The organism is Mycolicibacterium tusciae (assembly GCF_002086795.1).
Taxonomy (GTDB): domain Bacteria; phylum Actinomycetota; class Actinomycetes; order Mycobacteriales; family Mycobacteriaceae; genus Mycobacterium; species Mycobacterium tusciae.
Map to the genome: position 1 here is coordinate 1 of NZ_MVIM01000021.1, position 99,642 is coordinate 99,642.

A 99,642-nucleotide genomic window follows, 5' to 3' on the forward strand; every position below is an offset into this window, starting at 1 on the left:
CAACCGCACCTGGCAACCTGATTCACCCCCCGTCACCACGACGACGGCTGCTTGACTTCTTCATTGAGAGTCCTTTCATCGGTCGCTCTGCCCCGGTCACCGGCCAGCCGCAGCGCGAACCTCGGCGAATGGCGGCTCACCGCAGTGTCGACATTAGGAGGTGCGTACCGATCTCGTCGTGAGATTTGAGACCCCACCGCATCGGGTCGTAGGTCACATTGCTTGCAACCGCCCGCGTGGACTTCATCAGATGGCGTGGGGGTGCCTATGGGCGTGTTCCCCCGATGGGAGATTTGGTCGGGTTGCTGGAAGCGCGAGCCAAGGCCGGCACCGGGGAGGCGATCCGCGCGCTACTCGGGTTGCATGCCCGCGCTGCCCGCATCCTGCGTGATGGTCAGGAGGATGAAATCCCGATCGATGAGGTCGTGGTCGGCGACGAGATCCTCATCCGCCCCGGCGAGAAGATCCCGGTCGACGCCGCGGTCCTGGCCGGGCAGTCCGCGGTGGACGAGTCGGTGGTCTACCGGCTCCCTGCGGGTGCGGGCGGTCAAGATCGGCGCGGACACGATGCTGGCGCAGATCATCCGCATGGTGCAGCAGGCACAGGCGTCCAAGGCTCCGATCCAGCGGCTGGCCGATGCAACGTCTGCGTACTTCGTGCCGGTCGTCATCGCGATCGCGATTGCCACCTTCGCGGTCTGGTTCGTGGCCGGCCCGGCCCCCGCATTGACGCTGGGCTGGTGTCGGCAGTGGCGGTGCTGATCATCGCCTGCCCCTGCGCGCTCGGGTCTGGCGACCCCGCCCGCGCCGCCGTGGCGATCACCCGCCAGGTCGGCGTCCCGGCTAGTGCTTGCCGAGGTACTGCCCGAGCACAAGGCCGGTGAGATCCGGCGGCTGCAGGCGGAAGGTCGGCGGGTCGGCATGGTCGGCGACGGCATCAACGACGCGCCAGCCCTGGCCGAGGCCGCCGACATCACACTCATCTCGGGCTCGTTGGCCGGCGTTGTCACCGCGATTCGGCTCTCCCGCGCCACCATGCGCAATATCCGCGAGCACCTGTTCTTCGCCTTGATCCACAACGAGGAGTGGCGAAGGTCCCTTCAACGTGGTGCTAATGACTCTGCGGTACCTGCGGTCTCAGCGACCAGACTGTACTTCGGTTATGTGGTTCAACAGCGAGTTGGAGGAGGAGCCGTGATGTTTTGGTACGGCCCTGATATGGGTTGGTGGGGTTATGCAGGAATGGGCGTGGGGATGGTGCTGTTTTGGGCCCTGCTCATTGTCGGAATCGTCGCGCTGATCCGATACGCCATCGGCGATCAGCGGAATCGTCCACCGCTTCGGCCCGATGCGCCGTCGCCAGAGCAGGCTCTGGCCGCCCGGTTCGCGCGGGGGGAGATCAGTGAATCGGAGTTCCGTGATCGACTGGCAGTCTTGCGTGATCACGCACGGCCGTAGCAATGCTCGACCGTCCGTTCCGGCCCTCTCCGACGCCGAACAGCGTTGAAAGCAGCGCAGGGGTTCGATCGGGTGGGTGGTCTCGAACGGGCCGCATGGGGGGATGGCGTGTCTGTCGTAGCGCGTCGCCCGCCTCACCAGATCTTGACGGTGTCGAAGATCGTTCAATCCCGTTGCACTTCTTGCGTTACGAGGTCTCAAACCGACTGGGAACCCGCTTTGTGGCCCATCGTCGGCGATGACCGATCAGATCAGAACACTCGTGGAACACCGCGCAGATACCTTGGGGCCGCGGCGTGCTGATGGGCACGGCAGATCGTCGAATCCACAACCACCGACCAATCCGGGGCCCGATCACCCCAGTAGCGTATCTACTATTGACATGCGTAGATGGCGTGACAGGCAAGAGCCACTCTAGCGAGATGTGAGGAGTCACCGCAGTGAGCCGCAAGGACGTTCTGGTCACCGCCGAGTGGGCCGAGCTGAACCTCGACAACCCAAACATCGTGTTCGTCGAGGTCGATGAGGACACCACGGCATACGACGGCGGTCATATCGAAGGCGCGGTCAAGCTCGACTGGAAGGCCGACCTGCAGGATCCCGTGCGCCGCGACTTCGTCAACCAGGACCAGTTCTCCGAGCTGCTGTCCGATCGCGGCATCTCCACCGACGACACCGTGATCCTCTACGGCGGCAACAACAATTGGTTCGCCGCCTACGCCTACTGGTATTTCAAGCTGTACCGCCACAACAAGGTCAAGCTGCTCGACGGCGGCCGCAAGAAGTGGGAACTCGACGGCCGCCCGCTGACCACCGAGACGGTGAACCTCCCGATCACCGAATACATGGCCAAGGAGCCCGACAACACAATCCGTGCGTTCCGCGACGAGGTCCTCGCCGCGATCGGCCACAAAAACCTCGTCGACGTCCGCTCGCCCGATGAGTACTCCGGCAAGATCCTCGCCCCCGCCCATCTGCCGCAGGAACAGGCGCAGCGCGCCGGCCACATCCCGGGCGCGATGAACGTGCCATGGAGCAGGGCCGCCAACGAGGACGGCACCTTCAAGTCCGATGACGACCTGACGGCCATCTATACCCACGTCGGGCTGGATGGATCTAAACCGACGATCGCCTACTGCCGCATCGGTGAACGGTCCTCGCATACCTGGTTCGTGTTGCGGGAGCTGCTCGGTCACTCCGACGTGAAGAACTATGACGGAAGTTGGACCGAATACGGTTCGCTCGTGGGCGTTCCGATCGAGCTGGGTGACGCGACCTGACGGGGTGCCCGCGGGGGCATGGGTCGATGACGAGCGTGGAGTTTGGATGCCCCCGTCCCGTGTCGACAGCGAGGTGTCTACTCGCATCAAACTCGCCGCCCCACATGCTGTATCGGCCACTCTGGGTAGTTCAGCTGACGGGCGTGCTCGGAGCACCGGGCGTCGCCGCGGCCGTCGCGTTGGGCGCGCGCAAGTTTCGCCTCGCCACGGGCCTGATGCTGCTGGTTCCGACGAAACTGATCGTCGAGCGGGACATCCTGAAAGCTCTCGTGAAGCGTGAGCGGCCCGGGGCAGGCATACCTGGGGCGGTCCTGCGTGACATGCACGCCGCGGGGTCGTCGTTCCCGTCGGGCCACGCCGTCATCCGCTTAGGCATGGCGGCGTTACTAGTCCATATCTGAGCCGTCGTTGGCGGGCCGTCATCCTCGTCATCGCGGTGGTGGCGGCCGCGGCGCGCATCTACCTCGGGGCGCATTCGCCGCTCGATGTGATCGGCGGGGCCGCGGCCGGCCTGGCCATAGGCGCCCTGCTGAATCTCCTTGTCGGAGTTCGGGGTCGCGCGGATGGCGTGGGCCGGGCTTCGGAGTGAGGATCCAAGCGGGGTACATCGTCCTTATGGCCGGAGCCGAAATCCCCTAGTCCGGGGTCGATGCCCCTGGGACCGTTCAGGCGATGGCGTCCGAGGCAACACAAAACTTGGCGTCGCCCGCAATGATCGCGGGCGGCGAGTCGTCGTATGCCATCGTCATCCAGCGCCATGTGGGTGATGTCGTCCGGGTTGCACTCGGCGTTGTGGCACTAGTGATTTCGGCGTTGGCGGCGCGTTACACCAACGTGCACGTGCCTCGCCTTGAGGTGGACCTGTTCCGGGTGATCAATGACCTGCCGTCGTGGGTGTCGCCCGTTCTATTGGCGGTTATGCAGTTGGGCTCGATCGGCGCGGTCGGCGTCGCGGCCGGGGCGGCGCTGCTCGCGCGGCGGATCGGTCTTGCTCGGGACCTGGCCGCCGCGGGCGTGCTGGCCTATCTCCTCGCGCGTGTGGTGAAGACGTTGGTCGGGCGGGCACGGCCCGACGTCCTGCTCGATGAGCTGACGCTGCGTACTCTTCAGGGCGGATTGGGGTTCGTCTCGGGGCACGCGGCGGTTGCGGCCGCGTTGGCGGCTGCCGCGGGACCGTGGTTGCCGCGTCCGTGGCGCCGGGTCGCGTGGGTGGCTGCGGCCGTGGTGGCTGTGGCGCGGGTTTTCGTCGGGGCCCATTTCGTTCTCGACGTGTTCGGTGGCGCTGCGCTCGGCTGGACGGTCGCCGCCGGCCTGCACCTGCTGTGGGGAGCCCCGGTGCACCGTGCTGAGGCGCCTGCGATCAAGCGGGCCCTGGCCGCCGCCGGGTTGTGCCCGATCTGGGTCACTCCTCTGTCCCTGGATGCGCGAGGCTCGCGACCGTTTCTCGTCGCCACCGAGAATTGCGGAGAATGTACCGACTTGTTCGTGAAAGTCATCGGGTACCACGAACGCAACGCAGACTTGTTATTCAAACTGTTCCGCCACACCGTCTTCCGAAACGTCGAGGACGAATCCCCTTTCGCCACACCCAAACAGGAGGCCGAGCACGAATCCCTCATCGCGTTGCTAGCACAGCAGGCAGGTGTGCGGACCCCCGCCATCGTCTCGGTCGGAGTCGCCGAGAACGGCGACGCATGGCTGGCCGAGGCGCGGATTCCAGGACGTAACCTCGCTCGCTCGATGTCCGAGCCGGTGTCCGATGAGGTGCTGTGCGAGGTGTGGTGCCAGGTCCCGCTGTTGCGGGCCGCGCGGATCGCGCACCGCGACCTTCGCCTTGCCAACGTGCTGATCGATGAGCACGGAAAGCCCTGGATCGTCGACTTCGGGTTTGGCGAGTCCGGCGCCTCCGAGCACCGGCTCGACGCCGATGTGGCCGAGCTGCTCGTCTCGATGAGCCTGAACGTCGGTGTGAAACGCGCTGTGGCAACCGCACTTCAGATCGTCGGTCCCGATCCGTTGCGCGGCGCGGCGCCGCTGCTGCAGCCGCTGGCACTTGCTTCGGCGACGCGCAAGGCAGTGCGGCATCATCCGGGCCTGCTCGACGAGCTGCGCTCCGCCGTCGCCGATTCCACCGGCGCGGAACTGGCGCAGCGGGAGGTTCTGTTGCGGTTCCGCTGGCGCACGCTCGGCTGGATCGCGGCGACGATATTCGCGACGTATGTGCTGCTGCCCCAGGTCGGTCATCTAGGCCATACGATCGCTGCCCTCGACGAGGCGCAATGGCAATGGCTCGTAGGCACATTCGCGATGTCGGCTGCGACGTATGTGGCGGCGGCCCTTGTCCTGATGGGGGCCAGTCCGCGTCCGCTCGCGTTTGGCCGCACGGTGAATGTGCAGCTGGCGACCTCGTTCGCGAACCGGTTGATGCCCTACGGGCTGGGCGGGGCGGCCGTCAACGAGCGGTATCTGGAGCGATCGGGGCTGTCGCGCGCCACCGCCGTTGCCGCCGTCGCTGTGACGGTGACCGTGGGCGCGGTCCTGCACATCCTCGAACTGCTCGGCGTCGGATTGTGGCTCGGCCAGTCGCGCGTGGTGCTCGCCTCGGCACTGCCGAGCGGCTGGGGCCTGCTGATCGGATTCGTCGCTGTCATGACGGTGCTCGGCGTGGCGATCGCGGTGTTGGTCCGGCGCCGGGACTGGCTGGCGGACGTGCGCAAAGCCGCCGGCTCGATGGCCGACATCGCCCGCCAGCCGCGACGGGCAGTTCTGGTATTCAGTGGGCAACTGGGCACCAACCTGGCCTATATCGCGGCGCTGGGCTTCGCGGTGCACGCATTCGGCGGTCACGCGCCGGCCGCCTTGGTCGCCGCAGTCTTCCTCGGCGCTTCGGCACTCGGGGCGGCCAGCCCGACGCCTTCGGGCCTCGGCGTGGTCGAGGCCGCCCTTGTCGCCGGCCTTATGGCGGGCGGTGTCGCCAGCGCACCGGCCGTCGCGGGCGTCCTGGCCTACCGGCTGGCAACCTTCTGGCTCCCGGCGGCCGTCGGCTTCTTTTCCATGAAATCACTACAACGCCACCAACTTCTATGAGCGGCCACGTTTGCGTCGGCTCGCCTTAGGCACCGACTCTGCGGCGGCGCCCGCGCCCGGAGGCAACACGTTCGGGTAGCGTGCGATCGCATTGCGTGTTCGCGGCTCTTGTTCGCGCAGCCGGTGACGCGGGTCCCGAATCCGCGATTCCGTATTCCTCAACGCGGATGGTGACACTACTAATCCAATTCCGACAGCGTTCTTCTTGCTACGTACATAGGCCGTGTCTGTTCAAGGGAGAACGCGGGGATCACGTCCGAGATCGGGACTAATGCAGTTCACCGCGACCTCGAGTCATCGCGTGGCATGGCGGGTGACTCCCTCGTGACTGTACTCATTAGGGCCGCCGCTCGACGGCTTTGTCGGTGTCGGTGAGCCGGACGGTGCGGAGTCCACGGCGGCCCGCCGCACCCGCCGGCCCAAGACCTCGGTCTGACCCGCGGACTGTTCCGCGGTGTCGACCGCTATGAGCTTGTATCGACGTGGCATCACGCCTCCCTTCGGTGCTCTTCAGTGTGGCGCCGGAGCCGCCATGGACATCTCTACTAGGTCCCTTAGTATTAGGCCGAAAAGTCCCTCGGGCAGTCCAGGATCGACTGGCTGTGTTGCTGCTTACGGCAGACCGGTCTGTCAGGCGTCGAGAAGGGGACCAAAGAGCGTGGCGACCCACGACCGACGTCGTAATCGAAGCCGCTGATGTGGTCGCGATGCATTTGGACAGCTCGATGTATCCGCGTGGTGTTAGCCGCCCTCCACGCCCACCGGCGTGGAATTGGCAACGGACGAGGTGCAGGTTGGGCGTCGCTTGTGGCCCACTACTAGGTTGCACAGGACTTTGGGCACCGACCCGAAGTGACCTGATGCCCTACCGGGGAACGGCCGGCCCGAGGACAGTTGGTGGAAGTTTCAGGGAGGGGGAAACGTTATGCACCGCAAGAACTTAGCGCTCTACGCGGGCTCTGGCCAACCTGATGCAATGGTCGGCTTGGTAGCCCTACCTCGCCAAGAAAGTTCGTGATGCCATGAAGCTGTGTGGGGAACCGCCCAACGGCTTGTCGCCGCACCGGAACACCCACGATTTCGCGATGTGGGACGCCGCCTACGTGCTAGGTGCTCTGTCCTGTGCCGAGCGGCGAGAGTTCGAAGCGCACTTGGCCATATGCGCTTCGTGCCGGGCGGCTGTTGCGGAGCTCAGCGACTTGCCTCCGCTACTGAGGATCCTCGATGTTGACGAAGCCCGCGCGATCGGCGAAGGCGGCCCGCCTGCCTGCGGTGCGCCTTCATCGGCTGAATAGCGGGCCTCGTTCGCCTAGGCTCGGTGCGAGCGCCTCTGGCGCACCTCTCAAACGTGCGCTGATCACGCGCCGACGCCCGCGCCGCCTAGGGAAACACGACGGACCCGCCCGCTCGCGGCCCGAATTCTGTCGGCCGTCGCCAGCCACCCGCAGATCGTCCAGCCGGACAGGCGAGGACCGGCAACCGTTACCCACGCTGCGAAGCCAGCCAAAATCGAAGCTACACACGCTATTTCGTGCAAGCGACACCGGCCACGGGAGGACTCTGCACCGCGGGTGTCAGGCGATCCTCGGAGCTGGGCTGGCCGCGGCGGCCACTTGGTTGTATTGAGGTTTTCCTCATCGTCTCCCTTCGGCGCTCCCCATCTTGGCGCCGGGACGGTGCCGCCTCCCGACATCTCTACTAAGTTATCTAGTAATTAGGTCTAAAGTCCCTTGGGTACCCGATGATCCGCTGGCAGTCTTGCCGGGGACCACACGCCGGCCGGCGAGGCGATAGACGGGGATCGGATGAACGTAACGACCAAGGGGATGATGAACGTAACGACCAAGGGGATAGGGTCCACCGCGGTTGAGAGTCGGCAGTGGTGGGTGCTCGCAACGGTGGCGGTCGCATCGTTTCTGGTTCTGCTCGACGACACCGCCGTGGCGATCGCACTGCCGTCGATAGGCCGTCAGCTCGGTCTGGGCCTGTCGGGGCTGGAGTGGGTGATCAACATCTACACGGTGCCCTTTGCCGTGCTCACTCTTGCCGGTGGCCTGCTGACCGACCGGTTCGGTGCACGGCCGGTATTCCTGGGCGGCGTGGCAGCCTTCACCGTCGTTTCGGTACTGGCCGGCTTCGCCTCGACGGGCGCGATGCTGCTCGGGATGCGCGCCGCCCAGGGCGGTGCGGCGGCGCTGATCGCACCGTCCGCGTTGACTTTGCTCATCACGTCGTTCTCCGGGGCGCGGCGCGGCTTCGCTTTGGGCGTGTGGTCCGGCGTCGGTGCTGCAGCACTGGCGGTCGGCCCGCTGTTGGGGGCGCTGCTGACCGACGCGTTTGGCTGGCAGTCGATCTTCTTTCTCAATCTCCCGACCGGGCTGGCGATGTTGATTCTGGCCCGCGCCGCGCTGCCCAGGCCGCGGCCGGCTCGGCGGCCGCTGCGTGCGCCGGTGGATGTGGTGGGGCTCATCGCGTCCGCGATCGCCCTGTTCGCGCTGGTGCTCGCGCTGACGCAAATTAACAGCCTTGGGTGGACCTCGATCCGGCTGTGGGCGATGCTGGCGATCGCCGCGGCTAGCGCTGCGATCTTCGTGGTGGCGGAGCGGCGGTCGGCGGCGCCGTTGGTGGATCTGTCGCTGTTTCGCATTCCGAACGTCGCGGCGGCCAATGTGCTGGCGTTGCTGAACCTCGCCGTCATGTGCAGCGTGTTCTTCTTTCTTTCGCTGTACCTGCAACTAGTCACCGGGTTCTCCCCGACGCGTGCCGGCCTCGTCTTGTTGCCCATGACGGTGTTGATCGCCGTCCTCGCGCCGCTGGCCGGCTGGCTGGTGTCGCACGTCGGCGCGCGCGTCCTGATCGGTGCGGGCATGGTGCTGGCGGCGACGGGGTTGGTGCTGCTGGCCGGCGTCGATCCCGGGTGGGGAATGTGGCAGCTGCTGCCCGGGCTGCTCATCGAAGGTCTGGGTCTCGGGCTTGCCACGACCCCGATCACCACCGCCGCGATGCAGCAGGTGCCCGACGAGCGCTCCGGCATCGCCAGCGCGACGCTGAACGTCTCCCGGATGGTGGGGCTCTCGTTGGGCGTCGCGGTGATGGGGGCCGTGGTGGCCGCCCACTGGCCCGGAGACCTCGCGCGATCGGCCGTCGACGCCACCGCCTTCACGACCGGCATCACCATGGGTTTCTGGGTCAACGCCGTCCTGGCGGTCGCCGCCGCCGGACTCGCCATCGTCGCGATCCGCGCGCCGAGCCGAGCCACCTCCACCCAGCTGCCGTCCCCAATGACATGAAGGACTTTGCGATGACCGAACAGCCGAAAGACCGCAGCACCGCCGTGCTCGACGTGCGGGGAATGTTGTGGGCGTCGCAACAAAACCGGATCACCGCCGTGCTGGGCCGCCGCCCCGGCGTCCTGCAAGTGGACGCCAACCCGGTGGCGCAGACCGCGACGGTCGTGTTCGACCCGCAGGTGACGTCGCTGGCGCAGCTGCGCGATTGGGTGCGCGACTGCGGCTTCCACTGCGCCGGGCAGTCGGTGCCCCAGCATGTGTGCGACCCGATGGACGAGCCGGATCCACCCCCCACCGCACACGCCCACCCCGCCGAGCAGGCCCACGACCAAGCGCTGGCGGTCGCCGACGGTCACGCCGGACACGAAGCCCAGGCCGGAGCGGCGGCCGTGCGAACCCCGCAGGAGGCGATGGGGCACGGCGGACATGCCGGGGCATCGATGCAGGACATGGTGCGCGACATGCGCAACCGTTTCCTGGTGGCCGCGGTGTTGTCGATCCCGATCCTGTTGTGGTCCCCGATCGGACGCGACGTCCTCGGATTCACAGTGCCAGCACCGTTCGGGCTGCGCGACGACGTGTTCACGCTGCTGCTGAGCTTGCCGGTGATCTTCTACTCTGCCTGGATCTTCTTCGACGGCGCCTACCGGGCACTGCGGGCGCGGACCCTGGACATGATGGTGCTGGTCGCAGTGGCCGTCGGCACCGGCTGGCTCTACAGCCTCGCCATCACCGTCACCGGCGGCGGCGAGGTGTTCTACGAGGCCGCCACCGTGCTGACCGCGTTTGTGCTGCTCGGGCACTGGTTCGAGATGCGCGCCCGCGGCGGCGCCAACGACGCCATCCGCACCCTGCTGGAGCTGGCGCCGCCAATGGCGGTGGTGTTGCGCGACGGCGAACCGATCGAGATCCCCACCGCCGAGGTCGTGGTCGGAGACCTGCTGCTCATCCGGCCGGGCGGAAAGATCCCGGTCGACGGCACCGTCGAGGACGGCAACTCCGAAATCGATGAGTCCATGGTCACCGGGGAAAGCCTGCCCGTAACCAAAGCGCCCGGCTCGGCCGTGATCGGCGCCTCGATCAACACCACCGGCACCCTGCGGGTGCGTGCCACCAAGGTCGGCTCCGACACCGTGCTCGCCCAGATCGTGGCCATGGTGCAGGAGGCCCAGAATTCGAAGGCCCCCGGCCAGCGGCTGGCCGACCGGGCCGCGTTCTGGCTGGTATTTGTCGCGCTGATCGGCGGCACCGGCACCTTCCTGGTGTGGCTACTGGCGGGTGACAGCGTGCAGATGGCACTCCTGTTCGCGATCACCGTGGTCGTCATCACCTGCCCCGATGCGCTCGGTTTGGCCACTCCCACCGCGATCATGGTCGGCACCGGACTGGGCGCCAAACGCGGGGTGCTTTTCAAGAACGCCACCGCGCTGGAAACCTCGGCGCGCATCGACACCGTGGTGATGGACAAGACCGGCACCCTGACCAAGGGCGAACCCGAAGTCACCGACGTGGTCACCGACGGCATCGGCGAGGACGAGCTGCTCGCCCTCGTCGCCGCCGTCGAACGCGAATCCGAACATCCGCTGGCCGGCGCGATCGTGCGCTACGCCGCCGACCGTGGGGTGCCGCGACTGTCGCTGGACGGGTTCCGCAACGTGCCCGGGCACGGCGCCACCGCCGACGTGGCAGGCCGCCGCGTTGCGGTCGGCAACCGCAAACTCATGGCCGCCGACAACGTCGACCTCGGTTCGGTGATCGATCGGCGCGACGAGCTCGCCTCGACCGGCCGCACCGCGGTGCTGGTGGCCGTCGACGGGCGCGGGATCGGGGTGATCGCCCTGGCCGACGCCGCCCGAGAAACCTCCGCAGACGCCGTCTCCGCGCTGCATGAATTGGGCGTCGAGGTGGTCATGCTCAGCGGTGACAACGAGGCCACCGCCCAGCGCATCGCCGGGCAGCTGGGCATCGACACCGTCATCGCCGAAGTGCTGCCCGGCGACAAGGCCACCAAAATCGCCGAACTGCAGCGTTCAGGGAAGAAGGTCGCGATGGTCGGTGATGGCGTCAACGACGCCCCCGCGCTGGCGCAGGCGGATCTGGGCATCGCGATCGGTGCCGGCACCGACGTGGCAATCGAAACCGCCGACCTGGTTCTGATGCGCTCGGACCCGCTCGACGTGCCCATCGCGCTGCGGATCGGGCGGGGCACGCTGCGCAAGATGCGGCAAAACCTGGGATGGGCGGTCGGCTACAACGTCATCGCCCTGCCCATCGGCGCCGGCGTCTTCGAACCCTCACTGGGCCTGGTGCTTCGCCCAGAGATCGCCGCCCTGTCGATGTCGGGGTCCAGCCTGATCGTCGCGGTCAACGCCCTGATGCTCAAACGGCTGCGACTACCGCAACCACCACAACCCGATGCCGCCGCGGTGAAGCCATCCGGAGAGCCATCACCGGTCGGCGTTCAGTAGCCCCGCCGGCGCGGCTGGACGCGCGCCGAGCCTGACCCGTTGCCGACACCGCGGATGCGTCACACCCGTCTCGTGTCTACCGCCAATACAGAGGAGCAACCCATGAGCGTCACCACCCCGACTTCCGACCTCAGCACCGCCCGGCCAGGCGCGTCCGGCCCGCTGTCACCCGACGATCTGCGTCTGTTGGATGCGTACTGGCGGGCGGCCAATTTCTTGTCGGTCGGGCAGATCTATCTGCTGGATAATCCGCTGCTGCGCGAACCTCTGCAGCTCGATCATGTCAAGCCGCGGCTGCTCGGGCATTGGGGGACCACGCCCGGACTCAACCTGATCTACGCCCACCTCAACCGGGTCATCCGCGGGCGCGGGCTGAACGCGATGTATGTGATCGGCCCGGGCCACGGTGGCCCGGGACTCGTAGCCAACGCCTACCTGGAGGGCACCTACAGCGAGGTCTACCCCGGCATCAGCCGCGATGCCGACGGCCTGCGCCGACTGTTCCGGCAGTTCTCCTTCCCCGGCGGCATCCCCAGCCACGTCGCCCCGGAAACCCCGGGCTCCATCCATGAGGGCGGCGAGCTGGGCTATGCGTTGGCGCACGCCTACGGTGCCGCGTTCGACAACCCCGACCTGCTGGTGGCCTGCGTCGTCGGGGACGGCGAGGCTGAGACCGGGCCGCTGGCGGCGAGTTGGCAGTCCAACAAGTTCCTCGACCCGGTCCACGATGGCGCCGTCCTGCCGATCCTGCACCTCAACGGCTACAAGATCGCCAACCCGACGGTCCTGGCACGCATCCCCGACGACGAGCTGATCGACCTGCTGCAGGGCTACGGACACCGGCCGTATGTGGTGTCAGGCCACGACCCGGCACAGGTTCACCAGGACCTCGCCGCAGCGATGGACGACGCGGTCACCGAGATCGCCAGGATTCAGCGGGCCGCTCGAGAAGATGGCGACGCGCAGCGGCCGCGCTGGCCGCTGATCGTCTTAGCGACGCCCAAGGGATGGACCGGTCCGAAGGAGGTCGACGGCCTCCCCACGGAGGGGACCTGGCGCTCGCATCAGGTGCCGCTGGCCAATCTGGCCGACAATCCCGAGCATCTGCGCCAGCTCGAGGAGTGGCTGCGCAGCTACCGGCCCGAGGAATTGTTCGACGAGGCCGGCGCGCTGATCGCGGAGCTGGCGGCGCTGCCGCCGACCGGGTGTGCGCGGATGAGCGCCAGTCCGCACGCCAACGGCGGGCAGCTGCTAAAGCCGCTGCGGCTGCCCGACTTCGGCGACTACGCCGTCGCGGTCCCCGCGCCGGCCACGGCGCTGCACGAGGCGACGCGGGTGCTCGGGGCGTTCCTGCGTGACGTCATCCGGGACAACCCCCACAATTTCCGGCTGATGGGCCCCGACGAGACCGCCAGCAACCGGCTCGGCGCGGTGTTTGAGCAAACCGACCGGGTGTGGCAAGGCGAATCGCTGCCCACCGATGAGCACCTCGCGCGGGCGGGACGTGTCATGGAGGTGCTCTCCGAGCACCTGTGCCAGGGCTGGCTGGAGGGCTATCTACTCACCGGCCGGCACGGCCTGTTCTCCTGCTACGAGGCGTTCATCCACATCGTGGATTCGATGGTCAACCAGCACGCGAAATGGCTCAAAGTCACCAACGACATACCGTGGCGGGCGCCGATCGCGTCGCTGAACTACCTGCTGACCTCGCACGTGTGGCGCCAGGACCACAACGGGTTCTCCCACCAGGACCCCGGGTTCATCGACCATGTGGTGAACAAGAAGGCGGCGATCGTGCGGGTGTATCTGCCGCCGGACGCCAACACGTTGCTGTCGGTGGCCGATCACTGTCTGCGCAGCCGCCAGTACATCAACTTGATTGTGGCCGGCAAGCAGCCGGCGCTGTCCTATCTGGACATCGAGGAGGCGGTCGCGCACTGCACCCGCGGGCTGGGAATCTGGGAATGGGCCGGCAACGACGGCGGCGACGGCGCCGACGGGCTGCCGGACGTGGTGCTGGCCTGCGCGGGCGACGTCCCGACCCTGGAAACGCTCGCGGCCGCGGCGCTGCTGCGACAACACCTGCCCGCCCTGCGGGTGCGGGTCGTCAACGTGGTCGATCTGATGCGGCTGCAGCCCGATACCGAACACCCGCACGGGCTGCCCGACGCCCAGTTCGATGCACTGTTCACCCCGGACCGGCCGGTCATCTTCGCCTACCACGGCTACCCGTGGCTGATCCACCGGCTCACTTACCGGCGGGCCAACCACGTCAACATCCACGTCCGCGGCTATAAGGAGGAAGGAACCACGACCACTCCGTTCGACCTCGTCATGCTCAACGACCTGGACCGCTTCCACCTGGTCATCGACGTCATCGACCGGGTACCGGGCCTGGGCGCCGCCGCGGCGGCGCTGCGCCAGCGGATGGTTGACGCGCGGCTGCGCGCCCGCGCCTACACCCGAGCCCACGGCGAGGACGACCCCGCCATCAGCGGCTGGACCTGGCCCTCTTAGACCAGATCCCGACTGTCGCCGCCGGGTCGAGCCGCCTGGAACGTCGGCATCCGAACCCGAACCCAACCACCAAGGAGGAGAAACCATGGACAGCCATCGCGATCAATCTTTCGACGACCCGGCCAGCCAAGCCGCTGCCACCGCCGAGTATCGGGTAATAGCCAGCTACCGCGACTACACCCAGGCGCAGGGCACCGTCGACTATCTCTCCGATGCGGATTTCCCCGTGGAGAATCTACGCATCGTGGGCCACGGCGTGAGCACCGTGGAGGCCATCACCGGCCGCATGACCCCTGCACGCGCCGCCCTCACCGGTGCGGCCGGCGGCGCATGGTGGGGCTTGTTCATCGGCCTGCTGTTGGGAATGTTCGCCGCCGGCGCCGCATGGTTAGGCGTCATGCTCGCCGGCCTGCTCATCGGCGCCGTGTGGGGGGCGATCTTCGGATTCGTCGAACATTGGGCCACCCACGGCCGCCGGGACTTCACGTCCGTCTCCACCCTGGCCGCCGAGCGTTACGACATCGCGTGTACACCGGCCCTGGCCGCCAAGGCCGCCGATCTGCTCACCACCAGGCGCTAACCGACGATCAGGGGAGTTGCGTCATCACGGCCGGTGAGGCCAGCACCTCGCCCGGTATACCGCCGCTACGTCGTAGGGCCCCTCACCGCGGCGCCCCTTGACCAACCTATACCCCATGGGGGTATAATCTCCGATAGGGGTACTCCCCATGGGTATCTGTAGGAAAGGGGCGACGATGGACACCACCGCACCGGGTTATGTGGACTCCAAGAATGCCTACGTCCTGCGGCTGCGCCGAATCGAGGGTCAGGTGCGTGGGCTGGCTCGGATGATCGAGGAAGACACCTACTGCATCGATGTGCTCACCCAGGTCTCGGCCACCACCAAAGCGCTGGGATCGATGGCGTTGATACTGCTCGACGAACATCTGACGCACTGCGTCAGCGACGCCGTCCAGGCGGGCGGGAACGTGGCGGAGGAAAAGATCAACGAAGCTTCGGCGGCCATCGCGCGTCTCGTGCGCTCCTGAACAACCCATTTCCTGACCGACCCGTACCGCGGAAGGACTCAACACCATGGACCTGAAGCTCACCCGCTCGCTGCCGCCGGCTGCGCCCGCAACCGCCCGATGCAGTTGCTGCTCCACGCAACCGCAGACCGCATCCATTCCGATCACTCCGTCGAAGGACAACGCCATGAGCACCACCACCACCGCCAGCTACCCCGTCACCGGAATGACTTGCGCTCACTGCGTCGGCGCGGTCACCAAGGAACTCACCGCGCTGCCCGGCGTCACCTCGGTGAACATAGAGCTGGTCTCCGGAGGCGCCTCAACCGTCACCGTCACCAGCGACACCCCGATCGGCAACGACGAGGTCGCCGCCGCTCTCGACGAGGCCGGCGACTACCGCCTGGCCACCGACTGACAAACCCCGGCACCGCTTCGCTAATGCGTGAACGTGAAGGAGAGGACAGCACATGAGCACCACCGATCACGCCGCCGAACTTGACAACCCGCGCAGCGTCGAGCTGTCGATCGGCGGGATGACCTGCGCCTCGTGCGCCGTGCGTATCGAGAAGAAACTCAACAAACTCGACGGGGTCAGCGCCACCGTCAACTTTGCCACCGAAAAAGCGAAGGTCACCTTCGCCGACGAGGTGGCCCCCGAGGATCTGGTCGCGACAGTGGAGGCGACCGGCTACACCGCCACCTTTCCCCGGCTGCCCGACGCGGCCCGCGAGGAGACGGCCGGCCCGCCAGAACCCGACGAGGCCGCGGGCTGGCGGCAGCGGCTGATCGTGTCGACGGTGCTGACCGTGCCGGCCGTGCTGCTGTCGATGGTCCCGGCGCTGCAGTTCGACAACTGGCAGTGGCTGACGCTGACACTGGCCTCGCCGGTGGTGGTGTGGGGTGCACTGCCCTTCCACCGCGCCGCGTGGACCAACCTTAAGCACGGCGCCGCCACCATGGACACCCTGATCTCGGTCGGAGTTACGGCCGCATACCTATGGTCATTGTGGGCGCTTTTCTTCACCCACGCCGGCATGACCGGCATGACAATGACCTTCGACCTGCTGACCACCGGCAGCGCCGAACCGCACATCTACCTCGAGGTCGCCTCCGCCGTCACGGTGTTCATCCTGGCCGGGCGTTACTTCGAAGCCCGTGCCAAGCGGCAATCCGGCGCGGCGCTGCGCGCACTCCTAGACCTGGGCGCCAAAGACGTCGCCGTGCTGCGCGATGGATCGACCGAGACCCGAATCCCGATCGGCCAACTCGCCGTCGGCGACCAGTTCGTCATCCGCCCCGGCGAGAAGATCGCCACCGACGGAGTCATCACCTCGGGCACCACCGCGGTCGACGCGTCGATGCTCACCGGCGAACCGGTACCCGTCGAGGTCGGACCGGGCGACAGCGTCGTCGGCGCCACGGTTAACGCCGGCGGCCGGATCCTCGTGCGCGCCACCCGCGTCGGAGCCGACACCCAACTCGCGCAGATGGCGCGCCTGGTCACCGAGGCGCAGAACGGCAAGGCGCCGGTGCAACGCCTCGCCGACCGGGTCTCGGCGGTATTCGTCCCCATCGTCATCGGGCTCGCGCTGCTCACCCTCGCCGCCTGGCTGTTAACCGGAAACTCGGTGACCGCCGCATTCACCGCCGCGGTCGCGGTGCTGATCATCGCCTGCCCGTGCGCCCTGGGTCTGGCGACCCCGACCGCGCTGCTCGTGGGCACCGGTCGCGGCGCTCAACTGGGAATCCTGATCAAGGGCCCGCAGATCCTCGAATCGACCCGCCGCATCGACACGATCGTGCTGGACAAGACCGGCACCGTCACCACCGGGCGGATGGCCGTCGCCTCGGTGCACGCCGCCGGCGGCGAATCCGAGGCCGAGGCCCTGCGCCTGGCGGGCGCGCTCGAACACGCCTCCGAACACCCGATCGCCCGAGCCATCGCCGCCCACGCCGCCGCGCTGGGCCCGCCGCCGGAAGTCGAAAACTTCGAAAACCATGGCGGCCAAGGCGTTTCCGGTGTCGTCGAGGGCCACGCCATAGTCGCCGGCCGGTACAGCTGGCTGCGCGAGCAGTGGGCGCTGACCGCCCCCGAATCGCTGCAACTGGTCGTCGACGAAGCCGAAACGGCGGGCCGCACCCCCGTGTGGATCGCTTGGGACGGCGCGATCCGCGCGGTGATCGTGGTCTCCGACACCGTCAAGGCCACCTCGGCCGCGGCGGTCGGCGAGCTGCGCGCGCTCGGTCTGCGCCCGGTGCTGCTCACCGGGGACAACCACCGCGCCGCCCAGGCCGTCGCCCACCAGGTCGGCATCGACGAAGTCGTGGCCGAGGTGCTGCCCGCCGACAAGGTCGACGTCATTAAGAAGCTGCAGGGCGAGGGGCGAGTCGTGGCGATGGTCGGCGACGGCGTCAACGACGCGGCCGCACTCGCCCAGGCCGACCTCGGCCTGGCGATGGGCACCGGCACCGACGTCGCGATCGAAGCCAGCGACCTGACCCTGGTGCGCGGCGACCTGCGCGCCGCACCTGATGCGATCCGTCTGGCCCGCGCCACCCTGCGCACGATCAAAGGCAACCTGTTCTGGGCGTTCGCCTACAACGTCGCAGCACTCCCGTTGGCCGCCGTCGGGCTGCTCAACCCGCTGATCGCCGGCGCCGCGATGGCCTTCAGTTCGGTGTTCGTGGTGACCAACAGCTTGCGACTGCGGCGATTCACGCCTACTCGGTAGTGAAATGAGTTGGGCAGCAGTGTCTTTGGCGATACATGGGGCCTGCGGCCGTTCATCATCGGGAAGCGGAAGAGGTGGGATATGAAGCTCAATAAGATCGAGCGGGCCGCAATGAACAATCCGGTGCGGGCCGCGCACCAGCACCACCGGGAGGCGGCGTGGTTCCGGCGGCTCGCCGGCGGCGCATTGGCGGGCCAGCATGTACTCGAGGTCGGCTGCGGTCGCGGGGTGGGTGCGGAGGTGATCCTGGACCGGCTGGGTGCCGCCAACGTCACCGCGTTCGACCTCGACGAATCGATGGTGGAGCTGGCGCGCAAACGACTGCACGGACGTCCGGTGTCGCTATCGGTGGGCGATGTCTGCGACATCGGGGAGCCGACCGGCGGCGTCGACACGGTCGTGGATTTCGGCATCATCCATCACGTGCCGGACTGGCAGCAGGCCGTCACCGAGATCGCTCGGGTGCTTCGGCCCGGCGGCCTGCTCTTGTTCGAGGAGGTTCCGCGCCACGTGCTCGACAGCTGGGCGCTCCGCACGTTCACGGTGCATCCACCCGACAATCGTTTCGAGGCCGACGAATTCGCCGCCGAATTGGCCCGCCATGGGCTGCACGGCACCGGGCGGATCGAAGACCACCTCGCCGGGATGATGTTCGTCGGGGTGGCACGGAAGGCCTGAACCGGCGTGTTGAACCGGGCGTGTTCTTCGGCACCGCGCTCACCAGGCGATTCCGACCAATCCGGGCCCCGCCCTTGGCAGGACTGACCTGGCTGGCTGCAGACCGGTTCCTGCGACGTGAGGGCGACCGACCTCATGACGTGCGATTCGGCGAGCCAATCGATGGCGGCCTGAAAGTTTCGTGGTGACTTCGTCGGCCACCGGTGCCAGACCCGGTTCCCCGGTCACCGGCAGCCACGAGCGCCCCAGCACGTCTGCAACCAGCCATTGTAAGCACGGGCCTGCGCCGCAGGGAGGTCCTCCATCATCGTGGGCGACCGCGGTGATCGGCACGGCTCGCCGCGGTCGACTTTCGCGAAGTATGGACCAACTGCGTAGATCCCAGATAGGTTACGAAAGCGGCATCACGATCGTGCATGGTGGACGTGAGTCCAGATGTTCCCTGACATACGGCTGCAGGGAGTGTTGGGGTTTGGCGCCGACATAGAGGGGCCCGATGGGAGATATTCCTGAGCGTCGATCAAATAAGCCTCCGAACACCCGTGGCGCTGCTGCAGTGGACGGTTTGCGTGGGCGGCGGCACTATCGCAAGACTGCGCGCCGGGCATCTTCCCGGAGCGAAGCCGTGTCGGCTGGGCCCCGGCTTAGACCTCAGGGGAAGCGCCTACGTGGGCAACCGACACCACGAGGGTGTCGGCGCCCGACGCCGGGTCAACGCGGACTTCAGGCGATGCGTTCAGCGGTAATCATGGGCGGTCATCAGAAGCAGCCGTTCGGAAGGAGTGATGACAGTGAATAAGCACATGCATGGCGGGCGGGTTCCACGGCGTGTGGTTCGCGCGGCAGCAGCTGGCGTGGCGGCGGGAATCGTGGCATTCGCAGCAGCGGGCGCGGCGGCGGCGCAGCCACCGCCGGATCCGTGTTCTCCGGCAGCGGTGATGCGGGCACACGCCGCCGCGATGACCCAGATGGCCGACTATCTGGACTCCCGTCCAGACGTCCAGCAGGTGTTCATTGATGCCAGGAGCCAGGGCACACCCGAGGAGCGGCGGGCCGCGATCAAGGCCTACACCGACACCCACCCAGACGTGGCGGCCACGTTCCAGAACATCCACCAACCGGTCAGGGATCTGAGCGCCAGGTGCGGCCTGCCCATGCACCAAGGCATGATGCCCGGGGGTATGGCGCCCGGGGGCATGGCGCCTGGAGCTATGTCGCCTGGAGCTATGGCGCCCGGGGAAATGGCGCCTGGCGGTATGTCGCCCGGGCAGTAAGCGCTGCGCGATAGTGGTCTGAGCAGCGAGGCACCCCAGAAGAGCATCGCGGGCGACGCAGATTCTGTTTGTGCTCGACAGTCAGGACCTCGAGAGGGAGCACACGGTGTTCATAGACATGCGCGCCGGGCCGGCCCGCTCGAGGTGGCCGAACCGGATCCTCGAGGTCACTGTGGAGGCGGCCAGGCCGGCGGGTCTGCTGGGCCGCAAGCGGGTGCTGGACTCCACTCCGCTCGATGACGCATTGGATCGGTGGACACCGTCACATTGATCCCCGAAAGTCGCGGATTGGACCTGGCCCGGGTGAGCACACGCATGCGGCACACGCGATCCAGCGATCAATCCCGTCAAGATCGTTGGTGACGACATGCCCACCGGATTTGATCCGAACGTGGGGCCGTGCTCGCCGTGCGTGGCTCGGCTACAGTCGCCTGCCGAACGGCTGGAAACTCTGCGGGAAAGGGTCCTCGAACAGACAGACCCCTTGGTCACACTGACGCACCTGCTGCATCTGTGCCGTGACGAACACCAGGTGTTATGGGCGCAAGCCACCGATCCGCGGATGCGGGCGATGCTCGCCACAATTCTTCGTCCGATTGAGGCGATCGCCGTGTCCCACCCAGCCGAGTCAACCCTCGACACGCCCACGCGTAGTGCGCTGGCGCAGGCCCTGATTCCTGTCGACAGCGTCGCGCCGGTGATGATCGCCCACGCTCTGGCGCGTTTCGTGGACGAACACTACGGCGAGTTTCTTGCCGACTCGTTCCGACGGCGCAGTCCGTATCAGCCGGCAGTTGGTGACCCGATCCCCTTGGGAGTGCCCGACATTCGCGCCGTGATGGACATGCGGCCCACCGCGCCGCCGTGGCTGTTGGCCAACCGCCTCGACGAAACCCGCCGAGTTCGGCTGGCCGGCGGGTGGGCCACCCAATTTCGAATCGTGTTCGACTACAGCCTGTTTGACGCATTGGCGGATCTGGTCACCATCGATACCATCATCGCCACGTGCCACCCGAACACGGCCTTAACGGAGTTCACGCTGCCCGCGGATCCCGCGCAGCCCGCATTCCCCATCCGGCCAACTAATGTCCGTCAACAACACCGCATCCTCGATGAGCTCATCGGTGCCGCCGCCGACGCCGGCGCCTCGATAGTGGTCCTACCAGAGTTGTGTGTCACCGAGTCGCTGTCGCGACGACTGCAGGCGTGGGTGCGCCGTCCGGACGGACCCCGCCTACTGGTCGCCGGCAGCTACCATCACAGCGATGGTTCACCGCGCAGGCGGCGCAACACCGCGATCGCCTGGGTGCGTGGGCATCCAGACCCGCTGATCCACGAAAAACACTCTCCCGCACAGCATCCGATCGTCGAAGACATCCAACCGCAGGGTTGGCCGGAGTTACGGGTGTACGTCACCGCCGCGGGCTGGCATATTGTGATGGCCATCTGCCGCGACCTTCTCAACCCGCAGGCAGTGCACGCCTTAACGGAGGCCGGTGCCAACCTCGTGCTGGTTCCCGCGATGAGCGAACGCCTGACCCCATTCACCGGCCAGATCGCCCACCTCGTCGGTTCTTCTCAGGCGCTGGTCGCGGTGGCCAACAACCCTGCGGACTGGGCCGATCCCGACAACCACGCCGTGCACCGTCCGGCGCGCGCGCTGTTCGGGCACCCCGGTCTGGGACAGCAGACCCGCCTGGTTGCGTCCGCGGACGCCGCGGCCGGTTTCACAACCATGCACGTGCGGTCAGCACTGATCGGCTGGACCAGCACAGAGGTCCAGGCCGGGCCTGACCGGGCACCGCATTCGGGTTCACCGTCACCGGCGGTGCTTCCGCAATGGGCGCAGTCATTGGCCGCGGCAATGGCCCGGCGCTACCCGCAGCTCACCCAAGAACCCCAGCAGGTCGTCACGCTGCGGCCAGCGGCAGTATTGGTAGTGCTCACCAGTGGACCGGCGGGGCCACGGGTGCTTCTCACCGAACGCGCCACGGATCTGCGCGACTACCCGGGTCGACTGACATTTCCCGGCGGCGGCCAAGATTCGGGCGACACCGGCCCGATCGACACCGCCCTGCGCGAGGCGGCCGAGGAGATCGGGCTCAACCCGCACAGCGTGCACCTCCTCGGCGCCCTGCCCGCGATGACCGACCCGGAATCGAAGTTCTTGGTGACCCCGGTACTCACCTGGTGTGCCCGCCCGGAATACAGCGGGCCAGTCAACCTCGCTGAAGTCGCCTCGATTCGCGAGCTGGACGTGTGCGCATTCGGTACTCGATTAAGCGACGCCAATCCGGCCCAGCAACAACAGCATTCGAATAGCGGCACGGAGCCAGACCTGAACCGCCTCGGTGCGCTGACCGCTACGGTGATCGACATACTGAGCGGCTTGCTCGGGGCGGACACAACACCAGATAAATCCGCCACGGATCCTGCAACGACATGAACTCGATTCGCACAGCGCGCAGGCGTGAACGGCCATCGGGCCGGCACGCGGACCGGTCAGTACATCTTTTTCCTCGAAGGCACAACACTTTTGGTCTTCCCGCATGCGCGGCCAGCCACGAGCCCTACCTTCGGCGTGGGCGCGACGTCAACGCGAGGTAGGCGCCCACCGATCCCAGGCCGGCACCCACGACAGAGACGGCCCGGGACCGTCGGTGGCGCGGATCGGCGACCATGACGTCCCCGATAGAACGCACCAGAGCGGCGATTATCAGCGCCGCACCTAACCGGTGACCGGTCGCCTCGAGCCTGCCGACGAATGGCTCCAACTCGGCTGCACGAAGGTGAACTTCGGGTCCACCGGCATCAAGCACGTCTCGCAACCGGCGCAACTGGTCCGGTAGTTCCGCGGTAAAGTCGAGCACGTCGACGCCGGCTTGGCCGAATCGGCGGGCCAATGCGTCCAGCGAATACCGGCCGGCGACAAGGCGACGGGCGTAGGGACCGATGATCGCGGCCAGCTGAAATGCCGGATCGAGTTCTGCCCCTAGGCCTTCGGCCATGACAAGCATCTTCAACTGCAACGCCAGTTCGCGCTGCAGTTTCAGGTGGTGCTGGCGGACCACCGCGAGTACATCGTGGATCAACGCTGCGATCGGGATGTTCCCCAGCGCTCGTCCGGTGTAGCGCTGCAGGATGGGCGCCAGGTCCGCGGTAAGTGCGGACACGTTGATCGTGCCCTTGGTTGAACTGAGTTCGGCGACAGCCGAAGCCACGCGGCGAGGATTCTGCCCGGCCAGCGCGATAAGCAGCGCGGCGAGTTGCTCGCGCAGGCGTTCATCGATCTCACCCGCCATGCCGAAATCAATCAGGCCAATGCGGCCGTCAGGTTCGACGAAGAGATTGCCCGGGTGGGGATCGGCGTGGAAGAACCCGTCCTCGAAGATCATTTTCGCGACCGCCCGAGCCGCGTTGTCCGCCAAGACTCGCCGGTCTATACCGGCGGCGTCGAGCGCGTGCACGTCATTGATCTTGATTCCCCTGATGCGCTCGATGGTCAACACGCGCGAGGTGGTGGTGTCCCAATAGATTCGGGGGATCCGGATCGTGGGGCTGGCGGCGAAGTTGGCGGCGAATCGCTCGGCGTTGCGGGCTTCGTGCAGGTAGTCGAGTTCGGCCCGCAAGGTATCGGCGAACTCTTCGGCGATGCCCACCAGGTCGTAGTCGGCGGCCGCCTCCCAGCGCCGACTCGCGCGTGCCGCGAGATTGCGCAGAACCTCCAAATCCTGCTCGACCTGTTCGACTGCATGCGGGCGGCGCACCTTGACCACGACTTCGGTCCCGTCGTGCAGGGTGGCGGCGTGCGCCTGCCCCAGTGAGGCGCTGGCCAACGGTTCCAGGTCGAAGGTCGCGAAGATCTGCGACGGGGGACCTGCAAGCTCACGTTCGACGAGCTCGGTGATCACCGGAGCGGGAACTGGTGGGGCCGAGTCCTGCAGCTTGGCCAATTCCTGTCGGTAGGGCTCGGGCAGCAGATCCGGGCGGGTGGACAGGATTTGGCCCAGCTTGACGAAGCTGGGGCCGAGCTGCTCAAGAGCCAGCCTCAGGTGGTCGGGGTTGGAATAGGGCTGTTCGCGGCGTTCATGACCCAGCAGTCCGTGGTGCAGCGGCACCCATCGTTGCAGACCCGCCACGCCGATGAAGAATCCAAAACCATGGCGCGCCAGGGTTTCCGCGATCTGCCGGTACCGCTCACCGTGGGCCATGGCTTACAACTTCAGCTCAGTGGGGGAGGGCTCCGGCGCCGCAGACGATAACGGCACTTCCCAGAGTTCGCCCGCGTTCAGTGTCTTTTCGATGCCCTCGACGCAGAGTTGGACCGGGGCGGCCGAACACGGCGGCAGATGTAGTCGTGCCTGCTGCTGGGTCAGATCGACGCTGATCGGCTGACCGCGGTAGCGCAGCCGAAACGACGCCGCGGTGAGCTCTGCGGGCAACACCGGGTGTAGCCACAGCACATCGCCTCGGGTCTCCACGCCGCCATAGCAGCGGATCACCATGTCGGCGGTGCCAGCCATGGCACCGATGTGGACGCCTTCGCGGGTGGCGCCTCCTTGGGTGTCGGCCAGATCGGCCTGCAGCGCCTCGGTGAACAGCGACCACGATCGTCGCCGGTCGGTGCGCGCCGACACCCACCCGTGGGCCAGCCTGCTCAACGTCGACCCGTGGCTGGTGCGGGCCAGGTAGTAGCGAACCGTGCGAACAATCAGCTCCGGCGGCAGCTCGTAGCCGAGCTCGGCGAACACGGCGCGCAGTTCCTCGGCCGAAAACAGGTAGAACAACATCAGCACATCGGCCTGCTTGGAGAGCTTGTAGCGGTTGGTGGTGTCGCCCTCGGCGTGCAAGATCAGATCCAAACGTCCGATGTTGCCGTAGCGGCTGCGGTAGCGATCCCAATCGAATTCGGCCAGCTCGTCGTAGCCGTCGAACTGGCTGATGACGCCGTCGTGGAAGGGGACACGCAGCCTGCTGCCGACTCGGCGCCAATGGGCCGGCTCCTCGGGCTGGAGGTGGAGGCGACGCCAGAGTTGCTCACAGTCACGATGTGCCAACAGCGCCACCGTCTCCTGCGCGCGGGCCAGCACCCAGGCGGCCAGGACATTGGTGTAGGCGTTGTTGCGCAGTCCCTGCCCGGGTGTGTCGGGGTAGCCGTCGTGATATTCGTCGGGTCCCATCACCCCGACGATGTCGAAGCGGTCATCGGCCGGGTCGTGTGCCGCCAAGCTGGCGAACAGCCGCGCCACTTCGACCAGGATCTCCGCCCCGTAGTCGGTGAGAAATCCGATGTCGCCGGTGGCCTGGTGGTACTGCCACACGCTGTAGGCGACGGCCAGCCCGACGTGGCGCTGACGGTGCGAGTTGTCCGGTACCCATTGTCCGTTGCGGACGTTGAGCAGTTGTGTGGGTGTTTCTTCGCGGCCCTCGCTGCCGGACTGCCATGGGAACATCGCGCCGGCCAGGCCTGCGGCGCGGGCAGCGGCGCGGGCGGCGCCCAGGCGGCGATAGCGGTACAGCAACAAGGACCGGGTCAGTTCGGGTTGGCGCAGGGTCAGCATCGGATAGACGAACAGTTCGTCCCAGAAGATGTGGCCGCGGTAGCCCTCGCCGTGCAGGCCTCGGGCCGGCAGGCCGGCATCGAGGTCTGGGCTCGCGGCCGAAATGGTTTGTAGCACATGGAAAATGTGCAGATTCAATGCCAGCGACTGCTGCGGGCCCGCGGCCAGATCGATCCCGAATCGCTGCCACATCTGCTCCCACGCCTGCTCGTGGTCCTCGAACAGCTCGCCGAATCCGGGAGCCCGGCCGATGCGGTTGCATGCGTCCGCGGCGGCGGTCGAGATGGCCCGGTCCCGAGAGGTGGCCACCGCCGCGACTTTCTCTATCGCCACGTGTGTGCCCGGCTCGAGGTGCACAGTCAAGGTGTGTCCTGCGTAGGCGGGCGCCAGCACAGGCTCGCGGTTGATCACTGCGTCAACGCCGCGGACACGGGTGCGCGCGACGGTGGCGATGCTGATGTGAGATTGGCTTGTCGCAACGTCGGCGAGCACAGTTTCGCGGTCGACTTCTGTTGTGGCTGTGGGGATGAGATGGTGGTGGGCCAGCTCGTGGTCGGCGGGCACATTGCGGTTGGCGACGTCGGCGTTGATTCCGGACTCGACAATCATGTCCCCGGACCAGTTTTCGGATTCGAGCATGACTTCGAGGGCGGCCAGGTGTGGATGGGTCAGGGACTGTATCTGTCGTGACGTGAGTCGCACGGTGCGGCCGGCCGTGTCGCGGTAGCGGTTGGTACGTGTCAGGACGCCGGCGCGGATGTCGAGTGTCTGCTCGTGGCTTACCATGTCCGGCGATCCTGGACGCAACGGCGCCCCGCCGGCGAACCGTACCGTTAGATGCGTCCAGTCTGGGGCGTTGACTAGGTGTTCGGTCTCGACGGTGGCTCCGTTCAGATCGGTGGTGAGCCGGTTGTAGACCCCCGCGAGGTAAGTACCCGGGTAATGGACGTTGTCGGCGGTGCTGCCGGCGACGGCGCCGCGGGTGGCCCAATAGCCGTTGCCGAGCGTGCACAGAGCCTCCCGGGTCCCTTCCTGTGCTGGGTCGAAGTGGTCGTAGACCAGCTGCCACCCGGCCTGGGCGGGGACCGTCGCGCCGCCGCACCATGCCCGGTTTGCGTGGCCGCGGCCGCTCGGGGTCGGCGGCATCTGGGTGAGGTCGGTCACCACCACGTCCGCACCCGCGTCGGCCAGCGCTGATCCGGCTCCGGTGCGATCGACCCCCACGACCAGACCAAAACCTCCGTCTGCGGCGGCGCTGACACCGGCGGTGGCATCTTCGAACACGATCGCATCGCACGGCGGCACGGATAGCCGGCGGGCCGCCTCGATGAACATCGCCGGGTCGGGTTTGCCGGGCAGCGACAGCCGCATCGCGTCGATGCCATCGACACGCACCGAGAAGAAGTGTGTCACCCCGCCCGCGTCAAGAACCGCCTGACTGTTGCGGCTGGAGGTCACCAGCGCCGCGGGCACATTGCGCGCCTGAAGTTCGACGAGCAGTTTTCTCGCGTCGGGAAACACCGACACCCCTGCCTGGGCAAGCAGGTCCTCGAAGATCCGCTGTTTGCGTGCGCCGAGTCCGTACACGGTCAGTTGCTCCGGGCCATCATCGGTGCTTCCGACCGGCACGTCGAGACCGCGCGAGGCCAGCAGTGCGCTTACACCGCCTTCGCGGGTGCGCCCGTCGACGTAGGTGCGGTAGTCGCGTTCCGCGTCGAAGGGCGGCTGGCGGTCACTCCCGATGGTGGGAAGGACCGTGTCGAACAGCATCTTCCACGCCGCCGCGTGCACGGTTGCGGTGTCGGTGATCACCCCGTCCATGTCGAAGATCGCCGCGCCGTAGCCGTTGCGGGTACGCCCGGCAGGCACCGGCAGGTGGTCGAGGTGCATCAGCAACACCGACCGGAACTGCCGGACCCGGCCCCGTCGCAGCGGGTCGCGGTGAACCGGCTGTCCCCGGGCCAAACGTGCGCCGATACAGGGCCCAATCGGGGTCCTGCCGGATGCGGCGGGAGGAGGATCTCGGCAGCCGGTTGCGGTCGGTCCTCGGGAAAGACAGCCATCGTCGTTATCGGTCCTTGATCGTGGCGTGCGCCATCTACTAGCGCCAACAGTACTGGGCAGGTGCGCATGAGCGTAGGGGCCCGATCTGCTGGTTGGCGCCAGACCGACAAGTTCAGGGACTTTCGTCAGTCGGATTTGGGCCTTTCGGTGGGCCGACAGCAGACGTTGTCCCATTGGGCTGCTCGCCCGAGGGGTGCAACGTTGGCGACGTAATGCACTACACCCTTAGCTACACGGAGGTTATCGCCGACAAGATCGACGAGGCGCTCGGCGCCGAGGACACGGCCGACGAGCCTGAACGTCGTCTCGCTGGTGGCACAGCGACATCGAACATCAAGAGACCGAGCACAGTCAGCCGAAAGGACTACATGCCATGAACATTCGGCTTGTTGCCGCTGCCGCAGTTGTCACGCTGGCTGCAGCGCTGGCGGGCTGTTCCGGCGCAACGACGGTTTCGTCAAACCAGCCACTGACGACAACATCGCCGGCAGGGACGAGCAGAGTCGTCTCCGGGTCGGTGTGGGTGGCCGACGAGGGCGGTGAAAGCCTGACCGTCGTGGATGCGGCCACAAACACCGTGGCGATGACCGTGACCGGCATCAAAGGACCGCACAACGTTCAAGTCGGCCGCGCCGGGGCAACCGTGTACGCCGTCAGCGACAGCAACACGGTGATGGCCATCGACGCAGCCACGTACACGGTCGCCGCGGTCGCAGCCACAGGATCAGCTCCGGCCCATGTGATCGAGGTACCGAACGGCAAAGTTTATGTCTCCAATTCCGGGGATGGCACTGTGTCGGTGTACCAGGCTCGGGGCCTTGAGGCGACGGGCCGGATCGACCTGGGCGGGATGCCCCACGGACTACGCCCCGCCGCCGGCGGCTCGCTGATCGTGGTGGCCAACACGATGGCTGGGACGGTCGATCTCATCGACCCTGCCAACGATCGGTTCTTGGGCTCTGTCCCGGTGGGCCCCGGCCCGGCGCAGGTTGCAGTCACCGCCGATGGACGGTACGCCTACGCCGGTATCACCGACCCTCCGGCAGTGGTGAAAGTGGATCTGACCGCCCGCAAGGTTGTTGGCACCGCACAGGTGTCCGCCTCTCCGGTCCAGGTGTACCTGACGCCGGACGAGACAACTGTGTTGTCGGCCGATCAGGGCACTGCAGAAAAGCCCGGACATGCGCTGTCGGTGATCGATACCGCGGCAATGACCGTTCGCGGCACCGTCGGCACCGGCTCGGGGCCACACGGAGTAGTCATCGACACTTCCGGAACGCGGGCATGGGTCACAAACACCTACGACAACACGGTGTCCGTCATCGACCTACCCAGCCGGTCGATTGTGGCGACAATCGCTGTCGGCACGGGTCCCAGCGGGATCAGCTACACGTCGCGCCCCCCGGCCGCATCCGGCACAACGACCGCCACGCTGAAAGTCCCAGCACAATCCCCGAGCGTCCAAGACCACACTGCGCACCATTAACCAAGGCGGGCATGAGCAGACGCAGCGCCTTTGACGTCCGTGGACACGTGAAGGTCTTTGGTTAGTCCGAGATTGTGCCTAATGGACACCCGATCGCGGACGTTGTCCCATCGGCTCGCGCAGCTGGCCGATGCAACGTTGAAACGTCACTGCTAGAACAATCACAGAAGGTGTGCGATGGCAGATGCAGCCTACGGCTTGTGGCCGTTAGTACTCGTGAACACCTTGCTATTCGCGGCATTTGGACTGAGTTTCTTTCACCCACGAACGAATCATGATTGGCGGGCGATGGGTGCATACACCGCCTTCTTGGTGGCGCTGTTCACCGAAATGTATGGCATCCCGTTAACCGTGTATCTGCTCGGGAGCTGGCTTGGATCACGGTTCCCGCTGCTGCGCGACACCCACGCCGGCGGGCACCTGTGGAATGACCTGATCGGTTGGACCGGCGACCCACATCTAAGCCCCTTCCATCTCGCCAGCTATGTGGCAATCGGCGCGGGCTTCTGGCTCATCGCAGCCGGCTGGCGGCATCTGCACGAGGCGGCCCGGGCCGATCGGCTCGCCACCACCGGACCGTATGCTTGGGTACGGCATCCGCAATACGACGGCTTTCTGCTGGTGATGATGGGCTTCTTGTTGCAGTGGCCGACAATCCCCACCCTGATCATGTTCCCCGTGCTCGTCTATATCTACGCGCGACTGGCTCGCACCGAAGAACGCGCGGTAGCGGACCGATTCGGCCAGCAGTGGAACGAATACGCAGCGCGAACCTCGGCATTCGTGCCCCACATCCGCTCGCTCACACGTAAACCGCCCCATACGCCTCTCGTTCAGCGGTGAGGACCGTCGCGACTGATTGGCCAGTAGGTGAGGTCGCCGGATGCGATTACTGGCTCTCGGGGATACGGCGCGGTGGGCGCGCGGGCCGACCGGGTGGTCGACCTGCACGATCCCGGTGCCGGTTCCCTGCGGGCGGCGCTGGGCGAGGTGGATGTCGCGCTCATAGTGACGATGGGACCGGGCGCCAACGATCCGACGCTGCAAGTCTTTTCATGCCGAGTAAGCCGCGTCCGTCCAACCACGGCGCGGATTTCGTGCGCAGGCTGAACGCGAGCGCCGAACGGCGAAGCGAACAGTCAAGGATTGGGGAGAAGCTCAACGCGGGGTCGAACCGCCAACCACAAATCGCGGTGCTCACCGAGGCGCTGGCCCGGGCTGCCAGTGCATGTCCCCGGGCACGACACCGAGGGCAAGCGGGAGATCCTGGTCTGCACCGCCATCGCCGAGCGACCCGGGCCTTCGCTGAGCACTGCAGTGAGCAGAGGCCGTTACGCCTACGCTGCTCGTGCGCATCGGTCTCGCCGCGTGCTACTTGCCGGATCGGTCGGTGCGTTCGTTGGTTGTCATGAGTAGCAGGATCAGCGGTCCGACGATCATTGCCAACGGGAGGAGCAATAGCGCGATCCCGTGGGTGACCAACACGATGGCGGCGAAGAGCACGCCCAAGGTGATAAGGACGTACGCAGATATGTGGTGGTTGTTTGACATTGCGCCGCGTGCCGGTCGCGTGCCTAGAGGACAATGTCGATCACTGCAGGGCCAGATGTCATTCGCGAGCGCCGTCATCTTGTTGGTGACGCCAGGCAAAGCCGCCCTGACAGCCTGGCCGCGGCTCGTCATTGTGGCGCGGACAGAAGACATTTCGTGTGCGGCGCCTCGCTGAAGTGCTCCCGAAGTCACTCAGCCAGCCAGCGCAGGGCCGAGATGTCGTCGCCGAGTCGCCCGACTTCTCGCCTCACCGACCGAGCCGGCACAAGTGCTAGCGTCGCGTCCGTGACGGGAAATGCGGCCTCCCCGCTGCGCATTGGCATCCTGGGCGCAGCGCGTATCGCACCGATGGCGCTCATCAAGCCAGCCAAACGAAACGACGAGGTCGTGGTCGCCGCTGTGGCGGCGCGCGACGTCTCGCGTGCCCGGGCCTTTGCCGCCAAACACGGCATCGCCCGGGTCCACGCAAGCTACGAGACACTGATCGCCGACGCGGACCTCGACGCAATCTACAACCCGCTGCCGAACAGCTTGCACGGCCGGTGGACCCGCGCCGCACTGGCCAGCGGCAAGCACGTGCTGTGCGAAAAGCCGTTCACCGCCAACGCCGCCGAAGCCAGTGAGATCGCCGAACTCGCCGCGAAGTCCGGCCGGGTCGTGATGGAGGCGTTCCATTACTACTACCACCCGCTGGCTGCGCGAATTAGGCAGATCATTGCCTCGGACGAATTGGGGAAGCTTGAGCGGGTGGAGGCGACCTTGTGCTACCCGCTACCGAAGTTCTCCGACATCCGCTACAACTACTCGCTCGCCGGCGGCGCGACGATGGACGCCGGGTGCTATGCGGTCCATATGGCCCGCACGTTCGGCGGTGCAACTCCGGAAGTTGTTTCGGCGCAGGCGAAACTGCAGGATCGGCAGATCGACCGGGCCATGACGGCCGAGTTTGCCGGCGGGCACACCGGCCGGGTCCACTGCTCGATGTGGTCGTCGGATCTGCTGCAGATCAGCGCGAAGGTGGTTGGCGACCAGGGCGAGCTGCGCGTGCTCAATCCGGTAATGCCCCAGTTCTTTCACCGGCTCTCCGTCCGATCAGCCGACGGCACGCGGGTGGAGCGTTTCTCGCGCCGCGCGTCCTACGCATATCAGCTCGACGCTTTCGCCGCGGCAGTGCTGCGCGGCGAACCGGTGACCACGACGCCCGAAGACGCGGTCGAGAACATGACCGTCATCGATGCGATCTATCGCGCCGCTGGCCTCCCACTCCGCGAACCCAGCTGAACGCGCCCGACGCGTTGCTGGCTTGCCGTGCCGCGCAGGACCGATCCGTCACGAGGCGAAACCGCTGGTGAAGACGCCGGCAGCGGAGTCGTCATCCAGCAACAAGGGTGCGGCCCTGCTGGCGTGAACGTGCGAGCACCAACGAAGCAACAACCAGCAGGCCGCCGAGCCAGGCCAGCCCGGCCAGCAGTGGTCCGGTCTGGTCGAAGTGTGCGGTCAGGCCGGTGTCGAAAAGTACCTTGGTCCAGCCGTATCCAGGTAGCAGATTTGCCCATTCCTCGGGTACGGGACGAAGCATCGGGCTCTGAGCGATCCCCAGATCGAGAAACGGGACCAAGAAGGCGATGAACACCCCAGCCACGCGGCCAAACAGCGGTCCGATGATCACGCCGACCAGCGCATAGGTCATGCCGAGCAGTAGGTTGGCGCCGGCGTACCCGGCCCATTGAGCGGCATCGAACACGGTCGCCGTCATGGCCAGCGCGGCCACCGATATGACGACAACGGCAACGGCGACGACGCCGAGCCGGGCCGCCACCACGACGCGCGTGCGGTAGCCGGCCAGCCGCAGCCGTCCGTCTCCGGCTGCGGCGTCGATGACCACGAACATGCCGGCCAGGGCGGCCAGCCCCGCGATCGCGATCGGTGCCATGGTTCCGGCATGCACCTCTGGGAACCAGAACGATGCGGTGCGGGAGGCGCCGTCCTCGGTCACGGTGAGGAGTAGGTTGCGAGCCGGTGTGGTGATCTTCGCAAGCAGCACGAACAGCACCGGCACAATCACCAGGAGTACCAGCAGCACCGGGTTTCGGCGCAGATCGACCAGACCGAACCGCAGCGCGGTAGCCAACTGTCCAGAAGTGCGATGGCTGCGTCGGCCGGTGCGTGAGCCCGCCGCCAACACCGCCGCGGCGACCACAACCGCACCCACGACCCAGACAAGGGAAATTCCGAGATCGCCCAGCCGCCCACCGTGACGCGATGGCAGGTCGACCATCCACAGCGTGACGAAATGCGTTGGGAAGAACCGCGATATCACGTAGTCGCCACCGCTGCCCCCGGGACCGAAGAACACGTCGATTATCCAGATGAGCAGGATCGCCACCGCGCCGTTGACCGGATTGCTAACCGCCACACCCACAAGCGCGCCGATCGCCAGATAGATGACGGCGAACATCAAAGTGCCAGCGATCACGCGGCCCGGATCGTCGATTCCCGTGCGCACCGCCAACGCGACCAACGCCACCGCCGACACCAGGCCAGCCAGCAGCAGCCCGGTGCCCGCCCGGCCGGCGATCAGACGTGCCGGCGGCAAGCCGGCCAGCAGCATCCGCTTGTCAGCGGCGCGGGCTGAACGGACTTGGAAGTACATCGCCAGGCTGGAGAGGAAGCCGGCCGCCCAGCCCGCCGTCGTGGTCTCAAGCGCGGGGCCGAGCTCCCCGCCCAACAACTCCATCGCATCGGCCAATGAGCGGGCCGCCACCATGACGAACACCAGCGGTACCAGGACCATGACTATCAAGTTCACTGGATTGCGCACATAGCCGGCGACAAATGACCGGGTCAGCAGCAGTGTTGGCCGCCATTGCTCATGCACCGCGGTCGTCATCGCTGGACGGCCTGCCCCGTGCACACCTGCCCGTTGCAGAGCTGAAGGATGCGGTCGAAGCGATGTTCGTCGGCCACGAAATGGCTGATGATCAGCACCGATCGTCCCGCTTCGCGGCGATGGCTCATCAACTCCCAGAACTTCAGGTAGGTGTCCCAGTCGAGTCCGGCGTAGGGCTCGTCAAGCAACAAGACTTGAGGGTCGGGCAGCATAGCTAGGGTCAGGTTGAGCTTGGCCAACGTGCCGCCGGAGAGGCGGTCGGCGCGTGTGCCCGCATATCGTTCAAAGCCCAACGCTTCGTATAGGTCTCGGCGGGCACGCCGTTCGGCCTCGTGGGTCATTCGGTAGGCGCGGGCGAACAGTTCGATGTGCTCGTCGCACGTCAGCCGGTCATAGACGACCGGCTGCTGCGGGCAATAGCCGAGGATCCCCGAGCGGGTCACGGTCCCAGCGTCGGGGGCCAATTCGCCGACGAGGATCTTCATCATCGTCGACTTGCCGGAACCGTTCTCGCCCACCAATACGACGACCTCACCCGGAGAGAGGGTCAGATCGACGCCCCGCAGCACCGACTGGCGGTGCGACACGGGCCACATGCCCTGGCGAAACGACTTTTCAATCCCCTGTGCCGACAGCACAGACAGGGACGACCCTGTCACCGGCTCATCGGATGTCGCTGTTGCGGTCGCCTTGTGATTCATGATCGATCGGTACTCGATCGGTTAGGAGCGTCCGGAGGAGTCGTGGTGTTGATGCGTGTCATCGCTACTGCCATCGGACCCATGACCGTGGCCGCCACCCATCATGAACATCATCATCAGCGGGCACGCCAACACCACCAGCAGGAGTAAGAGCGTCGAGATTGGCACCCCGACGACGACTGCGGCGACGATCGCGGCGGCCAAGGCTATTGCGTACCACGGGTAATACTGGCGCTTCATCTTGTTTCCTTCCGTTCAGGTTTGGATTAACGGTGCGCCACTTGCGTGGCGAAGCCAATGGGACTACGGACTTGATCCGTAGCACAAAGGTCATCATCTGTATGGACCAAAGTCCCTATGGGTTCGCGGCCGTATCGCCGTTGCCGGGATGCGGTAGCCGCCAACGGGCGCGGCGAGCGCGACGCTCAAAGCCAGTACTTTTGACCCTCCGGGCCGCGCCGACAAGGAGCATGTCGTCACAGCGGGGCTCGATCGTCCAGTGCCGTGCAACCCATGGCAGAGGTGATTGATTAGTGTTGGCGGCGTGTCGATGACGGTGCCTCGCTCGAGTTGCACTTTCAGATCGACGTGCTTGGCCCCCATCCGTTCACGCGGCCTCTAGGCCGGCTGAGTCAAAGTGGCTGGTGGGCGCTGCTATGCACAGGTCTCGGGCTCATATTGGCAGCACCGTGGTCGTCACGAATTGGTCGCGGATCCAGCCGACGAAAACGGCCCATTCACCGGTCACCAGTGCGATGCCCACGGCGATCAACATGGCGCCACCGACGATCTGTATGCGGCGGGTGTTGCGCCGGAGCCACCCCAACCAGCGCTGCATCGCGCTCGTGCTCAGCGCCAGCAGGACAAATGGCACGCCAAGTCCTAGGCAATACGCGACGATGAGAAGCACCCCGCGTGCCGCAGTTACGCCTTGCGTGCCGGCGGACACGGAGAGGACGCCGGCCAGCGTGGGTCCCAAGCAGGGCGTCCAGCCGAGCCCGAATGTCGCGCCGAGCAGCGGTGCTCCCACCATGCCGGTCATCCGGCGTGGGTGAAACCTGATGTCGCGCTGCAGCGTTGGGATGAACCCGATGAATACCAGGCCCATGACGATGGTGATTACGCCGCCGATCTGCTGCAGCAGGTTGCTGCTGAGTGCCAGTGCGCCGATCAATCCGAACACTGACGCCGTCGCTGCAACGAACACGACTGTGAACCCGGCGACAAACAATAGGGCAGCACCGGCTGCACGCCACGAATCCCGCGCTGCCGGCGGCTCATCTGGTGAGCCGTTCGCCCCTGCGGCGCCGGCGAGGTAGGACAGATAGCCTGGCACCAAGGGGATGCAACAGGGAGACGCGAAGGAGACGGTACCGGCTAGTGCGGCCGCGCCCAGCCCGAGCAGCAGCGGTCCGGACGCCGCCGCCGCGCCGAAAGCGTCACCGATGCCCTGGGCGTGTGCGCTCATGGCTCTGCCGCGATCCGCTGCACGGCGGGCCGCAGATCCTCGGCGAGCAGCGTCCGCAAGTAGACAGCCGCGACCCTGTGCTTGCGGTCGAGGACCAGCGTGGTGGGTACCACGCTGGTGGGGTAGCCCTTGCCGAGGGCGATCAGGCTGCGCATCGCAGGGTCGAAGATCGACGGGTAGCTTACATTGCGGTCGGTGACGAAATCCTTTGCCGCCGAACGGTCATCCCGCACATCGATACCGAGGAATGCCACGCCGAGGGGTTCGGTCTCACTGAACACCTGCTCCAGCTCTGGAGTCTCGGTGCGACACGGTGCGCACCAGGACCCCCAGATGTTGACCACGACCACCTTGCCGGCGAAATCGGATAGATGGATCGCTCGATCGTCCATCAGCGCGGGACCCGTGAGGTCGCCGATGCTGCCCCGTGACTCCGGCGGATCGTAGTAGAGGTCGGTCTTGCCCCCGGGTGACACGAACTCGAATGTGCCGCCCTGCGCGACGGCATCGCGTCCAGTGGCGCATCCCACCACGATGAGGGCCGCGATGGCGCACACCCCGAGTGCACGCAGGCGATTGGGCATCGGTTCTCCACTGGTGATGGATTTCCATCGGGTCTACTATGCGTGTACGTAGATCGTAGGTCAACGCGTGCGAACGACGGCGCGCAGGATCCTACGCGCCGAAGGGAGTCCCGAATGGAGCAGCTACTCTTGGCGGCCGCCGCGCTGGCCTGCCCGGTTGGTATGGGCGCGATGATGTTCCTGATGATGCGGCCCAGTCGCGGGACGGACATGCCTGAGCGTGAGGAAATGACTCGACTGCGGGCGGAGGTCGACCAGCTGAAGTCTGAACGACAACACCACATCTGAGGTTGCCGAACTCGTTTCCGGCCTGGACGCTGCCCTGTTGACGTGTCCTGCGAAGAACAATTAGGTCGAGGACTAGCTACTAAGCTACGCAGTAGCTTCAGGTGACGACGCGTCTGCAGACGAAGGGAGCGTGTTCATGGCGGCGAGGAAAAGCCCCCGTACGACGGTGAAGTCTTCACGAGATGGACGCAAGGCCATCGCGCGTGCGCAGTCGAGCCGGCGTAGCGGCTGGCTGTGGCTGGCCGCCGGCGTTGTCTTCGCCGCTCCCATTGTGGTGATCGTGATTATCAGCATCATTAAATCGCCCGGACAGCCCACACCGGACACGGAATCGGCGAGCCTGCAGAGTCCACCGGCCACCGTGGCCGCGGGCGGCGAAACGATGCCGCCGTGGCCGGCGCCTGCGGATGCGAGTGCGGCGGTGGCCGCAGCCGGGTTGCCGATGTTAGGTAGCGAAGGGGCCGTGGAGCACATTCACGCCCATCTGGATGTACTCGTTGACGGGCAGCCTGTGGCGGTTCCAGCCGAGTTGGGTATCGACACCAAGCGCGGCACTATTAGCCCGCTGCACACCCATGACGGCAGCGGCGTGATTCACGTTGAGTCCCCGGTGAAAAGACAGTTCAGCCTGGGGGAGGTTTTCACCGAATGGCAGGTGAATTTATCGGCGGACAACATCGGGGCGCTGCGCGCCGTCGACGGTAAGGCCGTGCGCGTTTTCGTCAACGGCGCACAGCAGACCGGAAACCCGGCGGCCATCATGCTGGGCGATCGCGACGAGATCGCCCTGGTCTACGGCGTCCCCCGCCCTGGCGAAACCATTCCCTCGACATACGACTTCGCCGAAGGCGTGTGACGCCAGCCCGACGGCAAGGAAAATTGCACAGGCCGACCGCGAAGGAGGCGACATGGCGGATCTGTCCGAATTCCAGCATCCACGGTTCGCACGCATGTATGAGCGGATCAGCGCCGAGTCGGAGCAGCGTGGCACCGCGCAGCATCGCGACCGAGCTCTTGCTGGCCTGTCCGGCCGGGTGATTGAGGTCGGCGCCGGCAACGGCATGAACTTCGGCCACTATCCGACTACGGTCGCAGAAGTCGTCGCGGTCGAGCCTGAGGATCACCTGCGGACACTGGCTGAGCGGGCTGCTGAAACCGCAGCTGTGCCGGTACACGTGGTGGCCGGTCACGCGACCGCGCTGCCGGTGGCAGATGCCACCTTCGACGGTGCCGTTGCGTCGTTGGTGTTGTGCTCGGTCGCGGATGTGCCGGCCGCATTGGCCGAGCTGCGGCGGGTGCTCAAGCCGAACGGCCAGCTTCGGTTCTTCGAGCACGTGCGTTCGACCAAACCATGGTTCGCGTTGGTGGAGGATGCCCTCACGCCGCTGTGGTCACGGGTGGGTGGGGGCTGTCACCTCAACCGCGACACTGCGGCGGCTATCCGCGCCGCGGGATTCGCCATCGAATCCCTTCAACGGTTCCACTACGCGCCGCTGCGGTTCTTTCCATCCCAGGCCCACATTCTGGGAATCGCCCGCCCCGGCACGTGAGTTACTCAGGAGAGGGATAGAGGATGCGGCGCGTCACGAGATGCTTTGGGTCGGTGAGGATTTCCTCGGTGATACGGCCGCGGTCGTCGAGAGTGAGCTGAACGTTGATGGAGGCGGCGGGATAACCCAGCGCCAAGCGCACCACCGTGCCTGGGGGCGAGGTTCGCGCCGCGATCGGCGCGGTGCCATCGGCATAGGGCTCCTGGGAGAGGAAGAAGGCGGCGTCCAGGTCGAGCCGGTTCGGTTCGGGTGGGTCGGCGGTGGTGTCGCTGGTGACGGTTTCATAGACCGCGAGCCTGCCGGCCGCGCGGGTCGCGGCGACGGCTGCGGCCAGATCAGCCGCGCCGGGACGCGGTGGCCACGATACGATCAGCCCGGTGGCGCCGCCGGGCCAGCCTGTGGCTCCGGCGCGCAGCGTCAACACATTGTCACCGTCACGCCACGCCAGCCGCGTGAAATAGCATCCGCTGCCGCAGCCGGTCAGCGCGAGAGCCGACTCACCTAGCGAGGCCGCCAAGCTGTAGTCCTGGCCGGGTTCAGCAGCGTAGTAGTCGCCGCGCCGCGGTGTGGACAGCCGGACCACGAGCAGCCCTTCACTGGCGGTCAGGCTGATACCGACCTGGCCGGCCAGGGTGCCCAGCGACACGACAGGACCGGTTGGTTGCGGCGGCAGCGCCGCCGCCGTCCCGGTGGGCGGCGGTGTGGACACCAGCACAGCGCTGGCTGCCAGCACGACCACCAGAAGCGCGGCTTCGATGGCCATCGCTCTCCGTATCCGCGTCGCCTGACGGGTATCGCGGTGGATCAGCCTCGAGGACAGCGCCGCCGCCGACGCTGCCACGACGAGCCCGAGTTTGATCAGCAGCACCTTGCCGTAGGTGGTTGAGACCAGTTGCGGCAGGGGGACTAACATCAGCGCGCTGATCACACCCGTGGCCACCACCACGAGATAGGTCACCACCGCCAGCCGGACATAGGAGGCCAAGACCCAACGGAGGGCGTTTGGCACCGCTCGCCACGCCACCACCGCCCGCGTTGTGTGCACGAGCGCGCCCACCCAAACCGTGACCGCCGCCAGGTGCACCCCGGTCAGAACCGCGCCCCAGCCGCCGAATGTTGTGCCCGCATGCGAGCGGATCCCGTCGGCGGCGATCACCACCGCCAGCGGAACCAGAGCCCACCGACCCCGACTCGCAAGGGCCAACGCAGTCAACAGTCCACCGGCCTCAATCAACAGCAACACACCCGCGCGGCCATCCCACACCGCACTGACGGTGCCGGCGTCAAGGGCCCGACCAGCGACCAAAGCCATCGCCGCGATGAGCGCAACCACCATCCCTGCAGGCGCCCACGACCGCACGGGTGACAAATCCGGGCGTGCAGCACGTGCAGCATCGGTCGCACGGCGACCAATCAAGCCACCGACTGCGGCGGCCAACCCGGCGAAAAGCAGCCAGCGCAACGCACTTTCACCCCAAGCCGGCGTCGCGGAAGCGGTTGGCGCGGCAGCCGACAGCGTCACGCCGACCGCGAAGCGGAACTCCTGCTCGACCTGATCACCGTCACCGCCGGTGACGCGCCAACGGACCGCATAGGTCCCCGGCGCTAAAGCAGAAACCGGCGCGGCGGTGACGAAGCGGCCGTCGCGCGCGAGGTTGGCCGGCCCGACCGGTACGTCGCGGCGGGATTGATCCAGCACCACAATCGCGCGCATGCCGATGGTGACAGGTTCGTTGAACAGCAGTGTGATCGCCTCGGGTGACGTCGCAACCGCGGTCTCTGCTGTGGGTTCGGTGAACAGCAACGTGGGATGCGCCTGCGCGCTACCCGCCCCCGGCCCCACCGATATCTGCACGGCGAACGCAAACGCGATGAGCCCACACCGCAGCGAGGTGATGATGCGGGGACACCGACTCGGCCATTGGGCGCCGTCGACACAAAGGGCGCCATTGTGAAGCCGGTGTCTGCAACCCTCGCTTGCCGGCCCCCTGACACCAGGTAACGACGCGCCCGGCGCGGTCGCGCGTAACCTAGCATCGGTTGATGGGGACATGGCCTTCGTTCTGCTGCTAAGGCAACGATTTTCGCCCATGGCAAGAACCGGGTGAGGCGGATTCTTGGCCGTTGTCGGGCGCTATCGCGGCAACGGCAGTCGTCACCGGCGGGAAGAAGCTGCGCCAGTCTCCTTCGTCCCATAATCGTCGCGAGACGGTGGCGGGCATCAGCGGCTGCCGATCCGGGCCTGGCTGAACGCACGAAGTCTGCGCGCTGCACCCGTGCCGCCTTTGACGTTATGCATGGGACAAGCCTTCGATTACCAAACCGTATGGAACGGCATTACGCTCTTGGTACGTAGACCATACGCCGTTCCGCCGAAGGGGCGCACCATGCGTGACAGAGGCTCGACACGGACAGCCGGGAGGCCAACGGTGCGTACACGCGGATTTGGCGAACTCGAAGCCGTCATCATGGACCGCATCTGGAACCGTGGTTCCGACACGACGACGACGGTGCGAGAAATATTCGACGAACTAGCGGCAGAACGCGACATCGCCTACACCACAGTAATGTCCACGATGGACAATCTGCACAGCAAGGGCTACCTGGCCCGAGAGCGCGACGGCAAAGCTTACCGGTATTGGCCCACCTTGACCCGGGAGCAACACAGCGCAAGCCTCATGCGCGCGGCGTTGGACTCCGGCGGCCAACCCGATCTGGTTCTCAGCTACTTCCTCGAACAAATCGGCCCCGAGGAGTCGGCGCGCCTGCGTGCCGCGCTCCGTCGACGGACGAAGCGAGCGGCCAAGCGCTAAGCGCGAGGGCCGGCTCTCAATGGTGCGCGACGCGAGAGGTGTCGATTCGGCGGACGCCGCGAGACGAGTTCTTGCTGCAGCCCGCGGTGACAGAGCCGGTCAGGGGATCCGGTTGCGCGCCGGAGAGAATCGCTCGAGCTGAACGGGTGGCCCTCCGAGCGGCGGCGGAGGCAAGACGCGGGGCTGCCCGTCGGCCACCATGGTGACCGCACCGTTCTCTCGATCTATGTTCAGCGTGCCGTGCTGGAAGTTCTGCACAATCCATTGCGGCGCTTGGATCTGGCCGCTTGTGGGCAAGCCGAGTGTGCTGCGCTCGTAACCCAGCGTCGCCCAGGCGTCATAGATCGCTCCGGTCAAAGGTTGCGCTCCGGTGGCCGGTGACCAGTAGATCGCTCCCTGGGAAAAGATGACGTAGCGCGCTGGACCAGCACCGGGGGCTTCCGGCGACCTCACCGGACCCAACACACCGCTGGCGCCACCGAGCGCTTGCCATCGCGCAAAAATCGCCCCACCCCGCATCGACTCCTCCACGTCCTCTGCCGTGGGAGGCTGGTTGAAACGCGCGGCGATATCGCGGATCCGATCCAGGAACGCGTAGGCGGCGTTGCCCGGGCATGCGGTATCGCCGACATCGCGGTGAGCGAAGATGCTCGGCAGCATGCGGGTCATCCCCTGCCGGAATCGGGTGTAGGGGCCACCGGCAGATGTCAGCGCGACGGCGCCTCTGGCATCGACGCCGCCGAGCGCCAGCCGCCATCCCAGCAGCCGGCCAACCGATCGCAGCTGCGCTGGCGTCGGTACTTCTCTGCCGTAATCACCGATCAGGCAAACCGCCCACGTGTCTTTGTTGAATCCGCCGGTATGCGATCCTTCGACCGGTTTATCAAGTCCGCCGAATCTGCCTTCGAAAACTTGACCATGCTTGTCGACGAGCGCGTTGTAGGCGATGTCCGCCCAACCCATCGAGCGTGTGTGATACGCGTAGATTGACCGCACAATCGCTACCGACTCGTTGGGCGCGTAGTTGTTGCCCGTTGCGGAATGGTGGATGATCCCGGCCCGAATCGCGTTGTCGTACACCGGCGCTGCTCGCCGCAGCGACTCGTCGGCGCCCCATTGACCGCGGCTGATAATGGGTATCGGTGGTGTGGCCGTGGCCGTGTCCGCCGACAGAGGCGGCTGCGCTGGCGCGTGCGGTGTCCCGAGGAGCAGGGGCGCGGTGCTGGCTAGACCGACAACCGCCGGCGCCGCGGCCGCCAACCTCAGGACGGCCCGCCGCGAAACGGGCCGACTTGGCCCGCCCGTGCATCGATCACACACGGCGACAGGCTATCCCGTGTCAGCAAATAGACGGCTGCGACCCGCCGCGACCGAGCTCCATTCTGGCGCGAATAGAGTCGCATACCGGCCGGAAATCCGAGTCGCAACGGGCTCCCTATCGAGGGTAACGGCGATGCCGCAATGGCATTCCCCGCCACTCTGGCAGGCGATGCAAAGTATGCCGTCGGATCGCGAAAGGTGAATCCCTGCAGGGCTAATACTGTTGCGTCGTGGCGTAATGCTGGCATGAGGCCGGCAGCCGATTGATCGTCCTCAAGCTGTCAGACGCGAACCATCCCTTTGGTGCCGAAAGCGATTGGCTAAAGATTCATTAGAGTTGGGGTCGGCTAACTGCGCCGAGCACACCACGCTATACGCCCCTCCTCACGCGGTGTTCGCCGCAGGACGCACCGTTGGCCACATAGGTCAAGCGGGGGCTGCTGCTGCCGCCGGCGTCACTACCCTGGCGCCGAGCTGGGATCGCGACGGTGGTGAGCGGTTTCAAGCTGGCGATCTGGCGGGGGAGGAGTCGCGTTCCCCGCCAGATCCATGCCGCGGGGACCGGACCCCGCAATGCAATCTGGATATCGCCACGAGCCGGCGAACTGTTAGCAGCGGGAGGAAGATTGGTCTGCGGAGGGGCAGTGCAACATCGGCGAAGGCACTCATTCGCGTGCAGCGGGCGGACTTCGGAACTGTGATGCTAGATGCTGAACTGAGCGAAGACCGACTCGATTGTGCGGCAGGGTCGTCGAGGTGCGGTATATCGGCGTCATTGCCGGAGGTCGGCACCTGTACAGTACTATCCGCCGTAGTAGACAAGTAGGTAGCCCGCGAGCATGCCGAACCCACTGAGGCCCGAACACGAGTGATTGCGATAGAGGAGTATGTCTGTCCTGATTGAGAAGTCAACCGTCGCTGTCGTGCCGCAGAGGCTGCCGTGACCACCCTGGTCGCTTCCTTCCCTAGTCCGCCACAAGGGGTGTGGCATCTTGGCTCACTGCCGATCCGGGCTTACGCGATGTTCATCGTCGCCGGCATCGTCGCCGCTCTGCTGATAGGGAACCGCCGCTGGATCGCCCGGGGAGGCGAACCGGGTGTCGTCTATGACGTCGCGATATGGGCAATACCGTTTGGATTGATAGGTGGCCGGCTCTATCACGTGATCACCGACTGGCGCACCTACTTTGGTAATGACGGTCTTGGGTTGGACGCCACATTGAGAATCTGGGACGGCGGCCTAGGCATCTGGGGTGCGGTGGCCCTCGGTGGCGTCGGCGCCTGGATCGGCTGCCGACGACGCGGTATTCCGTTGCCCGCCTTCGGCGATGCCGTCGCGCCGGGCATTGTGCTGGCTCAGGCGATTGGCCGCATCGGCAACTACTTCAACCAGGAGCTGTACGGGAGGCCCACCGACCTGCCGTGGGGATTGGAGATTTACTACCGCCGTGACCCTTCGGGCGTCGTCGACGTGCATTCGGTCGACGGCGTGTCGACAGGTCAGGTCGCGCAGGTCGTGCATCCCACCTTCCTCTATGAGTCGCTGTGGAACGCCTTGGTCTTCGGCATGCTGATATGGGTCGATCGCCGATTCAGAATCGGCCATGGACGACTGTTCGCGCTTTATGTCGCAAACTACTGTGTCGGCCGGTTCTTCGTCGAGCTGATGCGCAGCGACGCGGCGACCCAAATTGCCGGCATCCGGATCAATTCAGTCACCGCCACATTGGTATTGATCGGCGCCCTCATCTACTTTTTCATCGCGCCGAAGGGTCGCGAGGAGCTCGCGATCAGTGCAACAGGCGAAGCCCAGGCGACGCAGGATGCTGCGGTCAGTCGTGACGACTCTGCCGTGCGGGCCGAGAGCGGAGTGGATTCAGGTCGCGCGGCGCCTGCGGACAAAGGGCTCGCATCAGGTGACGCGAAAACGCCCGATTACGGCCGCAACAGCCAGAGCGAGAAACCTGGTGGATAAGGGTTCCTCAGTTACTGCAGGTTGAGTAGGTGGTGGCCGGAAACTCAAGCCGGATTGTCGCGGCGGCGCCGCACGATGCGCCGCGTCTGGATGAGGGCCAGGCCGAACAGGATCAGACCGACGGCGTAGATCGTTGCGCCGCTGCCGATTTGCGTAGCGGTCGGGGGCTGTGTGCCGGCGGGCACGTAGAGCTCACGCTCGGCCGAGGTGGTTCCTTGCCATCCGGAGTCAACGGGCAGCCACGCTTCGACTGTCTCGCCGGCGCGCCCGAACTCGACGTAGAGGAACCACCGGCCCTGTTCGGGCAGGCGAATGGTGCCGGTGAACTTGCCTGTGCCGATCTCATCCAGCGGCGCGGTGAGCGTCTGGCCCCCTCGGCGAGCCACGATCCTGTCTGCCGCGAGCTGGGAGCCGGCATCAGGGGCAACCGCGTCGAGCCGCACATTCCCACGGCCATCCCCGACCACCGTCAGTTGCACTGACGTAACGGGCTGTCCCTGTCCAGGATCGTGGGCGTTGGCGGCTGGAACGGGCCCCAGCATCAACATGCTGGCACCCGCCAGTAGCGCAGCGGCGGTCGCCCAAACCGGATGTGTGCGCCACGAGGTGGCCAGCACCAGCGCGACACCCACCACGATGACTGGCGCGGCGACCACACCGACCGCGGCGGCGGGCTGGCTCGCCACGCCCAGCGCTGATGCCGTCCAGGCCAGCGCGGCGACCGCGGCACCGGTTGCCCCATAGCGTGCAACATCTCCGCGCCAGGGCAGGTCGGCCACGGCGAGCCCAACGACAGCCACCGGCAGGTCCGGTGTACTGCGGCCGATCAGAATCAGAGCCGCGACGACGATGAGCCGCATTGCGACGTAGACGGCGACACCTCGTGTAACGGCGTATGGCCGGGGAACGAGCGCACGGATGATGGCCACAGTGAGCAGGCCGGAGACCAAAACCACCGGAAGATAAAGGATCTGGCTGAACTGCGGAACGTCGGTGTCGTACTCAAGCACCGTCATCAGTGCGCTGCCGAGCACCACTGCGGACAGGGCGGCCTCGACCATCCCGCGCCGTGTCGGTCGCAGGCCGGCCAGTAGTCCGATGGCCATCGTTGTGGAGGCGAACACGACCAGCATGTGCGGCGGGCTCCACAGGACGGCGTCGCGGCCGAAGGCGTCGTGCCAGAACGCGTCCAGCGGGGCCGCGGCGAGTGTGACCGCGCCGCCCAAGCCGGCCAACAACAGGCCTGGCTGCCGCAGCGCGGCGCGGATCGAACGAGTACGCGCCAGGGCAACGAGTCCCCAGCCGAGGACCACGAGACCCACAACGGCAACGCTGCCGTACAACGCCAGGTGCGGCGGGATCAGGGCGGTGTCTCGGCCAATGTCGGTGTGCCAGGCGTCGTCCCAGTAGGTGGCGAACAACGACACAGCGCCACCAGCGGCGGCAAGCGCACCGTAGGCCGGCGAAAGTGTGATACTCGGCGAGTTCACATCTGAGACTAGCATGTCTCAACTATGATGTTCGTGTGGCTCAGAGTCAAGAGAGGCCCGGAAACTCCGCCGAGGTTGATCCTCGGCTTATCGATGCGACTGCCGCGGCGATCGCTCGATGGGGTCTGACAGAGACGACGCGAGAGCGGATCGCGGCCGAGGCCGGCATGTCGCGGGCGACGATCTACCGTCGTGACGTCACACGCGATCAGCTCGTCGCGGCACTGACTGCACGCGCCGCGCAGACGTTTCGCAACGCGATATGGCCAGCGATCACGGGACGCGGAACCGCGGCAGAACGGCTAGAGGCCGCACTCGAGGCGATGTGCGCGGCCGCCGACGAATACCTTCCCCTGCTCGCGGGAATGTTCCTCGCGCACGGCGAGGTTTTCCACCGGCCCGGCCCCGACGCACTGACCGTCGACGTCTTCGCCGAACCATTCGAACGCCTACTCATCGACGGCGCCGCGGACGGAACCGTGCGGCGCGTGCCCGAGACCGTGACCGCGACCGTCCTGTTCAACATGGTCGGCTGGGGCTACATCCACCTGCGCGCTAGTCACCACTGGGACGCGGAAGCCGCCCGCCGCAGCGTCATTGGACTAGCGCTCCATGGGCTGATCACGAAGGTGAGCTGACTCGGTTCCGCGTCTCGACCGGGCCTGTGAAAATCATCATCAACTTTCGATAATCCGCGTCACATACGGCGTCATTCCACCGGTTCGTACCGGTGAGACCTTGATCGGTACACCGCTTTGCTGGGCTTCAAGCATTTGGCCGCCGCCCGGGTAGAGGGCTTCGTGTTGGCTGCCGCCGGGACCCCAGAACAGCAGGTCGCCGCGCTTGGCCTGTGAGGGCGGTATTTGGCGCCCCGCGGTGTACTGGTCCCCGGAGAACCGCGGGAGCATTACACCGACGCCGGCGAACGCGTAGCGCGTAAGGCCCGAGCAGTCGAAGCCCACCGTGTCAGCGCCGCCGTCGACGCCGCGGCTCGGACCTGTCAGGCTGCCACCGCCCCAGGAGTACGGCACACCTATCTGGGAGCCGGCGCGACGGATCACGTACTCGATCGCCTGCCTGCCGTACACGCGGCGTCCGGGAGCCACAGTCGTTGGACTACCCCCGATGCCGAGGCTACTGAGGAACTTTCGACCTAGGTCCAGCGTGGTCTGAGTGGCTACATTCGTCGCTTGCAGCGAGGCATTCGCGATCGAGACGGGATCGCCTGGTGCGCCAGCGCTAAGGACTTTGCAATGTCGGATCCCACAGACCCTCGTCGGCGACGGCCCGCGGGGGCACGGTGAGGCCGAGCAGCAGCCCCAACAAGACCAAGAATGACTCCCAACCGGGACAAAATTGTGCCCACCCGTCAGCAATAGTTTGCAGTCGTCGACGTACGTAATAAGTACGTATAAATTCACCGTAAGTCACTTCAGCCCCACAAGCAACAATCACCACAAATTACACTCCTGTAACTTTGAATAACAGCTCTTTTGCGCGGCTGCACCCCTCTATGTGATCAAGCCCAATGGCAGCCAAAGAGCGCGAAGACACTGCCACCGTTTTGCGCAGCTAAAAGCGCGTAAGGGTTAGCGCGAAGTACGTGGGTTACGTCGCGGAGCCGCGCATGTCGCTGCTCGGCAAATCGATTGAATCGCCAGACGAGACGAGGCGGGCGGCGATGTCGCCAGTCGGAAGTGAACGGGATGGAGCAGCGCATGTCGACGTTCGCCCGAGCCATCACGGCGGAGGCTGTGTCTGCGAAGGAGTATCGGTCTGCAGGGCACGTCCCTGATAGCGGATACCGTTGTGGATTGTGGTCCAGTCCGTCCTTTGTCTGCTGAGTGTTTAGTACCTTTGCAGCGAGACAACACCCGACGGCGCCCTCGCGACCCGCAGATAGCTTTCGACGCGCGATATTGGAGACGTACAGAATGGGTAGTTCGCCACCCACACCCCGCAAGAACCGGAGGCGTGCGTGGTTGATTGCGGCCGGGGCGGGTTGCGTAGTGATCCTGTCCATAATCGCCGTCGCGACACGCGGTTTCGGCCTCGTAGACTCTACGGACCGTGCCTCGAACGAACGTACGGCGCAGGACCGCTGCGAATCTGACGTGCTTAAGCGGCTGGCCTCACCCTCAACGGGAAAACTGTCAAACGTCGAGGTGGCAAGTACGGTCCTAGACCCTGACAGCAAGGATCTATTCTCACTACTCGACGACCCACTCAAAGGGGTCGACCACTCCCGCATCACGGTACTGAACGTCTCTGGTGTCGTGGATGTCAAAGGCGACGCGTTTGGGGCGACGATCCGTGATCCCTTCAGTTGTCGTGCCTACCTCATCGACGGCAACCTGGCCAACACCCTCGTTCTTTTCGACCACGACCATTAGTCCCTAGGCACATGACCGAAAGTGCGCTCCGTCGCTTACGGTGCAAGGCTCTGCAAGGTGAGATCCTCATTTGCAATGGCGCAAGGTGGCGGATCCGCCATCTGGATGAGAATCGATAACTTAACGCCCGCCGAGGGAATCTCGTGCAGCTGGCATTCGGCTTGAGTTCCGTCAACACCGTCTCGGCAGCGACAAGGTACGAGAGTCTCGGATCTTCAGCGCAGCGTTAGCTGCAGCAGTTCGGGTCCAACACGGCGCACAGCGCACCGACTGCATCGCGGTGTGGCCGGTGGTAGACATTCATCCCGCGGCGCTGGGACTCCACGAGCCCGGCGCGCCGGAGCTGGCTGAGATGGTGGCTGACTGTGGACTCGGTCAAGCCCAAGACCGTCGCGAGGTCGCTACTGTTCTCCTCACCCGAGGACGAGCTGAACAGATACGACATGATTTTCACGCGGGCTGGATCGGCGAGCGCTTTGAGGCGGAGTGCCACCTGGAGGGCGTCGTCATCGCTCATTGGGCCAGCGGCGACGGGCGCACAGCACACCGGCGCGGACATGTCGATCACCGGCAAGGTCTTGGGCACAACGTCCATGTTGCCGAAGACATTGACATAAGTCAAAGAGGTATGCACTATGGGGACAGTCAGCTACTTCGATATAAGTCACATATCTAGGAGGGTGTCCCATGTCTCGTGTACAGCTCGCACTCAACGTCGATGACCTCGGCCAGGCCGTCACTTTCTACTCCAAGTTGTTCAACACGCCACCCAACAAGGTCAAAGAGGGCTATGCCAACTTCGCCGTCACTGAACCGCCGTTGAAGTTGGTGCTCCTGGAAAACCCCGGCAAGGGCGGCACGATCAACCACCTCGGTGTCGAGGTTGAGTCCAGCGACACCGTGCACGCCGAGATCGCACGGCTCACCGACGAGGGCCTGTTCACCGACGAAGAGATCGGCACTACTTGTTGCTTTGCCACCCAGGACAAGGTGTGGGTCACCGGTCCAGCGGGTGAGAAGTGGGAGGTCTACACCGTGCTCGCCGACTCCGGCACCTTCGGCACCAGCCCACAGCACCTCGTCGAGGACGGCAATTCCGAGGGTGGCGTCTGCTGCGGAGGTACCGCGTCTGACGACGCCAAGGTGGCTGCAGAATCATCCTGCTGCTGAACCCGCCTCGCATCAGGTGCATGATCGAGGAATGGCGGACGAGCATGGAAAGGTCGATCGTGCCGACATCGCCGCGGACTTGGAGCGGGCACGCATTGAGTTCCAGCGGCTACTCGCCGCAGCCGGGCCAGAGGATTGGTGTAGCCCAACTTCCGGAACACGTTGGACCAATGAGCAACTGCTGTTACACATGGTGTTCGGCTATATGGTCGTGCAGCGGCTACTTATTCTCGTGCGGATCTTCAGTCGCTTGCCCGATCCAGTGAGCCGCGCCTTCGCCAACATTCTTGACGCCGCGACTAGGCCGTTCCATCTCATTAACTACTACGGCTCGTGCGCGGCGGCGACGGTCTACAACCGGCGCAGGATGGGCGCAAGACTCGACCGTGTAATCGGCTCGCTGCAACGTAGGCTCGCCCGCGAGAATGATGCCGACTTCGCTCGGGGTATGCACTACCCGACCAACTGGGACCCGTTCTTCGAAGATTTCATGACGTTGGAGGATCTGTACCGCTACCCCGGACGGCACTTCGCCTTCCACGCTCACCAGCTCACGCTCACCGCAACACAGTGACACTCGGAGCATGTTCACCGCCTGTTCGCTTGCGGCTTGATTCGATGTTTGTCAATATCGATGGATGTCGAAGTCAGGCCAGCAGCTCACCGACGCCACGGGCTGCGTCATCGCCCCCCCGGCCCGACAACCCGTGTCCCCGGAAGCTGCGACCGAGCTGGCGATCAAGCTCAAGGCGCTGTCTGACCCAGTCAGGCTTCGGCTGCTCAGCGTGGTCGCCAGCCATGCCGGTGGCGAGGCGTGTGTGTGCGAGCTCTCTGCTGGGATCGACCTGACCCAGCCCACCATCTCCCATCATCTGAAGATCCTGCGCACCGCCGGGCTTCTCGACAGCGAACGGCGCGGCTCATGGGTCTACTACCGCGTTGTCACTGATGCGCTGCAACAGCTTTCGTTGCTCCTCGAAATCGACACCCTGCGGATGAGCAGCTCATGATTCATCCGGTTGCTTTGCCTCGACGGCTGCTCGCCGAGTTCACCGGCACCGCACTGCTCGTCACGGTCGTCGTCGGCTCCGGCATTGCGGCCCAGCAGCTCTCGCCCGACGACGTCGGTCTGCAACTCTTAGAGAACTCGACCGCCACCGTGCTCGGGTTGGCCGTACTGATCCTGTTGTTCGGCCCGGTGTCCGGGGCGCACTTCAACCCCGTGGTGTCGGCGGCGGACTGGCTGCTGGGACGCCGTGCCGGGACCGGCATCAGTGCCAGCCACGTGGCCTCCTACACGGTCGCTCAGACCCTCGGCGGCATCCTCGGCGCAGTCCTGGCCAACGTCATGTTCGACCGCCAAGTGATCGAGATCGCCACCAAGAACCGCATCACCACTGGCCACCTCGTCGGCGAGATCGTCGCCACCGCAGGACTGATCGCCCTGATCTTCGCTTTGGCGCGCACCGGGCGGGCGGCGCTGTCCGCCGCCGCCGTCGGCGCATACATCGGCGCGGCCTACTGGTTCACCAGCAGCACGTCGTTCGCCAACCCCGCCGTCACTGTCGGGCGAATGTTCTCCGACACCTTCGCCGGCATCGCCCCCGGTTCCGCGCCCGGCTTCATCGCCGCCCAGATCCTCGGCGCACTCATCGGACTGGCGCTGGTGGCCGCCCTCTACCCGGACGCCGCCGCCACCGCCGACAACATCGTCGTCCCGCACAACACCGAAACCCATCACGCCGATCAACGGAGTTCGACATGACCGACAGCCCCGTACCACTGGCCACCCACCACCACGCAGATCTGTCCATCGACCAGCGTCTCGCGCTGCGGACCGCCGCCACCCGACTCCACGACGAGTTCGGCGAGCACTTCGGCGTCGAGACCATTCAGCGGTTCCTGCACACCTCCTACGACCAATTCGCCGGGCGCGCCACCGTTCCCAACTTCCTGCCGCTGCTGGCCGAACGATGGGCACGCCAACGCCTCACCGCCCTCGCTCGGGTCGAGGGCAAGATCACCGACACCAAGCCCACCGTGCTGTTCCTGTGCACCCACAACGCAGGCCGCTCCCAGATGGCCCTCGGGTACTTCAACCACCTCGCCGGCGACGCAGGCGTCGCCTGGTCGGGTGGGTCCGAACCCGGCAACGAGATCAACCCGTCGGCCGTGCAGGCGATGGCCGAGGCCGGCATCGACATCACCCGCGAGTTCCCCAAACCCTGGACCGACGAAATCGTCCAGGCCGCCGACGTCGTCGTCACCATGGGCTGCGGTGATGCCTGCCCCATCTTCCCCGGAAAGCGTTACGAAGAATGGGTACTGACCGACCCGCCGGCCAGACCGTCGACGCCGTACGTCCGATCCGCGACGATATTGAGGAGCGCGTCCGTCGTCTGCTGACCGAGCTCGGCATCACCCCCGTCGCCTGACCGATAGAACATCATGACCGAAACCCCCACGCCCTCTGTGCTATTCGTCTGTGTGAAGAACGGCGGCAAGTCGCAAATGGCCGCAGGCCTCATGCGTGAAATCGCAGGCGACGCCGTGCAGGTGTATTCGGCGGGCACCAAGCCCGGCAGTGCCATCAACGAGCTCTCCGCCCAGGCGCTCGCGGAGGTCGGCATCGACATCAGCAAGGAGACACCCAAGCCCATCGACATCCAGCTCCTGCGCGACGTCGACATCGTGGTCACCTTGGGTCGCGAGGCCCACGTCGAGCCGGTCGACGGCACCAGTTTCGAGAACTGGGAGACCGATGAACCCTTCGAGCGTGGCGTCGACGGCATCGAACGGATGCGACTGGTCCGCGACGACATCACAGAACGAGTCGCCGATCTCCTCAAACGCATAGAGACCCTGATGTCCTAGTTCTGGTCTTGCATAGTGGCGTGCCGCGCACAGGTGATGAGGTGGCGGCCTTGACCCGGTAGTTGGGTACAGGGTTCATGCTGGTGGGGTGAGAACCAGCGAGGTCGCTACGCAGGCGCAGGTCAACACCCAAACGTTGCGGTACTACGAACGCCGGGGACTGCTGCCCGAACCCGAGCGGACTCGCTCCGGGTACCGCGCCTACACCGCGGACGCGGTGCGGGTAGTGCGCTTCATCAAGCGTGCCCAACAACTCGGCTTCACCCTCGATGACATCGAGGACCTGTTGCACCTGGCCCACGGCGGATCCGCGTCGTGCGAGGAGACGCGGGCCATGGCCCGCACCCGTATCACCGATCTGCAACGGCGCATCGACGAACTTGTTGGCATGCGCGATGCACTGGCCCGCCTCATCGACACCTGCGGTCAGCCCCGAGCCGAACGGAACTGCCCGATCCTGCTGGACATCGAAACCGCCGCCGCGCAACGCTAACCGCACTGGAGTGATCACCATGCGTGTTGAAGTTCTCACCTCACCCGGATGCCCCAACGCCGCCGCCGCCAAAGAAACGGTCGCGGCCTGCCTGGCCACCCTCGCCCTCGACCTGCCGATCATCGAGCGCGTCGGGCGCTATCCCTCACCGACCATCCTCGTTGACGGCATCGACGTGATGCGCCCCGAGGACGGCGAGCCGACCGGCGACGCCTGCCGACTAGACCTGCCCACACCTCGACGTGTGCTCGACGCGCTGCGAGGTCACCGAAGCAGTCCTGTCCAACCGCCGCCACCTTCAACGGAGTAACCGATGCCCGACCAGTCCGAGACCCCCCAGTCAGTCGCCGCCTCGGTCGAACAGCTGCCGCCCGCGATCCGCGAACTCCACCGAGCCGTGCTGCGCGGCTTCCGCGACAGCGCACAGGTCCATCGCGACGACCTGAACCCGACCGCTGCCGCCCTCGGCGTCGACCTCGACGATGCGCTGCAGCAACTCGGCAGCGCCGACCTCGTCCACACCGCACCCGACGGACAGATCGACATCGCCTACCCCTTCGCGCGACGACCCACCCGCCACAGCGTCCACCTCACCGGCCACCCGCCGGCCGCAGCAATGTGCGCGATCGACGCGCTCGGCATCCCGTTGATGACCGGCACCGAAGGCGTCATCGACTCCACGGACCCGACCACCGGGACACCCATCCGGGTCCACCTCCGCGATCACGAATGGACCTGGCATCCCGCCACCACCGTCGTCGTAATCGCCCACACCGACTGCTGCGGAACCCTGGCCGATACCCTCTGCGGTTCGATCAACTTTCACGCTGACCAGAACCACGCGCAGTCCTACCTCGACAACCACCCCGAACTGCATGGCCACATCGTCGACCAGGCCGACGCCATCGCCTTGGCCGACAGCGCCTTCCGACACTTACTCGCCAGCTGACGAACCATCCGACACCCGTCCCATCTCGTCGCCGTCTCGACGTAGGTACACACCACAATCGAGCCGTCTCGTTGCCCCTGAGCGAACCAGCGTCAGAAGGCGGTGTCACTCCTCATGATGATCATCACCGTCAGTGTCGTGTGCCGGATCCGTTGCGGGAGGCGGAGCTTCGACAGGAGCCGGAGCCGCGGGTGGGCGGATCACCTCCGCAATCGGCTCCGGATGATTTTGGTGGCCATTTTCGTGTCCGATGCCCGGCTTGTGGTGTTCGGCTTCTGCGCCGGCCGGCGCATGGTGGCCGTGCTGCAGACCCGAAGCCACTCCTACCGTTGCCGCTGCAGCGATCACGGAGCCGGCGCCGAGGAGCACAATCACGTTCGAAAACGCTGATATCTGCTCGGGTTGACGGCCTCGGTACCACACCCAGCCAGCTCCCATCACGACGTAGACCTCGAGCAGCAGTGCGCAGAGGCCGGCGGCTTGTACCAACTCGGGTTCTCCGGCGTTTGGACCGAACGGCGCCCCCGCGGTCCGAGACAGGGCCCAAAGCGCGGCGGCACCGACATTGGCCGCGATCCCAGCGGCGAGCACTGCCGTCGTCGGCCGAGCCAGCACCACTCGCGCCCAAATCAGTTGAAACAGCGCGATTGAGACAAAAAACAGCCCTGCCGGCATCCACTCTTGCCAGTGTGTCGGCACGACGGCGAAGTGAATAACCGCTGCGCCGAGTGAAGCGATCGCCGCGAGACGAGCAGCCAGTCTGCTGTCGGTCTTCTTCGCTGCTCTCGGTGCCATCCGTCCGATGATGACATGGCCCGTTCAAGCCTTGATGAACTGACATCACATCTCAATCGCACTGAGATTTCCCCGTCACCGTCTCTCGCTTACCAAATGGGGCACGCACCGCGTTGGAAATTGTCACAGAGACGAACTGAGTGCGGCGGGTCTGGCGCTGCGCCCGATATTGCGTCGTTGCGTCAAGGCAAGGCAAGGCAGTCGGGTGTTATCGGATGTTGTACTAGCGGGATGTTGGTAGTGGCAGCGTCGGCTGTGCAGTGCCGCGCGATCTGGGTAAGTCGAAAACTTTGGATCGTCTGCGCCGGCTTTAAGGCTGACGTGGTTTTTGCGGGTGAAAATGCGGTGGTGGACCAAGCTATGGGAATGGTTCAATCCCAGTATCGCGCACCATGTTTGACGCAGGTGAGAATCTATTTCTTAGACCGGAATAGGCCAGCATGAATTGCATGTGAACTGGTCATGCAGGGCGCTAGCAACCCACCTGAGAGGTACGTAGCCGTGACCACCACACCTATCGCCCCGAGCTGGGCGTCGGGCGCCGGGCCCGCGAGTACGAGGCGCGCGCTGTCCGCTGCCCCAATTTGAAACGCCGCACCCGGGCAGGCGTGCGAGGGCCCGCTCAACGGGTTTCATCTGAATACGACCCACCGATACCGCATGACGGTCGCCCAGGAGCGGAGAGCTTTGCCGGGTTGCTCATCGAGAGCGCGGAATTGGTGCGCTCGACATCCAGGCCGGCGCGGATACCGCCTCGACTGCTTACCCCACTCGGCCCGCCACTCCACTCTTCGGTTGGGGTCAAACTCGTCCGGGCGGCGCTTAGGTGCTAGCCCATCCAGTCGTCGGCGATGTCGAAGGGCTGAGTCCAGCTCTTTAGCGTGGCGGCGATGTCCTGCACGCCCTTCTGGCCTTCAGCGACATCAACGACCAGGGCAACGATGTCGCCCTGATCGGTGGAAATCGTGTAGCCATTGAACATGTAGAATATCGCCGTTGACGCCCAAGCCGTGCGCTTGTTCCCGTCCACAAACGGATGATTCCGCGCTAATGCGTGCAGCAGTGCAGCAGCCTTCTCGTGCACAGTCGGGTAGGCATCCTCGCCGAATGCGCTCGACTGAGGCCGTATGGCAGCGGCTTCGAGCAGACCAAAGTCGCGGAGCTTATCCGGTCCCACGAAGTGGGCATTTACGTCTTGGATCTCATCTGTAGTCAGGAACGTTGTCATCGCGTTTCTTCGGGTTAGACGAGGATCTGCAGGTCACAGATCCTTAAGCTTGTCGAGCGCAATCGCGTGTTGATCAAGCACCTTCTCGAACGCGGCGCGTACTACGTCGGTGCGGCCGTGAACTTTCAGGTATTCGACAAGCGCACGCTTTATCACTTCGTTCCCGGAGGTCTCCGTGACAAACGCGTAGTTCTTTAGAGCGTCTGCAAGCTCTACAGGCAGACGCAGAGTTACCCCTACTGTCCTCTGGTCTTGATCGGTCATGGCTGAATCTCTCGGTGTGTGTGTCGGTGTGTGTGTCGGTGTGTGTGTCGGTGTGTGTGTCGATGTCGGTGTGCGTTGTTGGATGACACCATGATGTCATGGTGTGTCCTACATTGTCCACCGTCATCATTATTGACACGGCGCAGGTCAGAGGCGGTTTCCGCAACACATCGGTATAGACATACAGCTCAGCCGTACCTACGGCACCATGTCGGTGCCGATCGCTACAGTTCCCGCTCTAGGTAATGCAGCGCCCGAAGCCGTCGTGCCCATAAGGAAGTTGGACCAGGAACTGGGGAAGCGCGCGCATGAGCAACGGGAGCGCGCCACCTATCAAGCGAGGGGGAAACGATGTACCTGCACAGTCGAACAAGGCGGTGGCTCAGCGTCCTGCGAAAGGCGGAGGTCAATACACGTCTTGCCGTCGATCAAATTCGTCAGTTGGCTGAAGCACGGAAGCAGTACGGCGATCGCGTCCGCGCCCTCAATGAACAAGACAAGCGTGTGCTCATCCTTGAAGCGAGCGACTCCATCGCCTTGACCCTTGAGAGTCAGCCGCCGGCGCCTGGCTCATGGCTCGCCGAAACCCTCCACGCCGTCATCGATGCATACGGCGGCTTGTCTTATGGCGACGACTTTATCGGCAGCATTGATAATCTGCGGGTCGCTATAGAGGCCGCGATACCGCCGTTAGCCGAGCGCGTCACGGAACCTGACACCTCGATCGACGATCTTGTCTCTGAACTTGAGCGCGCAATGCTCGTGTCCCTCTTGGTGACCCTGACGTCGCATAACGTGCTCGTCGAAAAGGTGAGCGATTGGGAGCAGCCACACCGAAGATTTATGCAAGGAGGGAATGTTCCCGGCGATGTCGGCCACTACTTCGAGGTCAGGACCTTCACCTATGTCGACGGTCCAGGCAGTGGACTTGTCCATATGCAAGAACTCATCTCGGCAATAGATGCAGGCACCCTAATGTGGGTAGGAGGTACGGGCCGTGAGGAGCTCGACAACTACCCTGAAGTACAAGCAGTGGCGTACGCACAGTGGTTCACCTATGTGTTCGCACTTTGGGAAGAGCAATTTCGAGGCCGAATCGCGGCCTGCTTCAATCAGATCGGTGAAGCGCGGATTCGCGGAAGCGACATACTGATCGACTACTTCGGCGACATCCGCTTGATCCGTAATGACTTCGTGCACAACAAAGGCATCTGTAAAGAATCCGCGAACCTTAGGTTCCTTGATTGGGGACTAGTTCGCGGTCAACCAATCGAAATCAACGCCGCACAGATGATGTCCCTGATCGAACTATTTCCTCGCAACGAACTCCGCACTGCGCCGACACCGCAACCCCCAGGAGACGCCCAACGAGTGCCCGGCAAAGTTCACCCGCAGCTTCTTGAGGATGTACAGGAAAGGGCGCAAGACCTGGGGCTCAACGACCACCAGTTGCTCGACGCGGCGTTGAGAGTATGGCTAGCCTAGCTGCGAACCCCCGGGCCTAGCGCCGATGCACAACGGAGACACCCGATTCCGCGACTAGACCTGTGGCGGTCGATGGTGTTCGACCCACAGCCTGACACTCGGCGGCATGTCCCACCATCGGCCACCGTAGTTAATTGCCGACTGCTGGATTGCGATCTCGTACATCCTGAAGATGGCTTCGGCGATTGCGGTGTCGTCCGCATCGGGAAAAAGATGTGTCCTAACTTCTGGGTTGGCGACTATGAGTTGGGCCATCGGCTTGGCGCGTTCTTCATCGAACGCCGCCGACGACGGGTATCCGGAGCCATGTCCTGTACCCATCGCGGCAACGACGAAACAATACGCGATGTCGAACTCGCACAACGAGTTAAGGGCGACATCGCTGCCGGTGATCTCCTCAGCGGGTACCTGCGTATCTGCAAGATCCGGCCGCATGGCCGGATGCTCAACCATGAGTTCACGTGCCGCAGAGATAATGAATCCGCCACGGGGATCCTCGGTGAGGTTGGCTCGCGAGGCAAGAGTCTGACCATGCCGAATCCACGACGACCAGACGTAATCGTCGCCATAGGTTTCAGACGGAACGGGGCGCAGCGTCAACGAGGTAATCGTGTCCCACGCCTCCAATCGAACCGCAAGACCACCGACCACGTAGAGACGCTCCACAACGGCAAGGCGTTTGCGGTTCGCATCGTCGTCGAGATCGAGCTTCTTGTACACGCCGAGAAGTTTCTCGATCGCATCATCGACGAGATCGGAGCGTTCGAAGTAGAGGCATTGGGCGCAATAGACCGTCCACTTATTGAGTGCATGGTTGAAGTCCTCAAGGTCGCTCGATCCAATGGGACCGCATAGGGCCCGCATGAACTGGCGGAGGCGAACTTCGTCGTCGGACTCCAGGAGCGTGGCTATCGCGCCCGCAAACGTCGGTTCATCCATCTCCATTAAGAGCGGCACATCGATTGCATTGCCCGAAGATGACGACGCTTGCGCGGCGACAAACTGGCTCAACACGGTCTGCGCAGCCGCAGCACCCTCGTCGCGATGCTGCTTCGCGAAGTCGGACAAGATGTCCTGCCAGTGCGCGTAGCGGATGGGCACGTTTTCGGGGCCCTCTCGGACGAAGATTTCACCCTTACGAAAGACGGTTTGCATCTTCCCGTTTGCGTCGGCGTATTGGCCATCCTTGCTGAACGGGACTGGCAGACCGCGGTTTTGAATGTAGACCACCGCGATTTCGTTGCCAGCTTGCTCCTGCACCTGCACGAGGACGTGTACATCGGCCTCGACGTACCCGCGGATCAGGGCGCCGATCCGAGACCCGTCGAACCGGCTCCGGTCCGGGATGGTCCCGACAGGCATACAGGGGTTGCCGGAGTCGTCAACGCCGATCAAGATGTAGCCACCTGGCGGGCGGTTCGACATCGTCACCGCATCCTTGACGAACTTCAACTTGTCCTCGTTGTCGGCCAGGTTGACCTTGGCCTTCAAGTCAAGATGGGTTTCTTCTGGGTTGCCCAGAAGCTCGCGTAGCTTCTCGGGATCAGTCCGTCCGTCCGGAACGATCAACGGCCTACACCAGCCTCATGTCGTGTTAGCGGTCGGCTTCGGATGAAACGCTACCCGTCATGCGCTGACGTACCGCTCTGGTCGAATGGTCCAGATGAACACCGTCGACACGGACAGGTGAGTGCCGCGGCCTTCTCTCGCCGGGCAGCAGTACATCGCTCGACAACGTGTCAACTCCGCAACGGCGCGTGACACACCGACGACCGCAGAGCACGACCAACCACAGAGGCTCTGATCTGCGCTTTGCAACGAAGATTAACAAGCCGCCGCGACACGCCGAAGTTCTGTCAAAGTAGTCAGGCGTGTCTTGTCAATCTTCGCTGCATCTCGACATACGAATCGGCCGGGTGCGTAGTTCACCACCTGGTCCATGATGGAAAGCGTGGAGTCGACCCGCGTGGACAGATGGCTGTGGTCGGTCCGGCTCGTCAAGACGCGGCCCGACGCCGCCGACGCCTGCCGGGGTGGACACGTGCGGGTGAACGGCCGTCCCGCGAAACCCGCCACCACGGTGTCACCGGGTGACGAGGTACGCGCATTGGTGGGCCAGACCATGCGGGTGGTCGAGGTGGTGCGGGTGATCCACAAGCGGGTGGGCGCGGCCGATGCGGCGACGTGCTTCCTGGACCGAACACCCAAAGCCGAGCCCACCGAGACGATCGCGATCGCCGTCCGTGACCGTGGCGCGGGCAGGCCGACGAAGCGGGACCGGCGACTGCTGGACAAGCTGCGCGCCGGCCGGATCTGACGAGTCAGTCGGCCGGTGCCCCGAGAGCAAAGTCGGCGAAATCGAATCCCGGGACCACGACACAGCTGACAAGGCAGGGCTGATCGTCACGCGGGCGGGCGCGCTGCCATTCCCCGGGCGGCACGATGATCTGCGGGCTCTCGCCACCCACGATGTCCGAGCCGAGTAGATGTGTTGTGGCGGTGTCCTGTTCGGGACCGAACTCGAGGAGCAGCGGCCCCCCGGAGTGATACAGCCACAGCTCGGCACTGCGCACGGTGTGCCATGCCGACTGCTGGCCCGGCATCAGTAGGAACAGGATGGCCGTCCCGGCGTTGCGCGGGCCGTTGTAATCCAGTGGAAGTGCCGATTGTGGCACCGTCAACTCGCTGCGCCAGGTCTCCTTGAAATAGCCGCCCTCGGGGTGAGGAGCCATGTCGATGTGGCGCGCCCAGTCGGGAAGTTCGGTCATCGTCATACCGTAGTCTTCACGCATGTCGCGCCTGCGTCCCGGATGGCTGGTCACACTGTGCGCGACGGTTCTTGTGGTCAATGCGTGGATGCCCTGGTTGACGGCTGACGGTGCTCGCGCCAGCGCGGTCGGCGGAGTGGTGGGCGATATGGATGAGTTGCGGAACCGGTTATCCGGCTTCGGCGTCGGTCAGCTCATCGTCCTGCTGTCGGCGGCTTTGATCGTGGCGGGAGCGATGGCGGCGCGGGGCCTGTCGGCCCGGGTGGCATCGTCGGCGGCGCTGGCCATTTCGGTGCTGCTGGTGGTACTCACGGTGTTCTACTACCGGCTCTACGTGCACACGCCGGTGTCGGCGGGATTCGGCCTCTATATCGGCGTCGCGGTGGCGATCGCGGCGGCGGTGCTGTCGGTGGTGACGATGGTCGCCGCGTGGTCGGCGGCCACTGTGCGAACGCCATGAGCGGGTTCGTCGAACCGGTCACACTGACCGGGGACCGCTGGGTCGAGCTGGAACCCCTTAGCTCAGAACATGTTCCGGAGATCAAAGCGGTCGCGGCCGACGGTGAGCTCGGTAGCCTGTGGTTCACCGCGGCGCCGGCACCGGAAGCGGTCGAGCGATGGGTCGATGCACGGCTGGCGGTACAGACGCCGGATACGGGACTGACGATGGTCGTGCGTCGCCTGGACGGCTCGTTCGTCGGCTCGTCGAGCTTCATGAACGTGGACCCGGCCAACCGGCGACTCGAGATCGGCAACACGTGGTACGTCGAATCGGCCCGGCGCAGCGGGGTCAACAGTGAAACGAAGCTGTTGATGCTCGGCCACGCCTTCGACGAACTGAATTGTGTTGCAGTCGAATTCCGGACGCACTTCTTCAACTTCACCAGCCGTAGAGCGATCGAGGGCCTGGGCGCCAAGCTCGACGGTGTCTTGCGCAGTAACCAGCTGCTGGCCGACGGATCGCGGCGCGACACCGTCGTGTACTCGATCCTGGATATCGAGTGGCCTTCGGTGCGCAACAACCTGCGCTACCGGCTGGACCGTCACACGTGACGGGATGCCTCCTGGACTAGCTGGATTCGCGACTCCAGGTTGAGTTTGGCGTAGACATGTGTGAGGTGCGTCTGTACCGTGCGCGGTGAGATGAAGAGCCGTTCGGCGATGTCCTTATTGCCGAGCCCTTCGGCCACCAGCTCGACGACGTTGCGCTCGGTGGGGGTGAGCGATTCCCAGCCGCTGGCTGGTCGCTTGCGTTCTCCGCGACCGCGCTGGGCGTAGGCGATCGCGTCTTGGGTGGAGAGTGCCGCACCCGCGGTCCATGCCGTGTCGAACTCATTCTGTCCCAATGCTTGCAGGGTCGCGTCGACGACTTCTACGTGCCCATGGGTTAAGGCGGGAATGCGGACGATGCCAATCCGCTCGCGTGCCGCTGCCGCCGCGCCGAACAACCGCGCGGCGAGTAAGTGGTTACCTGCAACTACGGCCAGCCGGCCCAGGCAGTCGAGCGCGTCTGGAACCTGCAGGTATGCGCGAATCTCACATGCGATTGCAAGCGACTCATGTGCGTCATCGTCAGCCTGTTCAAGCTCACCCTGGGCGATCGCGATATATGCGCGCGTCACGAGCGCGTGGCAGCGGAACCATCCCGGCACGAATGTGAGGTTCTCGTCGACCCATCGGCGCGCGCTGACGATATCTCCGGTACCCACCAATGCCTCAGGCATCGCGAGTGAGCTTCGCACGTACATGGCTCGTTCCGAAACGGCGCATTCCATCGACGCCTCGGCGGCTTCTTTGGCAGCGATGCAGTCGTCGGCGAACACGGCGACGAGGGCGGAGCCATTGAAGATGGCGTCCTCATGGAACCCGCCCATGATTGCCGTCAGTTGCCTAGCAGATTGCAACATTTCAGCCGCCGCCGACACATTTCCTCCGAAGGCAAACGCGTTGGACAGACCCACGCTCCCGATCAGCGTCAGCATCCGTTCGTTCTCCGCTTGTGTCTCCGCGAGCAGAGACGTGAGTACATCACAGGCCTTGGAGATATTTCCCTCGGCCATCAGCGCGAAGCCCTGCCAGAGGCGACAGAACCGGGACATGAAGCGGTCACCGATCATGTCCGCGATATCGCCGCCCTCCTCGGCGGCCAACCGCGATGTCAGTGGTTCCCCTGCGACGTTGGCTGCGAACGCCTGATAGCCGCGAACGTGACAGAGCATCGGTTGGTTGCCAACTGCCCGGGCAAGTTCGGCGGCCTCGGTCAAGTAACGTCGCGCCGCTTCGGGACTGTAGTACGACAGACCGCCGCACGCCGTCAGGGCCCAGATCACCAGATCTTGGTCGCCGAGATCGCGCGCCGTCCCCAAGGCGTCTTCGGCGCGCGCGAGGCTCGCGGGGGCCGTGATCCACGCCGCCAGAACGCTCATGTCCGCCACTGCGCGGACCCAGACTCGGGTAGCGACGTCGGAGTCGCGGTACCGCATATCGGCGAAGACGCGGTCGAAGCCACCTATACCTTCGAGGAATCGGGCACGGTGCACCCACAGTCGCTGCAGCGAGGAGACGAAACTCAGCGCGATCTCGAAATCCGCCTTCTCGACACTCCACGTGTGCGCAGCCCGAAGATTGTCGATCTCCGATTCGGCCCACTCGACCAACGAGTTGTTCGCTTCGCGCGTGGCTGCGGCCGCAACATAATGGTCGCGATGGCGGTCGCGAATTTCATCGGCTTCGCCTGACTCGCTGAGCTTCTCGAGCGTGTACTGCCGCATCGTTTCTAGCAGGCGGAATCGCATCACGCCCGATTCGTCGTCGGCAATGACGAGTGACTTGTCGACCAGCAGGGTGAGCTGGTCGAGAATCTGGAACTGTTCGGCCTCCGTGATGGCGGTGACGGCCTGTGCGGCCTCGAGGTCGAAACCGCCCATAAAGACGCCGAGTCTGCGGAAAAGGGTGCGTTCGGCGTCGGTCAGCAGCGCGTGCGACCAGTTCACTGAGGCCCGCAGAGTCTGCTGGCGCCGCAGCACATTTCGCGCGCCGCCCGTCAGGAGCCGGAACCTGTCATTGAGGCTATCGGAGATCTGGCGAAGCGACAGCGCCCGCACGCGGGCCGCCGCCAACTCGATCGCCAGCGGCATCCCGTCGAGGCGGCGGCAGATGTCCGAAACGAGTTCGGCATCCTCACCCGCGGCTCGGAAGGTCGGCCGAGCCTGCCGGGCCCGATCGACGAACAGGGATACGGCCTCCCCGTTCAGCGAAAGTGACGGCACGCGCCAGGTGACCTCGCCGGCAACAGACACAGTCTCCCTGCTGGTCCCCAGGATGGTCAGCTGTGGACAGCCGTTGAGCAGCGTCGTGATCGTCTCGCCGCAGACATCCAGCAGATGCTCGCAGTTATCAAGCAGCAGAAGGACTTTCTGGTCGCTGATGAACCGGAGCACTGTATCCATCGGGGACCGTCCCGTCTGGTCGGGAAGGCCCATGGTGCGGGCGATTGTGACCGGCACGACGGCGGGGTCGGCGACGGGTGCCAAGTCGATCCACCACACGCCGCCATCGAATTCACCGGCCAGTTCGCCCGCTGTCTCGATGGCGAGACGCGTCTTACCGGCACCACCCGCGCCGGTCAGGGTGACGAGCCGACTTTCGCGCAGCAGTGCGCGGACCTCGTCGATCTGCCCGACTCTTCCGACGAAGGTGGTCAGCTGCGCCGGGAGGTTATGGGAGCGTGCTGCTTTGGCGGTACGCAGGGGCGGGAACTCGTTGCGGGTGTCGGGGTGGCACAGCTGCACGATGCGCTCAGGCCGTGGCAGATCGCGGACCGGATGGCTTCCGAGCTCAGCCAGCCACCCGTCGGGCGGAACGTGATCCAAGACGAGATCGGCCGTGGTGCCGGACAACACAGTCTGTCCGCCGTGGGCGAGATCGCGGATGCGTGCCGTGCGGTTGATCGTCGGCCCGATGTAGTTGGACTCGTCGCGCAACTGGACTTCGCCGGTGTGGAGGCCGATGCGCAACCGAATGGGCGCCAGCGCGGCGCGTTGCAGGTCGAGTGCGCATGCCACGGCGTCGCTGGCGCGCCCGAACGCGACGACGAAGCTATCGCCTTCACCCTGTTCGATGGGCCGGACTCCACCGTGGATCGGCACCACCTCGGCCAGAACGCGGTCCAGGTTTGCGAAGGCCGGGGTCATCGCATCGGGCTGAGTCTCCCACAGCCGAGTCGAGCCCTCGACATCCGCCAACAGCAGCGTCACCGTCCCCGTCGGTACCAGCTCGCTCACGCCCAGGTCGCTCCAGTTCAGCACGGCAGCGTCAATTTCGCTCATGCTAGCCAGCCTGCTGCCACTAGGACCGTCAAACATCAGCGCCGACGCGTAGATGGCGTCTGCGAGGGGTCGTATTTCCTCGGTGCACGCCCGACTTCAGTTGCCGAAGTCGACCTCTGCCGTGGTGACCGTGCCTGCGACGCGGCCCGGCGCCCTCTGGTATTCCCAGTAGAGGTTCGTATGCGCGATGACCTGTTCCGGTGGCGGTGCACCCCACTGCGACTTATCGCCGGTGGTGTGGGCATCGCTGACCAGAGTGGCGTCGTATCCCCGCACGAATGCGCCGTGCAGCGTGGAGCGCACGCAGGCATCGGTCTCCGCGCCGACGACCACCAGCCGCCCGACGCCGAGTTTCGACAACACGTCCTCGAGCGTGGTGTCCTCGAACGAGTCGCCATAGTTCTTCTCGACGCGCGGTTCGCTCTCGCTGGGAACCAGTTCGGGAACGATCTGCCAGCTCTCGCTACCCCTCGCCAAGTTGTCGTCAGAGTGCTGAACCCACACCACCGGCACACCGTCTCGCCGCGCCCGGTCGACCACCGCGCCGATGTTGGTGACGACCGAATCACGTTGGTGCGCCTGTTCAACCACACCGTTCTGTACATCGATCACGAGAACGCCGGTGTTGGGGCGGTCGGGGAGCGTCGTCATGACGACGACGGTACCTAGTGACACCGACTCGGCGGGCACGCCGAGACCGCGGACCGATCACGTTCTCAAGAGCTGAATCGCGATCTGCCCGCAGTCTCGATGTAGCGGTTACTCCGAGTCGGCGGTTGTCGGCTCGATCGACTGTTGTCTGCCGCTATGGGCGACCTCGATCTTGCGCGGCTTCGCGCGCTCGGCGACCGGGATGGTCACGGTCAGCACGCCGTTCTCGTAGGTCGCCGAAATCGCCGATGCATCGATGCCTTCCCCGAGGGAAAGCTGCCTGCGGTAGGTGCCGAAGAACCGCTCGTTCGCCAGCCACTGGACGGCGTCCTCTGAACGGGCAGTGCGGTGCGCGGAAATCGTGAGGGTGCCGCTGTCGACGTCGACATCGACCGAACCGGGATCGATACCGGGCAGGTCGGCGGTCAGGACGTAATGATCATCGATCTTGCAGAGGTCCATCGGCATGAACCGAGGGGTCCGATTCGATCCGGTCTGGCTCGTCAGCAAGCCCCGGGTCAAGGCATCAAGGTCACTGAACGGATCAAAACGCAGCACAGCAATCCACCTCCTCAATCGTTCAGAGCCCGCCACCCTGGCGGGCGACCAAATCACTGTGCACCTGCGAGATTAGCACTCGCATGTCGAGAGTGCCAGAAGTTTCAGCTGTTTTTCTCGACCGCGGCGACATGCGCGCCGCGCAGTGGTTCGGAGCACTGATCGCAGGTCAGGACCGGTACGAATCGGCGGCCACACGCTGTGTGGACGAGGGCCACCGCCGGCCCCTCGGCTGACTGGTACCAGCGCTGCGCCCACTGCAGGGCGGTCACCAGGACCGGAAACAGCGCCCGGCCCTTCTCGGTCAGGCGGTATCGGTTGTCGGACATCTCGAACACCCCGTTGGCCGTGAAGATCGCCAGCCGGTCGGCGATCGAGCCCGGGGGTGCGCCCAGCTGCGTCTGAAAATCGGTGAACCGACTCATCCCCACAAACGCGGCGACCAACAGCGCGAATCCCCATCGGTTGCCCATGACGCTCATCGTCTGAGGGAACAACCCTGCGGACTGATCGGACGCCGACCGTCGTCGCGTCGCCGCCACCGGAATCGACCGCGACCATGAGCCGCTCGGACCCCACTGTGCGACGACGTCCTTCTCGCTCGCCGCCTCTGCGCACGAGCCGCAGGTGACCACCGGTGCGAAGTCGCCGCCGCACGATGCGTGACGCATGCCGGGCAGGGGATCGTCGTGGTCGGGAACCCAATGGCGTTCCCACTCCCAGATCGACAGCAGCACCGGCCACAGCGATCGGGAGCGTTCGGTGATGACGTATTCCGAACGCGGTGGATTCGATTGGTAAGGAAGGCTTTCGAGCAGCGCTTCACCGGTCAGCAATCGGAGCCGTGCCGTCAGCACGGAGTTCGAAATGGGTAGCCGGGCGCGGAAGTCGCCGAAGCGCGTCGCCCCGAGGAGCGCCTGCTGGACGACGAGCAGAGTCCACTCGTCGCCGAGAAGCCCCAACATGCGCGCAACGGCGTTGGGGTCCGGCTCGGTCACCTACAGGCCGATCGCGCCGGCCGCGGTGTCGGTGTCTCGCCAGCGCCGCAGCTCCGAACCACGTGCCCATGTCGAGTGGGTGCCGCTGGAAATTCGTTCCGGTAGTGCGAGTTTGCACACCGGGCCGTCGGCGACCCGGGCCGCGTCGAACACCAGGCAGTACGAAGCGTCGGCATTCATGTCGGTCGTCAGCGTCACGAGGTAACCGTCGTCCTCGGCGCTGCTCCCCACCCGCGGCGCCATCGCGGTCTCGCTGCCGTACACGCCGTCGTCGAATGCGAAACGTTCCTCGGCGCCCGTCGCGACGTCGTGCTTCACCAAGCCGTCGAACAGGAACCATCCCGGTTTACCCGTTGCGGCATACGTGTATCGATACTGGCCGCCCGCGTAGCCGCCGTTGATCATGCCGAACTCGGTCGTGGAATCCGACAGGCGTTCTTCCCGCGTCTGGCCGGTGGCCAGGTTGAAGCGCCAACGATGAAGGTTGGTCTGCAACCCGTCGAGGGCGAGATACCGGAACGCCTTCTTGTACTTGTCTCCGGTGAGGGTGTCGACCGGCGCGGGATCACCTTCGAAGAAGCCGTCGAGGACGATCTCGTCGCCGTCCTCGTAGGCGTTGACCCAATGCAGGACGAAGGTTGGCTCGGCCTCGAACCACCGGATCTCCTCGGCGCCACCGCGGCGGGGGATGACCGCGAACCGGGACGGCATGTCTCGGTGAAAACCGGGTAGGTGGACGCCGGCCTGCAGCAGCTTCGGATCCCAGAACAGCGGAAAGTCGTTGAGGATCGCACAGTTTTCGGTGAACGCCATGTCATGGGGGAGTCGCGGTCCGGGAAGCGGGATATCGGTGAAATGCACCAGATCATTGGCGGCGTCGACCACGCCGTAGCGCATGTACGGCGCTTCCTTGCTGTAGGTGAAGAACAGCAACTCGCCGGTGCGGTCGTCGACCTTAGGGTGCGCCGAAACCCCCCAGTCGAACGGGAACCCGCCGTTGAAGTCCTCTTTACCCAACGTGTTTCCAGTGCAGGGATCGATGCGGTACATGTCGCCGCACTGGTAGTGGCTCGTCAACGCCGTGCCGCGGTGCACGATCACATCGGTACTCGACGCGTCCTTCATCAGCGTCCGTGCGCCCCAACCGTAGTCGCGCTTGGCGAGCTGGATCGGTTCGGCGAGGCCCGGCCACAACGGGCCGCCCTCCTCGTTCTCCGCGTCGAAACCGTCGGTACGCACGAACCTGTTGCGGTAGAACGCCTTTCCGTCACGGAATCCGACGACGTGCACCATGCCGTCGCCGTCGAACGGGTGGTAGAACTTCAGCGCGGGGTGCAGAGGGTTCTCGGTGTTGCGCAGGTACACGCCATCGAGGTCGTGCGGAATCTCGCCCTCGACCGCCTGCAGATCGTCGGCATCCCACTCGGTGGTCTGCGGACGCCACGGTCCGGTGCGGTACGGATGGTCGTCGTCCTCCGGCAGCGTCGACAGAAACTTCCCGACGACCTCCACGTTCACACTCATCTCACACTCCACTCACGACGAAACTGACGGTGGTGGCGGTGCTTCCGCCGAAGTTCAAGGTGCCGAACGTCTTTGCGCCTTCGACCTGGTAGTCGCCCGCGCCGCCGCTGACTTGTTTAGCGGCGTCCAACAGCATGCGCACACCGGACGCGCCGACGGGATGCCCGCCGCCGATCAGGCCTCCGCTGGGGTTGATCGGCAGCAGCGCACCCATCTCGATCTCGCCGTTCTCGATGGCTTTCCACGATTCGCCGGGTCCGGTGAGGCCGATGTGGTCGATCGCGAGATATTCGCTGGGCGTGAAGCAGTCGTGCACCTCGAAGCCGTCGACGTCATCGAGGGTGACGCGCGCCCGGTCGAACGCGTCGAGCACCGCCGTGCGCACGTGGGGCAACACGTAGGGGTGGTCGGCCGAATGGTCGAGTTTCTGCTGCAGGCCGAGGCCGACGGTGCGGTGGCCCCAGCCGTCGATTCGTCCGAGCGGACGTGCGGCGGGGTGATCGCGCAGCCAATCGTCGGTGACGAGGACGATGCCCGCGGCCCCGTCGGTCATCTGGCTGCAGTCGAAGCGACGGATACGCCCGTCGATGACGGGGTTCGTGTCGTCATCGGCCGTGATCGGGTCCGGAACCGCCCACCCTCGCGTCTGCGCATTGGGATTGTTGCGCGCGTTGGCGAAGTTGACTTGGGCGATGGCCCGCAGGTGGGCGTCGTCGATGCCGTAGCGGCGGTCGTACTCGGCGGCCAGCTTGTCGAACATGTGCGGCCACATGAATTTGGCGTCGGTGCCCTCGTGGTCGGTCCACGCGGCCGCACCGAGATACTGGGCGGCGGTGTCGCCGTGCACCGTCTTCTCCAGCTCGACGCCGAGCACCAGTGCGGTTCGGTATGCGCCCGAACGGAGATCCGCGATAGCCGCCAGTGTCGCGACACTGCCCGAGGCGCACGCGGCCTCGTGCCTCGAGGCGGGTGTGTCCCACAAACCGTTGTTGACGGTGGCGGGCATGGCGCCGAGGTGACCCTGCCTGGCGAACATCTCGCCGAAGGCGTTGCCCAGGTGGACGACCTCTATGTCGGATGCGGCGACCTTCGCGGCGGTGAGGGTCGAGTCCACGACTTCACTGGTCAAGCCTGCGAAATCTTGTCCCTCCCGGCTGAGGTTGCGGGCGAAATCGCTCTGATACCCACCGAGGATCCAGACATTGGATGCGCCCATTGTGGTCACGTTACTACAATTAACAGAGTGACCCTAGAGGACGGCCCCGTCGGCACTCAGGTCTGAACCGACGGAACCTTGGCTATGCGTAGAGGTCGACCACCACGCGAGCCTCTACTTGGACTGCCCGTTGTGTGAGATGGCAAACGTTCGTGTAATGGCCAGTCGTAGTGGGAAGTCTGTAGCGATGACTGACGCACGGAACCACGACCTAGCTCGCCGTATGGCCGAGTTGGCGCGTACTGCCGCGTCGCCCAAAACTGTCGAAGAGGTGCTGTCGGACGTCACGGCAACGGCGAAGGAACTCATCCCGGGAGTCGACACGGCCGGCGTCTTACTCGTGGGCAAGAACGGCAAGTACGAGTCCCTGGCCGGCATAACGGACTTGCCTCACCAGCTCGATGACTATCAGATGAAGTATGACGAGGGGCCTTGCGTGCAGGCCGCGATCGACGATGTGATCGTGCGCACGGAAGACTTCCGCACCGAGGGCCGGTGGCCGAAGTACGCCCCCGCTGCTGTCGAACTCGGCGTCCTCAGCGGTCTGTCGGTCAAGCTGTACACCGCCGACCGCACCGCAGGCGCGCTGAACTTGTTCGCGTTCAAGCCGCACGCCTTCGACGCCGAGGACGAGACAACCGCCACTGTCCTCGCCGCCCACGCCGCGGCGGCGATACTGGCCAGTCGTCAAGGTGAGCAGTTGCAGTCGGCCCTTTCGACGAGGGACCGGATCGGTCAGGCCAAGGGCATCATCATGGAGCGCTACGACGTCGACGACGTGCGGGCGTTCGAGATGCTCAGAAGGCTCTCGCAGGACAGCAATACTCGGCTGGCCGACATTGCTCAACGGGTCATCGATACTCGGAGCGGTAATGACTCGCGCGACGGCGGCTGATCGGTCTTGGCGGGACTGGGTCCGTGAGAACGGACTATTGCTGGCATGCCTCGGCTTCTTCGCGGTGTTCTTCGCGGGCATGGTCGTTTCCGGTGCAGCAACCTACAACGAGGAACAACTTGAACACGGATCGAGCGAACATATCTCCGTGCTGCAGTATCTGACCACCGGGCACTTCGTCGAGGCGACGTTCGAGAATTGGGAATCGGAATTCCTTCAGATGGGGATGTACGTCGTCCTGACGGCGTTGCTCTACCAGAAGGGTTCATCGGAGTCGAAACCGATGCACACGCCTGCGCCCCAGGACGCCGATCCGCGCGACGCCGACAAGCGGAATTCACCGTGGCCGGTAAGGCGGGGCGGGTGGCCGTTGGCCGTCTACGAGCACTCGTTGGTGATCGCCTTCTTCGTGTTGTTTTTCGCGTCGTGGACATTGCACGCTGTGGGCGGCGTCAGCGAATTCAACAGCCAACAGATTCAGCACGGTCAACCGGTGATCTCGGTATGGCGGTACGTGACCACCGCGCAATTCTGGTTCGAGTCGATGCAGAACTGGCAGAGCGAGTTCATCGCGGTCGCGGCGATCATCGGACTGTCGATCTTCCTGCGGCAGCGCGGGTCTGCCGAGTCGAAACCCGTCGCCGATCCGCACCGCGAGACAAGCGCTTGACCGAGCCGGCGCCACCACTCCACCCGATCTATCTGTTCGCGGACAGTCAGCTGCTGTTCTGGAAGCACAAGGGTCGACTGGTTCTCGACGCGGCCCTCGACGGTTTCGCGCGGAACACCTCGATCCGCGCAGCTTACGTAGGTGCCTCCAACGGCGACAGGATGGATTTCTACGAAGTCTTCGAGGCGGCGATGGCGGCGATCGGAATCGCTGAACGACGCATGATCGTTTCCTCGTTTGGTCCAGCCGACCGCGCGTTTCTTGAGTGTGCACAGTTGATCGTCCTCGCGGGGGGCGATGTGGAGCTTGGCTGGGCCACGATCGAAGAAACCGGCATGAAAGACGTGATCTTGGATCGATACGCCAAAGGTGCTGTACTGGCTGGTATTTCAGCCGGCGCGGTGCAACTGGGATGCTACGGTCTCGCCGAGACGTCTGCATCGCCGCCGTTCGAGGTGTTCGGGCTCGTCCACCTGGTCGTCGACACACATGACGAGCACGCCGGATGGCCGCGGCTGGCGCGCACGATTCATCTGCTCCACGGAACAGTCGCTGGGCTCGGGATCCCCTCCGGCGGCGGAGTCATCGTGCATCGGGATGCCACCATCGAGCCGCTGCGACGGCCCGCACACGAATTCCGTTCAGAGCGTGGAAGGATCGCGCACTCACTGCTCCACCCGGAAATTCATTAGTTTCGCGGATCCGGCCCATCGACCTCATGACGTGTCACAATGATGTGGCCGACACTCAGTGAAGGAACGGATCGTGGAGTTTCCCAGAGGGGCCCTTAGTTGGCCGGATCGCAGGCTGTGGGCTGCTCGGGTGTTCACACTGCGTGCCGCTGCCCTCCGTTTCATCGAGCAGTATCCGTGGGCCGTGGGGGCGATCGCGGTGCCGCTGACGATCATCGTTCTGGCCGGCGTGGCCATGCTCCCTCTGTTTTTCGTGCCACTGCTTGTGCTCATCGGCGCCGCGTTGATCGGGATCGAGTATTACGCGGATCAGCAGAAGCCGGATGAGTACCCGGCGCAGGCTGCGGGCGGGCCCCCGAGGTGGAATCTCGGGTCGCGCATGGGCCGATTCAGGCTGCCGGGCAGGTCCAAATGGCCGCAGATGATCACCGAAGCGCGCGCTCGGGCGGAAGCGGTTGCCGCCGAGTCGCTGGCTTCCGCAGCCCGAGCCCTGGCCGCTGACGCCAGGAAGCAGGCAGACGTCGCACAGGCCCGGGCGCGGGCAAACCAGCTGCATTTCGAGACGCCAGCCGAGACCAATCCACCCAAATAAGAAACTGTGCCCCCGGCAGGATTCGAACCTGCGACACCGGCTTTAGGAGAGCCGTGCTCTATCCCCTGAGCTACGGGGGCGGACCGCAGGAAGCTTACCGGTCGGGACCGCCTCGTCCTGCGCAGCCCAGATCTCCGTTTTGGCAAATTTGACAAAACTTCTTCCGAATCGGGCCCCTGCACCGTAGCGTCTTCAGCCGTGGAGCTGAAGTTGCAGCGCGTGGGCGCATGGTGTGGGACCGCGATGATCGTCCTTTACAGCGTGTGCTTTTCCGGCATCGCAAAACTCTTTCCGCCGATGTCCCCGTCGGACACGGCCGAGCAGACCGATGCCTTCCTGACCACCGAGAACCTCTGGGTCCGATTCGGGCTTGCCGGCGCACTGCTCGCAGCCGCGCTCGCCATTCCTTTCCACGCGGTGATCGTGCTGCGCCTGCGGCGAGCCGAGGGGCAATGGGGCATGCTCACCCTGACCCAGGTGCTGGCCGCCGCGATCTTCACCCCGGCGATGATGTTCTCCTTGATGGCGTTGGCGGCAGCGGCATTTCGGGCCGGGCAGCGTGATCCGGAGATCACCCAGGCGTTCAGCGACTTCTTCTGGCTGTGGTTCATCGGCATCGTCGGCACCATCGTCATGCAGAACCTCACACTGGCGATCGCGTCGTTCACCGACAAGGGCGACCCCCCGACCTTCCCGCGCTGGTACGGCTTCCTCAACCTGTGGGTGGCCATGCTGTCGCTCCCCGGCTGCGTCGTGGTGGCCATGAGTACCGGCCCGCTCGCATGGGATGGCGTGTTCTCCTACTACCTGCCCGGGCTCGCTTTGATCGTCTGGATGATCGGCACCACCGTCGTGCTGCTGAAGTCCATCAAGGCGGAGGAAGCCGCCGAAAGCCGGTTGGCCGCAACGCCGTGACGGCGGCTGCGACGGCGCCGGGGGATCCCTCAGCCCGGCGGATCCCCGCCGAGTCCGGTACATGGGTGTTCCTGTTCGGCGACATGCTCGTGTTCGGCGTCTTCTTCGTCACCTTCATGGTGGAACGGGCCAAGGCGGCCGACCTGTTCGACGTCGCCCGCACGTCGCTGCACATCGGCGTCGGCGTCGCGAACACCCTGGTCCTGCTCACCAGCTCGCTCTGCATCGTGGTCGCGCTCGGCGCGATCCGCGGCGGCGCGAAGTCGATTGCCGCCCAAGCAGTTTCCGCGGCGATCGCGTTCGGCTTGCTCTTCGTCGGCCTCAAGGTCTATGAGTATGTCTCGCTGGCAACCAGCGGCCACGGCCCGGGTGCGAATGACTTCTTCCTCTACTACTTCATCCTGACCGGACTGCATCTCTTCCACGTGTGCGTCGGCATCGGCGTGCTGGCGTTCCTGCTGACGCAGACCCGCCGCGACGAGATCAGCGCTACCAGGATGGCCGCCGTCGAGGGTGGCGCGTGCTTCTGGCATCTCGTCGACCTGCTGTGGATCGTCCTGTTCGCACTGCTGTACCTGGTGAGCTGATGCAGGGGCCTTCGGTGTTTCAACTGGTACGCAACCGCGCGGGCCTCTCGTGGCTGATCCTCGTCGCGGCGACCGTCGTCTCGTGGGCCGTCGGCGCCGACCACGGCACGGGTTCGATGGTGGCGATCGTCGTCCTGGCCATCGCAGCGATCAAGGTGCGCCTCGTCGGCCTGGACTTCATGGAACTGCGCCACGCGCCGATACCCTTGCGCGTGTTGTTCGAGGTCTACTGTTTCGCCGTCTGGGCGGTGCTGTCGGGCCTATACCTCTGGCTGTGACTAGCGGAGTTCGGCGATCACCTTCGCGAACTCTTCGCCGTGTTGCTGCTGCACGGTGATGTAGGTGACGCCGTAAGCGTCGCGCAAGTGCCGAATGGTGTCGGCGATGTCCCTCGGCGTACCCGAGAACACCGCGGGCGTCGCCAGCATCTCTTCCTCGGACAAGTCCGGCAGGAATCGCCGCACGAGCGACAGGTCGGGAACCCCCGAGTTGTCGGTCGGCAGCGCGATCACGGACAGATTCAGCTCCAGCTCACCGAATCGGTCACCGGCCGCCTCGCGGACGAACGCGATGCGGTCGGCGAGCGGATCAACGCCGCCGATGATCGGGTGACCGCCCGTCAGCCCGATGATGTTCGCCTTCTGCGCGGCGAGGGTCAGCAGCTTGTCGCCGTTGCCCGCGATGAGGATCGGCACACCGGCCGCGTGTTGGTTCATGTGCTCGGTGACGTGACGCAGCCACGCGACGCGTTCACCCGCCGTCGGGTACGGCAGCTCGGCTTGCTCGAACTCCTCTTTGACGTACCCCGCGCCGAGGCCGAGATCGAAACGGCCGCCGCTGAGGTCACGCAGCGAAGTGACGTCCCGCGCCAGCAGCGCGGGCCGGTAGAAGCCGGCGTTCAGCACGAAGGTGCCGACGCGCAGGTTCTCGGTCGCCATCGCCATGGCCGTCATCATCGGGAACGGCGCCGTCGTGTAGAGGTGGTCGGCCATGTGGACGACGTCGTACCCCATGCCCTCAGCTCGGCGCGCCCAGTCCTGGACCGACTTTTGACGACGTGCGGCCTGCAGTCCGACACCGAACCGGAAGTCTTTGACCATCCGTTGATCGTAGAAGTTCTGCGCGCCAGGTTTAGCAGCTGTCCGCAATGGGCATCATTCTGCCGCTGACTTCGAACCCCGACGTCACGCCAACTCAGGACTTGTCACCCCGATCCGGTCCGTCGTGAGCGAGACTCCGACGGACCGGATCAATTTTCAGACCCGAACACACCATGGCCACTCATCCCACCATCGGCGTCGAAGAAGAATTCCTGCTCGCCGATCCCGCAACCGGCGAACCGGTCGCCGTCAACACGACGGTCGCCGGTCACGCCGCCGAGCGCGGCGTGAAGCTACAGCTCGAGCTGACCAGCTGCCAGGTCGAAACCACCTCCGACGTCGTCGGCGGAACCCGCGAACTCGCCGACCAGCTGTCCAGGTTGCGCCGCATCACGGCTGAGGCCGCCGAAGCCGGCGGCGCCCGGCTGCTGGCCGTCGGACTACCGCCCACCGTGCCGCACGAATTCCCGATCACCGACACCCCGCGCTACCGAAAGATCGCCGAAAGGCACGGCATGATCGCGCACGAACAAGGCATCTGCGGTGCCCATGTGCATGTCGCCGTGCCGAGCCGCGAGGCCGCGATCCGGGTCAGCAACCGGCTGCGGCCGTGGCTGCCGCTGCTGCTCTCGCTCAGCGCCAATTCGGCGATTTACCGCAACACCAACACCGGCTTCGCCAGCTGGCGCAGCGTGCTGTGGGCGCGGTGGCCGAGCGCGGGACCGCCGCCGGCATTGGATTCAGTCGACGAGTACGACGCCGTCGTGCAGATGCTGATCCGCGTGGGCGCCGCGCTGGACGACGGGATGGTCTATTGGGATGTGCGGCCGTCGGCGAAGTTTCCGACCGTCGAGGTCCGCGTCGCCGACGTGCCGGCCACGGTCGCCGAGACCGTGCTGCTGGCGGCGTTGATCCGCGGAGCGGTGATGACGGCGCTGGACGACGAGCGGCAGCGCCAACCGGTACCGCCGATATCAGCTCATGCCCTGCGGGCCGCCTACTGGAAATCGGCGCGCGACGGCCTCGACGGTGAAGCGCTCGACCTGGCCGAGGGGCACGAGTGTGCGCCCGCGCGAACGTTGTTGGAAAACCTGGTCGAGCACGTGCGGTCCGCGCTCGAGGCGGTCGGCGACTACGACCTCGTCACCAGCGAACTGCACCGCGTCGGCGAGGAGGGCAACGGGGCGATGCGCCAACTGCGGGCCTGGCGGCGGGGTCACGACGTCGCTGATGTGATCGCCGAGGCCGCAGCCGCCACTCTCGAAGGGACCTAGGTCAGTGGCAGTGCCGCGAAGGGTGCCGTGGTCGGCATCAGTGAACCGCCGGCCGGCTCGATGGTGAACGCCAGCGTGCTCGACCCGTCCAGATCCGGCAGCACCGCGGTGGTCGACGGCGCGATGGCCTGAGCGTCCATGGTTCCCGCCGAATGCGGCCCCTCGTCGTTGATCAACCACATCTGGTAGACGGTGCCGGTCTTGGGCGGCGCGACGTTGTTCATCACCAGCACGCCGGCGTCCTTGTCGCGGGAGAAGACGACCGTTGCCCGGCCGCCGCCGGGAATGTCGCCGGAAACGGTGCGTACGTCCGGTGCGGCGAAGATCTGCTCCGCGGTCGTCGGTGGGGGCCGCAGCGCGAGGCCGACGCCGAGGGCGCCGAGTCCGACGATCAACGCAGCCGCGGCGGCCAGCACGGCCGTGCGCCACCGCTTCGCGCGGGGCTTCATCGGGATCACCGGTGCCGGCACGGCAGGTGTCCTGCCGATTTCGGCGAGGACGCGGTCGCGAAGTTCGTCCGGCGGCTCGACAGCGGTGGCGGCCGATATCGCCGCCATGGTTTCGCGCACCGCACGGACCTCGTCGCCGAAGGCGCGCGCCACGTCGGGCGGTGCACTCGCAAGACGACGGTCGATGTCGGCACGTTCGGCCTCGGGCATCGCGTGCAACGCATACGGCGTCGCCAGGGCGGTCAAATCGTCTATCGGTTGAGTCATGTCAGCCCCAAACACCTGCGTAGGCCGCGGATGGCATCGCGCATCCGCGATTTGATCGTCGCGAGGTTGGCCGACAGCCGCTCGGACACCTGAACGTAGGTCAGGCCGTCGTAATAGGCGAGGTGAATGGCCTCTCGCTGAGTATCGGTCAGTGAGCCGAGACATTCGGTCACCTGGCGGTGCTCGTCGCTCTGGATCACCGACTCGGCGACCTGGTCGGACGGCGGCTCGACATTGGCGGCGCCATAGCGGGACTCGCGCTGACCGGCGGCCTGCTCAGAACGCACCCGGTCCACGGCCCGACGATGCGCGAGCGTCATCAGCCACGACATCGGAGACCCCGCGGCGGGATTGTATGTATCCGCGGTGCGCCATACCTGCAGGTAGACGTCCTGCGTGGTCTCCTCGCTGTAGCCGGGATCGCGCAGAACACGGGTGACCAGGCCGAATACCCGCGCCCGTGTCTGGTCGTAGAACTCCGCGAACGCGTCGACGTCCTGCTGGGCCACCTGGCGGAGCAGCTCGTCGAGGTCCCTTGTCACAGGCCGTAGCCTATCGACCGGCGCAAATAGCGTCATGGTATTCGCGATCTAGGTGGACGCGGTACGAAAAATGAAGTACGCGAACGGTATTCGTCGAAGCCGTTTCGATTGGCCATGTACTTCTCGGTGAGCCGGGCTCCGGTGGCGTAAACCAGGAAATAGGTCATGACCACCGGGGACAGCACGGTGACGAGCGAAATCGCGCCCGCGATGCTGGCCAGCCACAGTCCCCACCAGACACATGCGTCGCCGAAGTAATTCGGATGCCGGGTCCACGCCCAGAGCCCGCGGTCCATGATGACACCCCGGTGGGCTGGGTCGGCCTTGAAGCGGCGCAGCTGGTGATCGCCGACGGCCTCGAACAGCAAGCCGAGCGCCCACACGGCCACACCCAGGACGAACACCGGCCGCAGCAGCGCCGGGGTTGGACCCAGCACGGCCGAAAGTTGCACGGGCAACGAGACGAACCACGTCGCCGCCCCCTGGATCAAGAACACCTTTCGGATCACGTGGCCCGCCGAGAAGTCGCCGCGCAGCAGATCGCGGTAGCGTGGATCCTCGCCCTTACCAGCCGATTTCAGCGTCATATGCCACGCCAGTCGCAGTCCCCACACCGCGACGAGAACCAGCAGGAGGACCCGTCGGAACGCGTCACCCGTGCCGAGGGCGGCGGCGACAGCGGCCACCGCGACGAATCCCAGACTCCAGGCGGTGTCGACGACGTTGTAGCGCCCGATCCGGCGACCGATCAGGAAAGTGACGGTGTGAACGACGACCAGGATGGCCAGCGACGCCGTAGTGACGACGACGAAATTCATTGCCCGCCTCCGGCGGACGGTGTCATCTCGCACGTCCCGACGGCGCGAATGTCCACTGGTAAACGTCGAGGTACCCCGACCGGAAACCGGCCTCTGAGTAGGCCAGATAGAGTTCCCACATCCGCTGGAAGACGTCGTCGAACCCCAACTCCGCCAGAGCATCTTGGCGACCGACGAAGCGTTCCCGCCACAACCTAAGCGTCTCGGCGTAGTGCAGCCGCAGCGAGAACATGTCAACGGTGCGCAGCCTGGTGGTGGACTCGGTGATACCGAGGATCGCCTCGGTCGAGGGCAGCAGACCGCCGGGGAAAATGTACTTCTGGATCCAGGTGTAGGTGTTGCGGCTGGCCAGCATCCGGTCGTGCGGCATGGTGATGGCTTGGATCGCCACCCGCCCTTCGGGAGCGACCAGCCGGTCGAGAGTCTGAAAGTACGTGGGCCAGAACGGGTATCCAACCGCCTCGATCATCTCGATCGACAGCACGGCGTCATAACTGCCTTCGACGTCGCGGTAGTCGCACAGGTCGATCTCAACCAGGTCGGAAAGGCCCGCCTCGGCCACCCGCTGTCGGGCCAGCCGCTGCTGCTCGGCCGACAAGGTGATCGAACGGACGCGTGCGCCGCGCATAGCGGCGCGGATGCACAGTTCGCCCCAGCCGGTGCCGATCTCGAGCACCCGGCTGCCCGCCTTGACCCCCGCGGCGTCGAGGATCCGTTCGATCTTTCTGTGTTGCGCATCCGCGAGGCTCGACTCGTGGGCGGGAAGGGATTCGAACAGCGCGCTGGAGTACGTCATCGTCTTGTCGAGGAATTCGGCGAACATGAGGTTCGACAGGTCGTAGTGGTCCGCGATGTTGCGCCGCGCCTGCCGAGGGCTGTTGTACTGCGACCGCGGTGGGCGTACGACGGCGAGCGGCCGAAACCTCTGCAGGACAGGAGGAATCAGCTCCGTCAGCCGCTTGCCGAATTCGGTCAGCAGGCACGCGATATCCGTAGAACTCCAGTCGCCGGCCATGTACGACTCACCGAAGCCGATGAGCCCGTAGCGACCGACCCGGCGAACCATTGCCTCGGGCCGATGCACGACCATGGTCGGCAGCGTGGGGTCAGCCGCCCCGATGACGGTTCCGTCGGGATAGACGACGCGGATCGGCAATCGCGACACGGCCCGGCGGAACAACCGGTCGGCGATCGCGCCCGTTGCGGCACTGAGCGGTCCGCCCGGCACTCGTGTCACGGCCGGCCATCTGTCCGAATCGATGGTCGCCGGGGCGGCGGAGGTCAGGTCAATGATCACGACTGGTGGACTCTTTCCTTGACGTGGGATTCGCGGGGCACGATCGGGACTCGCCGCAGCCAGAGAGTGATGCCTTGTACCCGAATCCCGATCGCACCCATCAAAGGAGCCAGCGGCGCGACCAGTTGCAGCCGCAGGATCTCGGCAACACCTGCGCGCCTTCGGTTTCCACGCATCGTGACGACGAAGGCCGGCTGGTTCTCGCGGTGCAGGGAGATGCGCACGTCGAGGTTTTCGTCGGGCCGTGGGGCGGTCACCAGGTAGTAGCCGTCCACGTCATTGAACGGTGAGACGTACAGCCTCTTCATGACGATCGTGGGGTGGTCGCTGTCGGGCGGCAGCAGGTAGGCATGGCGTCCGCCGTAGGTGTTGTGTACCTCGGCGATGACGTGGCGCAGCGTTCCGTCGGCGTCGTGGCACCAGTAAAGGCTGAGCGGGTTGAAGACGAATCCGAGAACCCGCGCCTGCAGCAGTGCGGTGACACGGCCGCCGTTGAGGTCGATACCCCGGTCGGCGAGGAACGCGTCGATGCGTTGGCGCAGGGTGTCATTCGGACCGTCGGATTCGAAGAGGTGGTCGCGTGCGTCGAAGCGGGCGAACGGCCGCAGCCATCGGGGCAGCTTGGGTAGTGCGTCGACGTCGACGTACCAGCTGTACCCGCGATGTTCGAAGTAATGATGCACCGGGGCGCGACGGAGGTGGGTGATCCGAGTGCGGTAGATGGCGGGTTGAGTCAGCATGCCACTGCCTCGCGGGTGACGGCCGGCCAATCGACACCTAGGCGCTGCGCCGCCCGTAATCCGGAGGCCGCACCGTCTTCGTGGAAACCCCAGCCGTGGTACGCGCCTGCGAACACTACGCGGTCGTCGTTCAAGGTCGGCAAAAGTTGTTGAGCGGCAACAGAGGTCGGTGTGTACATCGGATGGCTGTAGGTCATCTCGGTGAGGACACTTGCGGGGTTGACGCGGTCCCTGCCGCCGAGTGTCACCAGGATTCGGGAACCGCCGCCGAGACGCATCAGTCGCGTCACGTCGTAGGTGACCATCACCGATGCGTCGTCGGAGGTGGCCAGGTAGTTCCACGACGCCCTGGCGCGTCGGCTTTTGGGCAGCACCGATTCGTCGGTGTGAAGCTGTGCGTGGTTGATGCTGTACTCGATGGCACCGAGCACTGCGCGTTCGGTTGGTGTCGGGTCGGCGAGCATGAGCAGCGCCTGATCGGGGTGGGTGGCGATGACGGCGGCGTCGTAGCGCCGCGGTCCGTAGATTGCGTCGGAAACCTCGACGCCGTCGGGCAGTCGTGCCACCGAGCGCACCGCGGCGCCCAGGCGCACCTCGTCGATCACTTCGGCCACCGCGTCGACGTACGTGACGGAACCGCCGACCACCGTCCGCCAGGTCGGTGAGTCGAACACCGACAGCATCCCGTGGTGCTCCAGAAACACGAACAGGTAGCGGGCCGGATAGTTCAGCGACTGGCCGGGCGGAGCCGACCACACCGCGGCGATCAGCGGCGTCATGAAGTACTCGATGAAGTACTCGGAGAAACCGTGGCGGTCGAGAAACTCGCCGACCGTCGCGTCATCCTCGCCTCTTTCGAGCAGGCGCAGCGCCGCCCGGTGGAATCGTTTGACCTCAACCAGCATGTAGAGGTACCGCGGGCGGGTGAGCGATGACCACGACGGGAACAACCCGCCGATCCCACGGGCACCGGCGTATTCGAGACCGCTCGCGTCGTCGCGCACCGACATCGACATGTCGGTTGCGCGGGTGGAGATGCCGAGTTCGTCGAACAGCCGGCACAGCGTCGGGTAGGTGCGGTCGTTGTGCACCAGGAATGCCGAGTCGACGCCGATGGTGCGGCCGTCGTCGGTGTGGGGGATCTGGTGGGTGTGGGCGTGCCCCCCGAGCCGGGTGTCGGCTTCGTAGAGGGTCACGCGGTCGCGCTGTGCCAGGACATATGCCGCGACTAGGCCTGATACGCCGCTGCCGATGACGGCTACGGAGCGTGAAGCGGGGCTGAAACTTTCCACATCCCGTATTCGGAGCGGGGGCCGCTCCGGATGGGTGAGGTGGTACCCGCTAGGTCGGGGACGATTCCCAGGAACGCGCCGCCGCGACCAGCCCCTGTACCAACGTCGAAGTCGCGGGGGAGAGGCCGTCGTCACCGGGCAGCTGGCTGCGCGGGCTGATGCCCCGCACCCGCGGCGTGAGTTCGAGCTGTGTGCCGCCCCGGCGCACACGGTTCACCGGGTTGTCCGGGTGCAGGCCCCGCAGCTCACGGGGTATGGCGTCGATGTCGGTGACCACCTGGTACCCCGGCACGGTGACGTGATGCGCGAGATGTTCGGCCAGTCGGCGGTTGCGGCCGCCGGCGAGCAGTTGCGTGCTGCGACCGATGCGGCCGTAGCCATGCAGCGCCACCACCACGTCGACATGGTCGAGGAACTCGGCCAGTCGTTCGGACTCCGCGGGGTCATAGCGCGCCGATGACAGGTGGTGCGGGTAGCGGTCGGGGTGACGCACCACATACAGCGACGCATCGGCGGCATCTGCGGCGCGCTCGGCGATGACGTCGGTCATCTGCTCCAGGCCGCCGCCGTGGAAGGCCATGAACCCGAACCGCGACCGCAGAGTCAGTTCTTCGACGATGCCGGGGTCCGCGAGTAGCTCCGAAAGTGATTGTGGTGCAGGTGAACTCGAACTAGCAGTGCTCCCGGGCCACCGGGTTGGATCCCATCGCCTCAGGAAGTCGATCCAGCGCTGCGGAAGGCCGTGCTGCAGTGCGCCGTCGACGACGCGTTCGAGATAGCCCGGCCGCGGCGGGCCCGGTTCGACGCGGTGATCGATGTACACCCACGCCTGGTACGGGCCGTCGTCGGTGTGCACGGTGAGGCGGTCGCGGCGATACCGCACCGGAACACCTTCTGCGCTGTCGAGGGTCGCGAGGTCGGTATCGGTCAGCTGCCACACGACGCCGTGTACCTGCGAGCCGTCGAACTGTTCGACGGTCGCCACACCGCGCTCGTTGATCAGCCAGTCGTGGTCGGCCAGCGTCGCCGGCCGCGGGTCGACAGCGCCGGGGCACCGCCGCGCCATCTGCCGAACGCACAGGTTCGACCCGTAGGCGAAGTAGGTATGCCGCATCAGCCCTTGATGGTGAGATAGATGAGCACCACATTCAGCACTGTAATCAACGCGGCGACCAGCCAGCCAAGAGCAGTGGTCACTCGATGGTTGGTGTCGTCGCCCATCACTGCGCGGTCGCTGGTAAGCCGCACCAGAGGAATCAGCGCAAATGGGATACCGAACGACAGCACCACCTGGGACAACACTAGCGCGCGGCTCGGATCGACGCCCACCGCCAAGATCACCAGTGCGGGCACCAGGGTGATGAGCCGTCGGGCCACCATCGGAATCGACACGTGGAGCAGGCCCTGCATGATCATCTGGCCTGCATATGCGCCCACCGACGAGGACGCGAGACCCGACGCCAGCAGTCCGATCGCGAACAGCAGGGCGACCGTCGGGCCCAGTGTGTCGTTGACCGCGGCGTGGGCACCCTCGATCGAGTCGGTGTTGTCGCGGCCCTGCAGGTTCGTCGCCGCCACGAGCAGCATCGAGAGGTTTACCGCACCCGCGACGACCATCGCGATTCCGACGTCCCAGCGGGTGACGCGCAGCAGCATCCGGCGCATCGGACCGGGATCGGGGTGACCGTGGCGGTCGCGGGTGAGACCGGAGTGTAGATAGACCGCGTGCGGCATCACGGTCGCTCCGAGCATTGCCGCGGCGAGCAGCACGCTCTCGGTGCCCGCGAACATCGGCACCAGTCCGGCGGCAGCCTCGCTCGCGGGCGGCGCTGCGACGAACAGGCTGGTGCAGAACCCGATTGCGATGACCAGCAGCAGGCCGGTGATGACCCGCTCGAACATCTGCTGGCCGCGGCGGTCCTTGATCACCAAGAGCAACAGCGAGACGGCTCCGGTGATCACGCCACCGGTGAGCAGTGGGAGATCGAAAAGCAGGTACAGCGCGATGGCTCCGCCCACCACCTCGGCGAGATCCGTTGCCATCGCGACCAATTCGGCTTGCAGCCAGTAGCCCAGCCGAGTCGAGCGTCGCATCCTGCTGCCGACGGCTTCGGGCAACGACTGACCGCTCACGAGACCGAGCTTCGCCGACAGGTACTGCACCAGGCACGCCATGATGTTGGCCACCACGATGACCCACACCAGCAGGAAGCCGAACTGCGCGCCCGCACTGACGTTGGCGGCGACATTGCCCGGGTCGACGTAGGCGATGGCGGCGACGAACGCCGGTCCGAGCAGCAACCAGCTCGGCCGCAACCGCACGTCAGCGTCCTGTGCCACCAACCCACCTTCTATCGGAACGGCGAATAGAAAAGTTAGGTTAGCCGAAATCTCTGCCGACGCGAAACTAGCGCAGCGTCACCAGCCCCAGCCGCCGAGGCTGATGACCAGGCCGCCGCCTCCCCAGTAGGGTCCCCAGCCGCCGCCGTTGCTGATCGGTGGCGGTGAGGTGACGATCTGTGAGCTGCCGTTGGTCTGGCACTGTGTCGTGTTCGGGCCGGTGTTGATGCATTCGGGTGCGGCCGCAGCGGCCGGAGCGAGGGCAACGGCGCATGCGCCTGCCATCGCGAAAACCGTTGCGGTATAACGAAGTCTTGACGACATGATTGGGCCTCCTTCAGGCCGCGAGAAGTGGAGTCAGCGGCCGCCGTGGCCGCCACCACCCTCGCCAAAACCGCCACCACCAAAGCCCTGCGAAAGCAATGTCAGACAGCGAATGTCAATTCGCACGGGTGGCTCCTAGGCCGTGCCCAAGACCCCGGTCAGGGGAAGAACAAGCCGGGCTCGCCCCACATGTCACCCCACGGACCGACGTACTCCTGCTGGGCGGGTGTGTCGTTGATCTGCACATTGCCCGGCGTTGCGCACTCGGTCGAGGAGCCGCCGAGGGCTGCGGAGCCGCCCTCGTTGACGCACTGTGGGAGGAGACCCGACGCCTGCGGACGCTGTTCCTGTGCTGGCGCAGGTGCAGGTGCAGGTGCAGGTTCGGGCGCCGGTTGGGCGCTGGCCGCGGGGGCGACCACGATCGCGGCCGCTGCCCCGGCAGCGGCGAAGAGCGGAGTAAGGATTCGAAGTGTGGTCCGCATAGGCGCGCCCTTCTTTACTGTGTCCCCGGCTTATTGCACAGAGTACAACCCTTTTCCGGTGATCAGGGGTAGGTCGAGGGTGGTCCTGATGCCGGCCGGCGCGGCGACCACGGCGGGGATCGCGTTGACGACGCGGGCGGCCGTTGCGACCAGTCCGGCGTGGTTGTGATCGCCGTTGGGACTGCTGAGGCAGAGGTCAAGAGCGTAGGAAGGCTCACCGGTGATCTCGATGCGGTAGGAGCCGCCCTCCTGCGCCGGCTGCGGCCAGTCAGGCCGCAAGTCGTCGCGCAACCGAGTGACGTGTTCGAGTACGACGGCCACCTTGCCGTCCTTCTTCCCCTGGACCTCGAAGCGCAGCGCCGCCGCGGTGCCCTTCTCGACATGACCGGACGCGATGTCGAAATCCTCGGGGGCGGGCTCGCGTACGTAGGTCTCGGTCACCTCGTCCAGTTCGACGCCGATGCCCGCGGCCAGCTGCCGAACCACCGAACCCCACGCGAGGCTCAGCACCCCCGGCTGCAAGAGCATCGGAAGGTCGTCGAGCGACTGCCCGAAGCCCATCACGTCGAACATCACGGTGGCGCTGTCGTAGGTGTCGTAGTTGATGATCTCCATGCACCGGATCTGCTCGATGCTCTGGCACGTTCCGGCCAGTGCGAGCGGAAGCAGGTCGTTGGCGAACCCAGGGTCGATGCCGTTAACAAATATGCTGGCGTTGCCCTCCTTCGCCGCATCCTCGATCGGTTTGAGGAGTTCGTCGGGAATCACACCCCATGGGTATTGGAGGAACACCGCGCTGCTGGCGACCACGTTGACGCCCGCGGCCAAGATGCGCCGGTGGTCCTCCAACGCTTCGGGCAGACGGTTGTCGGCCATCGCGGTGTACACCGCACAGTCCGGTTTGGTCGCCAGAACGGCGTCGAGATCGGTCGTGGCGGTGATTCCCGTCGAAACATCAAGTCCGGCAAGCTCTCCGGCGTCCTTACCGGCCTTGGAATCCGACGACACCCACACCCCGGTCAGCTCGAACTGCGGATCGTTGATCAGCTGGGTCAGAGCGTGCCGGCCGACGTTGCCGGTGCCGATCGCTGCTGCTTTGATACTCAAGAGTTGCTCCTCACAGATCCGGGATGGGCAGGTCGAGGTTCGGGAAGGTGAGACCGCCGTCGACCTCGAGTGTCTTGCCGGTCAGGTAGGAGCCTGCGGGGGAGGCGAGGTACACGGCCGCTGCGGCGATGTCCTCGGGTTGGCCCAATCTGCGCATGGGCGTGGCCTTTTCCATCGGTGCGCGCAGTTCGTCGTTGGAGGCGACCACGTCGAGCGCCGAGGTGAGGATCGAACCGGGGGCGATCGCGTTGACGCGAATCTTGGGGCACAAGTCCAAAGCGGTGAGCCGGGTGTAATGCGCGAGCGCGGCCTTGGCGGTGCCGTATGCGGCGAATCCGCGACCGGCTTCGCGGCCCATCGTCGACGTGATGTTGATGATGCTCCCGCCACCGGAATGCTCGAGCATCAGCGGAACGGCGGCGACGGTAAGCGCGTGCGCGGTGGCCACATTGAAGGTGAAGGCGTCACGCAGGTCCTTGGTAGAGGTGGTCAGCAATGTGTTGGGCATGGTGCCGCCGACGTTGTTCACGACGATGTCTAGTTTGCCGAAGGCCTCGATGGCCTCGCCCGCGAGCTTGGCGGTGTCCTCAGGGTGGGCGAGATCGGCGACCACGACGTGGGCTTTGCGACCGACACCCTTGATCTGCTCGGCCACCTCTTCGAGTTGCGATTGCGTGCGGGCGGCAATGACCACGTCAGCCCCGGCTTCCGCGAATGCCAGCGCCATCGCCGCGCCGAGGCCGCGGCCAGCGCCGGTCACCACCGCGACGTGGTCGTCCAGCCGAAATCTGTCCAGTATCACAATTGTTTCCTTCCGTCGCCCGGGCGAACCTTAGCAAGCCTAGACAGCGCCGGTAAGGACTTTCTGAAACACGTTCTACTTTGGTCAGGGGCTGTGGCGGTAGTAGGCGGCCGGGCCGTGTGCCGGTCGTTCGACAGACCGCTACTTCAAGCGACTCTCGCCTCGACAAGGCTGTATGGAGACGCGGTCGGTATGACGCGCGTCATCTCGAGTCCGCTTCGGCGCAGCAGGTCGCGATACTCGTCGGCACTGCGCTCACGGGCGCTTCCGCCGAGCAACATCTCCAGATCGGCCCACTTGCCGATGAAGTCGCGGTCGTGTTCGGGAATCACGAGTTCCACCAACACGACTCGGGCCGCGGAGCCGACAGAAGCGCGGACCGTGCGAAGGATCTCGACCGCCTGATCGTCAGGCCAATCATGAATGATGTGCTTCATGAGGTAGACGTCGCCGTCGGCCGGGACCTTCTCGAAGAACGACCCGCCGTCGATGCGGACACGGTCGGCTACTCCCGCTTTCTCCAGCAGCGCAGGCGCGTTCGCGACCACCTGCGGCAGGTCGTAGAGCACACCGCGGGCCCCAGGCGTGGCAGCCAGGACGGAAGCGAGCAGCCGGCCGTGTCCACCCCCCACATCGACGATCGTCGAGCCGCCGCTGAAGGGGTATGCGGCAACGACGAAGTCCTCGGACAAACCCGAAATGTTGGTCATGGTTTCGTTGAACAGCGCAGCGAGTTCGGGCTCGTCGTCGAGGTACTCGAAGAAGTCTTTGCCGCGTAGCCGCGGGATACTTGCTTGGCCCGTCCGGATCGAGTCGACGAGCATGCTCCAGTGTTCGCGGTGCTGTGGCGAGCCGTAGTACTTCGCGGCTGCGGCCATGGACTGCGGCGCGTCGGACCGCAAGGTGTCGGCAAGAGTATTGAGCGCGTAGCGGCCACGGCGGTCCTGACGGAATACGCCGCGTCCGATGAGAGCTCGTAACAGCCTGCGGAGCGCGTCGGGGTCGGCGTCGACGCGACGCGCCAAGTCCTCGATGGACAGCGGACCCGAAGCGAGAGCGTCGGCGACGCCCAGCTGCGCGGCGGCCTGGATCGCCTGCGACGTCCACGCCGCCAGGATCAGTTCCACCATCGCCACCGGGGCAGGCGCAAGCCGGAGATGCAGTCGATTGACGTGATGCCTTACGCGCTCGACGACTCTCGCGAGTCCAGGGGGAACGGTAGTCATGGCGGCCTCCATGCTAATTTGGATAGAGCACCGTATATTGGATATAGCGAACTATAAGGAAGTAGAGGATCAGTGTCAACAGCTTCCGAATCGAAGCCCCGTCGCAGGTACGACAACAGCCGCAGGCGCGCCGACGCCGAAGCCCGCCAACGCAGCATCATCGAGGCGGCCACCGAGTTGTTCGTCAAGCAGGGTTTCGGTCCGACGACGATCGATCAGATCGCCACCGCGGCCGATGTGTCGGCGCAGACCATCTATGCGACCTACGGTTCCAAAGCCGCTGTCCTCTTCCGCGCCATCGAGATCGCCGTCGCCGGCGATTACGATGAGGCCCCGCTCATGGATTTCGCGCCCGATCTCGCGGAGCTGTCCGAGCATCGTTCACAGTTCGCCGCCGCCGCGCATTTCGTGCGTGAAATGCATGACCGCGTCGCGGGGCTCATGCGGGTGATGGAGGGGGCCGCCTCGGCTGATCCCAGTCTCGAGGAAAGGCGCACAGACCTACTTCGCCAGATTCGATCCGCGGTTTCGGTGTGGATCTCGCAGATCGGATCGGAGGCGCTGCGGCCCGGCCTGTCCGAGGATCAAGCGACCGACGTGGCGTTCACCGTGCAGGCGCCGCACCTGTATTCGATCTACACAGCCGATTTGGGCTGGACGCCGGACCAATACGAGCAGTGGCTCGCGCACGCACTGCCCCGCCTCTTGCTGCGTCCAGAACTTCTGACCGAATGACGGCTACTTCTTGGCGGCGGCTTTCTTGGCCGCCTTCTTGGCGGGCGCTTTCTTCGCCGCTTTTTTCGCGGGCGCCTTCTTGGCCGGGGCCTTCTTCGCCGCCTTCTTGGCAGGGGTGTCCGAACCGCCTTCGCGGCGGGCCTTGACGCTGGCCTCCAGCTTCGCCAGCAGATCCGAGACGTCCTCGGTCTCGTCGAGCTCCTTCGGCTGCTCCTCGGTCGTAAACGCTTCGCCGCCTTCGAGTTTGGCCTGAATCAGCTCGTGCAGCTGTTCCTGGTAGTCATCGTGATAGCGGTCGGGCTTGAAGTCGTCGGTCATCGACTCGACGACCTGGCTCGCCATCTTGAGCTCGGCGGGCTTGATGTCGACCTTCGTGTCGAGCGACGGGAAGTCAGGATCGCGGATCTCGTCGGGCCACAGCAGCGTCTGGATCACCATGACATCGCGCTTTGAGAAGTCCTGCACCCGCAGTGCAGCCAGCCGCGTCTTGTTCCGCAGCGCGAAGTGCACGATCGCGACCCGGTCGGTATCCATCAGCGTCTTGGCCAGCAGCACGTACGACTTCGACGACTTGCCCTCCGGTTCGAGGAAGTAGCTCTTGTCGTACATCATCGGATCGATGTCGCTGGCGGGAACGAACTCCAGCACCTCGATCTCACGGCTGCGTTCCTCGGGCAAGGTCGCGATGTCGTCGTCGGTGATGATCACCGTCTGACCGTCGTCGGATTCGTAGGCCTTCGCGATGTCGCGGAACTCGACGACCTCGCCGCACACCTCGCAGACGCGCTTGTACCGGATGCGTCCGTTGTCCTTCTCGTGCACCTGGTGGAACTTGACGTCGTGGTCTTCGGTCGCGCTGTAGACCTTGACCGGGACGTTCACCAGACCGAAGGCGATTGAACCCTTCCATATGGAGCGCATAAACCCACGTTAGCCGGGTCGGGGCGGCCGCGGGCCGGAGCTCGCCGCTGCAGCCTCACGTGTTGCGCGATCGGGGAGGTCGGCACCGGCACGGCCCACGGTCAGCGCCGACGAGAGCGCTGCCGTCGCAACTACCGAGTTGAGCGCATCGAGACCGATGGCGCGCAGGTCGTGGCGTCTTTCGGCGCCCAGCAGATTCAACTCCCACAGCGCATCGATCAGCCCGGTCATGAACGCATCGCCGGCGCCCACGGTGTCGACGACGTCGACCGGGAGGGCGGCGATCCGCGCCGTACCCGCGTCGCACATCGCGAAGGCGCCGCGATCGCCCATCGTCACCGCGACGATCGACGGGCCCAGGGTCAGCCACGTCCGGGCGATCTGTTTGGCCGAGCGATTCGGGCCAATCCAGCGCAGGTCCTCATCGCTGGCCTTGACCACGTCGCACTTCTCGAGGAGCCGGTCGATGCGGCCCCTCGTGGCGTCACCGTCTTCGATCAGCGCCGGCCGCACGTTGGGATCGAAGGTGATCGTTGCCGACGGGTGGTACGCATCCAGTAGTGCCGCGGTTGCCCGGCAGCCCGGCTCGTGCCAGCTCGCGATCGATCCCGTGTGCGCGACGAGCGGCGGTGTGACCTCCGGAGTGCCCGCAAGCTGCCAGTCGATGTCGAAGGTGTACTGCGCCGAACCGTCTTTGTCGAGCGTGGCGACGGCGGTCGGGGTGTGGTCGGCGGACATACTGCCCGAAACGAGTTGTACTCCAGAGCTTTCGACGTACTCGGCGATTCGTCTTCCGCGCGCATCGTCGCCGATGTGGGTGAGGAAGTCGACTCCCCGACCCAGCCGAGCCAACCCCACCGCCACGTTGAGCGGGCTACCCCCGACGTGCTCGGTCGGGACGGCGTCTCGCGCGCTGGTGGATGCTCGCTCGACGATGTCGATCAGCGCCTCGCCGATCACCAGCGCTCTCATCGCGAATCCTTGCGAAGCAACGTTTCGAGCGTTGCCCGCGCTCCGTCGCGGTGCAGCGATTCCAGTGCCCATACATAGGCCTCGACGAACCGCGAATCGTTGGCGAGGTCGCCGAACACCTCAGCGTTCTCGATGAACGCAGTCGGGTTCGTTCGTTGCGACTTCGCCAGCGGGACAAGGGTATCGGCCAGTTGGTCTTGAACGTCGATCGGCTCACCCTGCTCGTCGACACCTTCGGCGTACCGCGCCCAGCTGGCCACGGTGGCGGCGGACAGCCGAATCGGTGCATCCGTTCTCAGGTTCTCCCTGATCACCGGAAGCAGCCATTTGGGGATACGGTCGGACGAGCCGTAGCACAGCCGCGCAATCGTGTCCTTGACACCAGGATTGGCGAACCGCTCGATCAGTGTCCGTTTGTAGTCCGGCAGGTCGATACCAGGCACCGGCTTCAGCGTCGGGGTGGCTTCCTCGTCCATGTACGACATCAGGAACTCGGCGAACAGCGGATCACCCGCGGCATCGTGCACCAGCCGGTATCCCGCCAGATATGCGAAGTAGCACAGACTTTGGTGGCTGGCGTTGAGCAACCGCAGCTTCATCAACTCGTACGGCGTGACGTCGTCGACCATCAGCACGTCGACCTTCTCCAACGGCGGACGACCAACGGAGAAGTCGTCTTCGAGCACCCATGAGGTGAATGGTTCCGCGACCACCGGCCACTGGTCGTCGACGCCGAATTCGTCCTTGACGGTGGCGATCACGTCGGGTGTCGTGACCGGGGTGATGCGGTCCACCATCGAGTTCGGGAACGTGGTGTGCGCGGTCATCCACTCGCCGAGGCCGGGGTGGACACGGTCGGCGTAGGTGGTGAACGCATGCCGGGCGACGTCACCGTTGCCCTCGATGTTGTCGCACGACACGATCGTCGGTGAGGCGATGCCGCGGTCGCGCCGACGTGCCAGCGCCTCCGCGACGAGACCGAATACGCTTTCGGGTCCCGCCCCGTCGATGTTGTAACCGCCCTCGGTGATGGTCAGCGAGATGATGCGGGTGCTGGGTGCGGCGAGCAGTTCGATCACCGACTCGGGATCGTCGGGCGCGTATCGATAGTCGATGATCGATCCGATCACCCGCGCAGTGCGAGTGCCGTCGGGGTTCTCGAGCAGCAGCGTGTACAGCCCGTCCTGCGCGGCCATCACGTCGGCCATCTTGCGGTCGGCCGCCATGACACCGACGCCGCAGATCCCCCAGTCTTTGGCGAGGCCCATCTCGAGAAGCCGGTCGATGTACATCGCCTGGTGGGCGCGGTGGAAGCCGCCGACCCCGAAATGCACTATGCCCACGCTGATCTCGTGGCGATCATAGCTAGGCCTGCTGACTGTCATGACACCGTCACCACCGACTTGACGCTACCCGGGATCCGGTCTGAGTCCAGTGCCTCGGCGGCCTTCTCCAGGGGGAAGCGGGCGGTCACCATGGCGTCGAGGTCGACGCGCCCGGATTCCACCAGCGCGATCGCCGTCGGCCACGTGTTGGCGTACCGGAACACCCCCGTCAGCACCAGCTCACGATTCTGGATCAACTGCGTGGGCAGTTCCATGGATTCGGCTCCTGAACCGACGAGGACGATCCGTCCCGCGGGACGTACGGCGTGGATGCCGGCGGCGACGGCAGCCGCGGCACCGGACGCATCGATGAATGCGTCGACCGCCAGATCGTCATTGCTCCCGGCGGTGGGGTCCACGGTTGTGGTGGCGCCGAACGCCAAGGCCCGGTCGCGACGGGTCGGGTCGGGATCGCTGACGACGATTTCCGTTGCGCCATAGGCCCTGGCGAGCTGGGTCAGCACGATGCCGATGGGTCCGGCGCCTGCGATGAGCACTCGCGATCGACCGTCGAGTTCGGCCTTGCGGATCGCGGCGATGCCGACGGACAACGGTTCACACAGCGCCGCGGCATCGTCGGACATCGAGTCCGGTACCGGGTGCGCGAATTCCGCACCGATGGTCACGTACTCGCAGAGTGCGCCGTCGACCGGCGGGGTGGCGAAAAACTGCATATGCGGACACAGGTTGTAGTGACCGCGCCGCGTCTCGTCGCTGTCGGGGTCGGGCCGCTGCGGTTCGATCGATACCCGCTGACCGATACGCGACGGGTCGACCGAATCGCCGACGCCGACGATGGTGCCCGCCGCCTCGTGTCCGAGGACCAGGGGCTTTTCCACGACGAAGCCACCCACCCGGCCATGCCGGTAGTAATGCGTGTCCGAGCCGCAGACACCCACCGACGAGACCTGTATCAGCACATCACCGGCCCGCGGCGTCGGTACCGGTCGCTGCTCCATTTCGATGCGGCCCGGCTCGATGAGTACAGCGGTCCGCATCCGGGTATCAGGCGAAAGTGTTGTGTGCGTCACACTCAACATGTTAGCGTTATGAGCATCTACTCGCACCCCTGAGCAAATGCTCACACGGTTGAGGGAAAGTGGGGCGCATTACGTGACCGCTTCGACGTCGAACGGTGAGGTCGCCAGGCCGGCTGCGCAGAGTCGTGCCGGGGCGCCCGAGGACCTTCGGCTCGCGCTGCGCGCGGCAACGCTGTACTACCTCGACGGCCTGACGCAGGCCGAGATCGCGGCCCGTCTCGGCGTCTCACGCCCCACCGCGGGCCGGTTGGTGGCCAGGGCGAAGGCCAAAGGCCTCGTGCGAATCGAAGTCGTCGTACCGCCGGATCTGCGTGACAACCTGCACGCCGACGAGGAGCGCGAGCTCGAACGCTGCTTCGGCCTCACCGAGGCCGTGGTGGCCGGACACGGTGTCGACGTCGGAGCGCCCGGGCGTCCGGCCGCGTACGCGAGCGTGGGTCGCGCCGCGGCCGCACTGCTGATGCGCCGGCTCTCGCCGGAGGATGTCCTCGGATTCACCTGGGGCCCAGAGCAGGTCGCGGTGGCCACCGGGCTGCTGCCCGGCGTCGCCAGCTGCCGGGCCGTGGTGCAGCTGGACGGCGCCATGTCCACCGCGGCCTACCAGACCGGTACCGAGCTGATCCTCAGCCGGTGCGCAGACGTGTTGCGCGCCAGCGCGATCCGGCTGCCCGCCCCCCTCTATGCTGATCCTTCGACCGTCGCATCGATGCGCAGCGACTCGGTGATCTCGCGGACGCTCGAGGCGGGCAGGCGTGCCGACGTCATGGTATTCGGCGTGGGCGCGGTTTCGACCTCCACGACGCTGTTCGAAGGCAGTTATCTGGACACCCGCATGCTCGACGAGCTGATCTCGCTGGGCGCCGTGGGGGAGATCGGCGGACGCTTCTTCGACGCCGACGGCGCGCCCGTGGACACCGAACTGCAGCAGCGCGCGGTCTCCGTCCCGCTCGAGGACATCCGCCGCTGCCAGAAGACGCTGCTGATCTCCAGCGGCGTCACCAAGTATCCCGCCACGCTCGGCGCACTACGCGGAAATCTGGCCAGGCTACTGGTCTGTGACATCGATTGTGCCCGTTGGCTACTGGCCCAAGCATGATCCAGCGAAAGGTGATGTGATGGTGAAAGCGCTCAAGCGATGGGCTGCATTGACCGCCGTGGCGGGGTTGACGCTGACGGCCGTCGGCTGTTCCGGCGCGGGCAGCCTTGGTGCCTCGGGTGATCAGGTGACGATCGCGCTGGTGTCCAATTCTCAGATGACGGATGCCCAACAGCTGTCGTCGGATTTCGAGAAGAAGAATCCGGGCACGAAGCTGAAGTTCGTCACGCTGTCGGAGAACCAGGCGCGCGCCAAGATCACCATGTCGGCCGCGATGGGCGGCAGCGAATTCGACGTGGTCATGATCAGCAACTTCGAAACCCCGCAATGGGCGCGCGACGGCTGGCTGGTGAACCTGTCGGACTACATCGAGAACACGCCGGGATACGACCCCGACGACTTCATCCCGTCGCTGCGGGAGTCGCTGTCGTATGAGGGCGACATGTACTCGGTGCCGTTCTATGGCGAGTCGTCGTTTCTGATGTACCGCAAGGATTTGTTCGAACAGGCCGGCATCGAGGTCAACCAGGACCCGAACTACCAGCCGCAGTGGCAAGAGGTCGCCGACTGGGCGAGAAAGTTGAAGACCGACGACCGGGCGGGGATATGCCTGCGCGGCAAGCCGGGTTGGGGTGAGGTGCTGGCGCCACTGGACACCGTGATCAACACGTTCGGTGGCCGGTGGTTCGACGAGCAGTGGAACGCGCGGCTGGACAGCCCCGAGGTGAAGGAAGCTGTCAACTTCTATGTCGACACACTCAACAGCGCGGGCGAACTCGGAGCGTCGTCGACGGGATTCCAGGAGTGCGCCAACCTGTTCGGTCAGGGCCAGACGGCCATGTGGTACGACGCGACGTCGGCCGTTTCGGTACTCGAGGACCCAAAGTCCTATCCGGAACTGCAGGGCAAGATCGGTTACCTGCCCGCCCCCATCGTCGTCAAGCCGAACTCGGGGTGGCTCTACACCTGGTCGCTGGGAATTCCGAAGGGAGCGAAGAACCCCGACGGCGCGTGGAAGTTCATCTCATGGATGACCAGCAAGGAATACCTGAGAATGGTTGGCGAGAAACTCGGCTGGGCACGCGTGCCACCGGGTAGCAGGACGTCGACCTACACGGAATTGCCGGAATACGAGGCGATTTCGAAGGCATACGGCCCATTGACGTTGCAGTCGATCAGGAACGCGACGCCGAATGACCCGACGGTGAAACCTGTTCCTTACACCGGCGTGCAGTTCGTCGGGATCCCCGAGTTCCAGGATCTCGGGACGAGAGTGAGCCAGCAGATCAGCGCCGCAATCGCCGGACAGAAGTCGGTCGAAGACGCGCTCGCACAATCACAGGAATACGCCGAAGTCGTCGGCCGCACATATCAGGAGAAGTGATGACCGTTACCGCTGATGCCGCGGCCGAGGCCGACGAAAGGGCCGTGGCCGAGAGAGTTCGAAAAATTCGGGAGGCCCAAGACGTCGGCGTGAGCCGCGCCGAGGGTTGGCGGCGGCGCGGGCCGTTGCTTCCCGCCCTGATCTTCATGATCGCCGTCACGCAGATCCCGTTCCTGCTCACGCTCTACTACTCGACACTGTCGTGGAACCTGGTGCGTCCCGGCTCACGGCAGTTCGTCGGCCTGCAGAACTACATCGCCGTCGCCAAGGACAGCCAATTCTGGTCGGTCGCCCTCAACACCGTCATTCTCATCGTCGTCGTGGTATTGATCTCGGCGTTCTTCGGCCTGTTACTCGCGTTGCTCTTGGACAGGGCATTTCTCGGACGCGGCGTGGTCCGAACCCTGTTGATAACGCCGTTTCTCGTCACACCCGTTGCGGCAGCATTGATCTGGAAGACCACCATCCTCGACGCCACAAACGGCATCCTCAACTGGCTGCTGTCGCTGGTGGGCATAGGGCCGGTCGACTGGATCGGCCAGTTCCCGCTCACCATGGTGATGGTTGTCCTGATCTGGCAGTGGACGCCGTTCATGATGTTGTTGATCCTCGCCGGCCTCCAGTCGATGCCTCGCGACATCCTGGAGGCCGGTCGAGTCGACGGTGCGGGCGCGTTCCAACTCTTCCGCGAGTTGACGCTGTCCCACCTTCGACGCTTCATCGAGTTGGGCGTGGTGCTCGGCGCGATCTATCTGGTCAACACCTTCGACACCATCTACATGTTGACCCAGGGTGGTCCGGGTATCGCCAGTGCGAACCTGCCGTTCTACATCTATCAGCGCGCGTTCCTCGGCTTCGACATGGGCGAGGCCGCGGCGATGGGTGTGGTGGTGGTGATCTTCACGATCATCATCGCGAACTTCGCGCTTCGACTGATCTTCAAATCGTTCACCGGCAAGGAAGAGGCAGCCTGATGACGACGACAATTGAGAAGGACACGGCCACCGCGACTTCGGCCGCACCGTCAAAGAAGAAGTCCCGGAAGTTCAGCCCATGGGGTGTAGTGGCATGGATCGTTGGACTCGGCTTCTTCTTCCCGGTTTTCTGGATGGTGTTGACCGCCTTCAAATCCGAGGCCGATGCGGCGACGAGTCCGCCTAAGCTCTTCTTCACCCCTACGCTGGACCAATTCAACGCGGTATTCGAACAGGGTATCGGCCCGGCTTTTTTGAACTCGCTGTTCGCCACCGGGATCTCGACGCTGTTGGTATTGCTACTCGGTGTGCCTGCCGCGTTCGCGCTGTCGTTGCGTCCGGTGAAAAAGACGCAGGACGCACTGTTCTTCTTCATGAGCACCAAGATGCTGCCGATCGTCGCGGTGATCCTGCCGCTGTACGTGATCGTTTCCAACATCGGTCTGCTGGACAACATCTGGGCGCTGGTCATTCTCTACACGGCGATGAACCTGCCGATCGCGGTGTGGATGATGAGGTCATTCTTCCTGGAGGTGCCCGGTGAACTGCTCGAGGCGGCCAGCCTGGATGGCGCAAGCCTGTGGCGGTCGGTGCGCGAGGTCATCTTGCCGCTGGTCTCGCCCGGCATCGCCGCTACCGCGCTGATCTGTGTGATTTTCGCCTGGAACGAGTTCTTCTTCGCGGTGAACCTGACCGCGGTTAACGCTCAGACCATGCCGGTGTACCTGGTCGGCTTCATCGCCGGTCAGGGTCAGTACTGGGCCGTGTTGTCGGCGGCCGCAACCATGGCTGCGCTTCCCGTGGTCCTGTGCGGGTGGGTCGCCCAGAACAAGCTGGTGCGCGGACTTTCGTTCGGCGCGATCAAGTAACCGTCAAAAAGCAACCAGGAGAAGATCAATGGCATCGATCACCTACAAGAACGCGTCGTGCATCTACCCGGGCTCCGACAAGCTCGCGGTGGACTCGCTCAACCTCGACATCTCCGACGGCGAGTTCGTCGTGCTGGTCGGTCCTTCGGGTTCGGGCAAGAGCACCGCGCTGCGCATGCTCGCCGGACTCGAGGACATCGACGAGGGCCACATCGAGATCGGCGGCAAGAACATGGTCGGCGTGCCGTCCAAGGACCGCGATATCGCGATGGTGTTCCAGAACTACGCGCTGTACCCGAACAAGACCGTCGCCGAGAACATGGGTTTCGCGCTGAAGCTGCGCGGCGTGTCCGCCGACGAGCGTCGCAAGAAGGTCGAGGAAGCGGCGAAGATCCTGGATCTGACCGAGTTCCTGGACCGCAAACCGGCCAAGCTGTCCGGCGGTCAGCGGCAGCGCGTCGCGATGGGCCGCGCCATCGTGCGTGAGCCACAAGTGTTTTGCATGGACGAGCCGCTGTCGAATCTCGACGCCAAACTCCGGGTGCAAACGCGCACCCAGATCGCGGCGCTGCAAAGGCGTCTGGGCACCACCACCGTCTACGTCACGCACGATCAGGTCGAGGCGATGACGATGGGCGACCGGGTTGCCGTACTGCGGTTCGGCAAGCTGCAGCAGTTCGCATCGCCGAACGAGCTCTATGACCGGCCGGCCAACGCCTTCGTCGCAGGCTTCATCGGTTCACCCGCAATGAACCTCGTGACGCTGCCCGTCGCGGCCGAAGGCGTCAAGATCGGTGATTCCGTATTGGAACTCGAGCGTGACGATCTGACCAAGCTGAGCGACGCGGGCCTATCGGAGGTCACTTTCGGTATCCGGCCCGAACAGCTCGAGATCTCCGAGTCCGACGGCGTCGAGGTCGTGGTCGACCTGGTCGAGGATCTCGGCAGTGAGGCGTATGTGTACACGCACGCAGGTTCGGGCGTGGAACTCGTCGCGCGGTGCAACCCACGCACGGCGCCCAGGCTGGCCGACACGGTGCGACTGCGTAAGAACCCCGAAGGCGCGGTGCATCTGTTCGACCCCGAGTCTGGTGAGCGCCTGAATTAGCATGCGTGCGCCGTCCGGCGGGCAGGAGCGGAGCGACCGGGGATTAACCCAGTTCCGGCTCCGGGCACCGACTCCCGGTCTGCTGGGGCTCCCGTGGGACCGGCCGCTTCACGACTGGACGGTTCCCGACGTTCCGTTGCGCGACATCGCGGTGGGGCCCAGCCGTCACCTGGTGAAGTTCGTCGACGCCGACGGTGCGCTGTGGGCGGTCAAGGACATGCCGCCGCGGATCGCGGCCAAAGAGTACGGCATCCTGCGGCGGCTCGAGGAGATGGGCCTGCCCGCGGTGCGTCCCGCCGGTGTGGTGGTGCAGCCCGAATTCGACACCGCGATCCTGGTTACCCGCTATCTCGAAGGGTCTTGGCAGTATCGCCGGTTGTTCATGCGGCTGCCGCCGGACCAACCGAAACATCGTGCGCGGCTGCTGGACGGAATGGCCGGTCTTCTGGTGGAACTGCACCGGCACGGTGTGTTCTGGGGTGACTGCTCGCTGGCGAACACATTGTTCTCCCGCGACGGGCAGCTGCTGCAGGCGTGGCTGGTCGACGCTGAAACCTCGGAAGTCCACCCGAGTTTGAGTAGGGGACAACGCGAGCACGACCTCGACATCATGGTCGAGAACGTCGCGATGGGAATGGTCGACCTTGCCGAGCGGCTTGGACAGACGGCCCTGGAGGACGTGCTGATCTCCGAGGTCCAGGACACCAGGGCTCGCTATGACATGCTGTGGGACGCACTGCACGCCGAGCCCGTCTTCGGGTTCACCGATCGCTACCGCGTCGAGGGGACGGTGCGGAAACTGAACGACCTCGGCTTCGCGGTCGACGAAGTGTCGCTGCAGCCGATCGAGGCGGGCAAGCTCAAACTCCGTGTTGCTGTGGGTGATCGGCGCTACCATGCGCAACGTCTGCAGGAGCTCGCGGGACTGGATGTGGGCGAGGGGCAGGCCCAGATCTTGCTTGGCGATCTGCTCGCGTATCAGGCGCAGTTGTGCCGGGAGGAGGGCCACGAAGTCGACGAGCGCACCGCCGCAAGGTTGTGGGTCATCGAAGTGTTGACCCCGTACGAGCGGCTGGCCCACGACGTCGTCGGCAACAAGGGCACCCCGATCCAGGCGTACTGCGATCTGCTCGAAGTCCGCTGGCTGCTGAGCGAACGGGCGGGTCACGATGTGGGCACCAACGCAGCGCTCGCCGCGCTACATGGGGACGTGATCCCCACTGACTCGGCGGCAAAGGTGGCGGTCGCCGAGACGCCGACGGAGCCTTTTGAGGTGCTGGCGATCGACGACGATTGAGCGACATTCGAGCGACAATGTCGCTCGAATTCGATTGCATGACAACGCTTTAGGTTCTTAGAGATCTCTTCGGAAATTTTCTAGAGAGTTCTTAGAGTTCGAACCTATGTTCGAGACATGAGTGCTCCACTGACTCAAACTTCTTGTCATGTTCGTCGGGTTAAGACTGGCGGCATGTCAGAAGGAGTGTCAGATGACGA

Annotated in this window: 93 protein-coding genes, 1 tRNA gene and 5 pseudogenes; 56 read left to right on the top strand and 43 right to left on the bottom strand. The window is 65.2% G+C overall.

The genetic code is table 11. From position 1 onward, the window contains the following. Positions 1 to 302: 302 nt before the first annotated feature. From BST47_RS26435 to BST47_RS26515, 18 genes and pseudogenes are all read left to right on the top strand, one after another. Positions 303 to 1,080: pseudogene (locus tag BST47_RS26435) on the top strand (P-type ATPase actuator domain-containing protein); the annotation flags it as partial. Positions 1,081 to 1,194: 114 nt separating this feature from the next. After that, positions 1,195 to 1,458 (top strand): SHOCT domain-containing protein, encoded by a 264-nt coding sequence (locus BST47_RS26440; protein ID WP_107529103.1) that lies wholly within the window; start codon positions 1,195 to 1,197, stop codon positions 1,456 to 1,458. 440 nt (positions 1,459 to 1,898) lie between these two features. Continuing rightward, positions 1,899 to 2,738 carry a sulfurtransferase gene (locus tag BST47_RS26445; RefSeq protein WP_083128831.1) on the top strand — a complete coding sequence of 280 codons (840 nt, stop codon included), beginning with the start codon at positions 1,899 to 1,901 and terminating at the stop codon, positions 2,736 to 2,738. Positions 2,739 to 2,842: 104 nt separating this feature from the next. Further along, positions 2,843 to 3,139, top strand: coding sequence for a hypothetical protein (locus BST47_RS31335; RefSeq protein ID WP_234809879.1), 297 nt, complete (start codon positions 2,843 to 2,845; stop codon positions 3,137 to 3,139). Continuing rightward, a complete protein-coding gene (locus tag BST47_RS31340) occupies positions 3,136 to 3,327 on the top strand; it encodes a phosphatase PAP2 family protein (protein WP_272937650.1) in 192 nt (63 codons plus the stop codon). Before BST47_RS31335 ends, BST47_RS31340 begins: the two co-directional genes overlap by 4 nt. Before the next feature lie 83 nt (positions 3,328 to 3,410). Then, the gene (locus BST47_RS26455; protein ID WP_083128832.1) at positions 3,411 to 5,825 is read left to right on the top strand and encodes a flippase-like domain-containing protein; all 2,415 of its coding nucleotides are present in this window, start codon (positions 3,411 to 3,413) and stop codon (positions 5,823 to 5,825) included. Positions 5,826 to 6,910: 1,085 nt separating this feature from the next. Then, positions 6,911 to 7,117: pseudogene (locus BST47_RS26460) on the top strand (zf-HC2 domain-containing protein); the annotation flags it as partial. 513 nt (positions 7,118 to 7,630) lie between these two features. Continuing rightward, a complete protein-coding gene (locus BST47_RS26465; protein WP_234809880.1) occupies positions 7,631 to 9,115 on the top strand; it encodes an MFS transporter in 1,485 nt (494 codons plus the stop codon). 11 nt (positions 9,116 to 9,126) lie between these two features. Then, positions 9,127 to 11,583 (top strand): heavy metal translocating P-type ATPase, encoded by a 2,457-nt coding sequence (locus tag BST47_RS26470; RefSeq protein WP_014211201.1) that lies wholly within the window; start codon positions 9,127 to 9,129, stop codon positions 11,581 to 11,583. A 102-nt stretch (positions 11,584 to 11,685) separates the two neighbouring features. Beyond that, positions 11,686 to 14,100 carry a phosphoketolase family protein gene (locus BST47_RS26475; protein ID WP_014211202.1) on the top strand — a complete coding sequence of 805 codons (2,415 nt, stop codon included), beginning with the start codon at positions 11,686 to 11,688 and terminating at the stop codon, positions 14,098 to 14,100. Positions 14,101 to 14,185: 85 nt separating this feature from the next. Next, a complete protein-coding gene (locus BST47_RS26480) occupies positions 14,186 to 14,680 on the top strand; it encodes a YflT domain-containing protein (protein WP_014211203.1) in 495 nt (164 codons plus the stop codon). 175 nt (positions 14,681 to 14,855) lie between these two features. Next, a complete protein-coding gene (locus BST47_RS26485; RefSeq protein ID WP_041301956.1) occupies positions 14,856 to 15,149 on the top strand; it encodes a metal-sensitive transcriptional regulator in 294 nt (97 codons plus the stop codon). 166 nt (positions 15,150 to 15,315) lie between these two features. Then, positions 15,316 to 15,546: a heavy-metal-associated domain-containing protein gene (locus BST47_RS26490; RefSeq protein WP_041303430.1), complete on the top strand. Its 231-nt coding sequence runs from the start codon at positions 15,316 to 15,318 to the stop codon at positions 15,544 to 15,546. 52 nt (positions 15,547 to 15,598) lie between these two features. Further along, complete coding sequence (locus BST47_RS26495; protein WP_014211206.1) at positions 15,599 to 17,863, top strand: heavy metal translocating P-type ATPase; 2,265 nt, start codon at positions 15,599 to 15,601, stop codon at positions 17,861 to 17,863. Positions 17,864 to 17,944: 81 nt separating this feature from the next. Further along, positions 17,945 to 18,541, top strand: a complete 597-nt coding sequence (locus BST47_RS26500; protein ID WP_014211207.1) for a class I SAM-dependent methyltransferase — start codon at positions 17,945 to 17,947, stop codon at positions 18,539 to 18,541. A gap of 854 nt (positions 18,542 to 19,395) precedes the next feature. Further along, positions 19,396 to 19,815 (top strand): hemophore-related protein, encoded by a 420-nt coding sequence (locus tag BST47_RS26505; RefSeq protein ID WP_234809881.1) that lies wholly within the window; start codon positions 19,396 to 19,398, stop codon positions 19,813 to 19,815. 70 nt (positions 19,816 to 19,885) lie between these two features. Continuing rightward, on the top strand, positions 19,886 to 20,086 hold the full coding sequence (locus BST47_RS26510; protein WP_014211209.1) for a hypothetical protein: 201 nt from the start codon (positions 19,886 to 19,888) through the stop codon (positions 20,084 to 20,086). 96 nt (positions 20,087 to 20,182) lie between these two features. Then, positions 20,183 to 22,261 carry an NUDIX domain-containing protein gene (locus BST47_RS26515; protein WP_014211210.1) on the top strand — a complete coding sequence of 693 codons (2,079 nt, stop codon included), beginning with the start codon at positions 20,183 to 20,185 and terminating at the stop codon, positions 22,259 to 22,261. A 124-nt stretch (positions 22,262 to 22,385) separates the two neighbouring features. Here BST47_RS26515 and BST47_RS26520 read toward each other — a convergent pair whose 3' ends face one another. Continuing rightward, entirely contained in the window at positions 22,386 to 24,026 is a 1,641-nt protein-coding gene (locus tag BST47_RS26520) for an ABC1 kinase family protein (RefSeq protein WP_014211211.1), read from the bottom strand. Positions 24,027 to 24,029: 3 nt separating this feature from the next. Then, positions 24,030 to 27,266, bottom strand: a complete 3,237-nt coding sequence (locus BST47_RS26525; protein WP_083128875.1) for a beta-phosphoglucomutase family hydrolase — start codon at positions 27,264 to 27,266, stop codon at positions 24,030 to 24,032. 547 nt (positions 27,267 to 27,813) lie between these two features. Between BST47_RS26525 and BST47_RS26530 the strand changes: the two genes are divergently transcribed. Beyond that, positions 27,814 to 28,926 (top strand): YncE family protein, encoded by a 1,113-nt coding sequence (locus BST47_RS26530; RefSeq protein ID WP_083128833.1) that lies wholly within the window; start codon positions 27,814 to 27,816, stop codon positions 28,924 to 28,926. A 177-nt stretch (positions 28,927 to 29,103) separates the two neighbouring features. Then, complete coding sequence (locus BST47_RS26535) at positions 29,104 to 29,769, top strand: methyltransferase family protein (protein ID WP_014211215.1); 666 nt, start codon at positions 29,104 to 29,106, stop codon at positions 29,767 to 29,769. A gap of 528 nt (positions 29,770 to 30,297) precedes the next feature. On the opposite strand, the gene BST47_RS31495 is transcribed toward BST47_RS26535, so the two are convergent. Next, entirely contained in the window at positions 30,298 to 30,429 is a 132-nt protein-coding gene (locus tag BST47_RS31495) for a hypothetical protein (protein WP_272937649.1), read from the bottom strand. A gap of 333 nt (positions 30,430 to 30,762) precedes the next feature. Between BST47_RS31495 and BST47_RS26550 the strand changes: the two genes are divergently transcribed. Then, positions 30,763 to 31,758: a Gfo/Idh/MocA family protein gene (locus BST47_RS26550; RefSeq protein WP_083128834.1), complete on the top strand. Its 996-nt coding sequence runs from the start codon at positions 30,763 to 30,765 to the stop codon at positions 31,756 to 31,758. 91 nt (positions 31,759 to 31,849) lie between these two features. Here BST47_RS26550 and BST47_RS26555 read toward each other — a convergent pair whose 3' ends face one another. The 5 genes from BST47_RS26555 to BST47_RS26575 all read right to left on the bottom strand — a co-directional run bounded on the left by BST47_RS26555 (position 31,850) and on the right by BST47_RS26575 (position 36,120). Then, a complete protein-coding gene (locus tag BST47_RS26555) occupies positions 31,850 to 33,367 on the bottom strand; it encodes an ABC transporter permease (protein WP_014211218.1) in 1,518 nt (505 codons plus the stop codon). Continuing rightward, positions 33,364 to 34,068 (bottom strand): ABC transporter ATP-binding protein, encoded by a 705-nt coding sequence (locus tag BST47_RS26560; RefSeq protein ID WP_083128835.1) that lies wholly within the window; start codon positions 34,066 to 34,068, stop codon positions 33,364 to 33,366. Before BST47_RS26560 ends, BST47_RS26555 begins: the two co-directional genes overlap by 4 nt. Positions 34,069 to 34,089: 21 nt before the next feature. Continuing rightward, the gene (locus tag BST47_RS26565; RefSeq protein ID WP_014211220.1) at positions 34,090 to 34,308 is read right to left on the bottom strand and encodes a DUF2933 domain-containing protein; all 219 of its coding nucleotides are present in this window, start codon (positions 34,306 to 34,308) and stop codon (positions 34,090 to 34,092) included. 433 nt (positions 34,309 to 34,741) lie between these two features. After that, positions 34,742 to 35,536, bottom strand: coding sequence for a cytochrome c biogenesis CcdA family protein (locus tag BST47_RS26570; protein WP_014211221.1), 795 nt, complete (start codon positions 35,534 to 35,536; stop codon positions 34,742 to 34,744). Then, the gene (locus tag BST47_RS26575) at positions 35,533 to 36,120 is read right to left on the bottom strand and encodes a TlpA family protein disulfide reductase (protein WP_014211222.1); all 588 of its coding nucleotides are present in this window, start codon (positions 36,118 to 36,120) and stop codon (positions 35,533 to 35,535) included. Before BST47_RS26575 ends, BST47_RS26570 begins: the two co-directional genes overlap by 4 nt. A 114-nt stretch (positions 36,121 to 36,234) precedes the next feature. Between BST47_RS26575 and BST47_RS30810 the strand changes: the two genes are divergently transcribed. From BST47_RS30810 to BST47_RS26585, 3 genes are all read left to right on the top strand, one after another. Beyond that, positions 36,235 to 36,408 (top strand): hypothetical protein, encoded by a 174-nt coding sequence (locus tag BST47_RS30810; protein WP_014211223.1) that lies wholly within the window; start codon positions 36,235 to 36,237, stop codon positions 36,406 to 36,408. 136 nt (positions 36,409 to 36,544) lie between these two features. Then, positions 36,545 to 37,264, top strand: a complete 720-nt coding sequence (locus tag BST47_RS26580; RefSeq protein WP_014211224.1) for a hypothetical protein — start codon at positions 36,545 to 36,547, stop codon at positions 37,262 to 37,264. Positions 37,265 to 37,316: 52 nt separating this feature from the next. Further along, complete coding sequence (locus BST47_RS26585; protein ID WP_014211225.1) at positions 37,317 to 37,958, top strand: class I SAM-dependent methyltransferase; 642 nt, start codon at positions 37,317 to 37,319, stop codon at positions 37,956 to 37,958. A gap of 1 nt (position 37,959) precedes the next feature. On the opposite strand, the gene BST47_RS26590 is transcribed toward BST47_RS26585, so the two are convergent. Next, entirely contained in the window at positions 37,960 to 39,813 is a 1,854-nt protein-coding gene (locus BST47_RS26590) for a copper resistance CopC/CopD family protein (RefSeq protein ID WP_234809882.1), read from the bottom strand. A gap of 574 nt (positions 39,814 to 40,387) precedes the next feature. On the opposite strand from BST47_RS26590, the gene BST47_RS26595 reads away from it, so the two are divergent. Continuing rightward, positions 40,388 to 40,771 (top strand): BlaI/MecI/CopY family transcriptional regulator, encoded by a 384-nt coding sequence (locus tag BST47_RS26595; protein ID WP_006243285.1) that lies wholly within the window; start codon positions 40,388 to 40,390, stop codon positions 40,769 to 40,771. Between the two features lie 99 nt (positions 40,772 to 40,870). On the opposite strand, the gene BST47_RS26600 is transcribed toward BST47_RS26595, so the two are convergent. Beyond that, positions 40,871 to 41,851, bottom strand: coding sequence for an N-acetylmuramoyl-L-alanine amidase (locus BST47_RS26600; protein WP_420094066.1), 981 nt, complete (start codon positions 41,849 to 41,851; stop codon positions 40,871 to 40,873). A gap of 1,180 nt (positions 41,852 to 43,031) precedes the next feature. Here BST47_RS26600 and lgt point away from each other — a divergent pair. Beyond that, positions 43,032 to 44,057, top strand: a pseudogene (gene lgt, locus BST47_RS26605) (prolipoprotein diacylglyceryl transferase); the annotation flags it as partial. 53 nt (positions 44,058 to 44,110) lie between these two features. Here lgt and BST47_RS26610 read toward each other — a convergent pair. Further along, the gene (locus BST47_RS26610; RefSeq protein WP_083128837.1) at positions 44,111 to 45,571 is read right to left on the bottom strand and encodes a hypothetical protein; all 1,461 of its coding nucleotides are present in this window, start codon (positions 45,569 to 45,571) and stop codon (positions 44,111 to 44,113) included. Between the two features lie 20 nt (positions 45,572 to 45,591). On the opposite strand from BST47_RS26610, the gene BST47_RS26615 reads away from it, so the two are divergent. Then, entirely contained in the window at positions 45,592 to 46,194 is a 603-nt protein-coding gene (locus BST47_RS26615; protein ID WP_083128838.1) for a TetR/AcrR family transcriptional regulator, read from the top strand. 39 nt (positions 46,195 to 46,233) lie between these two features. Here BST47_RS26615 and ripB read toward each other — a convergent pair. Further along, a pseudogene (gene ripB, locus BST47_RS26620) lies at positions 46,234 to 46,888 on the bottom strand (NlpC/P60 family peptidoglycan endopeptidase RipB). Between the two features lie 677 nt (positions 46,889 to 47,565). Between ripB and BST47_RS26625 the strand changes: the two are divergent. Further along, complete coding sequence (locus BST47_RS26625) at positions 47,566 to 47,949, top strand: hypothetical protein (RefSeq protein WP_234809884.1); 384 nt, start codon at positions 47,566 to 47,568, stop codon at positions 47,947 to 47,949. A gap of 226 nt (positions 47,950 to 48,175) precedes the next feature. Here BST47_RS26625 and BST47_RS26630 read toward each other — a convergent pair whose 3' ends face one another. Continuing rightward, on the bottom strand, positions 48,176 to 48,535 hold the full coding sequence (locus BST47_RS26630; protein WP_041303438.1) for an Rv2640c family ArsR-like transcriptional regulator: 360 nt from the start codon (positions 48,533 to 48,535) through the stop codon (positions 48,176 to 48,178). A 101-nt stretch (positions 48,536 to 48,636) separates the two neighbouring features. On the opposite strand from BST47_RS26630, the gene BST47_RS26635 reads away from it, so the two are divergent. From BST47_RS26635 to BST47_RS26675, 9 genes and pseudogenes are all read left to right on the top strand, one after another. Beyond that, positions 48,637 to 49,119 carry an ArsI/CadI family heavy metal resistance metalloenzyme gene (locus BST47_RS26635; RefSeq protein ID WP_014211233.1) on the top strand — a complete coding sequence of 161 codons (483 nt, stop codon included), beginning with the start codon at positions 48,637 to 48,639 and terminating at the stop codon, positions 49,117 to 49,119. 31 nt (positions 49,120 to 49,150) lie between these two features. Next, positions 49,151 to 49,693 carry a DinB family protein gene (locus tag BST47_RS26640; protein ID WP_014211234.1) on the top strand — a complete coding sequence of 181 codons (543 nt, stop codon included), beginning with the start codon at positions 49,151 to 49,153 and terminating at the stop codon, positions 49,691 to 49,693. A 64-nt stretch (positions 49,694 to 49,757) separates the two neighbouring features. After that, entirely contained in the window at positions 49,758 to 50,129 is a 372-nt protein-coding gene (locus BST47_RS26645) for an ArsR/SmtB family transcription factor (RefSeq protein ID WP_083128839.1), read from the top strand. Next, positions 50,126 to 50,884, top strand: a complete 759-nt coding sequence (locus tag BST47_RS26650) for an aquaporin (protein WP_083128840.1) — start codon at positions 50,126 to 50,128, stop codon at positions 50,882 to 50,884. Before BST47_RS26645 ends, BST47_RS26650 begins: the two co-directional genes overlap by 4 nt. Beyond that, positions 50,881 to 51,554: pseudogene (locus tag BST47_RS26655) on the top strand (arsenate reductase ArsC). Before BST47_RS26650 ends, BST47_RS26655 begins: the two are co-directional and overlap by 4 nt. A gap of 13 nt (positions 51,555 to 51,567) precedes the next feature. Beyond that, the gene (locus BST47_RS26660) at positions 51,568 to 51,993 is read left to right on the top strand and encodes an arsenate-mycothiol transferase ArsC (protein WP_207568706.1); all 426 of its coding nucleotides are present in this window, start codon (positions 51,568 to 51,570) and stop codon (positions 51,991 to 51,993) included. 88 nt (positions 51,994 to 52,081) lie between these two features. After that, positions 52,082 to 52,486 (top strand): heavy metal-responsive transcriptional regulator, encoded by a 405-nt coding sequence (locus BST47_RS26665; protein WP_014211239.1) that lies wholly within the window; start codon positions 52,082 to 52,084, stop codon positions 52,484 to 52,486. Positions 52,487 to 52,505: 19 nt separating this feature from the next. Continuing rightward, the gene (locus BST47_RS26670; RefSeq protein ID WP_014211240.1) at positions 52,506 to 52,796 is read left to right on the top strand and encodes a hypothetical protein; all 291 of its coding nucleotides are present in this window, start codon (positions 52,506 to 52,508) and stop codon (positions 52,794 to 52,796) included. Positions 52,797 to 52,799: 3 nt separating this feature from the next. Further along, the gene (locus tag BST47_RS26675) at positions 52,800 to 53,435 is read left to right on the top strand and encodes an alkylmercury lyase family protein (protein ID WP_014211241.1); all 636 of its coding nucleotides are present in this window, start codon (positions 52,800 to 52,802) and stop codon (positions 53,433 to 53,435) included. A gap of 105 nt (positions 53,436 to 53,540) precedes the next feature. Here BST47_RS26675 and BST47_RS26680 read toward each other — a convergent pair whose 3' ends face one another. From BST47_RS26680 to BST47_RS26690, 3 genes are all read right to left on the bottom strand, one after another. Next, a complete protein-coding gene (locus tag BST47_RS26680) occupies positions 53,541 to 54,230 on the bottom strand; it encodes a hypothetical protein (RefSeq protein ID WP_014211242.1) in 690 nt (229 codons plus the stop codon). Positions 54,231 to 55,059: 829 nt separating this feature from the next. Then, entirely contained in the window at positions 55,060 to 55,458 is a 399-nt protein-coding gene (locus BST47_RS26685) for a type II toxin-antitoxin system death-on-curing family toxin (RefSeq protein ID WP_014211243.1), read from the bottom strand. Between the two features lie 33 nt (positions 55,459 to 55,491). Further along, positions 55,492 to 55,722, bottom strand: a complete 231-nt coding sequence (locus BST47_RS26690; RefSeq protein WP_014211244.1) for a ribbon-helix-helix domain-containing protein — start codon at positions 55,720 to 55,722, stop codon at positions 55,492 to 55,494. A gap of 351 nt (positions 55,723 to 56,073) precedes the next feature. Between BST47_RS26690 and BST47_RS31345 the strand changes: the two genes are divergently transcribed. Then, the gene (locus tag BST47_RS31345; protein WP_014211245.1) at positions 56,074 to 57,207 is read left to right on the top strand and encodes a hypothetical protein; all 1,134 of its coding nucleotides are present in this window, start codon (positions 56,074 to 56,076) and stop codon (positions 57,205 to 57,207) included. A 54-nt stretch (positions 57,208 to 57,261) separates the two neighbouring features. Here the strand turns inward: BST47_RS31345 and BST47_RS26700 are convergent, their stop codons facing one another. Further along, positions 57,262 to 58,776, bottom strand: a complete 1,515-nt coding sequence (locus tag BST47_RS26700) for an AlbA family DNA-binding domain-containing protein (protein ID WP_014211246.1) — start codon at positions 58,774 to 58,776, stop codon at positions 57,262 to 57,264. Positions 58,777 to 59,146: 370 nt separating this feature from the next. Between BST47_RS26700 and BST47_RS26705 the strand changes: the two genes are divergently transcribed. Further along, positions 59,147 to 59,524 (top strand): Hsp15 family ribosome-associated heat shock protein, encoded by a 378-nt coding sequence (locus tag BST47_RS26705; protein ID WP_083128841.1) that lies wholly within the window; start codon positions 59,147 to 59,149, stop codon positions 59,522 to 59,524. 4 nt (positions 59,525 to 59,528) lie between these two features. Here the strand turns inward: BST47_RS26705 and BST47_RS26710 are convergent, their stop codons facing one another. Continuing rightward, complete coding sequence (locus BST47_RS26710; RefSeq protein ID WP_083128879.1) at positions 59,529 to 59,975, bottom strand: cupin domain-containing protein; 447 nt, start codon at positions 59,973 to 59,975, stop codon at positions 59,529 to 59,531. Positions 59,976 to 59,997: 22 nt separating this feature from the next. Between BST47_RS26710 and BST47_RS26715 the strand changes: the two genes are divergently transcribed. Beyond that, entirely contained in the window at positions 59,998 to 60,435 is a 438-nt protein-coding gene (locus BST47_RS26715) for a hypothetical protein (protein WP_083128842.1), read from the top strand. Beyond that, positions 60,432 to 61,028: a GNAT family N-acetyltransferase gene (locus tag BST47_RS26720; protein ID WP_083128880.1), complete on the top strand. Its 597-nt coding sequence runs from the start codon at positions 60,432 to 60,434 to the stop codon at positions 61,026 to 61,028. The genes BST47_RS26715 and BST47_RS26720 overlap by 4 nt, the downstream gene beginning before the upstream one ends. Here the strand turns inward: BST47_RS26720 and BST47_RS26725 are convergent. The 6 genes from BST47_RS26725 to BST47_RS26750 form a co-directional block, all read right to left on the bottom strand. Continuing rightward, positions 61,019 to 64,303: a helix-turn-helix transcriptional regulator gene (locus tag BST47_RS26725; RefSeq protein WP_234809885.1), complete on the bottom strand. Its 3,285-nt coding sequence runs from the start codon at positions 64,301 to 64,303 to the stop codon at positions 61,019 to 61,021. The genes BST47_RS26720 and BST47_RS26725 overlap by 10 nt on opposite strands. 96 nt (positions 64,304 to 64,399) lie before the next feature. Then, positions 64,400 to 64,954, bottom strand: a complete 555-nt coding sequence (locus BST47_RS26730; protein ID WP_083128881.1) for a cysteine hydrolase family protein — start codon at positions 64,952 to 64,954, stop codon at positions 64,400 to 64,402. Positions 64,955 to 65,062: 108 nt separating this feature from the next. Continuing rightward, entirely contained in the window at positions 65,063 to 65,512 is a 450-nt protein-coding gene (locus BST47_RS26735) for an Hsp20/alpha crystallin family protein (protein ID WP_083128844.1), read from the bottom strand. Positions 65,513 to 65,616: 104 nt separating this feature from the next. Continuing rightward, positions 65,617 to 66,477, bottom strand: coding sequence for a winged helix-turn-helix transcriptional regulator (locus BST47_RS26740; RefSeq protein ID WP_083128882.1), 861 nt, complete (start codon positions 66,475 to 66,477; stop codon positions 65,617 to 65,619). A gap of 33 nt (positions 66,478 to 66,510) precedes the next feature. Beyond that, positions 66,511 to 68,034 (bottom strand): carotenoid oxygenase family protein, encoded by a 1,524-nt coding sequence (locus BST47_RS26745; RefSeq protein WP_083128845.1) that lies wholly within the window; start codon positions 68,032 to 68,034, stop codon positions 66,511 to 66,513. A gap of 1 nt (position 68,035) precedes the next feature. Further along, complete coding sequence (locus BST47_RS26750) at positions 68,036 to 69,250, bottom strand: acetyl-CoA acetyltransferase (RefSeq protein WP_083128846.1); 1,215 nt, start codon at positions 69,248 to 69,250, stop codon at positions 68,036 to 68,038. A gap of 187 nt (positions 69,251 to 69,437) precedes the next feature. Between BST47_RS26750 and BST47_RS26755 the strand changes: the two genes are divergently transcribed. The 4 genes from BST47_RS26755 (at position 69,438) to BST47_RS26770 (ending at position 72,099) form a co-directional block, all read left to right on the top strand. After that, the gene (locus tag BST47_RS26755) at positions 69,438 to 70,145 is read left to right on the top strand and encodes a GAF and ANTAR domain-containing protein (protein WP_083128847.1); all 708 of its coding nucleotides are present in this window, start codon (positions 69,438 to 69,440) and stop codon (positions 70,143 to 70,145) included. Next, positions 70,123 to 70,815, top strand: coding sequence for a DUF6766 family protein (locus BST47_RS26760; protein ID WP_083128848.1), 693 nt, complete (start codon positions 70,123 to 70,125; stop codon positions 70,813 to 70,815). Before BST47_RS26755 ends, BST47_RS26760 begins: the two co-directional genes overlap by 23 nt. Next, entirely contained in the window at positions 70,812 to 71,507 is a 696-nt protein-coding gene (locus BST47_RS26765; protein ID WP_083128849.1) for a Type 1 glutamine amidotransferase-like domain-containing protein, read from the top strand. The genes BST47_RS26760 and BST47_RS26765 overlap by 4 nt, the downstream gene beginning before the upstream one ends. A 130-nt stretch (positions 71,508 to 71,637) precedes the next feature. Further along, positions 71,638 to 72,099 (top strand): hypothetical protein, encoded by a 462-nt coding sequence (locus BST47_RS26770; protein WP_083128850.1) that lies wholly within the window; start codon positions 71,638 to 71,640, stop codon positions 72,097 to 72,099. Positions 72,100 to 72,106: 7 nt separating this feature from the next. On the opposite strand, the gene BST47_RS26775 is transcribed toward BST47_RS26770, so the two are convergent. Next, positions 72,107 to 72,179 (bottom strand) — tRNA-Arg (locus BST47_RS26775). A gap of 118 nt (positions 72,180 to 72,297) precedes the next feature. Here BST47_RS26775 and BST47_RS26780 point away from each other — a divergent pair. Genes BST47_RS26780 through BST47_RS26790 form a run of 3 tightly spaced genes read left to right on the top strand, consistent with a single transcriptional unit; the run spans position 72,298 to position 73,879 of the window. Beyond that, on the top strand, positions 72,298 to 73,014 hold the full coding sequence (locus BST47_RS26780; protein WP_207568707.1) for a hypothetical protein: 717 nt from the start codon (positions 72,298 to 72,300) through the stop codon (positions 73,012 to 73,014). Further along, positions 73,011 to 73,601 carry a cytochrome c oxidase subunit 3 gene (locus BST47_RS26785; RefSeq protein ID WP_083128851.1) on the top strand — a complete coding sequence of 197 codons (591 nt, stop codon included), beginning with the start codon at positions 73,011 to 73,013 and terminating at the stop codon, positions 73,599 to 73,601. The genes BST47_RS26780 and BST47_RS26785 overlap by 4 nt, the downstream gene beginning before the upstream one ends. After that, positions 73,601 to 73,879, top strand: coding sequence for a cytochrome C oxidase subunit IV family protein (locus BST47_RS26790; protein ID WP_083128852.1), 279 nt, complete (start codon positions 73,601 to 73,603; stop codon positions 73,877 to 73,879). Before BST47_RS26785 ends, BST47_RS26790 begins: the two co-directional genes overlap by 1 nt. Here BST47_RS26790 and BST47_RS26795 read toward each other — a convergent pair whose 3' ends face one another. Beyond that, positions 73,880 to 74,701, bottom strand: a complete 822-nt coding sequence (locus tag BST47_RS26795; RefSeq protein ID WP_083128853.1) for a TIGR03621 family F420-dependent LLM class oxidoreductase — start codon at positions 74,699 to 74,701, stop codon at positions 73,880 to 73,882. A gap of 173 nt (positions 74,702 to 74,874) precedes the next feature. Here BST47_RS26795 and BST47_RS26800 point away from each other — a divergent pair, with 173 nt between their 5' ends. Beyond that, complete coding sequence (locus tag BST47_RS26800) at positions 74,875 to 75,975, top strand: glutamate--cysteine ligase (RefSeq protein ID WP_083128854.1); 1,101 nt, start codon at positions 74,875 to 74,877, stop codon at positions 75,973 to 75,975. Here the strand turns inward: BST47_RS26800 and BST47_RS26805 are convergent. From BST47_RS26805 to BST47_RS26865, 13 genes are all read right to left on the bottom strand, one after another. Continuing rightward, positions 75,972 to 76,691 carry an anti-sigma factor gene (locus BST47_RS26805; protein ID WP_083128855.1) on the bottom strand — a complete coding sequence of 240 codons (720 nt, stop codon included), beginning with the start codon at positions 76,689 to 76,691 and terminating at the stop codon, positions 75,972 to 75,974. The two genes, BST47_RS26800 and BST47_RS26805, sit on opposite strands and share 4 nt — an antisense overlap. Next, on the bottom strand, positions 76,688 to 77,269 hold the full coding sequence (locus BST47_RS26810; RefSeq protein ID WP_083128856.1) for a sigma-70 family RNA polymerase sigma factor: 582 nt from the start codon (positions 77,267 to 77,269) through the stop codon (positions 76,688 to 76,690). The genes BST47_RS26805 and BST47_RS26810 overlap by 4 nt, the downstream gene beginning before the upstream one ends. Next, positions 77,266 to 78,051, bottom strand: a complete 786-nt coding sequence (locus BST47_RS26815) for a DUF1295 domain-containing protein (RefSeq protein ID WP_083128857.1) — start codon at positions 78,049 to 78,051, stop codon at positions 77,266 to 77,268. Before BST47_RS26815 ends, BST47_RS26810 begins: the two co-directional genes overlap by 4 nt. Before the next feature lie 22 nt (positions 78,052 to 78,073). Then, positions 78,074 to 79,348, bottom strand: a complete 1,275-nt coding sequence (locus BST47_RS26820; RefSeq protein WP_083128858.1) for a class I SAM-dependent methyltransferase — start codon at positions 79,346 to 79,348, stop codon at positions 78,074 to 78,076. Continuing rightward, entirely contained in the window at positions 79,345 to 80,088 is a 744-nt protein-coding gene (locus BST47_RS26825) for a DUF1365 domain-containing protein (protein WP_083128859.1), read from the bottom strand. Before BST47_RS26825 ends, BST47_RS26820 begins: the two co-directional genes overlap by 4 nt. Continuing rightward, a complete protein-coding gene (locus tag BST47_RS26830) occupies positions 80,082 to 81,380 on the bottom strand; it encodes an NAD(P)/FAD-dependent oxidoreductase (RefSeq protein ID WP_083128860.1) in 1,299 nt (432 codons plus the stop codon). The genes BST47_RS26825 and BST47_RS26830 overlap by 7 nt, the downstream gene beginning before the upstream one ends. 49 nt (positions 81,381 to 81,429) lie before the next feature. Next, a complete protein-coding gene (locus BST47_RS26835; RefSeq protein WP_107529102.1) occupies positions 81,430 to 82,494 on the bottom strand; it encodes a poly-gamma-glutamate hydrolase family protein in 1,065 nt (354 codons plus the stop codon). Continuing rightward, positions 82,494 to 83,720 (bottom strand): Nramp family divalent metal transporter, encoded by a 1,227-nt coding sequence (locus BST47_RS26840; protein ID WP_083128861.1) that lies wholly within the window; start codon positions 83,718 to 83,720, stop codon positions 82,494 to 82,496. Before BST47_RS26840 ends, BST47_RS26835 begins: the two co-directional genes overlap by 1 nt. A 78-nt stretch (positions 83,721 to 83,798) precedes the next feature. Beyond that, positions 83,799 to 84,044, bottom strand: a complete 246-nt coding sequence (locus tag BST47_RS26845) for a hypothetical protein (protein ID WP_083128862.1) — start codon at positions 84,042 to 84,044, stop codon at positions 83,799 to 83,801. A gap of 158 nt (positions 84,045 to 84,202) precedes the next feature. Beyond that, positions 84,203 to 84,526, bottom strand: coding sequence for a hypothetical protein (locus BST47_RS26850; protein WP_083128863.1), 324 nt, complete (start codon positions 84,524 to 84,526; stop codon positions 84,203 to 84,205). 30 nt (positions 84,527 to 84,556) lie between these two features. Further along, the gene (locus BST47_RS26855) at positions 84,557 to 85,633 is read right to left on the bottom strand and encodes an NAD(P)H-dependent amine dehydrogenase family protein (RefSeq protein WP_083128864.1); all 1,077 of its coding nucleotides are present in this window, start codon (positions 85,631 to 85,633) and stop codon (positions 84,557 to 84,559) included. Between the two features lie 10 nt (positions 85,634 to 85,643). Further along, on the bottom strand, positions 85,644 to 86,435 hold the full coding sequence (locus tag BST47_RS26860; protein WP_083128865.1) for an SDR family oxidoreductase: 792 nt from the start codon (positions 86,433 to 86,435) through the stop codon (positions 85,644 to 85,646). 146 nt (positions 86,436 to 86,581) lie between these two features. After that, the gene (locus BST47_RS26865) at positions 86,582 to 87,661 is read right to left on the bottom strand and encodes a methyltransferase (RefSeq protein ID WP_083128885.1); all 1,080 of its coding nucleotides are present in this window, start codon (positions 87,659 to 87,661) and stop codon (positions 86,582 to 86,584) included. Between the two features lie 72 nt (positions 87,662 to 87,733). Between BST47_RS26865 and BST47_RS26870 the strand changes: the two genes are divergently transcribed. Then, positions 87,734 to 88,396, top strand: a complete 663-nt coding sequence (locus tag BST47_RS26870) for a TetR/AcrR family transcriptional regulator (RefSeq protein WP_083128866.1) — start codon at positions 87,734 to 87,736, stop codon at positions 88,394 to 88,396. Between the two features lie 3 nt (positions 88,397 to 88,399). On the opposite strand, the gene ku is transcribed toward BST47_RS26870, so the two are convergent. From ku to BST47_RS26890, 4 genes are read right to left on the bottom strand one after another with little or no spacing between them, the layout of a single operon-like run. Then, positions 88,400 to 89,317, bottom strand: coding sequence for a non-homologous end joining protein Ku (ku, locus tag BST47_RS26875; protein ID WP_083128867.1), 918 nt, complete (start codon positions 89,315 to 89,317; stop codon positions 88,400 to 88,402). Between the two features lie 9 nt (positions 89,318 to 89,326). Continuing rightward, positions 89,327 to 90,289 (bottom strand): carbohydrate kinase family protein, encoded by a 963-nt coding sequence (locus BST47_RS26880; RefSeq protein WP_083128868.1) that lies wholly within the window; start codon positions 90,287 to 90,289, stop codon positions 89,327 to 89,329. Further along, positions 90,286 to 91,674 (bottom strand): mannitol dehydrogenase family protein, encoded by a 1,389-nt coding sequence (locus BST47_RS26885; protein ID WP_083128869.1) that lies wholly within the window; start codon positions 91,672 to 91,674, stop codon positions 90,286 to 90,288. The genes BST47_RS26880 and BST47_RS26885 overlap by 4 nt, the downstream gene beginning before the upstream one ends. Next, positions 91,671 to 92,672, bottom strand: a complete 1,002-nt coding sequence (locus tag BST47_RS26890; RefSeq protein ID WP_083128870.1) for an NAD(P)-dependent alcohol dehydrogenase — start codon at positions 92,670 to 92,672, stop codon at positions 91,671 to 91,673. The genes BST47_RS26885 and BST47_RS26890 overlap by 4 nt, the downstream gene beginning before the upstream one ends. Before the next feature lie 115 nt (positions 92,673 to 92,787). Here BST47_RS26890 and BST47_RS26895 point away from each other — a divergent pair, with 115 nt between their 5' ends. From BST47_RS26895 to BST47_RS26920, 6 genes are read left to right on the top strand one after another with little or no spacing between them, the layout of a single operon-like run. Further along, positions 92,788 to 93,810, top strand: coding sequence for a sugar-binding transcriptional regulator (locus BST47_RS26895; RefSeq protein ID WP_207568708.1), 1,023 nt, complete (start codon positions 92,788 to 92,790; stop codon positions 93,808 to 93,810). A 19-nt stretch (positions 93,811 to 93,829) separates the two neighbouring features. Next, positions 93,830 to 95,194: an ABC transporter substrate-binding protein gene (locus BST47_RS26900; protein ID WP_107529104.1), complete on the top strand. Its 1,365-nt coding sequence runs from the start codon at positions 93,830 to 93,832 to the stop codon at positions 95,192 to 95,194. Continuing rightward, positions 95,194 to 96,168 carry a carbohydrate ABC transporter permease gene (locus BST47_RS26905; protein ID WP_083128871.1) on the top strand — a complete coding sequence of 325 codons (975 nt, stop codon included), beginning with the start codon at positions 95,194 to 95,196 and terminating at the stop codon, positions 96,166 to 96,168. Before BST47_RS26900 ends, BST47_RS26905 begins: the two co-directional genes overlap by 1 nt. Further along, the gene (locus tag BST47_RS26910) at positions 96,168 to 97,037 is read left to right on the top strand and encodes a carbohydrate ABC transporter permease (RefSeq protein WP_083128872.1); all 870 of its coding nucleotides are present in this window, start codon (positions 96,168 to 96,170) and stop codon (positions 97,035 to 97,037) included. The genes BST47_RS26905 and BST47_RS26910 overlap by 1 nt, the downstream gene beginning before the upstream one ends. Positions 97,038 to 97,065: 28 nt before the next feature. Continuing rightward, positions 97,066 to 98,145: an ABC transporter ATP-binding protein gene (locus BST47_RS26915; protein WP_083128873.1), complete on the top strand. Its 1,080-nt coding sequence runs from the start codon at positions 97,066 to 97,068 to the stop codon at positions 98,143 to 98,145. A gap of 1 nt (position 98,146) precedes the next feature. Further along, positions 98,147 to 99,442 (top strand): DUF4032 domain-containing protein, encoded by a 1,296-nt coding sequence (locus BST47_RS26920; protein ID WP_083128874.1) that lies wholly within the window; start codon positions 98,147 to 98,149, stop codon positions 99,440 to 99,442. Positions 99,443 to 99,642: the final 200 nt, after the last annotated feature.

What these genes read in the sequence shown, in the direction of transcription:
- BST47_RS26480 (WP_014211203.1), top strand. Translation starts at nt 14,186, where the DNA reads ATGGACAGCCATCGCGATCAATCTTTCGACGACCCGGCCAGCCAAGCC.
- BST47_RS26670 (WP_014211240.1), top strand. Translation starts at nt 52,506, where the DNA reads ATGCGTGTTGAAGTTCTCACCTCACCCGGATGCCCCAACGCCGCCGCC.
- BST47_RS26745 (WP_083128845.1), bottom strand. Translation starts at nt 68,034, where the DNA reads ATGAGTGTGAACGTGGAGGTCGTCGGGAAGTTTCTGTCGACGCTGCCG.
- BST47_RS26760 (WP_083128848.1), top strand. Translation starts at nt 70,123, where the DNA reads ATGACTCGCGCGACGGCGGCTGATCGGTCTTGGCGGGACTGGGTCCGT.
- BST47_RS26915 (WP_083128873.1), top strand. Translation starts at nt 97,066, where the DNA reads ATGGCATCGATCACCTACAAGAACGCGTCGTGCATCTACCCGGGCTCC.
- BST47_RS26715 (WP_083128842.1), top strand. Translation starts at nt 59,998, where the DNA reads ATGTCGCGCCTGCGTCCCGGATGGCTGGTCACACTGTGCGCGACGGTT.
- BST47_RS26475 (WP_014211202.1), top strand. Translation starts at nt 11,686, where the DNA reads ATGAGCGTCACCACCCCGACTTCCGACCTCAGCACCGCCCGGCCAGGC.
- BST47_RS26580 (WP_014211224.1), top strand. Translation starts at nt 36,545, where the DNA reads ATGGCGGCGAGGAAAAGCCCCCGTACGACGGTGAAGTCTTCACGAGAT.
- BST47_RS26500 (WP_014211207.1), top strand. Translation starts at nt 17,945, where the DNA reads ATGAAGCTCAATAAGATCGAGCGGGCCGCAATGAACAATCCGGTGCGG.
- BST47_RS26530 (WP_083128833.1), top strand. Translation starts at nt 27,814, where the DNA reads ATGAACATTCGGCTTGTTGCCGCTGCCGCAGTTGTCACGCTGGCTGCA.
- BST47_RS26730 (WP_083128881.1), bottom strand. Translation starts at nt 64,954, where the DNA reads ATGACGACGCTCCCCGACCGCCCCAACACCGGCGTTCTCGTGATCGAT.
- BST47_RS26520 (WP_014211211.1), bottom strand. Translation starts at nt 24,026, where the DNA reads ATGGCCCACGGTGAGCGGTACCGGCAGATCGCGGAAACCCTGGCGCGC.
- BST47_RS26535 (WP_014211215.1), top strand. Translation starts at nt 29,104, where the DNA reads ATGGCAGATGCAGCCTACGGCTTGTGGCCGTTAGTACTCGTGAACACC.
- BST47_RS26455 (WP_083128832.1), top strand. Translation starts at nt 3,411, where the DNA reads ATGGCGTCCGAGGCAACACAAAACTTGGCGTCGCCCGCAATGATCGCG.
- BST47_RS26610 (WP_083128837.1), bottom strand. Translation starts at nt 45,571, where the DNA reads ATGCTAGTCTCAGATGTGAACTCGCCGAGTATCACACTTTCGCCGGCC.
- BST47_RS26570 (WP_014211221.1), bottom strand. Translation starts at nt 35,536, where the DNA reads ATGAGCGCACACGCCCAGGGCATCGGTGACGCTTTCGGCGCGGCGGCG.
- BST47_RS26910 (WP_083128872.1), top strand. Translation starts at nt 96,168, where the DNA reads ATGACGACGACAATTGAGAAGGACACGGCCACCGCGACTTCGGCCGCA.
- BST47_RS26645 (WP_083128839.1), top strand. Translation starts at nt 49,758, where the DNA reads ATGTCGAAGTCAGGCCAGCAGCTCACCGACGCCACGGGCTGCGTCATC.
- BST47_RS26835 (WP_107529102.1), bottom strand. Translation starts at nt 82,494, where the DNA reads ATGCGGCATACCTACTTCGCCTACGGGTCGAACCTGTGCGTTCGGCAG.
- BST47_RS26685 (WP_014211243.1), bottom strand. Translation starts at nt 55,458, where the DNA reads ATGACAACGTTCCTGACTACAGATGAGATCCAAGACGTAAATGCCCAC.
- BST47_RS26740 (WP_083128882.1), bottom strand. Translation starts at nt 66,477, where the DNA reads ATGTTGGGGCTTCTCGGCGACGAGTGGACTCTGCTCGTCGTCCAGCAG.
- BST47_RS26635 (WP_014211233.1), top strand. Translation starts at nt 48,637, where the DNA reads ATGTCTCGTGTACAGCTCGCACTCAACGTCGATGACCTCGGCCAGGCC.
- BST47_RS26495 (WP_014211206.1), top strand. Translation starts at nt 15,599, where the DNA reads ATGAGCACCACCGATCACGCCGCCGAACTTGACAACCCGCGCAGCGTC.
- BST47_RS26750 (WP_083128846.1), bottom strand. Translation starts at nt 69,250, where the DNA reads ATGGGCGCATCCAATGTCTGGATCCTCGGTGGGTATCAGAGCGATTTC.
- BST47_RS26680 (WP_014211242.1), bottom strand. Translation starts at nt 54,230, where the DNA reads ATGGCACCGAGAGCAGCGAAGAAGACCGACAGCAGACTGGCTGCTCGT.
- BST47_RS26865 (WP_083128885.1), bottom strand. Translation starts at nt 87,661, where the DNA reads ATGACTACCGTTCCCCCTGGACTCGCGAGAGTCGTCGAGCGCGTAAGG.
- BST47_RS26525 (WP_083128875.1), bottom strand. Translation starts at nt 27,266, where the DNA reads ATGCACCTCGACCACCTGCCGGTGCCTGCCGGGCGTACCCGCAACGGC.
- BST47_RS30810 (WP_014211223.1), top strand. Translation starts at nt 36,235, where the DNA reads ATGGAGCAGCTACTCTTGGCGGCCGCCGCGCTGGCCTGCCCGGTTGGT.
- BST47_RS26485 (WP_041301956.1), top strand. Translation starts at nt 14,856, where the DNA reads ATGGACACCACCGCACCGGGTTATGTGGACTCCAAGAATGCCTACGTC.
- BST47_RS26690 (WP_014211244.1), bottom strand. Translation starts at nt 55,722, where the DNA reads ATGACCGATCAAGACCAGAGGACAGTAGGGGTAACTCTGCGTCTGCCT.
- BST47_RS26890 (WP_083128870.1), bottom strand. Translation starts at nt 92,672, where the DNA reads ATGCGGACCGCTGTACTCATCGAGCCGGGCCGCATCGAAATGGAGCAG.
- BST47_RS26720 (WP_083128880.1), top strand. Translation starts at nt 60,432, where the DNA reads ATGAGCGGGTTCGTCGAACCGGTCACACTGACCGGGGACCGCTGGGTC.
- BST47_RS26575 (WP_014211222.1), bottom strand. Translation starts at nt 36,120, where the DNA reads ATGCCCAATCGCCTGCGTGCACTCGGGGTGTGCGCCATCGCGGCCCTC.
- BST47_RS26515 (WP_014211210.1), top strand. Translation starts at nt 20,183, where the DNA reads ATGCCCACCGGATTTGATCCGAACGTGGGGCCGTGCTCGCCGTGCGTG.
- BST47_RS26560 (WP_083128835.1), bottom strand. Translation starts at nt 34,068, where the DNA reads ATGAATCACAAGGCGACCGCAACAGCGACATCCGATGAGCCGGTGACA.
- BST47_RS26790 (WP_083128852.1), top strand. Translation starts at nt 73,601, where the DNA reads ATGCAGGGGCCTTCGGTGTTTCAACTGGTACGCAACCGCGCGGGCCTC.
- ku (WP_083128867.1), bottom strand. Translation starts at nt 89,317, where the DNA reads ATGCGCTCCATATGGAAGGGTTCAATCGCCTTCGGTCTGGTGAACGTC.
- BST47_RS26795 (WP_083128853.1), bottom strand. Translation starts at nt 74,701, where the DNA reads ATGGTCAAAGACTTCCGGTTCGGTGTCGGACTGCAGGCCGCACGTCGT.
- BST47_RS26755 (WP_083128847.1), top strand. Translation starts at nt 69,438, where the DNA reads ATGACTGACGCACGGAACCACGACCTAGCTCGCCGTATGGCCGAGTTG.
- BST47_RS26725 (WP_234809885.1), bottom strand. Translation starts at nt 64,303, where the DNA reads ATGAGCGAAATTGACGCTGCCGTGCTGAACTGGAGCGACCTGGGCGTG.
- BST47_RS31345 (WP_014211245.1), top strand. Translation starts at nt 56,074, where the DNA reads ATGTACCTGCACAGTCGAACAAGGCGGTGGCTCAGCGTCCTGCGAAAG.
- BST47_RS26880 (WP_083128868.1), bottom strand. Translation starts at nt 90,289, where the DNA reads ATGAGAGCGCTGGTGATCGGCGAGGCGCTGATCGACATCGTCGAGCGA.
- BST47_RS26650 (WP_083128840.1), top strand. Translation starts at nt 50,126, where the DNA reads ATGATTCATCCGGTTGCTTTGCCTCGACGGCTGCTCGCCGAGTTCACC.
- BST47_RS26555 (WP_014211218.1), bottom strand. Translation starts at nt 33,367, where the DNA reads ATGACGACCGCGGTGCATGAGCAATGGCGGCCAACACTGCTGCTGACC.
- BST47_RS26640 (WP_014211234.1), top strand. Translation starts at nt 49,151, where the DNA reads ATGGCGGACGAGCATGGAAAGGTCGATCGTGCCGACATCGCCGCGGAC.
- BST47_RS26705 (WP_083128841.1), top strand. Translation starts at nt 59,147, where the DNA reads ATGATGGAAAGCGTGGAGTCGACCCGCGTGGACAGATGGCTGTGGTCG.
- BST47_RS26825 (WP_083128859.1), bottom strand. Translation starts at nt 80,088, where the DNA reads ATGCTGACTCAACCCGCCATCTACCGCACTCGGATCACCCACCTCCGT.
- BST47_RS26805 (WP_083128855.1), bottom strand. Translation starts at nt 76,691, where the DNA reads ATGACTCAACCGATAGACGATTTGACCGCCCTGGCGACGCCGTATGCG.
- BST47_RS26920 (WP_083128874.1), top strand. Translation starts at nt 98,147, where the DNA reads ATGCGTGCGCCGTCCGGCGGGCAGGAGCGGAGCGACCGGGGATTAACC.
- BST47_RS26810 (WP_083128856.1), bottom strand. Translation starts at nt 77,269, where the DNA reads ATGACGCTATTTGCGCCGGTCGATAGGCTACGGCCTGTGACAAGGGAC.
- BST47_RS26900 (WP_107529104.1), top strand. Translation starts at nt 93,830, where the DNA reads ATGGTGAAAGCGCTCAAGCGATGGGCTGCATTGACCGCCGTGGCGGGG.
- BST47_RS26565 (WP_014211220.1), bottom strand. Translation starts at nt 34,308, where the DNA reads ATGAAGCGCCAGTATTACCCGTGGTACGCAATAGCCTTGGCCGCCGCG.
- BST47_RS26660 (WP_207568706.1), top strand. Translation starts at nt 51,568, where the DNA reads ATGACCGAAACCCCCACGCCCTCTGTGCTATTCGTCTGTGTGAAGAAC.
- BST47_RS26800 (WP_083128854.1), top strand. Translation starts at nt 74,875, where the DNA reads ATGGCCACTCATCCCACCATCGGCGTCGAAGAAGAATTCCTGCTCGCC.
- BST47_RS26885 (WP_083128869.1), bottom strand. Translation starts at nt 91,674, where the DNA reads ATGACAGTCAGCAGGCCTAGCTATGATCGCCACGAGATCAGCGTGGGC.
- BST47_RS26470 (WP_014211201.1), top strand. Translation starts at nt 9,127, where the DNA reads ATGACCGAACAGCCGAAAGACCGCAGCACCGCCGTGCTCGACGTGCGG.
- BST47_RS26815 (WP_083128857.1), bottom strand. Translation starts at nt 78,051, where the DNA reads ATGAATTTCGTCGTCGTCACTACGGCGTCGCTGGCCATCCTGGTCGTC.
- BST47_RS26585 (WP_014211225.1), top strand. Translation starts at nt 37,317, where the DNA reads ATGGCGGATCTGTCCGAATTCCAGCATCCACGGTTCGCACGCATGTAT.
- BST47_RS26465 (WP_234809880.1), top strand. Translation starts at nt 7,631, where the DNA reads ATGAACGTAACGACCAAGGGGATGATGAACGTAACGACCAAGGGGATA.
- BST47_RS26850 (WP_083128863.1), bottom strand. Translation starts at nt 84,526, where the DNA reads ATGCGGACCACACTTCGAATCCTTACTCCGCTCTTCGCCGCTGCCGGG.
- BST47_RS26490 (WP_041303430.1), top strand. Translation starts at nt 15,316, where the DNA reads ATGAGCACCACCACCACCGCCAGCTACCCCGTCACCGGAATGACTTGC.
- BST47_RS26710 (WP_083128879.1), bottom strand. Translation starts at nt 59,975, where the DNA reads ATGACCGAACTTCCCGACTGGGCGCGCCACATCGACATGGCTCCTCAC.
- BST47_RS26845 (WP_083128862.1), bottom strand. Translation starts at nt 84,044, where the DNA reads ATGTCGTCAAGACTTCGTTATACCGCAACGGTTTTCGCGATGGCAGGC.
- BST47_RS26905 (WP_083128871.1), top strand. Translation starts at nt 95,194, where the DNA reads ATGACCGTTACCGCTGATGCCGCGGCCGAGGCCGACGAAAGGGCCGTG.
- BST47_RS26675 (WP_014211241.1), top strand. Translation starts at nt 52,800, where the DNA reads ATGCCCGACCAGTCCGAGACCCCCCAGTCAGTCGCCGCCTCGGTCGAA.
- BST47_RS31335 (WP_234809879.1), top strand. Translation starts at nt 2,843, where the DNA reads ATGCTGTATCGGCCACTCTGGGTAGTTCAGCTGACGGGCGTGCTCGGA.